This window comes from Streptomyces sp. NPDC086077 (assembly GCF_040686175.1).
Taxonomy (GTDB): domain Bacteria; phylum Actinomycetota; class Actinomycetes; order Streptomycetales; family Streptomycetaceae; genus Streptomyces.
This window is the reverse complement of record NZ_JBFBJT010000004.1, coordinates 1-109,240: the sequence shown is the minus strand read 5'-3', so window position 1 is coordinate 109,240 and position 109,240 is coordinate 1. Positions and strand designations below refer to the sequence as shown.

The following is a 109,240-nucleotide window of genomic DNA, read 5'->3' as shown; positions in this document are numbered from 1 at the left end:
GATCTCGTCGGGCTGGTCCGGGCCCCACTCCTGCCAGGCCTTCACGACCGCGGCCGCCTTGCTCCACGGCCAGGTCAGATACGCCGAGACCGCCTGCGGGGCCGGGTGGGTACGGAAGTGCAGCTCGGTGACGACGCCGAAGTTGCCGTTGCCCGCGCCGCGCAGCGCCCAGAAGAGGTCGGGGTGGTGGGAGGCGTCGGCGGTGATCTGCTTGCCGCCGGCCGCGACCAGGCTCGCCCCGGTGAGGCTGTCGCAGGTCAGGCCGTACGCCCGGGAGACCACCCCGTGCCCGCCGCCGAGCACCAGGCCGGAGACGCCGACCGTCGGGCAGGAGCCGGCGGGTATGGTGACGCCCTTTGCGGCGAGGGAACGGTAGACGTCGATCAGCTTGGCGCCGGCGCCGACGACGGCGGTGCTGCCGCTCGCGCGGACGTGGTTGAGCTTGGAGACGTCGATGATCAGGCGGTTGTTGCCGGACGACCAGCCGGCGTAGGAGTGGCCGCCGTTGCGGATCGCCACGCGTATGCCGCGGGCGCGGGCGTAGGCGAGGCTCGTGCCTATGTCCCCCTGGTGGGCGACGTAGGCGACGGCGGCGGGCTTCAGCGCGTCGAAGCGGGTGTTGTAGAGCTGGTGGGCGGCCGGCCAGGAGGCGTCGCCGGGGCGCACCAGCGCGCCGTCGAGGTCGCGGGCCAGTGCCGACCAGTTGGCGGCGGCCGTGGTCGCGGTCGTCGTGGCCGTCGCACCGAGCCCGGTGGGCGACGCGGAGGGGCCACCGGCCGTGGTGGGGGTGGCCGTGGCGGTGCCGGATCCGCCGCTGCACGCCACCGCCGACGCGATCCCCAAGACCGCGGCGGCGCCACCCCCGATGAACGTACGCCGTTCCATACGCGCCTCCCGCTCCCACCGCTTACTTGGGACGAGACGTCACCTCGGAGCCGCGGGTTCCGCCCTGCGCCGATTCCGACCTGCCTCTTACCAGGACAGGTCACGCACCGTCACCAAAGGCCGGGAAGCCTTGACCTGGCCCGTAATGGTTCAGGTAGCTTTCTCGGTAATTCTGCTTATGTCCGTGTCTGGTGCCGTTTGAGGGAGGTGGACGAAGGGGTGGGCGCCGGTATGCGCTCGGTTGGGACCTTCACGTGCTCTTCGCGTGAGCATTCCGTGACCTAACCGCACCGACCGCAGGGGTTCACCCTCCGTTCACTTACGGCCATAGGCGGCTTCACCTGATCTGCCTAATTTCGGCCTTACCGGCGACGGGCGTGTTCGAAGGCGTCCGCCTCCGAACACACTTCGCACGCCGCCGAACAGGACGGCGGCTCCTGGAAGGAACTCCCGAAAAGTGAAGCTTCAGCGCATGAACCGGCGGGCCCTCACCCTCGGTGCTCTCGCCGTCTCCGGCGCCCTGGCCCTCACGGCGTGCGGCTCCGACGACACCGGCAACGGTGGTGGCTCGTCCGCGAGCGCCGCCGCCACGGGCTCGATCGACTGTGGAGATGCCAAGGGCCAGCTGCTGGCCGACGGCTCTTCCGCGCAGAAGAACGCCATCGACGCCTGGGTGAAGGCGTTCACGGCGGTCTGCAAGGACGTGCAGATCAACTACAAGGGCTCGGGGTCCGGCGCCGGTATCACCGCGTTCAACCAGGGTCAGGTCGCCTTCGCCGGCTCCGACTCCGCGCTGGACGAGGAAGAGATCGCGGCCTCCAAGGAGGTCTGCCAGGGTGGCCAGGGCATCGACCTCCCGATGGTCGGCGGCCCGATCGCCCTCTCCTACAACGTCCCGGGCGTCGACAATCTGGTGCTGGACGCCGAGACGATCGCCAAGATCTTCGACAGCAAGATCACCAAGTGGAACGACGCGGCGATCAAGAAGCTGAACCCCGACGCCGACCTGCCCGACCTGAAGATCCAGGCGTTCCACCGCTCGGACGAGTCCGGCACCACGGACAACTTCACCAAGTACCTGATCGCCACCACCCCCGACAACTGGAAGTACGAGGGCGGTAAGGCCTGGCAGGCCAAGGGCGGCCAGTCGGCCTCCGGCTCCTCCGGTGTGGCCCAGCAGGTCTCCCAGGTCTCCGGCGCCATCAGCTACATGGAGCTGTCCTACGCCGAGGGCATGGACGTCGTCGCCATCGACACCGGTGCCGCCGAGCCGGTCAAGGCCTCCACCGACGGTGCCACCGCGGCCATCGCGGACGCCGAGGTCGTCGGCCAGGGCAAGGACCTCGCCCTGGAGATCAACTACAAGACCAAGGCCGAGGGCGCCTACCCGATCACCCTGGTCACCTACGAGATCGTCTGCGACAAGGGCAACAAGGCCGACAGCCTGCCCGCGACCAAGGCGTTCCTCAACTACATCGCGAGCGAGGACGGCCAGGGCCAGCTGGCCGACGCCGGCTACGCGCCGATCCCCGCCGAGATCATCGCCAAGGTCCGCACCACCATCGAGGGCCTGAGCTGACCTGAGTGCGCGGCCCGGTCTCCCGCACCCCCGGGGGGCCGGGCTCCGCACCGTCCGGTGCACCGCCGCCAGGAGTCGTACGACAAGTCCGGCTCCGCAGACCGGAGAACCTGATGGACATAACGACGAAGTACACTGACGCGCCCCCACCCATGCCCCAGCCGACGGAGACCGAGCGCAAGCGCGCCGCCCGCGGCGCCACCCGACCCGGTGACCGGATCTTCCTCGGTCTCTCCCGCGGGTCGGGCATCCTGCTGCTGGTGATCATGGCCGCGATCGCGGTCTTCCTCACCTACCGCGCCGTCCTCGCCATCAGCGAGGACGAGGGCAACTTCCTCACCACCTTCGAATGGAACACGGGCACCCAGCCGCCGGTCTTCGGCATCGCGGTGCTGGCCTTCGGCACCGTGGTCTCCTCGATCATCGCCATGGTCATCGCGGTCCCGATCGCGGTCGCCATCGCCCTGTTCCTGACCCACTACGCCCCGCGCCGGCTGAGCGGCCCGATCGCCTACGTGATCGACCTGCTCGCCGCCGTGCCGTCCATCGTGTACGGCCTCTGGGGCGCCCTGATCCTCGTACCGCAGCTGGGCGGCCTTTTCAGCTGGCTCGACGCGTACTTCGGATGGACCGGCATCTTCTCCTGGGACGGCGGCCCGGCCCGCTCGATGCTCACGGTCGGCATCCTGCTGGCGATCATGATCCTGCCGATCATCACCAACGTCAGCCGTGAGGTCTTCCGCCAGGTCCCGCAGACGCACGAGGAGGCGGCCCTGGCCCTCGGCGCCACGCGCTGGGAGGTCATCCGCATGGCGGTGCTGCCGTTCGGCCGCTCCGGCGTGATCTCCGCCTCGATGCTCGGCCTCGGCCGCGCGCTCGGCGAGACGATGGCCGTCGCCACCGTGCTCTCCCCCTCCTTCCTCATCCAGACCAGCCTGCTCGACCCGGGCGGCGGCACGTTCGCCCAGAACATCGCCAGCAAGTTCGGTGAGGCGGACACCTTCGGCCGTGACGCGCTGATCGCCTCCGGTCTGGTCCTGTTCGTCATCACCCTGCTGGTCAACGGCGCGGCCCGCGCGATCATCGCCCGCCGCAAGGAGTACTCGGGGGCCAACGCATGAGCCACGCCGTCCTCACCAAGCGCCCCAACACGCTGCGCGGTGCCAACCTGCCCAAGTGGGCTCCCTACGCGATCGCCGCGGGCTCGCTCGCGGTCGCCGTGGGCGTCGGCATGGTGGCCGGGCTGGACAGCCGTATCCAGTGGGGGCTGATCGCCGCGATCCTCTACGTCGTCGGCACGTTCACCATCGCCACGGCCGTCGAGGGCAAGCGGCAGGCCAAGGACCGTGTGGCCACCTCGCTGGTCTGGGTGGCCTTCATGCTCGCCGTCGTGCCGCTCGCCTCGCTGGTCTGGGCGACCGTGCAGCGCGGTACGAAGGTCCTGGACGGGTACTTCCTGACCCACTCGATGGGCGTCGTGGGTGACCGCGAGGCCGGTGGCGGTATCTACCACGCCATCATCGGCAGCCTGGAGCAGGTCGGTCTCGCGACGCTGATCGCCGCGCCGATCGGTGTCCTGACCGCCATATACCTCGTCGAGTACGGGCGGGGGAACCTCGCCCGGGCCGTCACCTTCTTCGTCGACGTCATGACGGGTATCCCGTCGATCGTCGCCGGTCTGTTCATCCTCAGCATCATGCTGATGTTCGAGATGCAGCCCTTCGGCTTCGCCGGCTCGCTCGCGCTGGCGATCCTGATGGTGCCGGTCGTGGTGCGCTCGACGGAGGAGATGCTCAAGCTCGTGCCGAACGAGCTGCGCGAGGCGTCACTCGCACTGGGCGTGCCGAAGTGGCGGACGATCCTGAAGGTCGTCCTGCCGACGGCGATCGGTGGTATCACCACCGGCATCATGCTGGCGGTCGCCCGTATCGCCGGTGAGACCGCGCCGGTGCTGCTGCTGGTGTTCGGTAACCCGTTCATCAACAACAACCCGTTTGAAGGGGCCCAGGCCTCGCTGCCGCTGTACATCTACCAGCAGTACTCTCAGAGCGCCGGTGCCGAACCCGCGTACGACCGTGCGTGGGCGGCGTCGCTGACGCTGATCGCCTTCGTGATGATCCTGAATCTGCTGGCCCGCGGCATCGCCCGCTGGAAGGCCCCCAAGACCGGTCGCTGACGCGGCCACACAGCGACCGAATTCCGAAAGAAGCAGTGATTTCACATGGCCAAGCGCATTGATGTCAGCGGCCTCAGCGCCTACTACAGCTCCTTCCGTGCCATCGAGGACATCTCGATGACGATCGAGCCCCGTTCGGTCACGGCCTTCATCGGGCCGTCCGGATGCGGCAAGTCCACGTTCCTGCGGACGCTCAACCGGATGCACGAGGTGACTCCGGGCGGGCGGGTCGAGGGCAAGGTCATGCTCGACGACGAGAACCTGTACGGGCAGGGGGTCGACCCCGTGTCCGTGCGGCGTGAGGTCGGCATGGTGTTCCAGCGGCCGAACCCGTTCCCGACGATGTCGGTGTACGACAACGTGGCGGCGGGGCTGAAGCTGCTGGGCTCGTACAAGAAGTCCCAGCTGGACGACATCGTGGAGAAGTCGCTCAAGGGCGCGAACCTCTGGAACGAGGTCAAGGACCGGCTGAACAAGCCTGGCTCGGGGCTGTCCGGTGGTCAGCAGCAGCGGCTGTGCATCGCGCGGGCGATCGCCGTCGAGCCGAACGTGCTGCTGATGGACGAGCCGTGTTCCGCGCTCGACCCGATCTCGACGTTGGCGATCGAGGACCTGATCGGGGAGCTGAAGGAGCGTTTCACGATCGTCATCGTGACGCACAACATGCAGCAGGCCGCGCGCGTGTCGGACCGGACGGCGTTCTTCAACCTGGCTGCCGTGGGGCAGCCGGGCAAGCTGATCGAGATCGACGACACGGAGCGGATCTTCTCCAACCCGTCGGTCCAGGCCACGGAGGACTACATCTCCGGGCGTTTCGGCTGATCAAGCCCCTCGCGGTGCTGCATGGCGGTGCCACCGCGAGGACGAAAAGGGCCCGCCCCCGGCTCCCGGGGGCGGGCCCCGTCGTTTTCGTGTACCTGGCGGGGGTGCGGCCGGGCCTCCGTGCGAGTGCCTGCGGCGGCCTGTGCGGGTGGGTGCCGGGTTGCTGGGGCGCCTTGTGCCGGTGCGTGGTGCGGGGTGGGCGGGTGCGGGTCCCGTTCGGTCGGCTACTGAGGCTGCGGGGGTTCTAGAGGAACGCCAGGTGTACGACGCCGAAGGCGCAGGCCGCGACGACGGCGGCTGCCGGCATGGTGATGAACCAGCCCAGGACGATGTTCTTGGCCACGCCCCAGCGGACCGCGTTCACGCGCTTCGTCGCGCCGACGCCCATGATGGCCGAGGTGATGACGTGGGTCGTGGAGATGGGGGCCTTGAAGAGGAAGGCCGTGGTGAACATGATCGACGCGCCCGTCGTCTCGGCGGCGAAGCCCTGCGGGGGATCGAGTTCGATGATCTTGCGGCCGAGGGTGCGCATGATGCGCCAGCCGCCGGCGTAGGTGCCGAGGGAGAGCATGAGGGCGCAGGCGATCTTGACCCAGAGCGGGATCGGGTCGCCGTAGTCCTCGACGTCCGCGATGACCAGGGCCATCACGACGACACCCATGGTCTTCTGGGCGTCCTGGAGGCCGTGGCCCAGGGCCATGCCCGCCGCTGAGACGGTCTGCGCTATCCGGAAGCCGCGCTTGGCCTTGTGTGGGTTGGCCCGGCGGAAGATCCACATGATCGCCGTCATCACCAGGTAGCCGACGATCAGGCCGACGACGGGGGAGATGAACATGGGGATGACGACCTTGTCCAGCACGCCGTCCCAGTAGACCGTCGTGCCGCCGGCCAGTGCCGCGCCGACCATGCCGCCGAAGAGGGCGTGGGAGGAGGAGGACGGGAGGCCGAAGTACCAGGTGACGAGGTTCCAGGTGATGGCGCCGAGGAGGGCGGCGAAGAGGATGCCCATGCCCGTGGAGCCCTTGGGCGTCTCGATCAGACCCTCGCTGACCGTTTTCGCGACGCCGCTGCCGAGGAAGGCGCCGGCCAGGTTCATGACCGCGGCCATGGCGAGTGCGGCCTTCGGCGTCAGCGCGCGAGTCGACACGGACGTCGCGATCGCGTTCGCCGAGTCGTGGAAGCCGTTGGTGTAGGTGAAGAAGAGGGCGACCAGGATGGTCACGACCAGGGCGAACGTCTCCATGGACGGGTCAGGACTCCTTGACGGCGATGGTCTCCACCGTGTTCGCCACGTGTTCGAAAGCGTCGGCGGCCTCTTCGAGGACGTCGACGATCTGCTTGAGCTTCAGCACCTCCATCGCGTCGTACTTGCCGTTGAAGAGGTGGGCAAGCAGCTTGCGGTGGATCTGGTCGGCCTGGTTCTCCAGGCGGTTGACCTCGATCCAGTACTCGGTGAGGTTGTCCAGCGTGCGCAGGTGGGGCATCGCCTCGGCCGTCAGCTCGGCGGCGCGGGCGAGGACCTCGATCTGCTGGTCGACGCCCTTGGGGAGTTCCTCGACGTTGTAGAGGACGACGAGGTCGACGGCCTCCTCCATGAAGTCCATGATGTCGTCGAGGGAGGACGCGAGGGAGTAGATGTCCTCGCGGTCGAAGGGCGTGATGAAGGAGGAGTTCAGCTGGTGGAAGATCGCGTGCGTGGCGTCGTCACCGGCGTGTTCCGCTGCCCGCATACGCTCCGCGATCTCGGCCCGGGCGGAGGTGTCCGCCCCGAGCAGTTCCATCAGGAGTTTCGAGCCCGTGACGATGTTGTCCGCGGATGCGGCGAACATGTCATAGAAGCTCGTCTCCCTGGGGGTCAGACGAAAGCGCACTTGGGGTCCTCGGGGTGCTTCGGTTTCGGTCAGGGTGATGCTAGGCGCATCATCCGGCCACGGCTAACGGGCCGTCCCCCAGTGTCGCCCATGAATTCCGTGCATCTGTACGGGGGCGGTTCGGTGGCCGGCTCCGAGCAGTGGCCAAGGGGCGTATACCCAGCAAAGTTCGGTACGATATACCCAGTAGGGGTATGTGGATGGAGGGCACGCGATGACGACCGCCGAGGCCGGTGAGGGCGTGGTGACCGACCACGACCGGGGCATCCACGGGTACCACAAGCAGAAGGACGAGCATCTGAAGCGGCTGCGCCGGATCGAGGGGCAGATCCGCGGCCTGCAGCGGATGGTCGACGAGGACGTCTACTGCATCGACATACTCACGCAGGTCTCCGCCTCCACCAAGGCCCTGCAGTCCTTCGCCCTCCAGTTGCTCGAGGAGCACCTGCGGCACTGCGTCGCCGACGCCGCGCTGAAGGGCGGGGACGAGATCGACGCCAAGGTCGAGGAGGCCACGAAGGCCATCGGGCGCCTGCTGCGGACGTGAGCTGTCGCTCACTTGCCCAGCGAGTCGTCCCCGCGTTCCTCCGCCACCCTCAGGACCTGGTCGATGCTCTCCAGGCTCAGCCGGTCCTCGTCCGCCGCGGAGGCCGCGATGATCAGCTCTCCGCACAGCTCGATCTCGGCGAGGGCCACGTGGTCCTGAACTGCCGTACCGCCGACCGGAGCCACGTGCATCACCTCTTCTCTGCCGTCACCGGCTTCCTAGAGTAGGGAGTGGCCTACACAACGCGCATGGCACGGACGGGCTAGTTCAGGCCGGTCACTCCTCGGCGATCCGGCCCGCGTAGATGTCGTCCTCGGGCGGCAGGGCCACGTCGACGGGCGCGCCGAAGTCGTAGAGCAGGGTCGTGGACGCGACGGCCACGGTGCCTTCCTGCCGGCCGTTGACGAAGCTGAAGCGGTGCCTGACCTTTCGGATCCGGCCCTCGTCGTCGAGATACACGTCGAACGGGACCTCAGCCGTGGCGAACCCTTTCGCCGCCGCCGCGAGCGACGCCCGGCCCCCGGGCGACGCGGCCCTCGCCGCCCTCGTGAGATCGGCGGTGCCCCGGTAGTGGTGGACCTCGGTGCCCGCGACCTCGGTCCGGCCGACGTACTTCGCCGAGCGGGTGCCGCGCAGCACCTCGGCGGCGGCGTACGGGTCCGTGGCCCCGCCGGTGACCAGGTTTCCGTCGGAGAGGGTCGCCGTGTCGACCCGCACCCACTTGTCCGCCGGGACCCCCGCGCCGCGGTTCTTCATGTACAGGGCGCCGGGGGCGAGGAGTTCGGTGATCGGGCGGTGCTCGGTCTGGCCGGCCGGGTCCTGGGGGAGCAGGACCTTCAGCCGGCCGCGCTGGTGGGTGAAGTCGTAGACGCCCTCGCCGCGGATGGTGACGCGGGTGCCGCCGGTCGCCATCTCCATCGACGTACGCGCCTTGGACGTACCCGCGTCGACGAGGGCTTCGGCGGCCCGGTGCAGTGTGCCGACCGGGTCGGCCGGGCGGGCGTCGTCCGCGGCGGCGCCACTGCTCGTGCATCCGGAGGCGAGAAGGCAGGCGCAGGCCGCCAGCCCTGCCGCCACGACCGTTCCGCCCGCCCTGCCGTGCTGCTCCGCCATGGTCTGCCTACCCCCAGCCGTGCGTTCGTCTCGGGCCCCCTGCTGTCCGGTTAACGACGGGTAGGTAGAGCCGTCACGCGGTGCAGGGGGTGGTGGAGGCGTGCGCGGGGAGTGTTCGGCCGGGGTGTTCGGGGGCGGCCGGGGCGGGTCTGTGCAAGACGCTTACTCCCGGCTGGCCGGCCGTTCACCTGGTCCGGGTAGCGTGAGGGTGTGACAGAGCAGGATCGGTTCGGCCCAGGTCAGGACGGTCCGGAGCACCGCACCAGCACGGTCGAGCAGGGGCCCTTCTGCGTGGCCCGTTGCGTCTGCGGCTGGCGTGGGCCCGCGCGCCGGGCGCGGAGCCTGGCCCGGACGGACGCGGCGGGGCATGTGGCCGGATCTTGACGGTTCCGGCGGCTCCGCGGGGCCCGGGCGTCCCTGAGCGGGGCGCCGGGGACGTCCTAGGCGTGGCGCATCGTCGCCAGGAGTTCGTCCACCAGTTCGCGGTCGCGGGGCTGGGTCAGGCGCAGCCGGGCCGCGGTGGGAGGCAGCCACAGGATGCGGTCGACCTCGTCGTTCGGGGTGAAGCCGCCCCTGGTGGCCTCGGCCGCCCAGTAACGGACCTGCTTGGGGCGGCCGTTCGCCATGTAGTGCACGGTGGGCAGCTCGGCGCCCGGCTCGGCGGCGTAGCCGCTCTCCTCCTCGACCTCGCGCAACGCGCCCGCCAGCGGGTCCTCACCACGCTTCAGCTTGCCCTTGGGGTGGGACCAGTCGTCGTACTTCGGGCGGTGGACCAGGCAGAGCTCCAGGCCCTCGGCGACAGGGGAGCGGCGCCACAGTACGCAGCCGGCCGCCTGGACCGGGGTGTTGTCCTTCGTACCGGTCAACGGCTGTTCACGCCCCACGACTGCTGGAACTCGAACCTGGCCGCCTCCACCTCGTGCCGCTGGTCGGCGTGCAGCACGCCGAGCGCGTACGCCGTCGCGGGTGCGATGCGGGGCGTGCGGGCCGCCGCTGCGGCCGCCGCTGCCGCCTCGGAGGCGTCGCGGTGCCGGTTGAGCGCCTGTCCGGCGGTCAGCAGGCGGACGTCGACCGGGGCGTTCGCGCTCTCCAGGACCTCGCGGGCGTAGCGGTGCAGCCGCAGCAGGAGGCGGACCTGGTGCCAGGGGGCGTCCTGCGGGTGCGGGACGGGGTCCGGGGAGAGGCCGTGGGTCAAGGCCGCCGCGTTGTACGGATGGCCCGCCGTGACCAGGGGCAGCGCGGCCACCGCGTCGGTGAGGCGCTCATGGGCCGCCGCCGCCTGCGGTCGCAGGTCGGCGCCGGCCGCGGCGGGTGTGAGCGGGACCTCGCTGGCCAGTACGGCGACCTTGTCGGCGACGGCGTGGAAGCGGGAGGAGCCGAGGGCCCGCAGGGCGCTGGAGTGCGCCCGGGTCCGGGCGAGGGTGAGCTGGCGTTCGAGCAGGGCGCCCGCCTTGGCCGCGCCGACCGTGAGGTTGCCGCGCTCCGGAGTCGTCGGGGGACCGGCGGTGGGCGGTGCCCCCGCGGCCACCCGTGCCCCGCCGACGGCGCGACCGCCCGTGGCCACTCCGGCCGCGGCCGCGTTCACCGACTGGGCCGGGAAGGTCGCGCCCGACAGCCGGTGCAGTGCCTGCAGCAGCCGCTCCAGGCGGGCCGCGTAGGCGTGCTCCAGGGCGAGGGTGCCCGAGAGCCAGGCCAGTTCCGGGCGCATGCCCTCCGACCAGTCGGTGTCCAGCAGCGGACGGAACGTGTGCAGGCTGCCGCTGATGCGGCGGGCTGAGCGGCGCAGGGCTCGCGCCGCGTCGACGGTCTCCTCCGTGCCGTTGTTGCCGGACCCCGCACCGGTCTCCCGGTGCTGCCGCAGTGCACGGAGGAACTCCGTGGCCTGGGCGCGCAGGTAACGCGCGAGGGCGTCTCCCGTCACCGTCCCGGCCACCGGGTCCGTCGGGTCAAGGTGTTGCTGTGCCACGCCGGCGCCTCCGGGCGTCTATGAGCATCTCCTGGATGTTCCGCAGGGGCCCGCCGTCCGCGTCCACCGCGTGCCGGGTCCACTCGCCGTCCGGGCCCAGGTGCCAGGAAGCGGTGGAGTCGGACATACCGGTATCGAGGAGCCGGTTGAGTGCGGCGCGGTGCGCCGGGTCGACGACGCGCACCAGGGCCTCGATACGGCGGTCGAGGTTGCGGTGCATCATGTCGGCGCTGCCGATCCACGCCTCTGGCTCGCCGCCGTTGCCGAAGGCGAAGACCCGGGAGTGTTCGAGGAAGCGGCCGAGGATCGAGCGGACCCGGACGTTCTCCGACAGGCCCGTCACGCCCGGCCGGATCGCGCAGATGCCGCGGACCCAGACGTCGACCGGGACACCTGCCATGGACGCGCGGTACAGGGCGTCGATGACGGCCTCGTCGACCATCGAGTTGACCTTGATGCGGACGTAGGCGGGCCGTCCGGCACGGTGGTGCTGGACCTCCTTGTTGATCCGCGCTATCAGGCCGTCGCGCAGCGACTTGGGGGCCACCAGCAGCCGGCGGTAGGTCTCCCGGCGGGAGTAGCCGGAGAGCCGGTTGAACAGGTCGGACAGGTCCGCGCCGACCTGCGGGTCGGCGGTGAGCACGCCGAGGTCCTCGTAGAGACGGGCCGTCTTCGGGTGGTAGTTGCCGGTGCCGACGTGGCTGTAGCGCCGCAGCGTGTCGCCCTCCTGGCGGACCACCAGCGACAGCTTGCAGTGGGTCTTCAGGCCGACCAGGCCGTAGACCACGTGGCAGCCGGCCTCCTCCAGCTTGCGCGCCCACTTGATGTTGGCGTGCTCGTCGAAGCGGGCCTTGATCTCGACCAGGACGAGCACCTGCTTGCCGGACTCGGCGGCGTCTATCAGCGCGTCCACGATGGGGGAGTCGCCCGAGGTCCGGTACAGGGTCTGCTTGATGGCGAGGACGTCGGGGTCGGACGCGGCCTGCTCCAGGAAGGCCTGCACGGAGGTGGAGAAGGAGTCGTACGGGTGGTGCAGCAGGACGTCCCTCGCGCGCAGCGCGGCGAAGATGTCGGGCGCGGACGCGGACTCGACCTCCGCGAGGTCGCGGTGCGTGCCGGCGACGAACTTCGGGTACTTCAGCTCGGGCCGGTCCAGGCGGTGGATGCGGAACAGGCCGGTGAGGTCGAGCGGGCCGGGCAGCGGGTAGACCTCGGCCTCGCCGATCTTCAGCTCGCGCACCAGCAGGTCCAGCACCTCGCGGTCGATGGACTCCTCGACCTCCAGGCGGACCGGCGGGCCGAACCGACGGCGCATGAGCTCCTTCTCCAGGGCCTGGAGCAGGTTCTCGGCGTCGTCCTCCTCGACCTCCAGGTCCTCGTTCCTGGTCAGCCGGAAGGCGTGGTGCTCCAGCACCTCCATGCCGGGGAAGAGCTCTTCGAGGTGCGCGGCGATGACGTCCTCGAGCGGGACGTACCGGCCGGGGGCGGCCTCCAGGAAGCGGGAGAGCAGCGGGGGCACCTTGACGCGGGCGAAGTGCCTGTGGCCGCTGACCGGGTTGCGTACGACGACGGCCAGGTTGAGGGAGAGGCCGGAGATGTACGGGAACGGGTGCGCGGGGTCCACGGCCAGGGGGGTCAGGACCGGGAAGATCTGGTGCCGGAAGAGGGTGAACAGGCGGGCCTGTTCCTTCTCGGTCAGCTCGCTCCAGCGGACCAGGTGGATGCCCTCCTCCGCGAGCGCGGGGGCGACGTCCTCGTGGTAACAGGCGGCGTGCCGGGCCATCAGCTCGCGGGAGCGGGCCCAGATCATCTCCAGAACCTGCATCGGCTGCAGGCCGGAGGCGGAGCGGGTGGCGACGCCGGTGGCGATACGGCGCTTCAGTCCGGCCACCCGGACCATGAAGAACTCGTCCAGGTTGCTGGCGAAGATCGCGAGGAAGTTCGCGCGCTCCAGGAGGGGCGTGTTCGGATCCTCGGCGAGTTCGAGAACCCGCTCGTTGAAGGCGAGCCAGCTGCGCTCCCTGTCGAGGAAACGGCCTTGGGGCAGCTGGACGCCGTCGACCGTCGTCTCCTCGTAGACATCGAGGTCGGCGTCGAGGTCGGGTTCCAGGTCGGAGACGGTGGCCGAGACCGTGTGCGGCCGGTGCGCGGCGATGGAGCCCACGGAGGGCTGCGCGTGCTGGACCTCTGCCGGGGCGTTCTGCTGACTCATGAACCCATTCTTCCGCGCCTGGGGCGAAACGGGCGCGTCGGAGCGGGCGGGGGGGATCACCGGGGCCCCGTTGCCCGCGAGGCCCTCGGGGGGCGGCGAAGGCTCTGGCACGGCGGGCGTCATTGGCCGAGCGTCGCAAGCCTGGCTGAATCGATGGTTACGGAGACATGACGTGCGGGATAGCGGGGGGCGGCTCCCCGGGGTCCGACGTCGGCGGGTGGCCCGACGCGAGAGTCCCTGACGGCCATCATGCACAGGCGGGGCTGCGGGGTGGCCTGGCGGGGCGGTGGTCCGCTGGCCGCGGCGCGCGCGACGGCCGACGGCCGTCGTCCCCGTCGGCGCCGGCGGCCTGCGTGATGTCCGCGTACACGGCGTGCCCGGCGGGCCGGTGCCTCGGCGCCCTGGCCGCCCTGCTGCGCGGGCGCTTCGGTGCGCCGGGGTCCGCGTGTTCGTGGCTCCGGTGTCGGCGGCGACTTGTCGCGGATGTCGCGTTCTCGGTGGCCCTCGCGCCCCGGTGCCTTGGTGTCCACGTCCTGATCATGCTTCCGGACGACGGCGGGCCGGGGCCTTGGCGGGTCCGGCGGGCGCGCTCCACGGTCTGGTGTCAGCGGTGCCTTTCGCCGGCCTCGCGCCCCGGTGCCTCGGTGTCCGCGTCCTGTCCGGCGTCACGGGCCGTCGTGGCTCCGCAGCCCTTGCAGCCCTTGCGGCTCCGGCAGCGGCGGACGTCACGGACCCGGCGGTTTCCGTCGGGTCATCGCGGTGGGCACCACCGGGTCCGTCGCTTCCCGGGTGCGCACCACTGTGCGATCACGCTCAGGGCATGCGGCGTTTCAGGAGGTGGAAGGCGGCCACGGCCGTCAGGGCGGTCAAGGCGAGGACGACGGCTGTTTCCGTCAGTTGGAGGGGCCAGAAGTGGGCCGGGGGGTGGTAGTCGCGGTAGAAGCCGGTGACGTCGTGTTCGGTGAGGCAGCTGAGGTCGTCCGTGCAGAGGGGGTCCTTGACGCGGGCGCCGGTGGACGTGAGGGCGCCCTCGTCGACGAGCATGCCGGGCTGCTCGGGGTGGCCGCTCCGGCCGATCAGGGTGCGGACCGGCCACAGGTGGGGTCGCAGGGTGGACAGGGCGGACGAGAGGACCAGCAGGCCCAGGGCGCCTGTGGCGAGTGCCGGGAGACTGCGCCCCAGGAGCAGGCCCGCGAGGGCGCCGACCGCCAGGCCCAGCAGGGCGTAGGCGGGGGCCAGGGTGCCGGTGGCGAGGTAGGAGCTGTTGGCGTACACGTCGTGCCAGCCCAGTTCGCGCAGCTCCGGGCCCTCGGCCGTCAGGGCCAGCCGGTGCAGCAGCGCGAGGACGGTCGTGCCGGCGACGAGCAGTGCCGCCGGGACCGCGAGCTTGGCGGCCAGCCAGCGGGCCGGCGTGACGGACTGCGTCCAGGCCAGCCGGGCCGTCCCGTTCTCCAGGTCGCGGCCGATCAGCGCGCCGCCGGCCCAGGCGGCGGTGAGGAGCGGGACGAGGGTGATCAGTCCGCCGCCGACGTCCATGAGCGTGCTGTAGCGCTGGTAGGCGGGGCCTGTGGAGTCGCAGTACACGTCCGAACCGGGCCCGGGGCAGTTCAACCGGCGGTACTCCTCGACCGCGTCGTACGCGCTGGGGTGGTACGCCCACAGCAGGGCGCCCGCGGCGACGGTCACCAGCAGCACCCAGAACCACAGCGCCGAGCGGTGCAGCCGGAGCATCGCCCAGGTCAGGCCGTGCGGACGGCCACCGCGCGCGGGAACGGTCACGGCGGTCATACGACGGCCTCCTCGGGGACGTCGAGGCGGAGTTCCGGTGCCTCGGCGGAGCGCAGATGGGACAGCACCAGTTCCTCCAGGGACGGCTCGGCCGTCTCCCAGCCGGCGCCGACCGGGCCCCGGGCGCGTATCAGGGCGGTGAGCTGGCGGCCGGTCGTGCGGGACTCGACGACGGTGTGCGGGCCGAGGTCGCCGCTCGCCGGGCCGGTGACGAGGGTGTGCGCGGCGAGCAGGTCGTCCAGCGGCCCGGCCAGCCGGACGCGTCCTGCGCCGAGCAGCAGAAGGTGATCGCAGGAGCCCTCCAGGTCGGCGACGACGTGCGAGGACATCACGACCGTGGTGCCGCGCTCGGCGGCGTCGGCCATCAGCGTGCCCATCAGCTGGTGCCGGGCGAGTGGGTCGAGGTCGGCCATCGGCTCGTCCAGCAGCAGCAGCGCGGGCCGCTTGCCGAGCGCGAGGGCGAGCGCGACCCGGCTGCGCTGGCCGCCGGAGAGCGTGCGGATCCGTTCGTCCGGGTGCAGGTCGCCGTCCGCGACGATCCGCTCGGCGACGGCCGCGTCCCAGACCCGGGGGTTGAGTTCGCGGCCCAGGCGCAGGGTCTCGCCGACGGTGAGCTGCGGGTGCAGGGGCTTGTCCTGGGCGACGTACGCCAGGCGCTCGCGGGACTGGGCGGGGGTGCCGCCGAGCACCGTGAGCGTGCCTTCGGTGGGCGCGCTCAGCCCGGCGGCGAGGGCGAGCAGGGTCGACTTGCCGGCGCCGTTGGGGCCCATGACGGCGCAGACGGAACCGGCCGGCAACCGGAAGGTGCAGGACTCCAGCGCCTGCCGCCCCCTGCGCCGAAACCTCTTGCCCAGCGCGGCCGCCTCGACGGCGGTGTCGGTCATGCCTGGTCCCCCTCGTGCTGCCGGTGTGCCGAGTACTGCTCGTCGAGCACGGCGGCGAAGAGCGCTTCCACGTCCTCCCGCTCCAGCCCAGCCGTGCGCGCCCGTTCGGCCCACGCCACCAGCTCCGCCCGCAACGGGGAGTCGGCCGGGGCCGCGCCCAGGGACCGCCGTACGAACGTGCCGAGACCGCGCCGCGCCTCGACGAGGCCGTCGCGCTCCAGTTCGCGGTAGGCCTTCAGGACGGTGTTGGGGTTGATGGCGGTGGCCTCGACGACCTCGCGGGCCGTCGGCAGCTTGTCGCCGGGCTGCAACAGGCCCAGCCGCAGTGCCTGCTTGGTCTGCTGGACGATCTGGACATAGGTGGCGACGCCGCTGCGCCGGTCGATGCGGTATTCGACCACTCGTACACCACCCTTTCACTAATTGAGTAGTGAAAGGGTGGTGTACGAGTGGGGGCGGCGTCAAGATCGCCGCCCCCCTCGGGGGATTATGCGCCGATATTTCTCAGGTCTCGGTGCGGTACATCAGGTCCGTCTCGTACGTCGTGAAGCCCAGCCGCTCGTACACGCCCACCGCCGCCTTGTTGTCGGCGTCGACGTAGAGCATCGCCGTCGGCAGCGCCTGGGCCGCCAGATGCCGCAGGCCGATCGAGGTGAGCGCCTTGCCCAGTCCGGTGCCCTGCGCGCCCGGCGCGACACCGAGCACGTACACCTCGCCGAGCTGCTCCTCGGCGTGCACCTTCGTCCAGTGGAAGCCGACGAGTTCGTCGCCGCGGAAGGCGAGGAAGAAGCCCTCCGGGTCGAACCACGGCTCGGCCCTGCGGGCGTCGAGGTCCCGCTGGGTGAGCGAGCCCTGCTCGGGATGGTGGGCGAAGGCGGCGGCGTTGACGGCCAGCCAGGCCGCGTCGTCCTGTCCGGGTGCGAAGGTGCGCACGGTCACGTCCTGCGGCAGCACCGGCTCGGGCAGGTCGAGACCGGTCAACGGCCGCCGCATCTGGCGCAGTTCGCGGAAGAGCGTGAGTCCCAGCACCTGGGCGAGGTGCCGGGCGGCGGCGTGGCCGCCGTGCGCCCACACCCGCAGCCGCTTGCCGGACGCGGCCAGCAGCGCGGAGCCGAGGGCACGGCCGTGTCCATGGCCTCGGTGCGCGGGGTGGACGACCAGTTCGGCGGCCGGCGCCTCCACCGGGTCGGTGTCCTCCAGCTGGGCGTAGCCGACGAGTTGGTCCCCGGCGGTGAGCAGCAGATGGGACACGCCCTCCCGGGCGCCGCCGCGGATCTGGAGCCGGCCCTGCTCGGACACCGCCTGCTGGCCATCGGTGCGCGCGGCCGTCGCGAGCAGGTCGAGGACGGCCTCGGTCTGCTCCGGGGCGAGCGCGGCGCGGGTCTCGAGGGAACGGGAGAGGGGGCCGCCGGGCCGTGCGCTGTCGTCGCTGGTCATGCCTATGAGGGTACGGGGCGGGCGCGGCAAAGTGGCGGTACGGGGAGCAGAGGGGGGAAAGCACGGGAAAACGTCTGTGGATACCAGGATGTAACCCTGAACCCCCTGTGCCGCTACGCGCGTTGACTCTAGGCTTCGGCCGATCGAACAAAGGCCTGAGAAGACCACAGGGGAGCACATGCCGGCCACACCTCAGCCACACCGCAGACGACGTACGACCCGCCTGCTCGCCGCAGCCGCCGGACTCACCACGGTCGGCGCGCTGGCCGCCGCGCTGCCGTCGACCGCGAGCGCCCACGACAACCACGGCGGGCACGGCGGTCACGGGCCGAGCCGCTACCAGGACGTGCAGCTGCTGTCCTTCAACGACCTGCACGGCAACCTCGAACCGCCGGCCGGCTCCTCCGGCCGCGTCACCGAACTCCAGCCCGACGGCACCACGAAGACCATCGACGCGGGTGGCGTCGAGTACCTCGCGACGCATCTGCGCGAGGCCCGCGAGGGCAACAGGTACTCGATCACCGCGGCCGGCGGCGACATGGTCGGCGCCTCCCCGCTGATCTCGGGCCTCTTCCACGACGAGCCCACCATCGAGGCGCTGAACAAGCTCGACCTGGACGTGACGAGCGTCGGCAACCACGAGTTCGACGAGGGCGCCGAGGAGCTGGGCCGCCTCCAGAACGGCGGCTGCCACCCCACCGAGGGCTGCTACACGGACAAGAAGTTCAAGGGCGCCGACTTCCCCTACCTCGCGGCGAACGTCATCGAGGAGAAGACGAAGAAGCCCCTTCTCGAGCCCTACTGGGTGTGGAAGAAGAACGGCGTCAAGGTCGGCTTCATCGGCGTGACCCTGGAGGCCACCCCGGACATCGTCTCCGCCGAGGGCGTCAAGGGCCTCTCCTTCAAGGACGAGGTCGAGACGATCAACAAGTACGCGAAGGTCCTCCAGCGGCAGGGCGTGAAGTCCATCGTCGCCCTGATCCACGAGGGCGGCTTCCCGGCCGGCACCGCGTACAACTACGACTGCGACTCCCCGGGCGCGGGCGACGGCGTCTCCGGTCCGATCGTCGACATCGCCAAGAACGTCACCCCGCAGGTCGACGCGCTCGTCACCGGCCACACCCACGCGCCGTACGTCTGCACCATCGACGACCCGGCGGGCCAGCCCCGCATGGTCACCTCGGCGTCCTCCTTCGGCCGCCTCTACACCGACACGACGCTGACGTACGACCGGTGGACCGGTGACATCGCCCGTACGGCCGTGCGGTCGGCGAACCACGTGGTCACCCGGGACGTCCCCAAGGCGCCGGACATGACCCGCCTGATCGACCGGTGGAACACCCTGGCCGCGCCCATCGGCAACCGCGCCATCGGCCACATCTCCGCCGACATCACCAGCACCGGCACCGAGTCCCCGCTCGGTGACCTCATCGCCGACGCCCAGCTCGCCTACGGCAAGGAGCTGGACCCGGAGGCCGACGTGGCGTTGATGAACCCCGGCGGCATCCGCGCGCCGCTCACCTACGCGGCCAAGGGAGGCGAGGGCGACGGCGTGGTGACGTACGCCGAGGGCTTCACGGTCCAGCCGTTCGCCAACACCGTCAACCTCCAGGACCTCACGGGTGCCCAGCTGATCCAGGTCCTCAAGGAGCAGGTCAGCGGGGCCAACGAGGCCGCGCCGAAGGTGCTCCAGCCGTCCGCCGGGCTGACGTACACCCTGGACCTGACCAAGAGCGGCGCCGACCGCGTGGTCACGGACTCCATCAGGCTGAACGGCGCGGCGATCGACCCGTCCGCGGTCTACCGTGTCGCGAGCAACAGCTTCCTCGCGGGCGGCGGCGACGGCTTCCCGACGCTGGGCCAGGGCACCAACGACCTCGTCGGCGAGGACGACCTGACGGCCCTGGAGAAGTACCTCACGGCCAACTCCTCGGCGACGAACCCGATCGCGCCGCCGGCGGCGGACCGCATCACGGTCCTGCGGTAGCGGGAGGGACCGCGACCAGTTCACCGCTGTCGGGAGTCCGCAGTGAACTGGGTCGCACACCTCCGATTCAGGTTGCGGGTGGGGCGGGTACGCATGTTCGGATGGATCGATGCGTACCCCCCACCACATCTTGACGCATCCCCCGACGGACCTCCCGGGTCTCGACCAGCCCGAGGAGGACGAACCATGGGCCCCGCCCAACCACCGCCGCGGCGGCCGTCGCCGACGGCGGCGCGGCCGGTTCGCGGGGCTGCCGTTCGCCCTGAAGGCGACGGTGGTCCTGCTGGCCGGCGCGGCCTTCCTCACCCTCGCCGACCGCTGGGCGGTGCGCTACGCCGAGCACCGTGCCGCGGACACCCTGCGGGACCGGTTGCAGCTGGCCGCGGCCCCCGAGGTGGAGATCGACGGCTTCCCCTTCCTGACCCAGCTCGGTGACAAACGCCTGGACGCGGTACGGCTGACCGTCCCCGACGTCGCCGCCGACCGGGTCTCGCTGGCCCGGGTGTCGGCCACCGCGCGGGACGTGACGCTCACGGCCGACGGCCCGACCGCGGTGCGCGGCGCCCGGGTTCCCCGGCTGGACGGCGACGTCCTGCTCTCGTTCGCCGACCTCAACCGTGAACTCGGCGCGTCCCAGGTGACGTTCACCGGTGAAGGCCGCGACCGGGTGCGGGCGAGCGGCAGACTGCCGGTCGCCGGGCACGACCTGCGGCTGCGGGCAGAGGCACAGATCCGGCGGCAGGGCGAGCGCGGCATCGCGACGCACATCGGCGGCATGCGCCTGGACATCGGCGACCTGGCGACGTACCGCCCGGGCACCCGCGCCTCCGAGGGACTGCACCTGACGCCGAAGGCGGCCGCCGGCCTCGCCCGGGAGACCCGCAAGGCGAAGGCGCTGCTGTCCGTCCCGGCCGTCGTCGAGCGGCTCGGCGTGCCCGACTCCGCCGTGCGCGAGGCGCTGGCCGACGACGGCGAGCTCGCACAGCTGACCGGCTCGACGCGCTTCGCCCGGCAGGCCGTCCGCCTCAACCTCGTCGACCTGGCGCTGGACCACCCCGAGGTACTGAGCCGACTGGGCCTCGAACCCGACCTCCTCGACGTGCTGCCCCGGCTCACCCGCCCGGTCCTCGCCGACCGGCTGTCCCTCGCCTTCGAACTGCCCGAGCCGGAACAGGGAGAGCTGCGGCTGCGGGACGTGCGGGTGGAGAAGGACGGGATCCGGATCCGGCTGACGGGCTCCGGGCTGGCGGTCGGCGAGAACTGAGCGCGGCGCCGCCCGGCGGCACGTCGGCGCCTACGGCACCTCGGGTGGCGGGGTCGGGGCCCCCGGCAGCCGTACCGTCACCGCCGTGCCGCCCCCCTGTGCCGGGCTCAGCGTCACCTCGCCGCCCGACTGCTGCACCGTACGGGCCACGATGGACAGGCCGAGGCCGGAGCCGGGCAGTGCCCGGGCGGAAGGTGAACGCCAGAAACGGTCGAAGACGTGGGGGAGTTCGTCGGCGGGGATGCCGGAGCCGTGGTCGCGGACGGTGAGGACGCCGTCGTTCAGCACCACCTCGATCGTGCCGCCCTCCGGGCTGAACTTCACCGCGTTGTCCAGGATGTTGACCACCGCCCGCTCCAGCGCGGACGGCTCCGCCCGTACGTACCAGGGCCGCACGTCGGCCGTGATCGTCAGCTCCGGGCCGCGCAGGCGGGCGCGGCGCAGGGCCGACTCGACGGTGTCGTGCAGGGCGATCACCTGTGCCTTTCCCGACTGCTGGTCGGTGTCCGGGCGGGACAGCTCCTGCAGGTCGCCGATCAGCGCGGCGAGTTCCGTCATCTGGGCCTTCACCGAGGCGAGCAGCGCCTTGCGGTCGGCCTCGGGCAGGGGGCGGCCGGTCTCCTCGCTGCGGGTGAGCAGTTCGATGTTCGTGCGCAGGGAGGTCAGCGGTGTCCGGAGTTCGTGACCGGCGTCCGCGATGAGCTGCTGCTGCAGGTCGCGGGAGCTGGCCAGCGCGGAGGTCATGGAGTTGAAGGAACGCGAGAGCCGGGCGACCTCGTCCTCGCTGTCGTCCTCCACGGGGATGCGGACGTTCAGGTCCTCGGTACGGGCCACGTGTTCGACGGCTTCGGTGAGCTTGTCGACGGGGCGCAGGCCGGCGCGGGCGACCGCGAGGCCGGCGGCTCCCGCGCCGATGACGCCGACGCCGGAGACGAGGAGAAGCAGCAGGGCGAGGTCGTTGAGGGTCTCCTGGGTGCTCTTCAGGGACACGGCGACGACGAGTCCGACGTTGGGTCCGCTCTCCCCGGTGGCCGTGGTGGTGGCGCCCAGGGGCCGGATCAGCACCCGCACGTCGGTGCCGTCCCTGGCGGCGCCGTTGCGGAAGTACAGGTCGTGGGTGTTGCCGTCCTTGATCTTGTCCTTGTCGGCCTGGTTGACCTTCACCGTTGCCGGGGAGTCCTGGAGGATGCAGACGGTTCCGTCCTCCTGGACCAGCTGGGAGTAGCTGTTGCGGAAGAGCCCCGTGCCGTACGGGGTCTCGGTGCAGTTGTCGAGGGCGTCCTGGAGCTGCCCGGGCATCCTGATCGACGCCTTCCTCAGGTCGTCGTCGACCTGCCCGTACAGCTTCCCCTGCACGATGAACCAGCAGCTGACCGAAACCGCGGCCACCGCGAACGCCACCGCCGCCGCCACCAGCAGCGCCAGCCGGGAGCGGATGGGCAGGGCGCGGAAGCGCCGGGTCACCGTGTTCACTCCGCGCCGCCCTGCCGCAGCGCGTAGCCCACACCTCGCACGGTGTGCACGAGCCGCGGCTCGCCCCCCGCCTCCGTCTTGCGGCGCAGGTACATCACGTACACGTCCAGGGAGTTGGACGACGGCTCGAAGTCGAAGCCCCACACCGCCTTCAGGATCTGCTCCCGGGTGAGGACCTGCCGCGGATGGGCCATGAACATCTCCAGGAGCGTGAACTCCGTGCGCGTCAGCTCCACCGGCCGCCCGCCCCGCGTCACCTCCCGCGTCGCGAGGTCCATGCGCAGGTCGGCGAAGACCAGCGCCTCGTCCTCCCGCGCACCGGCCGCCGCCACCGTCGCGGCGTAGGAGCTGCGCCGCAGCAGCGCGCGGATCCGGGCGAACAGCTCGTCCAGTTCGAAGGGTTTGACCAGGTAGTCGTCCGCCCCGGCGTCCAGACCCGTCACCCGGTCACCGACCGTGTCGCGCGCCGTCAGCATCAGGATGGGCGTGGTGTCCCCGGTGCCCCGGATGCGGCGCGCGGCGGTCAGGCCGTCCATGCGGGGCATCTGGATGTCGAGGACGACCAGGTCGGGCCGGTAGGCGGACGCCTTCTCCAGCGCGTCCGCGCCGTCGACCGCCACCTCCGTGTCGTACCCCTCGAAGGCGAGGCTGCGCTTGAGTGCTTCGCGCACCGCCGGCTCGTCGTCGACGATGAGGATGCGCTGGGGGTCACGGTCGCCTTCGACGGGGCTCATGGCTCGGGTTTCCTTGGGTGCGGTGGAGACGGAGGCTGACGCTGCCAGCGTCGCATGTTCGCGGACGGCGGTCGGTCCGCCGGCCTCAGTCCGTCGCCCCCGCCCGCAGCTTCACCAGGTCGGCCTTGACGGTGTTGACCGGGATCGCGAAGCCGAGGCCCACGCTGCCCGCGTCGGACGACGAGCCCGCCGCCGAGTACATCGCGGAGTTGATGCCGATGATGTTGCCGTTCATGTCGATCAGCGCGCCGCCGGAGTTGCCGGGGTTGAGCGACGCGTCGGTCTGGAGCGCCTTGTACGTCGTCGTGGACGACCCGGTGTCGCCGTTGAACTTCCTGCCGTCGAACTCGAACGGCCAGCCGCCGCCCGGCTGCTGTCGCTGCTGACCCTCCTCGGTGGAGACGGTCACGTCACGGTCCAGCGCGGAGACGATGCCGCTCGTCACCGTGCCGGTCAGGCCCTCGGGCGAGCCGATCGCCACGACCTCGTCGCCGACCTGCACGCCGTCGGAGTCGCCGAGGGTCGCCGCCGTCAGCCCGGAGGCGTTCTCCAGCTTGATCAGGGCGAGGTCCTTGCTGCTGTCGGTGCCGACGACGTCGGCCGTGTACTCCTTGCCGTCGCTGGTGGTCACCTTGACCTGGGAGGCGCCGGAGACCACGTGGTTGTTGGTGATGATCTCGCCGTCGTCGGTGATGATCACACCGGAACCGGTGGACGACCCGGCGCTCGTGGCGGCGCTGATCTCGACGATGTTCGGGCTGACCGCCCTGGCCACGCCGGCGACCGTGCCCTTCTGGCTCGACGGCACGACGTCGGTGCTGGTGCTGGAGGAGGCCACCGTGTCGCCGCCGGTCAGCTCCTGGAAGCCGTAGGCCGTGCCGCCGCCGACGGCCGCGGCGACGATCGCCACGGCGGCCAGCAGCGCTCCGGTTCCGCGGCTGCGCTTCCTCGCCCTGGGCGGTGCGGCCACGGGCTCGGCGAGCAGCGCCGACGGGTGCTGCTGCGGCGGGGACGCGGGCGGAGGCGGCCACTCGGGGTCGACAGGAGAGGGGGCGTGCCGCTGCCCGCCCTGGTACGGGTTTCCGTAGGTCTCGTACTCGCCGTCGCGGCGGAAGCTCTCGGTCATGTCCATGAGCTTGTCGCCCGTCCATGAGAGCTCCCTGAGTGCTGCCTGAGAAGCCCGGCAGAACCTTGTATGCCCGATATAAGGACAGGCGCTAGCAGCCGCAGGAGCTGCGCACCACGAGCCGCGAGGGGAACTGCTTGAGCCGCTCCCGGCGCGACCCCGCCACCCGCAGCCCGTCGTCGAGGACGAGGTCCACCGCGGCCCGCGCCATCGCCGAACGGTCGGAGGCGACCGTGGTCAGCGGCGGGTCCGCGAGCGCCGCCTCCTTGATGTCGTCGAAGCCGGCCACGGCCAGCTCCCCGGGCACGTCGATCCGCAGCTCGCGCGCCGCGCGCAGCAGGCCGATGGCCTGGTCGTCGGTGGAGCAGAAGACCGCGGGCGGCCGCTTCGGGCCGGACAGGATCTCCAGGGCGACGCGGTAGGCGTCGTAGCGGTTGTACGGCGCCTCGAAGAGCCGTCCCTCGGTCGGCAGCCCGGCCTCGGCCATGGCGCGCCGCCACCCCTCGACGTGGTCGGAGACCGGGTCGCCGACGGCGGGCGTCTCGGCGGTGCCGCCCATACAGGCCACGTACTCGTAGCCGTGCTCCAGCAGATGGCGCACGGCGAGCTGGGCGCCGCCCAGGTCGTCCGTCACGACGGCGACGTCGTCCATGGCCTCGGGGCGCTCGTGGAGAAGGACGACACGGGCGTCCCAGGCCTCGATCTCGGCGGCGGCCATGTCGTTCAGCGCGTGGCTGACAAGGATGAGCCCGGAGACCCGCATCCCGAGGAACGCCCGCAGATAGTGGACCTCGCGCTCGCCGACGTAGTCGGAGTTCCCGACGAGCACCATCTTTCCGCGCTCGGCGGCCGCCCATTCCACCGCGTGCGCCATCTCCCCGAAGAAGGGCTGGCGGGCGTCCGGGACGATCAGGCCTATGAGGTCGGTGCGCCGGGAGGCCATCGCCTGGGCCACCCGGTCCGGTCGGTAGCCCAGCTCCTTGATGGCGGCGAGGACACGCTCGCGCGTGGCCGGGGCGACCGGCCGGGGTCCGTTGTTGATGACGTAACTGACCACGGCGGTGGAGGTCCCCGCCAGCCGCGCCACATCATCCCGAGTCACCTTGGCCACGCGCGGAGTCTACGCGGATGGACCCGCTCTGGGCAGGGCGTACGGAGCGTTGTGCGCAGCCGTGCGTGGGCGGGCGCACCCCTTGAGGGGCGCCCGCGCGCCCGCTACACGTCCGCCGGTACCTCGGGGGCGCCCAACGGGGCCGTCTCGCCCGCATCCTCCGGCTTTGGCCGGGCAGCCCTGGCCTTGGCCTCGTCCGCCGCGCGGTCCACCTTCTCCGGCGTAACGAATCGATAACCGACGTTGCGGACGGTCCCGATCAGCGACTCGTGCTCGGGGCCGAGCTTGGCGCGCAGCCGCCGTACATGGACGTCGACCGTGCGGGTGCCGCCGAAGTAGTCGTAGCCCCAGACCTCCTGGAGCAGCTGGGCACGGGTGAAGACGCGGCCCGGGTGCTGCGCGAGGTACTTCAGGAGCTCGAACTCCTTGAAGGTGAGGTCGAGGACGCGGCCCTTGAGCTTGGCGCTGTAGGTGGCCTCGTCCACCGACAGATCACCGTTGCGGATCTCCATCGGGGAGTCGTCGTTGACGATCTGCTGCCGGCCCGTGGCCAGGCGGAGGCGGGCCTCGACCTCGGCGGGTCCGGCGGTGTCGAGCAGTACGTCGTCGATGCCCCAGTCGGCGGTGACGGCGGCGAGGCCGCCCTCGGTCACCACGAGGACGAGGGGGCAGCCGGGGCCGGTGGAGCGCAGCAGCTGGCAGAGGCTGCGGACCTGGGGGAGGTCGCGCCGGCCGTCGACGAGGATGACGTCGGCACCGGGGGTGTCGACGAGGGCGGGTCCCTCCGCCGGAGCCACGCGCACGTTGTGCAGCAGCAGGCCGAGCGCGGGCAGCACCTCCGTCGACGGCTGGAGAGCGTTGGTCAGGAGCAGCAGAGAACTCATACGTCTGGTTCCTCCTCGGTCCCTGCGAGGACGTTGTGCGATGCGGCACTGCTCTGCGATCCCGGGGCCCGTACACCTGCGGTCACCTGCGGTTCTCCGCCTCGTATACAACGCTTCCGAAAGCACAAAAGGACCCGGGGGCAACGCTGCCCGAGTCCTCTGCACAGCAGAATAGCCCACATGAGCAACGGTCCGGCAGGCCAAGCGGCACGTTCCACCACCGTTCGTCCGGCATATGAGACGGCCGGGGCGAGCGGACGCGCCTCCTCACGGACGTTTCTGCACACCGCGGACGGTGTGCGGATCGACGCCCTGTACGAGCCGGGTGCGGCCGTGTACGAAACCCTGACGCCATCCACCGACCACCCGGCGTTCGTCGTGGCGCACGGTTTCACCGGCGATGTGGACAAACCGCACGTGCGCCGCGTCGCCTCGGCGTTCGCGCGGTACGGCGCCGTGATCACGTTCTCCTTCCGGGGCCACGGGGCGTCCGGCGGGCACTCGACCGTCGGTGACCGCGAGGTCTTCGACCTGGCGGCGGCGGTGGCGTGGGCGCGGGAACAGGGGCACGCGCGCGTGGTGACCGTCGGCTTCTCCATGGGCGGCTCGGTGGTGCTGCGGCACGCGGCGCTCAACGCCCGGCAGACCGAGGCGGTCGTGTCGGTGAGCGCCCCGGCCCGTTGGTACTACCGGGGCACGGCCCCCATGCGCCGTGTCCACTGGCTCGTCACCCGCCCCGAGGGCCGCCTGCTGGGCCGCTACGGTCTGCGCACCCGTATCCACCACCGGGGCTGGAACCCCGTCCCGCTCTCGCCGGTCGAGGCGGTCCCCCGGATCGCGCCGACGCCGCTCCTGCTGGTCCACGGCGACCGCGACGGCTACTTCCCCGTCGACCACCCCCACATGCTGGCCGAGGCCGCCGGTGACCACGGCGAACTCTGGCTCGAGTCCGGCATGGGCCACGCCGAGCACGCGGCCACCGACGCCCTCCTGGCCCGTATCGGGGACTGGGCCGTCGGTGCGGCGGGCTAGCCTGACCGTAGTCACAGCCAGGTTCTGCCGATTGACTTGAGGACGAGATGGCAAAGGTCACGGTGCGCTACTGGGCGGCCGCGAAGGCCGCGGCCGGCATCGCCGAGGAGCCGTTCGACGCGGCGACGCTCGCCGAGGCGCTCGCCGGCGTGCGCGAGCGACACCCCGGTGAACTGGTGCGCGTCCTGCAGCGATGCTCGTTCCTTGTCGACGGTGACCCCGTGGGCACCCGCGGGCATGAGACGGTACGGCTGGCCGAGGGCGGCACGGTCGAGGTGCTCCCGCCGTTCGCAGGAGGGTGACCACACCGATGAGCAACCAGCCGTACGAGGGCCCGTACGACGGCGGGTACGACCCCTACCAGCAGGGACAGCCGCAGTACCGCCAGGAGCAGCAGCCCCAGTACCAGCAGGGCCGTCCCGAGTACCAGCAGGGGCAGTCCGCGCAGCAGCAGGGCCAGTACCGGCAGGGACAGCCCCCGCACCAGCAGGGGCGCCCGGAGTATCAGCAGGGGCATTCCTCGCAGCAGCAGGGCCGTCCCGAGTACCAGCAGGGACAGCCCCCGCACCAGCAGGGACAGACCTCGTACCAGCAGGGTCGGCCCCACTCTCAGCAGGCGCCGCAGTACCAGCAGGCCCCGTACCCGCAGCAGCCCCAGGGCGGCGGCCAGTACGCCCAGCAGTGGGAGGGCCGGACCTGGGACACGCGGGCCCAGCAGACCCCGGCGTACGTCCCGCCGCAGCCGCCGGAGAGCGGGCAGTGGGCGCGGCGGTCGTACGAGCGGCCCCAGCCGGCCCCCGAGGCCCCCGAGCCCCCGGCCACTCCTGAGGCGCCGCTCACGGCCGCTCAGCGGGCCCGGCTCGAAGGACGGTCGCCGATCATCGAGCCCGGGCTGCAGCCTGCCGCCCTCACCGCGGTGCTCGGACTGCTGATGGCCGGCGGCGCGGCGCTCGGCTCGTACGCCCTGCTCGTCCCGCTGGTCCTGCTCCAGGCCGTCACGGCCGCGGGCTGGTTCCGGCTGAACGGCATGTGGCCGGCCCGGCAGGGCATCGCGCTGGCGTTCGCCGGCGCGCTGACCGCGGACGTGGCGCTGCTGGTCGCGGGCCGCGACCAGGCGCCGGCCGCGATCCTCGGCACGCTCGGGGTGTGGGTGCTGCTGACCCTGGTGCTGCAACTGCGCTCGCACGCCGACCCGGACACCCGGATGTACGGCCTGATGGCGACCGTCGTCTCGGCCGCGCTGGCCGTCATCGCGACCGGCTATCTGGCCGCCGAGCCGGACGCGGTCACTCTTGGCGCCCTCGCGGTGGCCGTGGCGGTCCTGGCCCGTGCGCTGCCGCTGCCGACGCCGGCCTCCGTGGTCGTCGCGCTGCTCGCGGCGACGGGTGCGGGCATCGCGGTCGGCGGGATGACCGGCGTCGGGAACGGCGCGGGTGCGCTGCTCGGCGTGGCGGCCGGCGGGTGCGCGCTGATCGGCCACCGGGTGGCGAGCTACGACTACCCGTCCCGGTTCGTGCACTTCACCGCCGGTGTGGCCCTGCCGCTGAGCGCCGCGGCGCCGGTGCTGTGGGTGCTGGGGCAGGCGCTGGTCTGACCCGCCGCCTGTCACAGGTGATCGACAAAATCCCGGCAGGTGTTCGGTTTGGCGTTACGGTGACCGTCGTCCGTGACTGACCGCCTGGGTGGGGAAACATGCGCGCGCTGCGAATACTTCTGATCGTCGTCGTGATCCTGGGCGGCCTGTTCGTGGCCGCCGACCGGCTCGCCGTCAACTTCGCCGAGGGTGAGGTGGCTGACCGGCTGCGGGCCACCGAAGGCCTGTCCAGCACCCCCGAGGTGGCCATCAACGGCTTCCCGTTCCTCACCCAGGTCGCCGGCGGCACGCTGGACGACGTCGAGGTCGGCATCCAGAACTACGAGGCGGCCGCGGGCGACGGCGAGCGGATCCGCATCGACGGCCTGCGGGCCGACATGAAGGGCGTCGAGTTCTCCGGCGACTTCAGCTCCGCCACGGCCGCCTCCGCGACCGGCACCGCGACCATCGCGTACGACGAGCTGCTCAAGGCCGCGAAGTCCGAGCCCACCGACGTCGCCCCCGGCATCACCGCCCGGGTGGTGAGCCTCTCCGACGGAGGGGGCGGCAAGATCGAGGTCGGCCTGGAGATCGACGCCCCGGTGATCGGCACCAAGCAGCTCTCGGTGCTCAGCACGGTCAGCGTCAAGGGCGACAACGTCGAGGTGCGCACCGACTCCCTGCCGGACCTGGCGGGCCTCGACCTCGCCGAGAACTCGGTCCGTGAGATCACCGACTTCCAGCAGGCCATCGACGACCTGCCGGGCGGCGTCGAACTCGACAAGGTCGAGGCCGCGCGGAACGGTCTGGAGATCTCGGTGCGGGGTTCGAACGTGCGGCTGGCCGGGTAGGACGGGGCCGGACGCTGTCCGGCAGTCCGACAGGCGAGACGCCCCCGTCCGTACCGCAGATGTACGGACGGGCACCAGCGCCCGGTAGCCGTGCCACGGCTCGCCGGACGCTCCTGTATTCCCGTATGCCGGACGATCCTGTCTCAGAATACGACACACCGGTGACACGCCCGCCGGTCCGTCCCTAAGCTCGACGGCATGAAGCGACAGGCGGACCTCACGAAGCGGCGGGCAGTAGACCTGTGCCGCGTTGCCGCCATGCTCTGTCGCACCTTCTGAGCGGAAGCCCCGACTTCCGCGTTCCCCAGCCCTGCTCAGGGCCATTCGTGCGCCATGCCGGCCTCGGCCACGCGCACCCCTTCGCACTCGCACGCCCCGCCGCAACTGCCCCGGAGGAGAAAGAGCATGAGCCGTAGCGACGTCCTGGTCGACGCCGACTGGCTGCAGGAGCACCTGGACGACTCGAACATCGCCATTGTCGAGGTCGACGAGGACACCTCCGCCTACGAGAAGAACCACATCAGGAACGCCATCCGGATCGACTGGACGAAGGACCTCCAGGACCCGGTCCGCCGTGACTTCATCGACCAGGAGGGCTTCGAGAAGCTCCTGTCGGCGAAGGGCATCGCCAACGACACGCTGGTGATCCTCTACGGCGGCAACAACAACTGGTTCGCCTCGTACGCCTACTGGTACTTCAAGCTCTACGGCCACGACAACGTCAAGCTGCTCGACGGTGGCCGCAAGAAGTGGGAGCTGGACGCCCGCGAGCTGGTCGAGGAGGTCCCCGAGCGGGCCGCCACCGACTACAAGGCCAAGCCGCAGGACACCTCCATCCGCGCCTTCCGTGACGACGTGGTCGCCGCCATCGGTTCGCAGAACCTGGTCGACGTCCGCTCGCCCAACGAGTTCTCCGGCAAGCTGCTCGCTCCCGCGCACCTGCCGCAGGAGCAGTCGCAGCGTCCGGGTCACGTCCCGAGCGCCCGCAACATCCCGTGGTCGAAGAACGCCAACGACGACGGCACCTTCAAGTCGGACGAGGAGCTCAAGGAGCTCTACACCGAGGAGCAGGTCGACCTCGCCAAGGACACCATCGCCTACTGCCGCATCGGTGAGCGCTCCGCGCTGACCTGGTTCGTCCTGCACGAACTGCTCGGCGTGGAGAACGTCAAGAACTACGACGGCTCCTGGACCGAGTACGGCTCCCTCGTCGGCGTGCCGATCGAGCTCGGCGCCAACAAGTAATCGACCGCGACCGGCCTTCCGGTCAGACCCCTTCTGGAGAAAGACATGTGTGGAGCGAAGGCCGGCGGCCCCGACGCCTCGACGATCAAGCCCGGTGAGACCACCATCCAGGGCCAGGTGACCCGCGACGGCGAGCCCGTGACGGGTTACGTCCGTCTGCTGGACTCGACCGGCGAGTTCACGGCGGAGGTGCCGACGTCCGCGACGGGCCAGTTCCGCTTCTACGCCGCCGAGGGCACCTGGACGCTGCGCGCCCTCGTGCCCGGTGGTGCCACCGCGGACCGCACGGTCGTCGCCCAGCAGGGCGGGCTCGCGGAGGTCGCGATCGCGGTCTGACGACCCGGCGCCGAGCGTCTGGGCCGCGTCCCTCCGGGTTGGACACCTGGGACGCGGCCCTTTCGCGTGCGCTTCGCGGGCGCGGACCTACGCTGGAGGTATGTACGCGCGCCGACGGCACGTCTACTTCGCGATGATGGGCGTCTGCATCGGGCTGTTCGTCCTGGCCTGGGGAGTCGTGCGCCTGTGGTCGACGCCGGCGGCCGTGGGCATGTGCGTGGTGGCCATGGTGATCCCGCCCGTCGCGGCGATGGTCGCCAACCGCAGGGGGCCCGAGGACCGCTGGTGGGACGATCCGTCCGGTGATCCGCAGTCCGACGAGTGGTGGGACGAGCTGGACGGCAAGAAGAAGCCGCGGTAGGAAGGCGGGCATGTCGCCCGCAAAGCTGTCCTGCTGGTCGGTGGTGCCGACTGGGCCGGACCGGGCGTACGTACCCGGGCTCGTCCCGAGCGCAGGGCGGATGATGCTTCCCCTCGACGTCGAGGTCGACGCCACCCGTCTGCCTCTGGACCCGATCCCCTCGGTCGCCCGGTTCGCCCCGGCCCTCTCAGTAGACGAGGGCCTGCGTGTCCTCGGCGAGCGCCTCCTGCACGAACACCTGCGCGCCCGCGATCCGGACACCCTCGATGACGTCCTTCTCCGTGATGTCCCGGCGGGCCGCGCACTGCGTGCACAGCGTGAGGCGCCCGGCGGCCAGTACCGAGTCGATCAGGTCGGGCAGCGGGGCGGCGTGCGGCAGCTCGAACTCGGCGGCCCGCCCCGGCAGCGCGAACCAGGCGGACTCACCGGTCAGCCAGACGGAAACGTCGACACCGCTCGCCACGGCCACCGCCGCGACGGTGAACGCCTGCGAACACCGCTCCGGGGCATCGGCCCCCGCCGTCACCTTGATCACCAGCTTCTTCGCCATGGCTGAATCGTAATCAAGATCCTTGCAACTCGGGGTGGGGCCGTGGGTCCCCTGTGCGGCCTGGTAACGGAATCCGCGCTTCACAGTCCTAGGCGGGACACCGGGCAGGTCTCGCCGCCGGTGACGTTCTCGCCCTGGTGGTGCAGTCCCGCGAGGGCGCGGCCCACCCGGTGCGTTCCAGCAGACCGTGGTCCTGCAGAGCCAGCTGCTCGGCTGAGGGTGTACCTCGCAAGGAGGGCCGGGCCGTGGCCGCGTAAGCTGGGGCCCGGCCTTGTGTACCACGCATCCCCGCTCACCTAGGAGCATCCCGTGATCCTCTTCTTCGAAATTCTCCTGGTCCTGGTCTGCGTCGGCGTCCTCGCCTTCACCGGTCTGGCCGTGAAGAAGCTGTATCAGGGCCAGCGCTGACCCCCCTGTCCGTACGAGAAGTCTGAGCTGCTCATGATCGAGATCCCGTCCGACCTCCACAAGGACCTCGTCCCCCTCGCCTTCCTGCTCGGCAACTGGGCGGGAGCGGGCGTGCACGACTTCCCCGGTGCCGAGAAGTGCAACTTCGGGCAGGAGGTCACCTTCGCGCACGACGGCCGGGACTTCCTGGAGTACCAGTCCCACAGCTGGGTGCTCGACCAGGACGGCAACAAGGTCAGGCCCCTGGAGTCCGAGCACGGCTTCTGGCGCATCGACGCCGCCCGCAAGGTCGAGGTCACGATGACCCGCGACGACGGTGTCATCGAGATCTGGTACGGCGAGCTGGCCGACCAGAAGCCGCAGATCGACCTGGTCACGGACGCCGTCGCGCGCACCGCGGCCTCCCGCCCGTACAGCGGCGGCAAGCGGCTGTACGGCTACGTCAAGAGCGACCTGATGTGGGTCGGCGAGAAGCAGACCCCCGAGGTCGAGCTGCGGCCGTACATGTCCGCCCAGCTGAAGAAGGTCGTCACGCCGGAGGACGTCGAGCGCTGGGCGAAGGCCCTGCCGGGCGACCTGCCGGACGACGGGATCGCTTTCTTCAAGTAGCCATAGACTCGTGGGTGTGGTGAGCACCGACTGGAAGAGTGACCTGAGGCAGCGCGGCTACCGGCTGACGCCGCAGCGGCAACTCGTGCTCGAAGCCGTGGACACCCTGGAGCACGCGACCCCCGACGAAATCCTCGCCGAAGTGCGCAGGACGGCGTCGGGGGTCAACATTTCCACGGTCTACCGGACCCTGGAGCTCCTGGAGGAGCTCGGGCTGGTCAGCCACGCCCATCTCGGGCACGGGGCGCCGACGTACCACCTGGCCGACCGGCACCACCACCTCCACCTCGTCTGCCGCGACTGCACCCACGTCATCGAGGCGGACGTCTCCGTGGCCGCCGAGTTCACGGCCAAGCTGCGGGAGACGTTCGGTTTCGACACCGACATGAAGCACTTCGCGATCTTCGGCCGGTGCAAGGACTGCACGGCCGCGACGTCTGCCCAGAGCGCTGCTCAGCGTTCTGCCCCAGGCCCTGCGCCGGGCTCGACCGGCAAGAGTTCAACTACCGAGTCGTAGGCTTAGGCGTATGAAGAGCCCCCTGCTGTCCCTGCCCGGCGCCGTCCCCGCCGAAGGGGTGGACGAAGGTGTCGCCGCCCACTACGGCGACCTGTTCCGCGAGCAGCGCGCCCTCGCCGACGGCACCGGTTTCGTCGACCTCTCGCACCGCGGGGTCGTCACCGTCACCGGCGACGACCGGCTGAGCTGGCTGCACCTGCTGCTCACCCAGCACGTCAGCGAACTGCCCGTGGGTGAGGCCACCGAGGCGCTGGTGCTGTCCGCGAACGGCCACATCGAACACGCGCTTTATCTCGTCGACGACGGCACGACCGTCTGGGCCCATGTCGAACCCGGCACCCAGGAAGCCCTGATCGCGTACCTGGAGTCGATGAAGTTCTTCTACCGGGTCGAGGTCGCCGACCGCACCGCCGACTTCGCCGTGGTCCATCTGCCGGCCGGTTCCATCGCCGAGGTGCCGGACGGGGCCGCCGTACGGGAGACGGCGCACGGCCGTGATCTCTTCCTGCCGCGCGCCGAACTGGAGTCGTACGCGGCGAAGACCGGACCGGCGGCCGGGATCCTGGCGTACGAGGCACTGCGCGTCGAGCAGCACCGGCCCCGCCTCGGCTTCGAGACCGACCACCGCACCATCCCGCACGAGCTGGGCTGGATCGGCACCGCGGTGCATCTGCAGAAGGGCTGCTACCGAGGGCAGGAGACGGTCGCCCGGGTGCAGAACCTTGGCAAGCCGCCGCGTCGGCTGGTCTTCCTCCACCTCGACGGCAGCGAGGTGCACCTGCCGCCGCCCGGCACCGAGCTCCGGCTCGCGGACGAGGGCCCCGACGGCCGCAGGATCGGCTTCGTGACGACATCCGTACGCCACCACGAGCTGGGTCCGGTGGCCCTGGCGCTGGTGAAGCGGAACGTGCCGGTGGACGCGCGCCTGGTGGCCGACACGACGGCCGCCGCTCAGGAAGTCGTCGTCGAGCCGTAGGCTCCGCCCGCCCGCGGCCGGCTAGATCTCCAGCAGGACCGTGAACGGGCCGTCGTTCGTCATCCCCACCCGCATCCGGGCACCGAACCGGCCCGTCGCGACCGTGGCTCCGAGCGCGCGCAGTTGCGCGACCACCTCGTCGACCAGCGGCTCGGCCACGTCGCCGGGGGCGGCCGCGTTCCAGGTGGGGCGGCGGCCCTTACGGGCGTCGCCGTAAAGGGTGAACTGGCTGATCACCAGGAGCGGGGCGTCGACGTCGCTGCACGACTTCTCGTCGTGCAGCATCCGCAGCGACCACAGCTTGCGGGCGAGCTGGGCCGCCTTCTCCTTGCTGTCCTCGTGCGTCACACCGACCAGGACACAAAGCCCCTCGCCGGTGATCTCCCCCACGGTCTCGCCGCCGACGACGACGCTCGCGCCGTCCACCCTCTGCACCACTGCACGCATGCGACCCATCATGCCGGGCGGTGTCACGCTCCTTCGCGGGTGGTCCGTACCAGCGCTCTTTTTGATCCCTAAGCCCCCATCTGGGGCTGTTCGGGGGCACTCGGTCACATAGCGGCCACTTGGGGTGGCACGATGCTGCCACACGCCGGTCGAGGGGACGGTTGAGGCATATGAGAACACCGAGTACCGGGCAGCCGCCTGGGGCTGTCTCGTTGACCCATGCGGGAGCCGGGGAGTCACTCCGGCCACCCGTGCAACGCACGGACAGTCCACAGCTGCCGCCCGATCCGCCCGCGCACGATCTGACCATGCTGCGACTGGCTGAATTGCGCACCCTGCGCCGGGACGCCCAGCGCGACGAGGCGGATCTCAGTTACGTACGACGGCTGCTCCAAGGGCGTATCGACATCCTGCGCGCGGAGCTCGCGCGCCGGGGGCCGGCGTCGCCGGTGGACGCGGGCACGGCAGAGGCGTCCGTCGTCCAGCGGCTGCCGGAGATCCTCACGGACGCCCCGGCCCGGCACCGCTCCTCCGCGCGCCACGTCACGCTGGGCACGCCGCACAACGAGGAGTACCGGCGGCTGGCCGCGGAGATGCTGGCCGAGGTCGAACTGTCCGCGCTGGACGCCCGCACCGACGTGGAACTCACCACCGCGATGGGGCGCCTCGTGCGGTACGAGCAGCAGGTGTCCCGGCGCCGGCAACGGCTGCAGCGGACCGCGGACGAGTGCAGCGCGGAGATCGCGCGACGCTACCGGGAGGGGGAGGCACAGGTCGACGACCTGCTGATGTGAGGGCGGGGGACGTGGACCGCGTGGTCCCGCCCGGGGCGGCTCGCACGCGCACCGCCCCGGGCGGGAAAACCCCGCGACACCTGTGCCTTCGTATGCCTACCGTGCACTCATGACGCGTCGCGACGAGCTGCCCGTACGCCCGATCACCGAGGCCGAGTTCGAGGACTGGCATCGCGCCATGCGTGTCGGCTTCCTCCAGAAGGCCACGCTGACCGAGGAGCAGTTGCAGGCGCGGCGCGCCGAGTTCGTGCCGGGGCGGCTGCTCGGTGCGTTCGACGGGGACCGGTGCGTGGCGACGTTCCGTTCCTTCGCGCAGGAGGTCACCGCCGTGGGCGGCGCCTTCGTGCCGGCCGACGCCGTCACGAACGTCACCGTCAGCCCGACGCACCGCCGCCGTGGCCTTCTCAGTCGCATGATGAACCAGGACCTGACGGCGGCGAAGGAACGCGGGGACGTCGTCGCGACGCTCATCGCCGCCGAGTACCCGATCTACGGCCGCTACGGCTTCGGCGCCGCCACCACGGCCGCCGAGTGGACCGTCGACGTGGCGCGGACCGGCCTGGACCGCCGCTGGTCGGGGCCGGAGGACGGCGGGCGGATCGACCTGGTCGACGCCGAGGACGTCCGTAAGCTCGGCCCCGAGCTGCACGAACGCCTGCGGCGGGCGCAGCCGGGCGCGGTCAGCCGCACCGAGCTGTGGTGGCGGATCGACACCGGCGCCGCACGCTTCGGCAGTTCCTGGACCGAGCCCTACTACGCCCTGTACCGCTCGGCCGCCGGTGAGATCGAGGGCCTGGTCTCCTACGAGTCGGACAACAAGTGGCACGGCAAGCAGCCGCAGAACACGGCCGACGTGAACTGGCTGATCGCGGTGACACCGGCCGCCGAGCGCGCCCTGTGGCACTACCTGTGCTCGATCGACTGGATCGCGCACGTGAAGGCGGGCTGGCGGGCCCCGGACGACCTGCTCCCGATGCTCCTGCCGGACCCGCGCGCCGCCCGCCTGACCGTGTACGCCGACGGGCTCTGGGTGCGGGTGCTGGACGTCGTACGGGCGCTGGAGGCGCGGACGTACGAGGGCTCGGGGGAGCTGGTGCTGGAGATCGTGGACGCCGGAGGCTTCGCGGGCGGGCGGTACCGGCTGGAGGCGTCGGAGCAGGGCGCGTCCTGCGCGCCGAGCAGCCAGAGCGCCGATCTCACGCTGGACGTCGCCGACCTGGCGGCGCTGTGGCTGGGCGACGAGTCGGCGGTACGGCTGGCCGCGCTGGGCCGGGTCCGGGAAGAACGAGCGGGCGCCGCCCGTTCGGCCGACGCCCTGCTGCGCACGTCCAGGCGACCGTGGTGCCCGGACCTCTTCTAGTGCTCCCTTCTGCCGGCGACGGTGGACGGTTTCGCTATCCGTAGCGTGCTCTTCAGTTGTGGCTGTGCCTGTGCTTGTTCAGTTGTGACTGTGCGTTCTTCGATTGCCGATCTTCAGTTGTGTCTGTGCAGACTGACCGAGCTCCCGGCTCCCCTCCGGAAGGGAGCCCGGTCAGCCGGACTGGGTGAGCAGCAATACGAGGATCACTGCTCCTGTGCCGCCGAGAGTGACGTTCTTGGCTTTGATGCCGAGGGTCATGGCGACGAGTGCGATGATCCCCATGGCGCCGAGCTTCGACTGGACGAACTGCTCGAATCCGATGGCGAGAGCGGCGACGACGAGAGCGATGAACGGCATGGGGTGCGTCCTTCCAGCGCTACCAACCATCGCAAAGTGCAACCACATTCATTCAGTTGGTTGCCAACTTATGCCCGGTTGGAGCGGCTTTGAAGTGTCCGGTAACCATCTGTCAGGCAACTGCCCGAAGATGGCTCAAAGTTGTAGTGTTCCGATGTGACGTCGGAACAGGTTGCCGCGAACGAGCGGGGAAGGGGCCCGTTGTCGCCCCAGGAGGTGGCCGACGAACTCCGCGACAGGATCAGGTCGGGCACGCTCAAGGCGGGCCAGCGCATGCCCACCCAGGCCGCCCTGGCCGAGGAGTTCGGCGTGGAGCGCGGCGCAGTCCGGCAGGCACTGCGCATCCTGCAGTCGGAGGCCCTGCTCACCAACGTGTCCCGCGGGGCGCCGGCGACGGTCGCGCCCGACGGGGCGACGGCCTTCTTCGGTCCGACCGCGCAGCCGGAGTCCACCCTGGCCGCACTGCCCGCCCGGATGGCGGCCGCCTTCGAGGCCAAGCACGTCAGGATCGACGCGCTGTGCCTGACGTCGACCTCGCTCAACCTGGCCATCAGTGAGCCACTGCGCCGACTGCACACCGGGGTGCCGAAACCGGCCACGGTGCACCTGCGCGTCCTGCTGCCGTCCCGGGACATCGACCTCGCCTTCCCCCCGTCCGCCGGCTCCGGCGGCGACTCCCCCGCGCATCGGAGCTGGATGGCGCTGCGCAACGCCCAGGGCCTGGTGTTGCGCCACAACCTGATGGCGCTGCGGTCCACGCACGGCGTCGACGTCCAGGTGCACTTCCGCGCCCTGCCCTTCACGCCGCCGGTGAAGCTGTACCTCCTGAACGAGACCGAGGCCCTGTTCGCCTTCTACACACCGAGCCGGCGTGCGGAGAGGACCGACGGCGGGGGGCCGGACACCTACGAGGTGCAGGGGGGCGCTTCGCCGCTGTTCGCCTTCCGGCAGGGCGACGGCGGGGTGCGGGACAAGTCCTTCGTGGAACAGTCCCGTCTGTGGTTCGACCGGCTCTGGGAGACCATCAGCACGGAACTGGACCTGGCGGGCTGACCGCGCGCGGGTCACAGCGCCGGCCCCGTGACCGAGAGGCTGAGCCCCACGGCGCCGATGGCGCTGCAGGTGTGGTTGCGGCGCTGCAGTCCGATGAGGAGCAGGACGAGCGCGACGAGGCCTGTGGTGCCGTATCTCCACTTGGCTAGTTCCTCGACGGTGAGGAGTAAGACGGTGGCGGCCGCTTTGATCCATGACACGGTGGCGTCTCCTTGGCATGGGGAGGGAACACCCCCCTTCGGCAGAAGTGGTCGAGTACCTCGCTGACTTGGCGCTAGTTGGCACCAACTCTGCTTAAGTTGTTCCAACTTGGCAGGGATGGATAAACAACTATGCGGGCAACCCCTACAAGTGGGATGCAGCCCTTCGGTTTCCGGGTGCGGGAGGAGATGGCGGCAGTGGTCGGCAGCAGAAGGCTCACGCCTCAAGAGATCGCGGACTCTCTGCGCGAGCGGATCCGGGAGGGGCGGCTGAAGGCGGGCGACCGCCTGCCCACCCAGGCCGAACTCGCCGAGGAGTTCGGTGTGGAGCGCGGCACCGTCCGCCAGGCCCTTCGCGCTCTCCAGGGTGACGGTCTCCTGAGCAACGTCAGTAAGGGCAGCCCGCCGCGCATCGCGGAGCCGGCACCCGCATGGCGCGAGCCGCAACCGACGATGGTGGGCCTCGGGCCCCGCCTCACGGAGGCGTTCTTCGCGCGGCACGTACGCGTGGACGCCGTCTGCCTGACCGCCGAGACGATGATGCTGGGCCTCGGGGAACCGCTCCGGAGGATCCACGAAGGACGCGTCTGCCCGGATTCGATCGACGTCCGGGTGCTGCTGCCCTCCCGGAACATCGACCTGGCATTCCCCACCTCGGTCGAGGGGAGCGGCGACGACGACTCGGTGCACGAGCGCTGGTTGACGATGCGCAACGCCCAGGTCCAGGTCCTCGGGCACAACCTCCGCGCCCTGCGCGCCACGCACGGCATCGACGTGAGCGTCACCTTCCGCGCGCTCCCGTTCACCCCTCCGGTGAAGCTCTACCTGCTCAACGGTCGCGAGGCCCTGATCGCCTACTACATGGTCACCCGCCGAGCCGCGGACGACGCCGAATCCCGGGACGTGTACGACGTCCTGGGCACCCAGGCCCTCCTCTTCTCCTTCGAGCAGGAGACGGGCCGCCGTGACGAGGCCTTCGTGGAGCAGTCGCAGCTGTGGTTCGACACCCTCTGGGACACCGTCAGCTCTGAGTTGACCCTGGACTAGTGTCATGCGACCCGGTGGACGCGCGGCCACCCCATCGTGTCGCAGACTGAACCGGTGACAACGCACACGGAGAACCTCCAGGGACTCATCACGCGGGCCCGCTACGTGCTTTTCGACTTCGACGGGCCGATCTGCCGCCTGTTCGCCGGACATTCCGCGCGCGAGGTGACGCGCGTGCTCGTCGGGTGGCTGGAGGCGCGAGGACTGCGCGATCTGCTCACGGACGAGGAGCGGTGGTCGACGGACCCCTGGGACGTCCTGCGCGCTGTCGACAGCCGCCACCCACGTCCCGGCGCCGCGGTGGCAGCGCTGGAGGAGCGACTCACACAGGAGGAGTTGAAGGCCGCCGCCTGTGCCACGCCCACTCCCTACGCGGATCCGCTCCTGCGCACGTGGGCGGCCAGGGGGGTCCCACTGGCCGTGACGACGAACAACTCGCCGCGCGCCGCCCGGCAGTACCTCCGCGACCGCGGCCTGGAGGGCGCGTTCGGTCCGCATGTCTACGGCCGTTCCCGGGACCTGAACCTGCTCAAGCCCGACCCGCACTGCCTCGACCAGGCCTTGCGCGCCTTCGGCGCCTCGCCCGGGGACGCCCTGATGATCGGTGATGCCCCCACGGACCTGATGGCCGCGCGCAGCGCCGGCGTCGGCTTCCTGGGGTACGTGCGCAACGAGCGCAAGGAGAAGATCCTGCGTGATGCCGGGGCCGGATATCTGGTGCCCACGCTGCAGGACGTGCTGTCCGTGCTGTCCGCCGGCTGACACTCGCATGGCCACCTCCTTCATCTCCTGCCTGCCCGTCAACTCTCAGACCAATTGGATTGGTTGGTCTGATTGGTTGGTTCCCTGGCGGACTGATCCCCAACCATTTTTGAGTGTTGGTCGGGTGAAGTGGTTGCGAGTGGTCCGCTATTGGAAGAATGGCGGTAGGGTCGTAGGGTGAGCGATGAGCGGAGCGGTACGACCGGACGCAGGCAGCGGTTCGACGACGTCATGTCGACGTTGCGAAGCCGTCTGCTCGACGGCGAGTACCCGCTCCACAGCCTTCTGCCGGCGGAACGAGACCTGGCCGCCGAGCTCGGGGTGGCCCGGGACACCGTGCGCAGCGTGCTGACGGAGCTGGCCAACGAGGGCTGGGTGGAGCGGCGGCAGGGCAGCGGAACCCGGGTGATACGGGTGCCGGAGGGCATCCGTTCGGCGCGGTCGACGGACCAGTCGGGGCAGCCGGCCAGCCTGGAGTGGTTCATGGACCAGGCCTTCGCCCGCGCGGAGGTCACCCTGGACGTCTTCACGCTCACGGCCGAGTCGTTGAACAACCAGCTCCGCAGACTGGACGAGCGCATCCAACGCGGCAAGCTGGAAGCCCCGCAGCGCATCGTGCTGCGGATGATGCTTCCTGACCCCGACCTGGACATGCCGTATCCGCAGTCACTGGACCCGCAGTACCGGGACGCGATGCGCGAGCGCCAGCGGGAGCTGGCGGAGTGGCATTCCGGCGAGGTCAAGGGGCGGCTCCTGACCTTCAAGGCCCGGGGAGCGGTCGAGACGGTCGACGTGGAGATCCGCCACGTACCGCTGACCCCGCCGTTCAAGGTCTACTTGATGAACGGCGAGGAGATGCTCCAGGCCTACTACGTGGTGGGCGAACGACCGCTGGTACTGAAGAGGCTGGAGACCGAGATCCAGGCGCTGGACGCCCTCGGACTCATCGCCAAGTTCACCCACTTCGTCAAGGACAGCGAAGATCCGAACCACGCGCTGCTCGTCGAGGGCACGCAGGCCTGGTTCGACTCCCTGTGGAAGAACCTCGCCAAGTAGACCGGTCGTCAGGTGGTCCGCCCCAGAACGACACTTGGCGCGGCTATCGTGGTACTCCCGTCATCCTCCCAGCTGTGCGCGCTGACCGGACCCGACTGCGCCGCTCTGGATCCGTTGGCCGCGCACGCCGCCCACGACTTTCACCCCTGGCTGGCCGACCGCGTGACCGCGATGGTCGCCGCGCTCCCGGAGCGGACCCAGCTCGCCGCCCGCCGCCTGCGGCTGCCCGACGCGGCCCGGCTGGCCGAACTGCTCGCCCGCCACCGTGTCACCCCCCGTCGGCCCGCGCTGCTGCACGGCGACCTCAACCCGTGGAACCTCGTCCGGACCGACGACCCCCGCCACGGCACCGGACTGGCCCTCATCGACTGGGAGATGGCCCTGATCGGCGATCCCCTCTACGACTTGGTCCGGCACCTCCATCTGACGCCGGCACGTGGTGAGGTCCGGCACCGCATGTTCGCCCGCTGGGAGGAGCGCGTCGGCGTCGAGTACAGCCGAGGCTGGCAGCGCGACTGGCCGGTGTACCAGCTGATGGAGGTCGTGCGCTCCGCGTACGTGGACCTGGACCGCATCGTCCACGGCATGAGTCTGGACGTGCCGGCGGTGCGCCAGGCCGCGGACCGGTACACGCACACGCTGAAGCGCGCGACTCGCTTGCTCGACGCCGCCTGACCCGCGCTGCGCGGACACGACGTGTCGAAGCGGCCGGACGTGGTGCGGGCGGGCGACCCGCCGTTCTGAGGTGGGGCGCCTCCAGGTGGCTTCTCCGGAGGCGCCCGCCCAAGGGGTGTCTCAGGCGTCGAGCAGCGGGATCAGGTGTTCCTCCTCGTAGGTCAGATGCGCCTCCAGTTCCGTGGTGAGGCGCTCGACCTCCGAGCGGGCGATGGCCGGGTCCTGCGTCCCGATCGCCGCGCGCAGCTCCTCCACCAGGGCGGCGATGTGTTCGTGTTCCTCGCGGAGGCGTTCGATGGTGGGGGCGGCCGTGGGGTGGCGGTCGGCGAGGAAGGGGAACAGGCCGAGGTCCTCGCCGGTGTGGTGGTTGTGCAGTCCGTGGCAGAACGTGAGGCAGTTGACGCGCAGCTGGGCACCGAGGTGGTCGCCGCTCTCCGTTTCCTTGTTCATCTCCTCTCGGATGAGCGAGAGTTCGCGTCGGAAGGCGTCATGAACGACCTTGATGGCCTCGCCCATGGAGCCGGCGTTGATGTTCGGAGGGCCGCCCGCGATCTCGTGGAGCGCCACGACCGGTATCACCCGCCCCGCCCTCTCCTGGTACTCCGCCCAGCCCGCGTCCGTCTCGACGGCCCGCGCGAACGCCTGGTCACGCTCCTCGCCCTTCAGCACCACGGCCCGCGCCTGGTACGTGAACGCGCCGCTCTCCACGGTCACCTGGGGGTGGGCCAGGAGGTTGTGGTACCAGGCGGGGTGTCTGGGGGCGCCGCCCGCGGAGGCGATGACCAGGATGCGGTCGGCGCCGTCGGGGAGGTAGGCCACGGGGGTGGTGTGCTCCGCGCCCGTGCGGGCGCCGGTGGTGGTCAGGAGGATGAGGCGGGCGCCCTCGAAGTAGCCGCCTACGCGGCCCCGGTTGGCGCGGAACTCCTCGATGACCTGCTGGTTGAAGTCGTTGATGGTGTCGTTGGGCATGCTCGGTGTCCTCTTCTCTCTCCGGCCGTGCTCGTCACTGGTGATCGGTGGACGAACGCGCGCGAACGCGCGGAGAGAGACCGGCGGACTCCTGGCCCGCCTCAGCCTCATTCAGAGGCCGGGCACCCAACTCGCTCGCGGCACTTGGCCGCAAACCCGGCAGTCATGAGAGCAACAGTAGCCTAGGCGCCATGCTTCTCTTCCTGGATATCGACGGGACGCTCCTGCCCTTCGGGGCGGCGGATCCGTGTCCGGCGTACGGGACACGGCTCGCGCGGAGCGCCGGAAACCCGCTGCTGAGCAGGGTCGATCCGGCGCTGGGCCCCCGGCTGCGGGCGCTGGGCTGCGAGGTGGTGTGGGCCACCACCTGGATGGAGGAGGCGAACGAACTCATGGCGCCCTGGCTCGGCCTGCCCCCGCTCCCGGCCGTGGACTGGCCGGAGGAGGCCGAGCGGCCCGGCCGGCTGCACTGGAAGACCCGGCCGCTCGTGGCCTGGGCGGCGGGCCGGCCCTTCGTCTGGCTCGACGACGAGATCAAGGCGGCCGACCGGGACTGGGTGAGCGCCCACCACCCCGCACGGGCCCTCCTGCACCGCGTGAACCACCAGGTGGGGCTCACGGACGCGGACTTCGCCGTGGTGGCGGGGTGGGTGGGCGCCGGGTGAGGCCGGTGGGGTGGGGGAGCGGCTCGGCATGGGGCCGGGGCTCTGCTCCCCGGCCACTCACCCCCGGCTCAGCAGATCCGTGACCCGCATGAACCCGTCCGTCCCGTGGCCGAGGCCGATCACCCGGCGGGCCTGGCCCTCCGCCGCGCGCATCACGCTCGCCTCGATGGTGTCCCTCGGAGGCCTCGATGATGTGGGACATGGAGGAGACCGCCGAGGTGATCGGGTTGAGCTCGCCGGAGTGGGCGGCGTCGTCGACATCGCCCGCGAACTCCTCGAACAGCGGCGGCAGGATCGCGGCAATGCCCTGCCCGAAGGGCGCGAGTTCCCGCCCGCTGATGCCCTCCGCGCGGGCCACGGCCAGGGCGTGCGCGTAGCCGCCATCGCCGTCCAGAAGATGTCGAGCAGCGCGACGTCGTAGGCCGCCGCCCGTCCGACGTCCTCGCCGAGGTGGGTGTGGGTGCCGCCGAGGGTGTCCAGGGCGGGCCGCTGCGACGCCCCCGTCCAGCTGTGATCTTCGGGCCCGGCTCCGGCCAGGAAACTTCGGCCCGCGGTCCCTTCTGCGACTTCTACGATTTCTGGAACTGCTACGACGTCACGACGTCACACGCCCCCGTCCGCCGCTCCGTCCGCCTCCCGGGCCACCCGCTCCAGCCGGCCGCGATATCCCTCCCACCAGGCCGTATCGCCCTCCGGGATGCTCGTGTTGCCTGCCTGCATCCCCACAGCCCCTTCGATGAGTTCGCGAACGATGTCGGCGTGCCCGGCGTGCCGCTGCGTGTCGGCGATCACGCGGACGACGGCGTGATGCAACGTCACCTCGTCCTTGCCGTCGGGCCACCACGGCACCTCGCCGACGGTGTCCAGCGCCAGCGCGTCGATCGTCGCGTCCGCGTGCGCCCACGCCCGGCGGTAGAGGCCCACGACGAACGCGCGTGACTCCTCGGCGGTGGCCCACATGTCCGCGTTCGACTCGGCGTCCTCGCCGAGCCAGGGCAGCGGATCGTCGGCGGGCCGCCCGAAGGCCTCGCCGAGATAGCCCGACTCCACGCTCGCCACATGTTTCACGAGGCCCAGGAGGTTGGTACCCGTCGGGGTGAGCGGGCGGCGGACGTCGTACTCCGAGAGCCCTTCCAGCTTCCACAGCAGGGCGTCGCGGGCCGACTGCAGAGAGAAGTGAAGATCGGCTTTTGCGTCCGTTGCGGTCATGGTGGGTCAGTCTGCCGCGTCGGGCACCCGGTGCTGCCGTACGAGTGGCACGGCGCACTTTTGCAAGCGGGTTGCTTGCAATTGTTAGCGCGGCGCGGCATGGTGGAGGTATGGCATCGCTCAACGTCGGCAATCTCGGTGAGTATCTGCGCGAACAGCGACGCAACGCGCAGCTGTCGCTCAGGCAGCTCGCCGACGCCGCCGGGGTGTCCAATCCGTATCTGAGCCAGATCGAGCGCGGGCTGCGCAAGCCGAGCGCGGAGGTGCTGCAGCAGGTCGCCAAGGCGCTGCGGATCTCCGCCGAGACGCTGTACGTGCGGGCCGGGATCCTCGACGCCGAGCGGGACCGGGACGAGGTGGAGACACGTGCCGTCATCCTCGCCGATCCCACGCTGAACGAGGGGCAGAAGCAGGTGCTTCTCCAGGTCTACGAGTCGTTCCGCAAGGAGAACGGCTTCGAGTCCGGCAAGGCGGACGCGGCGCAGGACGGTGACCTGAGTGACGAGAGCGACAGCAGCGACGACAGCGGTAGAAGCGACAGGCGCGACGGTCGTGACAGTCACGACGGCAGCGATCCCAGCGGTCCCAGCGATCGCAGCGGCATAAGAAGCGGCGACGGCAGCCGCGCCAGTGGCGACGGCGCCGTACGCGACCCCCGTGCTGCCGACGGCGACGACGCCGGCCCGCAGCAGCGCTCCGCCGGCTGAGCCGGGCGGACGCGGCGGAACCCCGAACCCTCACAGAAAGCCACCGGGAGGACCAGCACCATGGCCATCACCGAAGACCTGCGCAAGACCCTCACCGACCCGCGGCCGCTGTACTTCGCCGCCGGCACCGCCGACCTCGCTCTCCAGCAGGCCAAGAAGGTGCCCGGCCTGGTCGACCAGCTGCGCAACGAGGCGCCGGCCCGCATCGAGGCCGTGCGCAACACCGACCCCAAGGCCGTCCAGGAGAAGGCCACCGCCCGCGTGAAGGAGACGCAGGAGAACGTCCAGACCCGCGTCAACGAGTTCTTCGGCTCCCTCGACTCCGACATCAAGAAGCTGGGCGAGAGTGCCCAGGACTTCGCCCTGCGCGGTGTCGGCATGGCCGCCGAGTACGCCGTGAAGGCCCGTGAGACCTACGAGAAGGTCGCCGAGCACGGCGAGCAGGCCGTGCGGACCTGGCGGGGTGAGGCCGCCGAGGAGATCGAGGAGCTGGCCATCGCCGTCGAGCCGGAGAGCAAGTCGACCGAGGCCGCGGCGAAGAAGCCCGTCGCGAAGAAGGCTCCGGCCGCTCGCAAGGCCACCACCCCGGCGAAGAAGACGACGCCGTCGGCCAACTGACACTCCGCGCGCGCGTCCGTGGTCAGGACGGGTGACACGGACGGGTGATCGGTAACGGGTCGGGCACTCCTTGGGTGCCCGGCCCGTTCTTCGGGTAGCGGTCGGACGGTTGCGGGTACGGTGACCGCGTAGGGACTAGCCGATACGGGTGGTGGACGTTGTGCTGATGCAGGGATTCGTCGGGTTCATGTGGCTGCTGAGCATGGCCCTGATCCTTTTCAGCGGCTTCGCGATGATCGACGCCGCCACGCGTCGCGAGGACGCCTACCGCGCCGCCGACAAGCAGACCAAGCCCTTCTGGCTGATCGTCCTCGGGCTCGCCTTCGTGGTGAACCTGATCTTCAACATCCTGTCGTTCCTGCCGATCATCGGCCTCATCGCGACGATCGTGTACATGGTCGACGTACGCCCGGCCCTGCGTGGCCTCCCGGGCGGCGGCCGCGCCCGCCGCGGTTCGAGCAGCGACGGCCCGTACGGCCCGTACAACGGCGGACGGTGAGCGGCTGCCGTCATCGACTGCGCGGCACCCGAGACCGCCCCGGTACGGCCGCACCCCGGCCGAGCGCATCCCGCAAAACCGCGCTCCGTGCGGCTGTATCCCCGCACAGCCGCACCCCGCACAGCCACACCCTGCACGGTCGCGACCTCGCACAGCCGCTCGCCCGCCACCCTGCGCAGCCGCACCCCGGCCGGCGCAGCGCGCACAGCCGCACCCCCGCCGGCGCAGCGCGCACAGCCGCGCCCCGCCGCTACGGCACCCGATCCAGCAGCAGCACCGCCACGTCGTCCGTGAGCTCGCCGCCGTTGAGTTCCCGCACCTCGTTGACCGCCTCGCGCAGCAGCTGCTCGCCGCGCAGGCCCTGGGACAGCTGGCGGCTGATCATCTCGACCATGCCGTCCTGGCCGAGCCGCTCGCGGCCGGCGCCGACATGGCCCTCGATCAGGCCGTCGGTGTAGAGCATCAGGCTCCACTCCCGGCCCAGCTCCACCTGCATCCGCGGCCAGCGCGCGCCCGGCAGCAGGCCGAGGGCGGGACCGTTGTTGTCGTACGGCAGCAGCCGCGGCGCGCGACCGGGGCGGGCGACCAGCGGGGCCGGGTGCCCGGCCAGGCACAGACCGGCCCGGCGGCCGTCCGGCGCGATGTCCACCGTGCACAGGGTCGCGAAGATCTCGTCGTCCGAGCGTTCGTGTTCCAGCACCTGCTGGAGCGTGTTCAGCAGCTCGTCGCCGCACAGGCCCGCCAGCGTCAGCGCGCGCCACGCGATGCGCAGCTCGACGCCGAGCGCGGCCTCGTCGGGGCCGTGCCCGCAGACGTCGCCGATCATGGCGTGCACGGTGCCGTCCGGCGTGCGCACGACGTCGTAGAAGTCGCCGCCGAGCAGCGCGCGCGAGCGGCCGGGGCGGTAGCGGGCGGCGAAGCGCAGCGGGGAACCGTGCAGCAGCGGCGTGGGCAGCAGGCCGCGCTCCAGCCGGCGGTTCTCCTGGACCCGCAGTCGGCCCTCGGCGAGCCGCCGCTCGGCCGTGTCGGAACGTTTCCGCTCCACGGCGTAGCGGATCGCGCGGCTCAGCAGCCGGCCGTCCAGCTCGTCGCGGAACAGATAGTCCTGGGCGCCCACACGCACGGCCTCGGCACCGCGCTCGGCATCGCCGGAGGCGGTGAGGGCGAGGACGGCGTGGCGGGGCGCGAGCTCCAGGACGTGCCGCAGGACGTTCAGCTCGTCGTCGCTGTCGTCGGTCCGGCCGGGGGCGGGCAGCGCGAGGTCCAGCAGGATGCAGTGGACGTCGTCGGTCAGCAGCCGCGCGGCCTCGGTGAGGTTGCGGGCGGTACGGATCCGGATCGGCTTGCCGGACTGGTCGAGCAGTTCCGGCACGATCGGTGAGCCGCCGGGGTCGTCCTCGATCAGCAGCAGCGTGAGGTTGGTGTCCGTGGTCGTGCTGGTGGTCTTCTCGGCCTTCTCTTCCTGGTGCGCTTCCTTGCGCGGAGCCTCAGTACCGGGATCACCGGATGCACCGGAGAGGCCGCGGACTGCGGGCGCGGCCTGCGCCTGACCACTTTCCACGGCCGGGATCGCTCTCTGCCGCGGTACGGGTACGGGCATTGTCCTGGGTTCCTTCCCTCCCCCCGAGGGCATGGCGGGTGCGAGGGACCTCGACCCACCGACCGGGACCATAGCGGGTGTCGGCGCCGCAACGGAATGGTGTGAGGCACGCCGCTCGGTGGTCGGCCACTGTCATATGCCGCGATCCGTACCGCAGTTGGACAGGACGGTGTCCGGTCCGTGATGACGAAGGTCACGTCGGTCGCGGGTTTGGCCGCGGAGGGGCGTGGGGTGGGTCACGTGGGCCACGTCACCGGAGTCCGTGGGGCGTTACCGCCACGGCCGCTCAGTCCGTCCGCGGGCGTACGACTCCCAGGATCGGCATCGAACCGGCCCCCGCGATCGTGATCGTCCGCCCCGGCCGCGGGGCGTGCACCATCGCGCCGTCCCCCAGGTACATCCCGACGTGGCTGGCGTCCCCGAAGTAGATGATCAAATCGCCGGGCTGCATGTCCTCGACGGCGACGCGCTCGAGCTGCTTCCACTGTTCCTGGGAGGTGCGCGGGATGGCGCTGCCTGCCGCCGCCCAGGCCTGGGAGGTCAGTCCGGAGCAGTCGTACGTATTCGGGCCCTCGGCGCCCCATTCGTACGCCTTGCCTATCTGCTGGGTCGCGAACTTCACGGCCTTCCTGCCCTGCTCGGTGGCAGAGCCGTCGATCTCGTCGAGGACGCCGGAGTCGAGCCAGGCGGTCTGCGCCTCGTAGGCGGCTCGTTCCTCCAGCTCCGCCAGGCGCTTCCTCTCCTCCTTCTCCAGCTGGGACTCCAGCTTCCTGGCCGCCGCGATCCGCTGCTCGATCTTCTTCTGGGCGGCGGCCTTCGCCTTGCGGCCCGCCTCCAGCTTCTTCCACTGGGCGGAGGCGTCCTTGGCGTACTGCTCCAAGTCCTGCTGGGTGCGGGTCAGCTCCCGCAGCAGATGCTTGGTGGCGCGCTCGCCCTGGCGGACCCGGCTGCTGCCGTCGAGGAACTCGCCCGGGTTGTCGCTGAGCATCAGATGGGCCTCGGGCGGGAGGCCCCCGGTGCGGTACTGGGCGGCGGCCGCGGAACCGGCGCGCTTCCTCAACTCGGCGAGCTTCTCCTTGCCTTCGACGATCAGCTTCGCCAGCGCGACGATCTCGGCGGACTGCTGCTCGGCCTTCTCCTCCGCCGCGTTGTAGGCGTCGGTGGCCGAGGCCGCCTCGCGGTAGAGGAGGTCGAGCTGCTCGCGGACCGCTTCCAGCTCCTCGTTCGTCGCGGGAGCCGAACCCGGGCCTGTGCCGGGGGGCGTGGACGGGGTGGGGGTCGGTGCGGGCGCCGCGAAGGCCGCGCCGGGTGCCGCCAGCACGGTGACGGCGCAGACCACGCTCACCGCTGCCGCGATCAGGCCGCGCTTGCCCCTTGCCATACTCCGCCCCCAAACTGATTGCCCGTCAGTAACATCGAGCGCCCGGGCGATCGTGCCATGCCGTGGCGCAAAACGACAGAGGCAGTGACTCCCTCCCCGATTCCGGCCGTCACACGACGATCCCCCCGCCTTTGTGACGAACGACTCACCGAGATCGTTCCGTGTGATCCGGTGCTGCGGGGAAACGAGGGGACAAGACCGAAAGGCCGGGGCGCCGACGCCGTTGGGGCCGCGCCCGCACCGAGGCGGCGGGCGGACCCGTCACGCGCGGGGCGCCAACGCCCCCCAGGAGACCGTCACTTCCCCCTGGCGCCAGCGCGCCGGACCGTCCGTCACCGGCCAGTCGGCCGCCAGGTCCCGCACGGCCCGGATCCAGCGCTGGCGGGCGCCGTACGACGCGTAGGGCGCGGCGGCGGCCCAGGAGCGGTCGAAGTCGCGCAGGAAGGCGTGCACGGGCTCGCCGGGGACGTTGCGGTGGATCAGTGCCTTGGGTAGGCGTTCCGCCAGGTCGGAGGGGCGTTCCAGGGAGCCGAGGCGGGTCGCGAAGGTCACCGTGCGCGGGCCCTCCGGGCCGAGCGCGACCCACACGTGCCGCCGCCCGATCTCGTCACAGGTCCCCTCGACCAGCAGCCCGCCCCGCGAGCCGGACGCCGGGTCGGCGGGCGCGAGCCGCGCGCACAGCCGTTCCCAGACGCCGGCGACCTGGGCCTCGTCGTACTGCCGCAGGACATTGGCCGCGCGGATGAGGTGGGGCCGCCGGGGGAGCGGGATCTCGAAGCCGCCGTGCCGGAAGGCGAGCCCCTCGCGCGCGTAGGGCTGCGCGGCCGCCACGCGCGCGGGTTCGATCTCGACGCCGACCACGCGCGTGGGCGGCGCGGTCGCGCGCAGGCGGGTGAGGAGCTCGACGGCGGTCCAGGGGGCGGCGCCGTAGCCGAGGTCGACGGCGACCGGGGCGGGGGCGCGGCGCAACTCGTACCCGTGTGTGGCGGCGATCCAGCGGTCCATGCGCCGCAGCCGGTTCGGATGGGTCGTCCCGCGCGTCACCGTGCCGACGACGGAAGTCCCCCCGCTCGGGCGAAGCCGAGAGGGGGAGCGGGTCGCTGCGCGGGCTGTCATGCCTACGAGGGTAGGGGCGCCCGGCGGGTGCTTCGCCGGACGTCTCCGCTCCGGTCAGGACAGAACGCTTCCTGACCTCGAACGGTTGAGCGATCAGCGGTAATGATTCAGCAAAAAACCAAACTCCGGAAATGGAGCACCGACCTCCGGTGTTGGGGAGGTTGAGAGGGCCTGGTGTCCTCGATCAGGCATGCCCACGGCAAGGAGGAGCGGCACGTGAGCCATTACGTCAGCAGGCTCGGTCGCCGCTCGCCGGCGTCCGCCTCGCGGCTCCGTCTGGGGCACCGCCGCGCCCGCCGCGTGGCCATGCTCTCCGTGCACACCTCGCCGCTCCACCAGCCCGGCACCGGCGACGCCGGCGGCATGAACGTCTACATCGTGGAGCTCGCGCAGCGCCTCGCCGCCCTCGACATCGAGGTCGAGATCTTCACGCGCGCGACCACCGGCGCCCTCCCGCCCGCCGTGGAGCTCGCCCCCGGCGTCCTCGTCCGGCACGTCGACGCGGGCCCCTACGAGGGCCTCGCCAAGGAGGACCTCCCGGCCCAGCTGTGCGCCTTCACGCACGGCGTGATGCAGGCCTGGGCCGGCCACCGCCCCGGCTACTACGACCTCGTCCACTCGCACTACTGGCTCTCCGGCCACGTCGGCTGGCTCGCCGCCCAGCGCTGGGGCGTTCCCCTGGTGCACGCCATGCACACCATGGCCAAGGTCAAGAACGCCAACCTCGCCGACGGCGACACCCCCGAGCCCGCCGCCCGGGTCATCGGCGAGACCCAGATCGTGGCCGCCGCGGACCGGCTGATCGCCAACACCGCCGAGGAGGCCGACGAGCTGGTACGGCACTACGCCGCCGCCCGCGCCAAGGTCGCCGTGGTCCACCCGGGCGTCAACCTCGACCGCTTCCACCCGGCCGACGGCCGTGCCGCCGCCCGTGCCCGCCTGGGCCTGCCCCAGGACGCGCTGATCCCCCTCTTCGCGGGCCGGATACAGCCTCTGAAGGCCCCCGACGTGCTGCTGCGCGCGGTCGCCGTCCTGCTCGGCGAGCGCCCCGACCTGCGCTCCCGGCTGGTCGTCCCGGTCGTCGGCGGCCCCAGCGGCAGCGGCCTCGCCAAGCCGGAGGGCCTGCAGAAGCTGGCCGCGCGGCTGGGCATCGCCGATGTCGTACGGTTCCGCCCGCCGGTCGGCCAGGACCAGCTCGCCGACTGGTTCCGGGCCGCGTCCGTGCTGGTCATGCCCTCGTACAGCGAATCGTTCGGCCTGGTCGCCATAGAGGCGCAGGCGGCCGGTACGCCGGTGCTGGCCGCCGCGGTCGGCGGGCTCCCGGTGGCCGTGCGCGACGGTGGGACCGGTTTCCTCGTCCAAGGGCACGATCCGGCGGCGTACGCGCGCGTGCTGCGGGACTTCGCCGACGATCCGCTGCTGTGCGCCCGGCTGGGCACGGCCGCCGCCCACCACGCCCGCTCCTTCGGCTGGGACGCCTCGGCAGCCGCCACGGCGGAGGTCTACACGGCGGCCCTGCAGTCCCACCGCCGCCGCTCCCGGGCCCACCACGGCTGACGTACGCTGCCGCCATGGGCGATGCACAGCAGCGGGCCGCGCAGGTCATCGAGGGCGTGTTCAAGGACGCCGAGCTGGAGTGGGAGAGTCCCACGCCGGGCCACTACGTGGTCAAGCTCCCCGGCACCCGCAAGCTGTCGACGACGGTCTCCCTGATCGCCGGCCGCCACTCCCTGTCGCTGAACGCCTTCGTCATCCGCCACCCCGACGAGAACGAACCCGCCGTCCACCGCTGGCTCCTGGAGCGCAACCTCAAGCTGTACGGCGTGAGTTACGCCGTCGACCCGCTCGGCGACATCTACGTCACCGGCAAGCTCCCGCTCGCCGCCGTCACCGCGGACGAGATCGACCGGCTGCTCGGCCAGATCCTCCAGGCCGCCGACGGCGCCTTCAACACCCTTCTGGAGAAGGGCTTCGCCTCCGCGATCCGCAAGGAGTACGCGTGGCGCGTCTCGCGCGGCGAGTCGACCCGCAACCTGGACGCGTTCGCGCACCTGATTCAGGACGAGGGACCTGAGGGCGGCGAACCCGCCCGGTAGCGCCCCGGGGTCACGCCCACCAACCGCCGGAAGTGCCGGGTGAGATGGGCCTGGTCGTAGAACCCGGTCGCGGCCGCCGCCTCGGCCGGGCGGACTCCGTCCAGCAGCAGCCGCCGGGCGCGCCCGACGCGCCGGGAGTTCAGGTACTGGTGCGGCGCGATGCCGTACGCCCCGCTGAACGCCCGCACCAGATGGGCGGGATGGGCCTGCAGGAGCCCGCCCGCCTCGTCCAGCGAGAGGCCGTGGACGACCCGCTCGTCGAGGAGTTCCCGCAGCCGCCGGGCGAGGGCGGGGTCGGTACGCGGTCCGGTGGTGACGAGCCGGGGGCGCAGATGGGCGCGCAACCGGTCCGCGACGAGCGTCAGCCGGCTCTCGGCCTCCAGCTCGTCACCGGGGCCGCGGAGCGCGGCGTGCAGTTGTCCGACGCGCCGCCGCAGCACCGGGTCGCGCAGGTCGGGCGCGTCGACGGCAGGCCCGATCAGTTCGTCGCCGAGCAGCGGGCCGTCCAGGTACAGCACCCGCTTGCGGAAGCCGTGCGGGGTGGCCGCTGAGCCGTTGTGCGGGACGTGCGGCGGCAGCAGGGTCACGGTGTCGTGCGGGGTGCCGTGCTCGTGCCGGTCCAGGTCGTAGCGCACCGCGCCGTCGTCCACGATGAGCAGCGTCCACGCCTCATGGACGTGCATCGGATAGGCGTACTCGGTGAAGTGGGCGTGGAAGACCTCGACGACGCCCGCGACGGGCGGCCGCCAGGCGGACACCTCCCGTTGCTGGGCCATGCAAAAAACGTACAAGACGGGTCCGTACGACGGTCGGCAGGCTGCTCCCATGAACGATTCCGCACCTGTCCGCGCCGACCGCTTCGACACCAAGATCGCCGTCCTGCTCCGCGAGGACCTGGAGACCTGGCAGCGGCTGAACGTCACCGCCTTCCTGGTCAGTGGCCTCGGCCGGGAGGTCCCCGAGGTGATCGGCGAGCCTTACCAGGACGCCGACGGCGTGCCCTATCTGCCGATGTTCCGCCAGCCGGTGCTGGTCCTCGAGGGCACCAAGGAGACGCTGACCGCGGCCCACGCGCGCGTGCTCTCGCGGGCCCTGCCGCGCGCGGTGTTCACCTCGGACCTGTTCGCGACGGGCAACGACCGCGACAACCGGGCGGCGGTACGGGCCGTACGCACCGGGGAGCTGGATCTGGTGGGGCTCGCGGTCCATGGCCCGCGCAACGCCGTGGACAAGGCCCTCAAGGGCGCGCGGATGCACCCGTAGGCGCGGTGTCAGGCGGCGCCGACCTCGGACTTCGCCGGGGAAGGCGCCGCGACGACGGCCGGCTCCCGCCGGGGCGGGCGGCGCATCAGGACGCCGTACCCGAGCGCCGCCGCCGTACCGATCACCGCGCAGATCCCCCACAGCCACTGCGCGCCGAACCGGTCGATGACGACGCCCGACATCAGCGGCGCGATCAAACCGGCGACCGACCAGGACATGGTGTGCATGCCTTGGTAGCGCCCACGCCCGTGGTCCGGGGAGAGGGCGACGACGAGGCCGGTCTGGGTGGGCGCCATGACGATCTCGGCGAGGGTCCACACACAGACGGTGAGCGCGAAGAGACCGACCGAACCGGCGAACGCCGTGAGGCCGAACCCGTACCCGGCGAGCAGCGACGAGATGATCAGCAGCCGCCGGGGGTCGCGGTGCTCGATGAAACGCGTGACCGGGATCTGGAGCGCGACGATCAGGACGCCGTTGACGGCGAGTGCCATGCCGTAGTCGGCGGGCGTGAACCCGGCCTCGCCCATGGCGATCGGCAGGCCGACCGAGCCCTGCTGGAAGATCAGCGCGAGCAGGAACGACAGCCCGACGACGCCCATGAAGCGGCCGTCGCGCAGCACGGTGCCGAGGGAGACGGCATCCGCCTGCTTCGCCGTGGCCGTCCGCTCGGGCCTGGACTCCGGCAGCTTCACGAAGACGACGAGCGCGCAGGCCATGGTCATACCGGCCTCGATCAGGAAGCCGGCGCGGTAGCTGACCTCGGCGATGAAGCCGGCGGCGGTGGAGGAGATGGCGAAGCCCAGGTTGATCGCCCAGTAGTTCAACGAGAACGCGCGGACGCGGTCCTCGGGGCGGATGATGTCGGCCATCATCGCCTGCACCGCGGGCCGGGAGGCGCTGGAGGCGGCCCCCACCAGGAAGGCGACGGCGGCGATGGCCACCGGGTGCTGCACGAACCCCAGCAGCGCGACGGACACCGCCATGGACGACTGGGCGATGAGCAGCGTCGGCCGCCGCCCCAGCCGGTCGGCCATGACGCCGCCGCCGAGGGAGAGGACGACGCCGCCCAGGCCGTACAGCGCCGCGACCAGTCCGGCGTACGAGGCGGAATGGCCGCGGTCGATGGTCAGGTACATGGCCATGAAGGTGGCCACGAACCCGCCGAGCCGGTTGATCAGCGTGCTGGTCCACAGCCACCAGAACTCACGGGGGAGCCCTGAGACGCTCTCCCGGACCACACGTCTCAGGGTTGCTGACGACATCGCGGATCCCCCACAGCTGTAAGCGGCGCAAGCGGAGCCCACAACTTACAAACGGCATCCGCGGGCCCGCCACTCAATTGACGGGGAGCGTCAATCGAGTGGGCTGCCGGGCGACTTCCTCCGCTCGTTCGAAGCGACTGGCGAACGGATACTTCCGCTCCAGGAAGGCATGGATGGCCGCCTGGGCCGCCGCCCGCTCCGCGGGGTCGGTGTCCACGTCGTTGAGGCAGAAGAAGTCGATGTCCTCGCCCGCCTCCAGACGGGCCAGCCGGCGCCGCATGTCCGGCGTGCCCAGCTGGACGTAGCGGAAGCGGTAGTCGGCCGGCACGGCCCGGCCGGTGGCGATCGCCCAGTGGTGGTGCAGCGTGGACGCCGGGGCGACGTCGGTGGTGGAACGGAACCGCGAGTACGAGGTCCGCTCCAGCTCCTCGATGCCGAGCTGCTCCATCTCCCGCATCACGGACATCAGTTGTGGATGCGGGGTGTGCAGCGACTTGTGCGTGATCTGGCGGCCGTGGAAGCGCCGGATCACCTCGCGGGTGTTCTTCCCGGCGGAGTTCGGGGCCGGCTCCAGCGGGTGCGGGTCGCCGATCCCGAGCTTCAGCGGGGACAGCGGGATGCGCGCGATGCCGTTGCCGTGGAAGAAGTGCTCGGCCCGCACCGGGCGGTTGATGAAGACGTCGTCGTTGAAGTAGAGATAGCGCTCCGACAGGCCCGGGATGTGGTGCAGCCGGCTCTCGATGGCGTGCGAGTTGAAGACCGGGAGCGCCTCGGCCGGGAGGATGTCCCGGTGGTCGACGACGGTCAGGCCCTCCGCCTCGGGATCCAGCCAGTCGGGGACCTGCGAGTCGGTCACGAGGTAGACGTGCCGGACGAACCCGGCGTTCATCTCCAGCGAGCGCAGCGCGTACTTCAGCTCGTCATGGCTGGTGTAGCGGGAGTCGCCGGTCTCGCGCGGGGCGATGACGTTCTCGGAGGCCGCCTGGTGGGCGCGGCGCTTCGCGGCCATCGCCGGGTCCGCGCCGTCGACCCAGGTGTACACGGCGTCGACGGGGAAGCACACCTCGTCGATGCGCGGCTCGGCGAACGGGGCGAACGTCGGCACGCTCCGGCTTCGGGCGTCCACCACGGCCGGCCGCTGCGCCGACACCGGAAGGACCTCCGAGACCGGGTTGCGGCGCGGCGCGACGAGCGCCGTCCCGAAGGCGTCCGGCAGCTGGACGCCGGGCACGGTCAGATGGCCGGGGTCCGCGCCCAGGTCCCGGCCGTGCCGCCAGAACTCGATGTCGCACCCCGACTCCAGACCGCCGAGCACCTGCCCCTGCGGGCCCAGACGCACCTCGCCGGTCCGCAGCACCGGCGACCGCCGCAGCGCCCGCGGCAGCCCTCCGTCGGCCCACAGCACCGCCGTGGTGACGGCGCCGTCCGGGCCGACGGCACCGGCGAACGCCGCCGTGCGGGCGAAGTGCCGCGCGGCGGCGTCCAGCACCGTGCCGCGATGCGTCTGCGCGACGCCGATCACCTGGCGCAAACCGGCGTGCCCCTGGTCGGCCGGGACCAGGAAGTACGGCACGTCGGCCGCCTCCAGGAGGGCGCACACCCGCTCCAGATCCGTGGCGGCGGCCTCCGCGGCGGTGAAGCCGGTGACCGTACGCCCGTACAGCCGCGCCGGGCCGCAGGCTACCCGACGCAGGCCGGGGACGTCGGCACGCAGCCGCCTACGGGCCCGGGACGCGCGCAGCGCCCAGAGCCGGGCCCAGAGCCGGAGCCGAAGGCGCAGCGCGAGGTCCCGGGCGGCCCTCAGGCCCGGGGGCGCCGCGAAACGGTGACGGATTCCCATGGCCGTGGCCCGGTCAGCTCTGCTGCTCGGAGGGAACGGCCGGCTTCTGCGTGGGCTCCGCCAGCTCCGTCGGCTCCGCGGCCTGCCGGCCGATGGGCGCTCCGGCCTTCTTCCCGCTCTGCTTCTCGTACGGGCTGGGGAACGGGAAGTAGTTCTCCAGGAACTGGTTCATCCGGACGCTGACCCGCGCCCGCTCCTGCGGCGGCACGTCGACGTCGTTCAGGCAGAAGAAGTCGAAGCGGCGGTTCTGGCGCAGGTCGTCCAGGCGGCTCTCGGCGTCCGGGCGGCTGATGTTCACGTACCGGAAGCCGAACTTGCCCGGCACGCCCCGGCCCGTCATCAGCGAGTACTGGTACAGCAGCGGAGCCGTCATGGCGATGTCCGTGGGCGAGCGGAAGCGGGACGCCATGGTGCGGGTGACGTCCTCCGGGAACAACTCCTCCAGCGCCAGCAGCGTCTCGCGCTGCTGCGGCAGCGGGGTGTGCATGAAGTTGTTCGTCGTCATCCGGCCGAACTTCTCCAGCAGCAGCGCGCGGACGTTCTTGCTGGCGGAGTTGGTGGCCGTCTCCTCGGAGTGCGGCTTGCCGACGCCGATCTTCAGCGGGGACACCGGGATCTTCATCAGGCCGCTGCCGTGGAAGAAGTGCTCCGGGGTGATCCGGCGGCCGACGAACACGTCGTCGTTGAAGTACAGGTAGTGCTCCGAGAGCCCCGGGATGTGGTGCAGCCGCGTCTCGATCGCGTGCGAGTTGAAGACCGGCAGGACGTCCTCGGGGAAGATGTCGCGGTGGTCGACGACCGTGATGCCCTCGGCCGAGTCGTCGAGCCAGTGCGGCTTCTGGCCGTCGGTGACGATGTAGATGTGCCGGACGAAGTCCGCGTACATCGCCAGCGAGCGCAGCGAGTACTTCAGTTCGTCATGGCTGGTGTAGCGGGAGGCGTTGGTCTCCTTGTCCAGGATCTCGGCCGTGCCGCGCTCCTGGTACTGAGCCCGCTTGGCCCGCATCTCCGGCTGCTCGCCGTCCACCCAGGTGTAGACGACGTCCACCGGGAACGTGACGCGGTTCACGGTCGGCAGGGTGAGCGGCGCGAAACTCGGCAGCTCCCGGTCGCCGACCCGCACGGTGGCGGGCTGCTGCTCGGAGGCCGGCAGCACATCCGTGACGCCGTTGTTGCGCGGTGTGATCAGGGACTCGCGGAAGACGTCCTCGGAGGCCTGCGGCTGCACCTTCGCCAGCCGCTGCTCCCCCTCCTCGGTGGCGAGCAGCTCGGCCCCGTCCTCCCAGAACTCGACGTCGCAGGCCAGCTCGGGCCCGGCGAGCAGCTGGCCGGCGGGCCCGAGGTGGTTCTCGCCGATCCGCAGCACGGGAGCCTTGCGCAGCTTGGCCGGCAGCACGCCGTCCAGGAACATCGCGGGGTGCTTGAGCTGGCCACCGGAGACCGGCCTGCCGATGAACACGGCCTGCCCGGCGTGCCGCGTCTCCAGGGCGGTGAGGAACCGCTCCCGGTCGACGGCGTTCACACCCACGGTGTGACGGATCCGGGAGACCGGCACGAGGAAGTACGAGATCCCCTCCTGCTCCAGCGCCGAGACCACCAGGTCGAGGTTGGCGGCGGCGGCCTCGGCGGCGGTGAACCGGGTCACGACCCGGCCGTACAGCTGCTGGCCTCGCACGGCCACCGGGCGCAGGACGGGATCACCGACCGCTGCTCTGCGGCGCCGCCGCATGGTACGCAGCTGCCACACCCGCTCGGCGGCCTTCCGCTCGACTCGCGGTTTCATCCGCCGCGCAAAGGAACGCACGGTCACGTTCAGAGCTCCTCTTCGTGTACCCCCACACCCGTCCTGCGATTACCAGACAGTCGACTGTGGGGGAAGGTTGCTTAGGAGTTAACCAAAAATTCAGCCGGAAGGTGGACACGGCGGGTGCGTGCTCCAGGCCACAGGGGGGCCGTTTCGGCCGCCGCCCCTGGGCCGCTCACGCCGCTCGGGGCTTAGGTAGGCTCGAAGCCATGGCCGACGCACCGTACAAGCTGATCCTCCTCCGCCACGGCGAGAGCGAGTGGAACGAGAAGAACCTGTTCACCGGCTGGGTGGACGTCAATCTCACCCCGAAGGGCGAGAAGGAGGCGACGCGCGGCGGTGAGCTGCTCAAGGACGCCGGCCTGCTGCCCGACGTGGTCCACACGTCCCTCCAGAAGCGTGCCATCCGCACGGCGCAGCTGTCGCTGGAGGCCGCCGACCGCCTCTGGATCCCGGTCCACCGCTCGTGGCGCCTGAACGAGCGCCACTACGGCGCCCTGCAGGGCAAGGACAAGGCGCAGACGCTCGCCGAGTTCGGCGAGGAACAGTTCATGCTGTGGCGCCGCTCCTACGACACCCCGCCGCCCGCGCTGGACCGCGACGCCGAGTACTCCCAGTTCTCCGACCCGCGGTACGCGACCCTCCCACCGGAGATCCGCCCGCAGACGGAGTGCCTGAAGGACGTCGTCGTCCGCATGCTCCCGTACTGGTTCGACGCCATCGTCCCCGACCTCCTCACCGGCCGCACGGTCCTGGTCGCCGCCCACGGCAACTCCCTGCGCGCCCTCGTCAAGCACCTGGACGGCATCTCGGACGCCGACATCGCGGGCCTGAACATCCCTACGGGCATCCCCCTGTCCTACGAACTCGACACCGACTTCAAGCCGGTCGTCCCCGGGGGCACGTACCTCGACGCGGATGCGGCTGCGGCGGCGATCGAGGCGGTCAAGAACCAGGGCAAGAAGAAGTAAGCCCGCGCGAATAAGCCCCCTACCTGCGGGTTCTCCACCGGGAGGGGGCTTTTCGCTGCCTCTGGGCCGTCTCCGGGCCGTCAGGGCGATGGGGCCGTGCGCTCTCGGGGCTCCGGCTCCTGTCTCCACTCTGCTCGGGCGCCGGCGCCCTGGAGCACAGCGACAGCTGACTGGGCCCTGTACGCGGACAGACCCCTTTTGAGGGTGACCGGCGCTTGGCGCGCCAGGACCCGGCTGTGCCACAAGCTCAGCCCGGTCACCTTGCGCACTGCCAGGATCACATCCATCTCGCGGGGCCCACAGTCGACGAGCACCACCTCGTGGGACGGGTCGTCGCAGAGCAGCGTGTAGTACTCGGTGGACTCCTCGTCGGACATCTCGCCCTCCTGCCTCAGCGTCCCGGAGCGTATGCGCCCTCGAAGACCGCAGCCACGGCTTTTCGGGTGCGCTCCTGGCTGGACGGCATGAGGTGCGCGTACACGCGGAGCGTCAGGCCGGGGTCCGAGTGGCCGAGGTACTCGGCGAGGGCCTTGATGTTCTCGCCCGCGTCCAGGAGGACCGAGGCGTAGAAGTGGCGGAGGGCGTGCATGCCGTTCTCGCGGGACTCGGCGTACGGCTGGCCGGGCTTCCGGTCCGGGATCACTCCGGCGCTCACGAGTGCTCGCTTCCACGCCTCCTCGTTGAGTGACGTACGCCATACATGCCCGCCGCGCGGCCCCGTGAAGATCAACCGCTTGGTCACGGGAGCACCGTCCGCCACCTTCCACGGCAACGTGATCTCGACGGGCGGAAACCGCGTCATGTGGGCCCGGAGGGCATCCGCGACCGGCTGGGGGAGTGGGACATCCCGCAGCTTGCCGCCCTTGGGAGGGGCGAACACGGGCTTGCTGCGGCTCAGCTTCAGTTGCTGGACCACGTGGAGCGTGTGCGACGCGAAGTCGATCGCGTCGACGGCGATGCCGAGGATCTCGCCCTGACGGAGGCCGCACCCGCCGCCCAGGTCGACCATGGCTTGGTAGCGCTCGGGCATGCCCGCCCGGACCGCGAAGACCCGTTCCGGTGTCCAGGGGACGACGCGCTTGTTGTCCACAGTCGGTGGACGGACCGAGCGAGCAGCGCACGGATTCCGGGGAAGGTGCCCATCGTCCACGGCCGCGCTCAGAGCTGCACGCACGTTGGAGTAGATCGTCCGCGCATACGAACCACGGACGCCGTTCTCCTGGAGCTGGCTCACCCAGTCGCGGATGTGCGCAGGCTGGAAGGAGCCCAGTGGCCGTGACCCCAGGTACGGGAAGGCGTGCAGCCGAAGCTGCGACTCCATCGAAGCCTGGGTGTTCGGATCCGGCGCGTGAGTCACCCAGCCCTCGGCGTACTGCTGGAACGTGATCCGGGCAGCGCGCGGGTCTATGTACTGCCCCCGCGCCATGTCCGCCTCGGTATGGGCGAGCCACTGTTCGGCGAGCCGCTTCTGACGATCGGGGAAGCTCTTCGACTTCTCCGTACCGTCCGGGCCGACGTACCGGGCCCGGTAGCGCATGCCAGTGCCGTACCGCTCCGTCTTGACCTTGCGGGCCTTGCCGTCCGGTCCAGCCTCGGCTCTGTACCAGCGGTCTTGGATGTGCCCGGCCATCAGGCGGCCAGCTCTTCACGCTGGGAGTCGACCCACGCCCGCACATCCGCCGGGTCGAAGCGCAGGTGCCGGCCGACCCTGAAGCCGCGCGGACCGGTGCGCTTGCGGCGCCACTGGTAGACCGTCTCGACGCTGGGCAGCTCGAACATCACCACCAGGTCCTCCGGCGTGAGGTACCGCTCGGGCAACGCGCGTGGTGCAGCCACGGCGGCGACGCGTCGGTTAGCCATGGGTCGGTTCTCCTTCCGTGCCGGGGGCGGGTTCGAGGGATGCGGCGAGCCAGGCCTCGGCGCTGGACAGGCCGGTACCGGCGAAGACCCAGTGGGCGAGGACGTATGTCGTGTCCGTCTCGGGTCCGTTGGCGGCTGCGGCTTGGGCGCGGCGCCATTCGGCACGGGCGTCGCGGAGGGCGCCGAGGGTGGTTGAGTAGCGGCGGGACTTGGTGGAGAAGTGGCCGCGGAAACCGAGCATGTGGGCCCATGCACGCAGGCGGAGGTGTTCGAGGTCCTTGCGGGCTCCGAGGGTCCAGGCGGTTCGGATGAGGCGGCGGGCGTGGTCGCTGATGTCGAGCTGGGCCAGCTCGGCGGCGAACTTCAGCGGCCGGTCGAGAGCTCCCGTGGCGGTCTCGGCGCCCTTGGTGGCGTACTTGGCGATGTACGCGGCGACGGCCCGTTCTGTCAGCTCCTGGCCGTCGTTGAAGTCGGCCGAGCGGATGGTTCGGATGTCGAGCTGGCGGCCGAAGGTGAAGGTGTGGGCGCGTCCCTCGATGACCGGGCCGTCGACCTGGACGTTGGCAGCGGCGGCACGGATGGCGTCGGTGAGGAGTTCGGCGGTCGCCCAGGCCGGGGGCGGGGTGTCTCCCCCGCTGGGGCCGTCGAGGCGGATTACGGCGTGGAAGTGGACGGCGCCGCGCTTCTGGTACTCGGCGACCTTGGCGAAGGACACGCGCGCGTGTTCGCGGAAGCGCCGCTGAGACAGGCCCGCTCGCTTGGCGACCTCCCGGCGTACGTAGGTCGAGAAGCGCCGCCAGAGGGGTCCGGCGTGGGCGTTCCATAGAACGGCCGCGTCGTAGTCGTAGGTCTCGGGGTCGAGAGGGCTGCCGAGTTCGGTGGCGTCTTGGTCGTGATGGGTGCCGCAGCGGCAGGGACGTCCGCTGGAGGGGCGGTTGTGGACCGGCCCGAAGCTCGGTGCGGTGAATGTGGCGAACACGCGGGGGTGGACGCCGACTTGTTCGGGGATGCCCTTGCCGCCGCGCAGGCCCGAGGTGATCAGGTGAAAGGTGTCTCGGCGGTAGACCTCCGCGCAGGCCGGGCAACGGGTGGTGCGGCGGTTGTTGCAGCGCACGAGGAGCTGCCCGGCTGGGAGGGTGGTGGAGTCGAGGTGGTGGAGGACGGGGCCGATCTCGCCGGTACGGGTGTTCACGCCGTACTCGGTGCGGTGGCCGTCGAGCCGGATCGGGTTGGTGCAGCCGCCGAGCCCGGAGAGCTGCCCGATTATGCCGGGCAGCGTGCCGTGCTGGGCGAGCTTGGCCAGTTCCGGGAGCGGGGGCGGGGTGGTGCGGGCGAAGATGGCGGTCTCCTTCTGGCTGGTTGGTCGGGAGGTGGGCCCCGGGGCGGCGGATGCTTGGCGGTGTCATGCCGCCCCGGGGTTCGGTGGCTTCACTCAGCGGCGGTGCTGGTCGCGCATCAGGGAGCGCAGGACCACGGCGGCGACGGCCACCGAGATGGCCGTGACGGCGACGGCGGCCAGGAGCGCGGTCAGGACGACGCCGCCGACGAGGACGGCCGCGACCGCTCCGGTGCTGACGGAGATCTGGGGCGCCGGCCGCCGGGCGGGCGTCTGGTCGGCCGCGGTGTGGGTGTACGCGGGCGGCGGCGTCGGGTTGTCGGGGTACTGGGGCAGGAACACGGCGAAGCTCTCCTTGCCTACTCGTCTAGTCATGTTAGCCGTTGATGATGTCCACGCCGGAGCGTGTGCCGGACTCGATGGCGGGAGCCATGAAGGTGTCCGCGAGCCAGAAGCCGAAGAGAGCGATCAGGACGACGACCCAGGTGCGGACGCCGAGGAACTTGACCGCCCCCCAGGCGAAGAAGCCGAGGACGAGGACGAGCGGCAGGCTGACGGTCACGGGTTGGGGGTCCCTTCAGCGGACGGGGCAGCGGTGGGTGCGGGCGGCCAGCTCGGCGGCGGCGCGGCTGTCGTAGTCGGCGGAGAAGCCGCAGCGCGGGGCCGTGCAGGCGGCGGTGTGCTTCTCGCGGCCCCGGCCGTCGTACGACGAGCCGACCTGAACGGGGCCGATGCGGGTGACGGAGCGGAAGCGGCGGTTGGCGGTCACGGGAGCTCCCTTCAGAGGTGGGTGGCGATGGCGTCGGCCATGGGCGCGGGGACGCCGAGGCGGGCGCGCAGGGTCGGGGTGTCGATGGGGGTTCCGGTGCGGGTGTGGTGTTCGGCGGCGACCTTGCGGGCGTGTGCGATGAGCGCGGCCGGGACGGGCGTGACGGGCCGCTGGGGCGTTTCCGGTTCGGGTTGCTCGTCGGCGGAGTCCGCTTGCTCGATGGCCGGTTGGGGGGCGGTGGTGGGTGATGGTTCGCGTTCGTCGATCTCCTCGTGTGCTGGGGTGCTCTTGGCCGGGGTGGAGTGAGCGAGGAGCGTGCCGCCGAGGAAGGCGACCGCGGGCCAGCCCGCGACGAGGATGCGCAGCCATGCCGGGATGTCGTTCATGTCGAGGAGCCCGGCGGTGGCGACGTTCGCGCCGAGGGAGGCGGCGAGGGCGATGACGAACCAGCACCACCCGGCCGCCTTGGCGTCACCGGACCGCAGGCGACGCCAGGCGGCGACTAGAAGCAGGTCGACGGAGACGGGGTAGGCCCACGCTTTCCACCCGTCCTGTCCGGCCGCCAGGGCGACGTCATGCAGGTGCGCGAAGGACAACGCGGCGGCGATGACCGCTTGGACGAGTACCGCGTCGACGCGGGCCAGGTGGGCGCGCATGTTGCGGCTCCTTCCGGGTTCGGGCATGGCAGGGGTAGGGACTTGGCGTGAGGCGGTCACGCCGAACCGGGTGGAAGGTCGAGGTCAGTCGTCTGACGCCGGACTCTCGGCGGGCTGTTCTGGGACGTCGGGTTGGAAGGGCTTGAGTGCGGGCAGCTCGGGCACCAGGTGCGCCGACTTCCGGCAGGTCGCGGCGGCGTCGCCGAGGGACAGGTACGGGGTACGTATGCGGGACCAGCCACCGGAGGTGTCGCCTGCGACGGCGAGGCCGGGACGCTCGGGCGCGATGGCGCAGGCCGCGAGAACCGCTTCGGGAGCGATGTCGCCGAGCGCCATTTTGGCGGAGGCTTCGTCGTTCACGCGGTGGCAGACTCGGCCGGTCAACTGGGCCCGGAGCATGGTGGCGCCCTTACCCAGCTCGGCACCGAAGCGCTGGCCGCAGACCTCCAGGTAGATGCCGGCCGCGCGGCCGAGCTGGGCGAGCCGGATGAGCTGAGTGACCATCTGGTCGCGCCGTTCCTCGTCCTTCTTCGTCGCGACGAGGAAGAGTTCGGCCACCTCGTCCACGAACAGGACGAGGGGAACGGGCCGTTCGCTCTCGGGCAGGCCCCAGATGTCGGAGGTGATTTCCTCGTCCGGGGTGTTCGGGGCGATGCCCTGACGGGCCTTGATCAGGTCGTAGCGGTCTTCCATCTCCTTCACAAGAACAGGCAGCAGCTCGGCCGCCTGCTCCGGATCGGTGGCCAGGGCGGAGAGCCGGGCGGCGAAGGGCGCCAGTTCCACACCGCGCTTGCAGTCGATCCCGACGAGGGCGACGGGGTGAGGGGCGAGCCCTGTGATCAGGTGGCGCAGGTACATGGATTTGCCCGACAGAGTGGCGCCGAGGGTGAGTTGGTGAGGAATGGTGCGGTAGTCGCGTACGAAGGGCGTGGCGTCCTCCCTCAGTGCCACCGGCACCTTGAGGAATCCGGCGTCGACTTTGCGGGGCATGCGTACTTGCCGCAGCACGTCGAAGCCGACGAGCCGCAGTTCAACCACACCGGGCTTGATGGTGGAGACGTACACGGCGTGCACGCCCCATGCGTGGCGAAGTCGTTCCGCCGAAGCCGCCACGTCGGCGGGTTCCTGGCCCGGGGCGAGCCGCAGGCGTATCCGGAGACCGGTCGAGGTGGGCCGGATGATGCCCCGGCGGGGCGGTACGGGCCGCACCTCGCGGCGGGTGGTCGCCTTGACCGCGAGCATCCGTAGCCGGGACGGCGTCACGGTGAGCCCGCAGGCCTCCATGATGGAGCCGTAGGAGCCGAGTAACCGGGCGGTGGATATGGGGAGTCCGACGGCTGACCAGTACAGACCGGGGTGTTTGGCCCGGGCGTAGGCGGCCCCGCCGCCGAGTGCGGCGACAGGACCACCCACCTCCAGGAGCGTCGTCAGGTCGGTCATCAGGCGGAGGCCCCCACAGCGGCCGGGAAGGCGGCCGGAGTCACAGCGGCGGCACGGAACGCGATGCCGTGCCGCTGCTGCCCTCCGAACACGCTCTCCCAGGGCCGGGCGACCAGCCCCGGCAGCGAGACCGGCGCCCCCAGGGTCAGCCCCTCCGAAACGCCGCTCTCCGGGACGGTGACCTTGATGAGCGAAGACTCTCCGTCCTCGATGTGGACGACGCCGATCGTCATCAGCGCCTCACCGCTCACGGCGTCCTTGGCGATCTCGCCCGTCTGCCGGTCACGGACCTTGGGCTCGGGAGCCTCGGTGAGCAGGATCGTCGCAGCCGAGGTCTCGACACGAATGGTGCGCAAGATTCTTCCCATCTACTCGTCTATACAAGATGCAGCCTTCGAACCCGATCTCTCGGGAACGACAACCACCTTGCCACACCACTTGCCCACTCGTCTATACGAGTATGCCTGTCGGGGTGTACGAGTTCGGAGAAGTGTCCCCGCGCACCACCGTCGGTCACGCGATCACGTGGCCGGGAGCTGGTAGGACAGCACGTAGGCGTCAGCCGCCATGACCGTGTCGCAGACCTCCACGGCCCGCCCCTCGGTGTCGAAGGCGGTCCGGATGAGGTGGATGACAGGCACACCCGCGGCGAGCCGCAGCGTCTTCACCTCTGTGGGCGAGGGCATCCGGGCCCGGATCTCCTCCTCGAAGTGGTCCAGGCGGTGGCCGAGCTCCTCCAGTCGGGCATAGATGCCGCCGGGTCCGGGGTTCGGTTCGGCGATCGGCGTACCGCGTGCGATGTCGAGCGGCAGGTACGAGGTGGCGAACTCCACGGGCCGGCCGTCCAGCAGGTACCGGCGACGCCGAGCGAGTACCCGACGCACGGAGCCGAGCCGGGTGGAGACGTCCTGACTGGCCTTCTCTTCCTTGACCTCCAGGCTGTCGACCTGCGGGTGACTGCCGGCCGCGTCGGCCTCCACGATGAACGCCGACTTACCCTGCTCGCGGTGACGCCGGGCGAACCGGTCCGAGGCGAGCCGCCGCACTGGTGGCCGTGGTCGCACGAAAACGCCCTTGCCGTGCTCGGCGTGCACCAGGCCCTCGCCCTGGAGGATGGAGAAGGAGTTGCGGACCGTCATACGGGAAACCCCGTAGTGGTCGACGAGCTCAGCCTCGGAGGGCAGCTTTTCGCCCTCCCGGAATCGCCCACGGTCGATCGCCTCGCGCAGCTGGTCGGCGATCTGCCGGAAAACCGCACGATCGCTCGTGGGGTCGAGATCACCGAGGAGGCCGGAAGAAAGAGAGGCCACGTGTACTCCTTTAGGTATCTAGACGAGTGGGCGAGCTTTGTTGCTACGGTGGAGAGCCTAGCCAGCCGAGAGGGCCGAGGAACGTGAGCACCCACCGTCCGCATTCCGTGAGCGTCGCCGGAGTGATCGTCGACGCCGAGGACCGCGCCCTCTTGATCAAGCGCCGGGACAACGGACACTGGGAGCCGCCGGGCGGAGTCCTCGAACGCGAGGAAACCATCCCGGAAGCCCTTCAGCGCGAAGTCCTCGAAGAGACCGGCATCAAAATCGCGCTTCCCGCGACCCTGACCGGCGTCTACAAGAACATGAAGGGCCTGATCGTCTCGCTGGTCTTCCGCTGCGAAGCCGCCGACGGTACGCCCACCACCGGGGACGAGACCCGCGCACTGCGCTGGGCCACCCGAGAAGAGGTCATCGAACTCGCCGACGAGGCCTACGCGATCCGCGTCCTGGACGCACTCGACGCGGCATCCCCGCCGGCCATCCGCGCCCACGACGGCGTGAAACTCGTCTAACCCGAACCCGCTGCACATGGCGGCCTACCAGCACGAAGGAACTTGTATGCACGAGTATACGAGCACCGCCCGGGTGTGGGGACTGTCTTGCCCAGGATTCCCGGAAGAGGTGAGCCGGGCCCGCCGCTGGACCCGCGACATCCTGCGGGGATCGCCCCTGGCCGACGACGCCGAACTGATCGTGAGCGAACTGAGCGCGAACGCGATCCTCCACACCGCCAGCGGGACGGAGTCCGGCAGCTTCCACCTAGCCTTAGCCGTATCCCCCCGGGTGATCGCCCTCTCGGTCACGGACGACGGCGGCACCGGCACGGCCCCCAAGGCCGAGCACCAGGACCAGCACGCCGAACACGGCCGCGGACTCGGCATGGTCACCGCCCTCGCCCACCGAGTCGTCATCCACAACAGCCACGGCACCGGCTACACGGTCACGGCGGAGCTCTTCACCGCGCCCCGCCCGGAGAGCACCCCATGAGGGCGCCGGCCAACTCCGAGCGCTTACCCGTGACGGGACACGTCACCTGGTACGCATGCCAGGCAGCCGCATACCCGTGGCACACGCCCGACTCGATCAACCTCGGATTCCACCAGGCAACAAGCCCCCGCCTCGCCCTGCGATGGATCCGCGACCGGGCGGGCCACGTCGTCGACCAGCTCGACACGGCGTACGCCCATCCGGGCCGCTACTGGCTGACAGACGAGGCGGAACATGAAAGCGCCCTCGCCTACCTGACGTCAGGCAGCGCCTACCAACTCACCCTGTACGACGAGAGCGTGCGATACGTGCTGACGGCCTCGCCGACGGGAGCGACGGGAGTGCCCTCATGACCGGACTTCGCCACGGCTTCTGGTGCGAGTGCTGGACCGAAGACCTCACGACCGCCGCCGAACGCCCCATGCTGCACGCATCATTCGACGCCTACTCCGCTCCACAGGCAGACAGATGGGTAGCCGTCGCGCTCAGGACCATCACGCCGGCCCTGGACTCCGAGGCCTGCGACGAGGCATGGACCTGGCTGTACGAAGGACGCACCGAGACCCGCAGGGCCCTCATGCGCTCCAAACCCTGCACGGTGACGATCACGCACGCCAGCACCCGGATCACATGGACGATCCGCCCAGCACTCTTCCTACCGCTCGCACACCGCGAACTAAGCAAACTCCCCGCGTGCGCTGATGACTTCAAGCCCGGCACCACGCTGTCTGGTCCTAGTTGATGCTCGACACCTTGGTCCTGGGTGATGCTTAACGGTGGGCCTAAATGATCTCTTGCTTCAAGGTTGCTTCGTCTTCACCGTTCGCAGGACCCGGCCCAGTCGGTGGCTCTCGAAGCGACAGTAGGGTTCCCGCATGACAGAGGCGGAGATGGCCAGGCGCGCACCCAAACAACCCGCCGAGATGCGCGATGTGTACGACCTCCTGGAGGAGGTGCGACTGCGCCCCGGCATGTGGGTGCGAGACAGGTCTCTGCAGCATCTGGACTCCATGCTGTTCGGATACCGGGTGGCCTTGGCGGTGCATGGCGCCGAGGAGTCGTTCGACTTCTGCAACCCGGGGGCTCAGAGTGCGTTCGACGCGTGGTTGGCCAGGCGGATGGGCGAACAGACCTCGCTGGGCTGGTCAACCGTGATCGAGCGCGAGGCGGAAGCCTCTGGCAGGTCTGCAATCGAGTTGTTCTTCGAGCTGCTCGATGAGTTCCGTGCCGAAAGGGACGAGCAGAGGTAGGCGGTGTCAACCATCAGCTGGGACCGAACTGTCAAGCATCACCCGTGATCGGACAGCCCCGCACCACGTACTGAGTTACAACTTTCTCTACGAGTTCAAGGCGGCTCGCTCCGCTCCCCGCGCGCGGCCCGGCCCCCGGCCGGGCCTGCGCTCCTGTCTCCGCCCCGCTCCAGCCCGGCCGGCGGCCGTGCCGCGCTCCAAGCATGCTGCCGCCAATGCCAGAGAAGGGGTACGTCGTGGCTGGGGCGGTCGACTCCCCGGCTTTACGGAGCCACTTTGGCGCGAGCCTCGAAGATCATGGCCCCAACGTCGTGCTTTACGGGGCAGGTCCACAGACTGCCCGACGCGCCGGAAGCTTACGGGGCCATGATCACTCGCGCCAAAGCAGCGCCACCCCAAAGCCGCTCCACCGACCTTCGAGTCTCGATTGACCTGATCAGACCACTCGCGACACAAGCTCTACAAATAGCGGCTCCCTCTCGACATCAACGAACTCAACGGAACTCATCAATGCCCGTTCCATAGTATCGCGATCTTCGAAACCCTTTCTATCTTCTCGGAATACCTGTGGAGCTGCGATCTTCAAGTATCGAATCAAGAGTGCACTGACATCATGCCCCGACATTTCTTTTCTGACATCATCAGAGGCACCTTCCTTTATGAGGTCGAGATAAAGCTTATAGAGTCGCTCCTCATTCCATCCATCACGCTCCGCTTTCCGTACGCTCGAAAATGAATTGCGCAGCAGGCTCTCATAATCCAGCACGAGCACGCCATTAGAGACAGCGCAACATTCGGCGTACTTCTTGACTAGCGGGGCACCACCGGGTGCGCATCTCATGACCAGTCGCGCATAGAACAGTGACCTGAGAGCGTCAGATATTGCCGCCAACACAGCCGATGCTTCCAGGGCTCTAGGCGCCCTCAATATGACTCTGAGGACCTTTTCTATAGTCCTGACATTGAAGGCGTAAATCTCCAGAGATCCATAATCGGTGTACATCAGGCAATTCAGCCGAGGGAAGCTGTCCTGACCTACAGGTCCATAGTCTGCATCTGCAATGAAGATCCCGCTGCGCTGATCCGGGGCCATATCATTCACAATTTGGGCTACTGTTATTACACGCCCGCGCTCGCCAATTAGATTTCCGTGCTCCGTTATCGTGGAGGCGTCAACGATAACGCGATCTTTCACCGAAAAGACCTGAACGTCATCGCCGACACCCGCGCAATCCAAGAACCAGCGATAAAAATGGGCATCGACTTGGCCTTCCACAATCACATCGCGAATGTCCGGCTCAAGTTCGTAGAGCGTAGCCAACGCCTCAGGGCGATACCGATTAGCGTCAGTCACTTATCCCCCAGCGCAGTCAAGCGAGCAAGTCTATCCGTGTTTCCGGTGATAATCTCGATAGAGTGTGTTGCAATAACAAATTGGACATTGCTTTTCTCGGCGCAGGCCAGAAGTGCGGTGATCAGCTTACGCTGCCATTTTACGTTCAGACTGATCTCCGGCTCGTCGATCAAAAAGAGCCGAGTCCCATGCCGGGCTTGAATCGTGTTTACAAGAAGGAGGAGGATTTGACGCTCACCCGATGATAGCTTTCCGGGAGGCAGTGGTTCGTCGCCCCCGGCGTCAATCTGTATTCCGTTTCGTACAGTGAACCTTACTTCTTTATCCGTGAAGAATGTGTTTACTTGTTTAACAAGCGTGCGAATCAGAGTCTCAGCCTCGTTCAGGGCATCCAGACGCGCGTCTTGCGCGTCCAGGTAGGGCCCCAGAACGTCCTCAGCAATCTCCAAACGGTCTAGGGGGATCCTCTCCAACACCCCCGAGAATGTGACGGCATCAAGCGGTGCAGCCAACCCGAATTCGTTGAAGCGTGAGGTTCGCTCAGCAAGGCCCACAAGTCGGCGCCTCAGGTTATCTCTAATTTCGTCCTTTTCGGTTGGCGAGCTACCTACGTTAGCGATTCTGCGCAATAGATCGAGATATACATTGTCAGTACTCCGTGAACCGCTGGCATTCCCGCTAATTACGAGCTGACGGAAAAGCTCATTCACGCGCTTGATTGCACTATCCAGCTCAACAGACAGGGATGTCCCACGAGCTCGACGAACCCTTCGCGCATCCAATACCTGATCACCATCAATGCCGGGATCTTCAATATCGTCTCCGTGCATCCTTCGGTCATCTGCGAGGAAGTGTGGAGCAATGTTGATTTCCGCGAGGTAGTTGACGTAGCGGTCCTCACGGCTAAGATCCGCAAGTCTTGCAATTTCCCTGGGGGTCATACGAGAAAACTCGTCTGCCGACAGGCGCCCCAACCTAGATGTGATGGCGTCCAGCTCCAGGGAAGACCGACGCGGAATTTTTCCCTGAGGATCCACTTCGTAGACTTCTTCTAGGATTTTTTCACCTCCGAAGTGCACCATTACGGTGCAGCCGGAGGGGTTGACGTTCTCTTTGATTGCCGTAATCTCATGGCCATTCATGAGGGTCACCCGGAAAAGCTTGAAGGGCGCATTCACGATGGCCGTGCGATGTCCTTGATTAGGGGAACTGGAAAGTAGGTTAAAAATGAGATTGAGAATGGTGGTCTTCCCGTTCCCGTTATCTCCGTAGAGCAGAGAGACCTTTTCCCTTTCCGAAGGTTCGGACTCCCCCGGTCGGGCGAAGCTGATCGAATAGTCATATCGACCAAACAGATCGACGACCTCAACCTTGGAAATTCCGCTGTGCGGCCATGAGTAACTCACGTTAGCGCCATTCTCTTAGACCGGAGGACTATCCGGTATCGCCCTGAGGCACGCATCACAATGACGATAGCGCCTCACGGCATAGTTTGGTGGCATCAATGCAGATTGCGATCGGTCAGCCGTCGCCGTTGCACGAGCCACGCTCTCTGTCCAGAAACTGCTACATCCTGGCCAGCCTTGGCCGCATCCTCACGACGGCGTCAGACATAGCGGCCACCTTGCGACCACCGCTCGGCGGGGCTGGTAGCTCGGCTCGCTGAATGGCCGATCGATCAGCCCGGTAGGCGTCGACGACCACCCAGCCGAGGGTTGAGGAGGCCGTGCCAGACCCGCGCCAGATCGTGCGGGGAACCTCGGGGAACACCGGGGAACCAGTCGCCCCCCACTAGACGCCGACATCACTCCGCCGCAGGTCAGCCACGGAGCAAGCCCCAGATCCCCTTAGCTTCCCAAGCTCATGACCTTGCAGTGGTCAGGCCGCGCCTGGCAGCGCCACGATTCTCGCTCTGCAGATCTGGGTATCGCTTGGCCGTGCCCTGGCGAGGCACAGCTCGGCTTTCGAGGGTGGCGGGAGACAGGTGGGGGACTCGTGGCGCGCCGTAACTCAGTGATGCAGGTGCTCGCTGAGGCATACAAAGCGAAGCAGCAGGCCAAGGCTGCCGAGTTGAAGCGTGCTCAGCAGAAGGAGCGGGCGGCCGCGAAAGCCGCTGAGGAGCGTCGGCGCAGTCAGAAACGGGAAGCCGCCAAAGCCGAAGCCGAGCGCGCCCGTCTTGTGGCCGCAGGACAGAAGCATCTGGAGCGGGAGCAGGCTGCACAGGAGCGTGAGGTCGCCCGTATCGAGCGTGAGTTGGCCAAGCGCCAGGCCGAACGGCAGCGCGCTGCTGAGCAGCGCGAGCGGGAGCAGGCTCGTGTGGAGAAGGAGCGCCAGAAGCAGGCGCGAGAAACGCGCTTGCTGGAGCTGAAGACCGATGCCGAGAAACGCACCCGCCAGGCCCAAGAGCGCCTGGCGGAGCTACAGGCGGTGCTGACGGGCCGGCCCAGGAACCTGAAGAGCTGGCACCCCTATGTCGAGCAGGCACTCGCCAAGCAGGGCCCGCAGGGCGTTGCAGACGCTGTGGAGGAAGTGCTGCGTGGCTCTTCCCTGCCCAAAGGGTGCCGTGTCGATGCGGGAGCGGCGTACGTACCTGAGGCTCAGCAGCTCCTCATAGAGGTGGAGCTTCCTCAGCTTGAAGTAGTGCCGGCCGTGGTGGCGTACAGAGTTGTGGCCCAGCGGACTGAGATCGTCACTCAGCCGCAGAAAGAGGCCGAGACGAAGAAGGTCTACCGCACTTTGGTTGCCCGTCTTGCCCTGCGGGCACTGGACGAGGCATTCTCCACCACCCCGCCTGATCTCGTCACAACGGTGGTGTTCAACGGGCATGTGAGTGCGAAGGATCGCGCAACCGGGCGGCCGGTGCGACCTTGCCTGGTGAGCGTGGTCGCCCAGCGTGAGCACTTCGACGAGCTCGTATTGGACGAGCCCGAGCTCGATGCGCAGGAGAGCCTGAAGTACCTCGGCGCTGTCGTCTCCCGCCATCCGCACGATCTGGAGGCAGTGCCCCCAGTCGTTGAGATCGACCTGTCGCGATACCGCATCACGGCGGATGTCGGCGCCGTGTCAGGACTCGACAGCCGACCCGACCTCCTGCAGATGGACCCCTATGCGTTTGAGCGGCTGGTACGCGAACTGTTCGAAGCGATGGGCTTCGAGACGTGGCGTACTCAGGGCTCGCGAGATGACGGTGTGGACGCCGTCGCGGTCCAGCGGGACCCGGTCGGGACAACTGTCTTCGCCATCCAGGCGAAGAGGTCGAAAAACGCAGTGCCCGTTGAGACGGTTCGGGCATTGGCGGGGGTGATGCACGACAAGGCTGCTAGTCGCGGAGTCCTGGTAACGACGTCTTGGTTTGGCAAGGCAAGCGCTGACTTCGCTCACCGAAACGGCCGGATGCAGCTCATCAACGGGCGCAATCTCAAGGCGCTACTCAAGGAACATCTGAACATGGACGTCCTAATCGGGCTTCCGAAGACACCTCCGGGTTGGCAGCCCTCTGACATCCAATGAGCAACCGTCCGGGGGCAGTGAGGCCAAGTCGCAGCGCTGCACCACAACCGCACCAGATCGAGCGGGGAACAGCGGGGAACCACGGTGAAAGCCGCTGAGTCTGGCGGGGCAACACCCAGACCGTCTGCCCGGGTCAGCGTACGCACGGCTCGCTAATGATCGCAGCTTCCCAAGCTGATAGCTCAGCGGTTTGGACAGCTCATATCTATTGGGACGCCTGCGGCCCCTCGACATCCCTGCGGCTGGACATGACGTGCCGCGCGATCGTGGACAAGGCCAGCTCACGATCCTCGTCAACCACAAGCCAACCTTTGCCCAGGAGCGATTGCAGCACTGGGCGAACCTCGTCACCCAACTCCTCCGCCAAGTCGTCATCCGTGGGGGAGAGGCCATCCTGGACGAGGCTCGCCACGTGGAACACGACGGCTTCCTCCCCCGCGGTGATGTTGAAGTCCATGACGTGAAGGTATGCGAGCCCCTTGGCGGCAACACGCCGAGGGCCCTGTCGTCACGGGCCGGCCCTCACGGCTTGCTCCGGTCGACGGCACCGAAGGCGTGGCCGAGGCCCGCGGGGGCGGAGCGATGCATACGCGTGCGTAGTCGGTCGGCGCACCCGCCGTCGTGGCTGACTGTCGTCGGCTGAGGTTCAGACGGGGCGCGTCGAAGGCGTCGGCCGTCAGTCAAGCGGGCCAAAGCTGGGCCGTCCCTGGGCCGTCCGAGGTTGCTCAACAGCGGCCAACGACGACCAACGTCGACGACCAGGCGCACGAGTCCACCGCCCCTGAGCTGGGAAGCAGCAGGTCACCAAGATCTCTGGCGAGACCCAGGGCAAGAAGAAGTAAGCGCCCGCGAGCAGCCCTCTACCTGACGTTTTACTTCGAGTAGGGGGCTTCTTGGTGTGCCTACGGCCGTCCGCTGCCCGAGCGGGCCGTCAGGTGTCGCTGGTGGTGCGCCGCCAGACGTAGGCGCCGGGAGATGTCTCGATGACCTCTTGGGGGTAGGCGTCCCGTGCGCGGGCGAGCAAGGCCCGCTGCTCGCCCGCCCATCCTGGCGGCAGCGTGAGCAAAGGGACGGTGACGGTGTCCCCCGACGTGGGCCCGTCGTGCACGGACACCGACATCCGCTCGCGGGTGTCGAACTCGAACTCCAAGGACGGCGTCCGCCCGGAGTCCAGCCACATGGCGAACCGCCCGGACTCCAGGGTCGCCAAGGTGTCCTCCCACTCCTCCAGATCCTCAGGGAGGAGCGTCACCGGAAACGCGGCATTGCGGGACTCCGCGGCGACGACGATCTCGCATTCCAGGAAGTCATGGCCGAACAGGATGCCGGGCTGAGAGCGGCCCAGCACGCGCACGGTGACGTTGTGCCTGCTGGTCCCCGGCCGGTCGGCCAGGTGACACACGGGGATTTTCCCGTGTCGCGGACTTCGACGGCGAACTCCGCCTGCCGACCGTCGCGGATACCGGCGTAGCCCGACGGGCGCACGCCGGTACGCGCGTCAAGTGGTGGTCATCACGGCTGGGGAGCCCGCAGGTGCTTCCGTTCGGCCAGCTCCTCCGCGCTGACCACGGTCAGGATCGGGGTGCCGGGCGGCGCGAACATGGTCACCACCAGCTGCGACTGTGCGTCCGGAAGGTTGTTGGCGCCCTGATAGTGGATCACGTCGCCCCCGGGCTCGAACATGGCGTCACCGGCCTTGAGCACCCGGGGCGGCTGCCCCTCCAGCTCGAAGAGGATCTCGCCCTGGGTCACGTAGCCGAAGATCGCCCCGGGGTGGCGGTGCGGCGGCGCGCCAGGGTCGCCGGGCGACAGGGTGACCCGGATGGTCCTGGCCTCGGCGCCGGCCGGGATGCCGGCCGCCGCGTCCGGCAAGGTTGTGATCACCTCAACGCCCGGGGGCAGGTGCGCATGCTCAGCGTTCATGTATTCCTCCCAGCAGAGACTGTCCGCCGTGAGGACAAGACGGCCTCCTCGCTTGTGACAGCCCCACGCGGCGAACACGGGTGTGCCGGGGGTGAGTTGTCTTTGGGATGGAGGCCGTTCTCGGCGTACGGGATGGTGAGCGCGTGGTCCTGCTCGGCTGGGCCTCAGCGGACGCGTTCTCCGTCGCCGTCGCGCTGCCGAAGAGCTTCCTCACACGGCCGAAGCGAGCGACCGCAGCGTCGTACGCTTCCGCTTGCGGCACGGGCGTTCAGCCCGGTACGGGCTACGCAGGTGAGCGGGGCGGCGGGCGCATCGGACCATCAGCAAGCCGGCCGCCCGTCCGTCGAGCGACACCTGACTGAGCGCGATACCCGCCACGCGGACCGGGATGATCAGAGGGAGCGTCGCGTTGGCCGCGCGCAAGGGCGTGCGTAAGGAGCAACTCGCCGTCCATGACCGGGCCTTCCGAGCTCCCGTCCTGCGGATCGCGGTCGGGAGCTCGTTCCGGCGCAGGCGGCGCAGGCGGCGCAGGCGGCGCAGGAGGACGAGACGTCAGGCCGTCAGCGGCACCGCATGCACCTCGTCCGCCTTGTGCCCCGCCCGCTCGTGGATCCGCTGGACCGCCTCCGCCGACGGTGCCTCGGAGAGGCAGTACACGATCCCGGAGTCCGGATCCGCCCAGGCCTGCTTGAAGTGCACGCCCTCTTCGCTCTCGATGGCGAGGTCGGCCTGGTGGGCCTCGTGGAGCTGGTCCGCCGTGATGCCCCGCATCCCGCGGTGGACGTCCATGAACTGGGCCATGGCCTCGCACCTCCTTCCCTGCTGCCCCGTCGGTCGCTTCCTCTTCCATGCTGCGCCGTATGCCGGGCCGCGGCGACCCTCACGGGCCCGCACCACCCCTCCTCACCCACGCGAAGGGCCCCCGGCACTCTCGCCGGGGGCCCTTCACCGTCGTGAGAACTCCAAGTACGGCTTCAGCCGCACTGGCAAGGATTGCCCTGCTGGCAACCGCACGTGCACCCCGAGCCGCAGCCGCACGCGCCGATCAGGTTCAGGCTCCTGATGTCGGCGGGCTGCTCGGTGGGGCGTTCCTGCGTGGGGTCGGGCGTGGTCGTACGGGGCGTGCTGGGGGATTCAGCCATGGGTCCCTCCTCAAGGCACTGTGCCTGTGCTCATTCCATGCCCGCTTCTCCGGGCGCATCAACGGCGCACGGAGGCGGAAACGCGCCCCTGACGAACCTCGGAAGCCCCTTTCAGGCTCCTCCGCCCCGCCTTCAGGCCCCCTCCACCCCCGGCACGACGTCCGCCTGGAGGTCGTCCGCGTGCTCGCCCGTCACCAGGAACACCACACGCTTGGCCACCGCCACCGCGTGGTCCGCGAACCGCTCGTAGTAGCGGCCGAGCAGCGTCACGTCGACCGCCGTCTCGATGCCGTGCTTCCAGCGGTCGTCCATCAGGTGCTGGAAGAGCGTGCGGTGCAGCTGGTCCATCTCGTCGTCGTCCTGCTCCAGCTGCATCGCCAGGTCGATGTCCTTGGTGATGATGACCTCGGCCGTCTTCGCCATCAGGCGCTGCGCGAGCTGGCCCATCTCCAGGAGCGTCGCGTGCAGGTCCTGCGGGACCGCGCGCTCGGGGAAGCGCAGCCGGGCGAGCTTGGCGACGTGCTGGGCGAGGTCGCCGGAGCGCTCCAGGTCCGCGCTCATCCGCAGCGACGTGACCACTATCCGCAGGTCCGTCGCCACCGGCTGCTGGCGGGCCAGCAGGGCTATCGCCCGGGCCTCCAGGTCGTGCTGCAGGTCGTCGACCTTCTTGTCACCCTCGATGACGCTTTCGGCCAGCTTCAGGTCGGCGTCGAGCATGGCCGTCGTGGCGCGTCCGATCGCCGACCCGACCAGCCGGGCCATCTCGACCAGGCCGTCGCCGATCGAGTCAAGTTCCTCGTGGTACGCGTCCCGCATCAGGTTTCCCTCTCGTGCGATGTCCTGGGGGATTCATGGGGGCCTGCCGAAGTGCCGGTCGTACCGGAACTCCGTCCGAAGTGCCGGGCATGCCGATACCCCGTCCGAAGTGCCGGTTGTGCCGGGACCCCGTCGTGAACCGGTGGTGCGAACCCCACGCTCCCACGTTCCGTTCCCTACGCGTCCGTTTCGGCCACCCCAAATGAATCAACACTGGCTCCAAGGTGAACTCTGGGCGACGAGTGTTCGAGGTCCCACTCGGACGGCTGTGGGTAAGGGGTAGCGCATGCCTAACCTGGGTGCATGGACGTGAACGCGGCGGTCGCCGCAGCGGCAGCGATCGCCGGTGTGCTCACCGGTGTCATCGCCATGCTGGCGTTCCGCTGGAGCGAACGCGACCTGAAACGCCCCACACGAACCTCCCTGCACACCGACCCCGTGCTGCCACCCGGTGTGGACACGGTGCTGTCCGTGCTGCGCTCCTCGGCCGTCGTCCTCGACGAGGCCGACGCGGTGGTCAAGGCCAGCTCCGCCGCCTACGCCCTCGGACTGGTGCGCGGCGGCAAGCTCGCGGTCGACCCCATGCTCCAGATGGCCCGCGACACCCGGCGCGACGGAGAGATACGCCAGGTCGAGCTGGACCTGCCCCGGCGGGGCTCCGGCCGCGGCGAGGCGCTCGCCGTCTCCGCCCGGGTCGCCCCCCTCGGTTCCCGCCTGGTGCTGCTGCTGGTCGAGGACCTCACCGAGGCCCGCAGGATAGAGGCGGTGCGGCGCGACTTCGTCGCGAATGTCAGCCACGAGCTCAAGACCCCCGTCGGCGCGCTCTCCCTCCTCTCCGAGGCCGTGATGGACGCCTCGGACGACCCGGAGGCGGTGGAGCGCTTCGCGGGCCGGATGCAGATCGAGGCGACCCGGCTGACCAACCTGGTGCAGGAGCTCATCGACCTCTCCCGGGTCCAGAACGACGACCCGCTGGAGGACGCCGAGCCGGTCCGGGTGGACGAACTGGTCGCCGAGGCCATCGACCGGTGCCGGCACCAGGCGGGCACCAAGCAGATCACGATGGCCGCCGGCGGCACCGCCGACCTGCACGTCTGGGGCAACCGCAGCCAGCTGGCCGCGGCTCTCGGCAACCTGGTGGAGAACGCCGTCAACTACTCCCCCGCCCGCACCCGCGTCGGCATCGCCGCCCGCCGGGTCAGCGGCTCCGGCGGGGAGACCATCGAGGTCGCCGTGACCGATCAGGGCATCGGCATCTCCGACAAGGACAAGGAGCGCATCTTCGAGCGCTTCTACCGCGTCGACCCCGCCCGCTCCCGTGCCACCGGCGGCACGGGACTCGGGCTCGCCATCGTCAAGCACGTGGCCGCCTCGCACGGCGGGGAGGTCACGGTGTGGAGCTCCGAGGGACAGGGCTCCACCTTTACGCTGCGGCTGCCGGAGGCGGGTCTGGCCCGCGACCGGGCGCACCAGCACCCCGCCCTCGACGACGAGGCCGGGCGGTCCGCCGATACGTCCCCCGCAAGACCACCGTACGAACCGCTTCCCGCCCCGGAGGTCCTTCCGTGACCCGTGTGCTCGTCGTCGAGGACGAGGAGTCCTTCTCCGACGCCCTGTCGTACATGCTCCGCAAGGAGGGCTTCGAGGTCGCCGTCGCGACCACGGGGCCCGACGGACTCGACGAGTTCGAGCGCAACGGCGCCGACCTCGTCCTCCTCGACCTGATGCTGCCCGGCCTGCCCGGCACCGAGGTCTGCCGCCAGCTGCGCGGCCGTTCCAATGTCCCGGTCATCATGGTGACCGCCAAGGACAGCGAGATCGACAAGGTTGTCGGGCTGGAAATAGGAGCCGACGACTACGTCACCAAGCCGTTCTCCTCGCGCGAGCTGGTCGCCCGTATCCGGGCCGTCCTGCGCCGCCGCGGCGAGCCGGAGGAGGTGGCCCCGGCGGCCCTCGAGGCCGGTCCCGTCCGTATGGACGTCGACCGCCACGTGGTCACGGTCGCCGGCTCCAAGGTCGACCTGCCGCTGAAGGAGTTCGACCTCCTGGAGATGCTGCTGCGCAACGCGGGCCGTGTGCTGACCCGGATGCAGCTCATCGACCGCGTCTGGGGCGCCGACTACGTCGGTGACACCAAGACCCTCGACGTCCACGTCAAGCGCCTGCGCGCCAAGATCGAGCCGGACCCGGGCGCGCCGCGCTACCTGGTCACGGTCCGCGGTCTCGGCTACAAGTTCGAGCCGTAAACCGATCACGCACCAGCACTGAAGGGCGGGACCTCCTCGTGAGGTCCCGCCCTTCTGCGTACGAGCCTGGTGCGCACGACCACCGGGGGTACGGCCCCCGGTGGCGGTGACGAGCCTCAGTGACCGGCGGTGTCGCCCTCGGCGGACCCGGACGCCGAACCGGACGCCGCGTCGGTCGGCGTGTCGGCGGCGTCGGACGCCGAGCCCTCCGGAGCGCCTGTCGCGCCCTCGTCCCCGGCCTCCCCGGCCTCGCCACCCTCAGCGGCCTCACCGGTCGCCGAAGGGGACGGCGACGCGCCGGCCGCCGGGGAGCCGCTCGGGCCCCAGGAGGCGTAGAAGCCCTCGGCCGGGACGATGAACGCCTGGAGGCTCACGTCCCCGGTCTCGCTGAAGGCGAAGGTGACCTTGTGGGCGTCACCGTCGGTGAGGGACTCGGCGTTCTGCAGGACCGCCGAGGCGTTCCCCTTGCCGCCGATGACGACGGAGCCGCCCGCCGGGATGCTCAGCGCGCCCTTGCCCGACGCGGGGGAGAGCGTGACCTGCTGGGCGCCGTCGAGGGTGATGGACTCCAGCGTCTGGGCGCGGTCGCTGGAGTTGAAGACGGTGGCGGAGACGACGGCGGGGCCGGTGGCCTCCCGGTCGGCCTGGGTGATCACCAGCGCGTTCTGGATCTTGATGTCGCCGACGCTGGTGGCCGCGTTGTCCGGCACGATCTGCAGGGTCTGCGAGTTGTTGCCGGCGCCGCAGGCGGCGAGCGAGGCGATCGAGAACGCGATGGCGGAGGCGGCGAGGGCGCCGCGTCGAAGGCTGCTGCTCACGGCGGCGGCAACTCCTTGAACGCAGGGGCGGCTTTCCTGGTAAAGCCGCCCTCAGTGGCTGTCAGCGGCCTTAGGTTACCGAGCCGTTCCCCGCCTCCCGCACCCGACCCTCCCCCGCGACCGCCCGGCTTCCCTCAGCAGGGGGTACGGAGAGCCTCCCTGTTCGGGCGCGTCCGGCGCTCGTACGGCATTCACATAAGCCTTCGCGAAATTTACGTGAAGGAATGCGCGGCCGACCTGGAAATTGATCACCGGAGGGTCGCTCCGGGAGTGTCGTGATCAATTCCGGAAACGTCTCGTACCGGCCGACGCGCGCCGAACGGAGTAGCGGAAGTCGAGCGTTTGGATCCGGACATATGGGGACGTTCGGCCGCCTGGCGGGGGCGTCGGGCGGGCGTGACGTGCACGTTTCAGTCGGGCCGGAGAGCGGCTCCGACCTGCGAATACCTTGTTCCGACGGTTGGCCGAAGCACGTTCCTGTTACTGTTGTCAAGCCCCGAGATATGCCCTGACCTGCGAAAACGCCATTCAGAAGCCGCCGTTTCCGTGTTACTCTGGATAGCCACGGAAGGGGTACCTGTCACATGACGTTCAAGGTTGGCGACACCGTGGTCTATCCCCATCACGGGGCCGCGCTGATCGAGGCCATCGAAACTCGCCAGATCAAAGGCGTGGACAAGACCTACTTGGTGCTGAAGGTCGCCCAGGGTGACCTGACGGTACGTGTGCCAGCGGACAATGCGGAGTTCGTCGGCGTGCGTGATGTGGTCGGTCAGGACGGGCTGGACCGGGTCTTCGAGGTGCTGCGCGCGCCGTACGCCGAGGAGCCCACGAACTGGTCGCGTCGTTACAAGGCAAACCTGGAGAAGCTCGCCTCCGGCGATGTCATCAAGGTCGCGGAAGTCGTGCGTGACCTGTGGCGTCGTGAGCGCGAGCGCGGACTCTCCGCCGGTGAGAAGCGCATGCTCGCCAAGGCTCGCCAGATCCTGGTGAGCGAGCTCGCTCTCGCGGAGAACACGAACGAGGACAAGGCCGAGGCTCTGCTCGACGAGGTGCTCGCCTCCTGACGCGAGGCAGGCCGCCCCGCTCAGCACATCGAAATGCCGCGGTGCCCGATGCGACAATCCAGTCGCCGGGCGCTGCGGCATGTCCGTACCCGAACCACATGGTCGTATGTCAGCCATCCCCGCGTCCACCCGCCGGGTGGCTTCCGTACGCCCCGTACGTCCGCCCTCGCCGAGGAAACTCCCCCCGGTACTGTGCGTGCCGTGCCCGGGGCGGCCGGCTCGACCAGGGTCACGGAAGGGTCCGGTCAGAGCGGTACGCGCCCGCACTCTTGCACGCTGAGGCCATACCCACGTAGGCCGAGCACACAAACCTGACAGGAAACGATGTCTGACGTTTCGCGCCCTTCGCCCGCAGGAGTCCGTACCGCTGCGGTCATCCCGGCCGCCGGCCGGGGCGTACGCCTCGGCCCCGGCGCCCCCAAGGCGCTCCGCGCGCTGAACGGCACGCCGATGCTGATCCACGCCGTACGCGCGTTGGCCGCGTCCCGTGCCGTCTCCCTCGTGGTCGTCGTCGCCCCGCCCGACGGGGCCGCCGACGTCAAGTCCCTGCTCGACGCCCACGCTCTGCCCGAGCGCACCGACTTCCTGGTCGTCCCCGGGGGGGAGTCGCGGCAGGAGTCGGTCAAACTCGGCCTCGACGCGCTGCCTCCTGGCTACGACATCGTGCTGGTGCACGACGCCGCCCGCCCGCTCGTCCCGGTCGACACCGTCGACGCGGTGATCGAGGCGGTCCGCGACGGCGCGCACGCCGTGGTGCCGGCGCTGCCGCTGGCGGACACCGTCAAGGAGGTCGAGCCCGCGCGGACGCCGGGCGAGCCGGAGCCCGTGCTCGCCACGCCGGAGCGGGCGCGGCTGCGCGCCGTGCAGACGCCGCAGGGCTTCGACCGCGAGACGCTGCTGCGGGCGCACGAGACCGTCACCGGCAACGTCACCGACGACGCGAGCATGGTCGAGCAGCTCGGCGAGCGTGTCGTCGTCGTGCCCGGGCACGAGGAGGCCTTCAAGGTCACCCGGCCGCTGGACATGGTGCTCGCCGAGGCGGTCCTCGCCCGCAGGAGGCTGAACGATGGCTTCTGAGGCACCCCTTCCGCAGGTCGGCATCGGCACCGACATCCACGCCTTCGAGGAGGGCCGCGAGCTGTGGTGCGCCGGCCTGAAGTGGGAGGGCGAGGGGCCGGGCCTGGCCGGGCACTCCGACGCGGACGTCGTCGCGCACGCCGCGTGCAACGCGCTGTTCTCCGCCGCCGGCCTCGGTGACCTGGGACAGCACTTCGGCACCGGGCGCCCGGAATGGTCCGGCGCGTCGGGCGTGGCACTGCTGACCGAGGCCGCCCGGATCGTGCGCGAGGCGGGCTTCCGGATCGGCAACGTGGCGGTGCAGGTCGTCGGGGACCGTCCAAGGATCGGCAAGCGCCGCGACGAGGCCCAGAAGGTCCTGTCCGAGGCGGCCGGGGCCCCGGTCTCCGTCTCCGGCGCCACCACGGACGGGCTCGGCTTCCCCGGGCGCGGCGAAGGCCTGATGGCGGTGGCCACGGCGCTGGTGGTGCGCACCGGCTGACGGCGCCTCGCGGGGCACGTCACGAAGAGGCACACCTTGTCCACAAGGGGCGCGAGGCATTGCCCGCGGCCCACTACCCTGGAGTGGTGACCATTCGCCTGTACGACACCAGCGCCCGGCAGATCCGTGACTTCTCCCCGCTCACACCGGGTTGTGTCTCGATCTACCTGTGTGGTGCCACCGTGCAGGCGGCCCCGCACATCGGGCACATCCGCTCCGGCCTCAACTTCGACATCCTGCGCCGCTGGTTCGACTACCGCGGCTACGAGGTGACGTTCGTCCGGAACGTCACCGACATCGACGACAAGATCATCGGCAAGGCGGAGGAGCAGAACCGCCCCTGGTGGTCCATCGGGTACGAGAACGAGCGCGCGTTCAACGACGGTTACCGCGCGCTCGGCTGCCTGCCGCCCACGTACGAGCCGCGTGCCACCGGTCACATCACCGAGATGGTCGAGATGATGCGCGGGCTCATCGAGCGCGGGCACGCCTACGAGGCCGACGGCAGCGTCTACTTCGACGTGCGGTCCTGGCCGTCGTACCTGGAACTGTCCCGGCAGGACCTGGACGGGATGCGCCAGCCCCCCGAGGACGGCATCTCAGGCAAGCGCGACCCGCGCGACTTCGCCATGTGGAAGGCCACCAAGCCGGGCGAGCCCGACTGGGAGACCCCGTGGGGCCGTGGGCGTCCCGGCTGGCACCTGGAGTGCTCGGCCATGGCGCACAAGTACCTGGGCAGCGCCTTCGACATCCACGGCGGCGGCCTGGATTTGGTCTTCCCGCACCACGAGAACGAGATCGCCCAGGCCAAGGCCTTCGGTGACGACTTCGCCCGGTACTGGCTGCACAACGCCTGGGTCACCATGAGCGGCGAGAAGATGTCCAAGTCGCTGGGCAACTCGGTGCTGGTGTCGGAGATGGTCAAGCAGTGGCGGCCGATCGTGCTGCGTTACTACCTCGGCACGCCGCACTACCGCTCGACCATCGAGTACAGCGTGGAGGCCCTGCGCGAGGCCGAGTCCGCGTTCGCGCGGATCGAGGGGTTCGTGCAGCGCGTGGTGGAGCTGGCCGGCGGTCCGGTCGAGCCCGCCACCGAGGTGCCGCCCGCCTTCGCCGAGGCGATGGACGACGACCTGGGAGTGCCGCAGGCCCTCGCGGTCGTGCACAACACGGTCCGGCAGGGCAACAGCGCCCTGGCCGCCGACGACAAGGAGAGCGCGGTCGCCCGCCTCGCCGAGGTCCGTGCCATGCTCGGCGTCCTCGGCCTGGACCCGCTGGACGCGCACTGGGCGGGCGAGGGCGACCGCAGCGAGGACCTGCACGGCGTGGTCGACAGCCTCGTACGCCTGGTCCTCGACCAGCGTGAGGCGGCCCGTGCCCGTAAGGACTGGGGCACCGCGGACGCCATCCGCGACCAGCTGGGGCAGTCGGGGCTCGTCATCGAGGACAGCCCGCAGGGACCACGCTGGAGCCTCGGCCCGCGCTGAGCGGCAACTGAGGCGACAGCACAACGGTGTGCCGTCCGCGAATCCGGGCGGCACACTTCATAGACGTACTTACTCACCACAGACAGGTAGATCATGGCCGCGAACAACCGCCGCATGTCCGGCAAGAAGGGCGCGCAGGTCGGCAGCGGCGGCAAGCGGCGCCGGTCCCTCGAGGGCAAGGGGCCGACGCCCCCCGCCGAGATGCGCAAGGGCCACGCCAAGCAGCGTGCCGCCGCCGCGAAGACGCGGCGCGCACAGGGACGTCCGCAGCAGCGGCGTGCCGGGGGCAAGGGGACGTCCGAGCTGGTCGTCGGGCGCAACCCGGTCTTCGAGGCGCTCCGCGAGGGTGTGCCCGCCAGCACGCTGTACGTCCAGCAGTTCATCGACAGCGACGAGCGGGTGCGCGAGGCGCTCCAGCTCGCGGCCGAGCGCGGCGGCATCAACCTCATGGAGGCGCCGCGCCCCGAACTCGACCGGATGACGAACGGGCTCAACCACCAGGGCCTCGTCCTCCAGGTGCCGCCGTACGAGTACGCGCATCCCGAGGACCTCGCCGACGCCGCCGCCGACGAGGGCCAGGACCCGCTGATCGTCGCCTTGGACGGGGTGACCGACCCGCGCAACCTCGGTGCGGTCGTGCGGTCCGTCTCCGCGTTCGGCGGCCACGGTGTCGTCGTACCCGAGCGGCGCGCGGCCGGCATGACGGCCGGTGCCTGGAAGTCGTCCGCCGGTACGGCCGCCCGTACGCCGGTCGCGCGCGCCACCAACCTCACGCGCGCGCTGGAGGCGTACAAGAAGGCCGGGATCGTCGTGGTCGGGCTCGCCGCCGACGGCGAGGCGGAACTCGGTGAGCTGGAAGCCCTGGGCGGGCCGGTCGTCATCGTGGTAGGCAGCGAGGGCAAGGGCCTTTCGCGGCTGGTCGGCGAGACGTGCGACCACCGGGTGCGCATTCCCATGCCGGGCGGCGCGGAGTCGCTCAACGCCGGTGTGGCGGCGGGGATCGTGCTGTACGAGGCGGCGCGCCGGCGCGCCTGAACACTCGTTCGGCATCGTCACCCGCCGGGGGTATTCCGGGCGGTCCGGGCAAGCTTGACGCTGTCCGGACAGATCCGGCGGGTCAAAGCAGTGTCCTAAACGCGCGTCACTCGGTTAGATGAGTGTGGACACCAGAACACCCCGCACACCCACGGGGGACCGCTCGTCGGGATTCGACGAAGCTCCCGCGCTGAGCATGGTGAAGGTGCCGAGCGACCCGGCGCAGATCATCGTCAATCACGCCAGCTTCCGCGTGCAGTTGGGCTCCTCCTCGCGCCACGCCCAGTCGCCGCGGGTCGCACGGCACTCGAGCGCCACCGAGGACACCGCCCGCATGCCGGTCGTCGGTACGACGGGCAGAGCCATGCAGGCCGGCGAGGCCCGCCGCCGCCCGGTCGTGTGGAGCGGCCGGTCCGCTCCCGACGACACCGGCGCCCACCGCCTGCTCCAGGCCGTGCGCGGTGCGGGCGTCCGTCATCCGGAGGAAGCCTCCGCCGACACCGGAGCCACTCAGGTCATCCCGCGCGTCGACACCGACCCCGGTTACGGCCGCTACGAGGGCTACGAGGGCTACGACGGCGGGTACGACGACTTCGACCAGACCGTCGAGACCCCCGTCGTCGGCCCCCAGCGCACCCACGACGGCGCCCAGCGCGCCCACGACGGCGCCGGTACCCGACTGCTGCCGTCCATGCGGACCGTCGAGGGCGCGTACGACCAACCGGCCTACGCCGGGGAGCGCTTCGACGACGGCTACGCCGACGACGTGGAGAGCGACGAGCCGGACGACGAGGGCACCGAGACGCGCTCACGGCGGCACGCCGACGATCCCGCGCGGCACGCCTACTACCCCGGCCGCCGGATGAACCTCGGCGTCGTCCTGCTGCCGCTGCGCATCTTCCTCGGCGCCATCTCCGTCTACGCCGGCATGGGCAAGCTCTGCGACCCCGTCTACTTCGACGGCGGCGACCGCGGCTCCATGGTCAAGTGGCTCAACGCCCTGCACCCCTGGGAAGTCGCCGAGCCGCTGCGCCAGTTCGCGCTCCAGCACCCCGTCGGCGCCGGACTCGTGATCGCCTTCGCACAGGTCATCGTGGGTGTGCTCACGGTCCTCGGCTGCTGGCAGCGGGTCGCCGCGGTGGGCGGTGCGCTGCTCTCCGCCGCGCTGCTCGTCACCGTCAGCTGGAAGAGCGTCCCCGCCTACGACGCCCCCGACATCATCTACCTGGCCGCCTGGTCGCCGCTGATCATCGCCGGGGCGCCCGTCTACTCCATCGACGGGCGGCTGGCCGGGCTGGCCTGGCGCCGACTCGGCCCCCGCTCCGACATCTGGGAGTTGCGGCGCTTCGTGCTGCGCCGGGGCGCCCTCGTCACCGCGATCGTCACCGGGCTCACGCTGCTGGTCGGCTCGCTGCTCGGCGGCGCGGTACGGGACTCCGACCGCGTGGTCGTCCCGGGCCCCGGCGAGGCGCCGCGCAACGAACTGCCCGGCTCCCCGCTGCCGTCCGCGCCCGGGGAGCGCCGGCAGAGCACCGCGCCGTCGGCCTCGGCCGACTCACCGACGCAGGGCGCGACCTCGGCCGCGCCCACCGCGGGCGCCGCGACCACGCCGGGCGCCACCCGGGACACCGGCACGGTGACCGGCGGCTCACCGAGTCAGACGCAGGGGACGGCGGGGCAGGCGCCACCGCAGCAGTCGGCGCCGGTGGAAGAGGCTCCGAGCACCAGCGCCGGTCCCACGTCCGGAGGCGGCGGCACCGGGTCGACGGGCGGTTCGGGATCCACGGGCGGTACGGGGTCCACGGGCGGCGAGTCGACGTCCGGGCAGCCGGGGCTGGTCGGGGGGCTGTTGGGCTAGGCGCTCCGCCTCCTGGCTCTTGGGCCGATCTCTTCGGTATGACGACGGGGTCCCGCGCGTGTGAGGCGCGGGACCCCGTTGTCGTACCGGCGCATCGGTGTACCGGCTTACTGGTGGCGGGCGTTCGGCGGCCCCGCTCTCAACGGCCCAGCGCCGCCAGTTCCTTCGCGGCCTCCGTGAGGTCCTTCGCGGTGTCGATGGCGCGCCAGTACGAGCCCTGAGGGAGCGGGAAGCCGGCCAGGCGGTGCTCGCGGGCCAGGTGCGGGAACGTGGTGCGCTCGTGGTCGCCGCGCTCCGGGAGCAGCCCGGCGAACTCCGGCGAGAAGACGTAGACGCCCGCGTTGACCTCGTACGTCGTCGGCGGGGCCTCGATGAAGTCCGTGATGTGGCCGAAGCCGTCCGTCTGCACCGCGCCCCACGGGATGCGGGGACGGGCCAGGGCGAGGGTCGCTATGGCGTCGCGCTCGGTGTGGAAGTCCGCCATGTCGCGCAGCGAGAAGCGGGTCCAGATGTCGCCGTTGGTGGCGTACCAGGCGCGATCGGGATGGGGGAGGTGCGAGGCGGCGTACTTGAGGCCGCCGCCACGGCCGAGGGGTTCCGCCTCGACGACGGTGGTGACGCGGACCGGCAGGTCGGCGGAGTCCAGCCACTCCTGCAGCACCTCGGCGAGGTGGCCGCAGCTGACCACGACGTCGGTGACGCCCTCCTCGGCGAGCCAGGTGAGCTGGTGGCCGATGATCGGCGTGCCCGTGCCGGGGATCTCGACCATCGGCTTGGGACGGTCGTCGGTGTAGGGGCGCAACCGGGAGCCCTGGCCTCCGGCCAGGATGACGGCCTGGACGGGACGTGAGGCGGCGTTCGGATCGGTCATGCCCGGCACTGTACGCGGCGCCGGCATCGGTGATCCCGGGGGCCTGGCGGGCGGCCGGTGGGGTGGCTGAGGGGGCCGTTACGTGGCCCGGCTCGGGAGGTGTGCTGTCCGTCGGGCGGGGTGGGGCCGTGGTGGCTGGTGCCGGGTCGCGCGGGTTGTGGAGTGTTGTGCCGGGGTCGCGCGGGGTCGTGGAGTGTTGTGCCGGGGTCGCGCGGGGTCGTGGAATGTTGTGCCGGGGTCGCGCGGGGTCGTGTCTGGTCGTGGAGGGGCGCGGCTAATCCGGGCGGTCGAGGCGGCACGTGTCGGGCCGACGGTGGCTCGTCTCAGGTCGGTGGTGGGTCGTGCGGTCGTGCCGGGTTGGTCGGGGTGTGCCGGGTCGGTGGGGGGTCGTGCGGGTCGTACGGTCGTGCCGGCTCGGCGGTGGTTCGTGCCGGGTCGGTGGTCGGTCGTGCGGGATGTGACCGGGTCGGTGGCGGGTGGCGCTGGGGCGTGGGAGCCCCGCCTGCGGCCCGTCGGGGCCGGGGCGGGGCTGAGTGTCGTCCGGTGCCAGGGGGTCAGCCGTGGGCCGCCAGGACGCCCGAGGCGAACGAGGTGTCGCAGACGGGGCGGGAGTAGGACTGGGCGCGCGTGGGGCCGTAGACGCGGACCGCGGCGCGCCCCAGGGCGCGGGCGATCGTCGTGCAGTGGCGGGCCAGCGAGGGTCGCTCGTCCACCGCCTGCTGGAGGTGGGTCAGGGCGGTGCCCGGGTCGGTCTCCTGGAGCTCGATGAGGAGCTTGTCGCGCAGCACCTCGTGGGGAGCGCGGGGCGCGGTGCGGGCGTGGGGTCCGGAGGCCGAGACGTCCGCTGCGGTGAGCACCGAGCTCTCGGAGTCTCCCGACCAGTTGACCCGCGTGACCGCGAGAGTCCCGGAGAGCACCAGGACGACGGGCAGAACGAGGGCGAGGGAACGGCCGATCCGGCGGGCGGGGCCCTGGCCGCGTCGCATCTGTGAGGTGGTGGAGTGCTTCACGCGAGTGAGGGTAGCGCCCGGTAATGATTTGGCGACATTTGGTCACCGGTACGGGTGACGAAGTGGCGGCTTCTTCTGGGTGCCGGGTTGACGCACATTGCTCGAAATGGCCCAGTGTGCCGGGGTATTTGTCGACACGGAAAAGGGCCCCGCGGCCAGGCTGCGGGGCCCCATTCGTCAACCTGGGTGAATTACCCGGGTTGGGTGTTTCGTCGGCCGGTCCGGCCGGACCGGCCGGACCGCCCTGCAGGCGGGTCAGTCGGAGAGACGCTCGCCCGTCGAGGTCGAGAAGACGTGGGTCTCGCCGGAGCGCGGCACGACGTGCAGCGTGCTGCCCTTCTCCGGGACGTCACGGCCGTTGACGCGGACCACCAGGTCCTTGGAGTTGTCGCCGAGCTGGGCGGTGCCGTAGACGTACGCGTCGGCGCCGAGCTCCTCGACGACGTTCACGGTGATCGCGAGGCCCTGCTCGGTCTCCGCGCCGGCCACGTCGAAGTGCTCGGGACGGACGCCGACGGTGACCGTCTTGTCGGTGGTGGCGGAGAGCGCGTCCCGGTCGACCGGCACCACGCTCGTGCCGAACTTCACGCCGCCGTCGGCGATCGGCACCTCGACGAGGTTCATCGCGGGGGAGCCGATGAAGCCTGCGACGAAGAGGTTCGCCGGGCGGTCGTACATGTTGCGCGGGGAGTCGACCTGCTGGAGCAGACCGTCCTTGAGCACGGCGACCCGGTCACCCATGGTCATGGCCTCGACCTGGTCGTGGGTGACGTAGACCGTGGTGATGCCGAGGCGGCGCTGCAGCGAGGCGATCTGCGTACGGGTGGAGACGCGGAGCTTGGCGTCCAGGTTGGACAGTGGCTCGTCCATGAGGAAGACCTGCGGCTCACGGACGATCGCGCGGCCCATCGCGACGCGCTGGCGCTGACCACCGGAGAGGGCCTTCGGCTTACGGTCCAGGTACTCGGTGAGGTCGAGGATCTTCGCTGCCTCTTCGACCTTCTGCCGGATCTCCGCCTTGTTGACGCCAGCGATCTTGAGCGCGAAGCCCATGTTGTCGGCGACGGTCATGTGCGGGTAGAGCGCGTAGTTCTGGAACACCATGGCGATGTCCCGGTCCTTCGGCGGCAGGTGCGTGACGTCGCGGTCGCCGATGCGGATGACGCCGGAGTTCACGTCCTCCAGACCGGCCAGCATCCGCAGGGAGGTGGACTTGCCGCAGCCGGACGGACCGACCAGGACGAGGAACTCCCCGTCCTCGATCTCGATGTCGAGTGCGTCGACGGCGGGCTTGTCGGAACCCGGGTAGATCCGGGTCGCCTTGTCGAACGAAACGGTGGCCATGGTGAATGGGCCCCCTTCTACCGGCAGGAACGTGCCGGACGATCCGTTGTAGGAAGGTGGTGGTTTAGTCCACGTGAGTGAACTGGGTCAGGACGGTACCCCGCGTTCACGTGTTCTGTCAGTAGTCCAGCCCCTGTGAACTTCGCGGAAATTTTCGACGGGGCAGCGGTGGGAGCTGGGTACACTGCTCGGGCACGCCGTCACGCGCGCGTGCAGGCCTCCTTAGCTCAGCTGGTCAGAGCGCCGCTCTTGTAAAGCGAAGGTCGTCGGTTCGAATCCGACAGGGGGCTCTGGGTGTGACCTGCGTCAACGCCCCACGATCACGGATCGCGGGGCGTCGGCGCCTCAGGGTGATCCTCCTGTTTTTTGCCATCCTCGCGGCGCTCGCCCTCATTGCCGCCGCGAGTGTGCTGGTCCCGCTCCTTTTCTCGCTGAGCGGCATCGCTCACCGAGAGATCCCTGTCGTGTACATCCTTGAGAGGGGTCGTGGATGGCGGCCGGTCGGCCGGGTCAGTCGCGTCCCGCCACCCGGTCCGCCAGTCGGGCCAGGCGGGACGACTCGGCGCCGTGTGTGACGAGTTCGCGGCGGTCGGCGGTGCGGTAGGTGGCGTACATGCTGTGGACGCCCAGCCAGCGCAGCGGTTCCGGTTCCCACTTTCGGACCACGTGGCCGACCCAGGGCAGGTCCGTCAGGTCCGTGCGGGTGCCCTGGCCGGAGTCGAGCTGGACCAGGTCGCGCAGGGTGCGGGCGGCGAGGTTGGCGGTGGCGACGCCGGAGCCGACGTAGCCGCCCGCCCAGCCGAGGCCGGTGGCGCGGTCCAGGGTGACCGTGGCGCACCAGTCGCGGGGTACGCCGAGGACGCCCGACCAGGCGTGCTCGATGCGGACGCCGGTCAGGGTGGGGAAGAAGCGCTCCAGGATCTCCCGCAGCGCCACGACGGTGGCCTCCTGGGTGCGGCCGTCGTTGTCCGTGCGGGAGCCGAAGCGGTACGGCGCTCCGCGGCCGCCGAGCGCGATCCGGCCGTCGGCGGTGCGCTGGGCGTACATGTAGGCGTGGGCCATGTCGCCGAGCGTCTCGCGGCCCTCCCAGCCGATCGCCTTCCACCGCTCCGCGCTGAGCGGCACGGTCGCGATCATGGAGGAGTTCATGGGCAGCCAGGTGCGCCTCTGGCCCTTCAGGGACGCCGTGAAGCCCTCCGTGCAGCGCAGCACGTAGGGCGCGCGGACCGTGCCGTACGGGGTGACCGCGCGCTTCGGGCGAATCTCCGTGACCGGCGTCGACTCGTGGATGGTCACGCCGAGGGCCTCGACGGCGCGCGCGAGGCCGGTCACGAGCTTCACCGGGTGGATCCGGGCCCCGTGCGGTGTCCAGGAGGAACCGACCGCGCCCGCCACCCTGATCCGCTCGGCGGTCTCACGGGCGCCGTAGAACTCGCGGTCCTTCTCGCCGTACGCCAGCTCGTGCGCGTGGAAGGCCTTCAGGCGTGCCAGCTGGGCGGGTGTGCGGGCGACTTCGAGGACGCCGCCCTTGTGGATGCCGGCCTCGATGCCCTCCTCACCGGCGGCCCTGATGACCTCGTCGACGGTGTCGTTCATGGCACGCTGAAGGCGTACGGCGGCCTCGTGGCCGTGCACGCGCGCGTACCGGTCGCGGCCCGCGATGCCGCTGTAGAGCCAGCCGCCGTTGCGGCCGGAGGCGCCGTAGCCGCAGAACTTCTGCTCCAGGACGGTGACACGGAGGAAGGGCGCGGCCTTCTTCAGGTAGTACGCCGTCCACAGTCCCGTGTAGCCGCCGCCGACGATCACGACGTCGGCCGAGGCGTCACCGCAGAGGGGCTCCCGAGGGGCGGGGAAGCCCTCCTGGGCGTACCAGAAGGAGACGCCGCCGTTCACGACGCTGCTCGCCGAGCTGCTCATGGCCGGGACGTTACCCGTGGGCCCGAGGGCTGTCTCCTTCGGATTCCGTCGCTTTCAGGGGTGGTTCGGCGCTGGAAGCGTGGTGGGCCGGCGACGAGGTGCGCGGTCCGGTGGGAAATTGGGTCGAGGCGGTCCCGGCCCCTCCGTAGGGTCTGGTCCGTGATCGATGTTCCCGACGAACTGGCCGCGTCCCAGGCGATGTACAACGGCGAGGAGGGCAGCGCCTTCATCGCCGCACTGCCGCGGCTGGCGGCCGGGTTCCTGGACCGCTGGGAGCTGCGGATCGACGGGCCGTCGATGTACGGCGTGTCCGCGCTGGTCCTGCCCGTCGTCCGAGCGGACGGCACGCGCGCGGTGCTGAAGTTGCAGCTGCTCGACGAGGAGAGCGCGGGCGAGCCTGTCGCGCTGCGGGTGTGGGACGGCGACGGGGCGGTACGGCTGCTGGACCACGACCCGGCGACGGGCACGATGCTCCTCGAACGCCTCGACCCCGCCCGGATGCTGTCCCACCTGCCCGATTCGCGCGAGGCCGTGCTGGTCGTCGCCCGGCTGCTGGCCCATCTGACCTCCGGACCGGCCCCGGAGGGCATGCGCAGGCTCGGCGACGTCGTGCGGGCGGTGCTGGAGCGGACGCCGCGGGCGCTGGAACGGGTCCCGGACCCGGAGGCCCGCCGGCTGATCGCCGACTGCGCCGCCGCCGTACGGGAGGTGGCGGACGAGCCGGGGGACCGGCTCCTGCACTGGGACCTGCACTTCGAGAACGTCCTCGCCTGCGACCGCGCCCCCTGGCTCGCCATCGACCCCAAGCCCCTCGCCGGCGACCCCGGCTTCGACCTGCTGCCCGCCATCGACAACCGCTTCGAGGCCGAGGAGGTCCGCTGGCGGTTCGACGCCATGACGGACGTACTCGGGCTGGAGCGCGCGCGTGCCCGCGCGTGGACCCTCGCGCGCGTGCTGCAGAACACCCTGTGGGAGATCGAGGACGGCCGGCCGGTGCAGGCCGAGCAGCTGGAGATCGCGCGGCGGCTGCGGGACCGGGTGTAAGGGGCTGCCGGTCGCGCGCGGGGCCATGAAGGGGCGGGCGGGACCGAACGTACGGTGTTCCGGCTGACCGGCGGGGTGCCGGCGGACCGGCAGGGTGCCGGCCGCGCCGGGAGCGGCCTGAAGCGTCGCTAGCCGGTCGCCTCCGGGACCGGCGCCTTCGCCGGCGCCGCGCGCCTGGGAGGCTTCACCGTGACCATCACGGCCGTGACCGCGCCCGCCAGCAGCATGAGGCCGGAGGCACACCACAGGGCGACCGTGTAGCCGTGGACGACTGCCTCGCGGGTCACCTCCGTGGGCCGGGTGGAGGCGGTGAGGTGGGCGGTGAGGTAGCCGGCGGTGCTGGTGTTGGCGATGGTGTTGAGGAGCGCCGTACCGATCGAACCGCCGACCTGCTGCGAGGTGTTCAGGGTCGCCGAGGTGACGCCCGAGTCCTGCGGGGCCACCCCGGCCGTCACCGTGGCGAACACCGGCATGTACGTCAGCCCCATGCCGAGGCCCACCAGGAGCAGGCCCGGGAGGATCTCGACGACGTACGACGAATCCACGGTGAGCCGGGTGAGGAACGCCATGCCGGTCGCGGACAGGACCATGCCGGGGGCCATCAGGGCGCGCGGCTGGACGTGCTGGAGCAGACGGCCCGCGATCTGGGTGGAGCCGATGACGGTCGCGGCCGTGAGGGGGACGAAGGCCAGGCCGGCCCGCGCCGGGGAGTAGCCCAGGACGCTCTGCAGGTAGTAGGTCATGAAGAGGAACAGGCCGAACATGCTCATGATGGCCAGCATCATCGTCAGGAAGCAGCCCGCGCGGTTGCGGTCCTTGACGACGTGCAGCGGCAGCAGCGGCATGGGCGCCCTGGCCTGCCACCACACGAAGGCCACCAGCAGCGCGAGCCCCACCGCGAGCAGGCCGAGGACGAACGGGTCGGCCCAGCCGTGCGACTCGGCCTCGCTGAACCCGTAGACGATCGCGGCCAGACCCGAGCAGCCGAGCAGCACACCGGGGACGTCGAGGCGGGCTCCGGGGCGCCCGGGGCGGTCGCGAAGGACGACGAAGGCGCCGATGAGCGCGAGGATCGCGATGGGGGTGTTGACGAAGAGGCACCAGCGCCAGTTGAGGTACTCGGTGAAGAGCCCGCCGACGATGAAGCCCATGGCGGAGCCACTGCCGGCCAGGGCACCGAAGATGCCGAAGGCCTTGCCGCGCTCCTTGGGGTCGGTGAACGTCGTGGCGAGCAGACTCAGCGCGGACGGGGCCAGCACGGCCGCGAAGGCGCCCTGCAGCGCCCGGGCGCCGAACAGCATCCCGGGGCTGACGGCGGCGCCGCCCAGCGCGGAGGCGGCGGCGAAGCCGACCAGCCCGAAGGCGAAGGTGCGCCTGCGGCCGACGAGGTCGGCGATCCGGCCGCCGAGCAGCAGCAGACCGCCGAAGGCAAGGGTGTAGGCGGTGATCACCCATTGGCGGTTGCCGTCGGACATCCCCAGCTCGTCCTGGGCGGACGGCAGCGCGATGTTCACGATCGTCGAGTCGAGGATGACCATCAGCTGGGCGAGGGCGATCACCACCAGCCCCCACCAGCGGTGGGGGTCGGTCTCCGCGGAAGCTGTGGGGTTACTCGTCCGAGGCTCGGTCACGCGGACAGAAGACCATGAATCATGACCTACCGCACCGGATGCCACGCCCCTTCTGGTCAGGTCTTTGCCGTCGGGCCCGTTCGGTGCGGCCGTCCCGGTCAGGGCTCCAGGACCACCTTGCCGGTGGTGCCCCGGTTCTCCAGCGCGTGGTGTGCGGCGGCGGCCTCGGCGAGCGGGAAGCGGTGCACGGCCGGGGTCAGCCGGCCCGCGGCGGCCTCGGCGAGGGACCGGAGTTCCAGGGTGCGGATCGGGTTCGGGCCGCCCGCCTTCTCCAGCATCGCCGGGCCCAGGACCTGCACGGTCACCCCGTCCACGACCAGGGGTTCGCCGGCGGCGATGCCCTCGGCGGACCAGCCGAAGACCACGTGCGCGCCGCCGGGGGCGAGCAGACCGACGGCCCTACGGGCGATGTCGCCGCCGACGCCGTCGTAGACGATCGTGACCTTGCCGTCGTACGACCTGACCTTCTCCGGCCAGGCGGGGTCGCGGTAGTCGACGGCGAGATCGGCGCCGTTCGCGGCGACCCGCTCCGTCTTCTGGGGCCCGCCGGCCAGGCCGACGACGGTGGCCCCCGCGTTCTTGGCGTACTGCACGAGGAGGGTGCCGAGACCGCCGGCGGCGGCCGGGATCACGACCACGTCGCCCGGCCCCGGTTCGGCGAACTGCACGATGCCCATCGCCGTACGCCCTGTGCCGATCATGGCGACGGCCTCGGCGAAGCCGAGACCCACCGGGACCTCGTGCAGACGGCCGACGTCGGTCACGGCGAGTTCGGCGTAGCCGCCGGGGACGAAGCCCAGGTGCGCGACGACACGCTTGCCGAGCCATGCCTCGTCGGTGCCCTCGCCGAGCGACTCGACGACTCCGGCGACCTCGCGGCCCGGGATCGTGGGCAGGGTGGGCGCCGGGCCGGGCCCGGCGTGGCCGGCGCGGATCGCCGCGTCGAGCAGGTGGACGCCGGCGGCCGCGACGGCGATACGGACCTGGTGGGCGGCCGGTACGGGAGCGTCGACCTCCTCGGCGGTGAGGTTCTCGGCGGGGCCGAAGGCATGGAGGCGGATGGCGTGCATGGGGTCCCCCTGGGGCGGGCGGGTGGCTTTCTCCGCCACTGTTCGACCTCAAGCGCGCTTGAGGTCAAGTGATCTAGGGCCGTGCTGTCCGAGCGCCAGGGACACGGCGGTCAGCGCGCTGTTGAAGGACACCTCCGACAGGACGCCGGGCGCGGCGACCTGGTCGCCCGCCAGGTACACACCGTCGCCCCGGTCCACGGCGGGCCGGTCGCGCCAGGTGGTGCCGGGCAGGTCGACGGCGCCGGTACGACCGCCTGCGAGCGCCTCGCGCCGCCAGGTGACGCGGTCGCGCCAGCCGTCGTAGGCGAGATCGAGCAACTGCTCGGCGCGGGCGATGCCGTCGGCGCGGGACTCGTGCGGGGCGATCGGGATCTGGCCCTGGACGAGCTGCTCGCCGGCGGGGGCGAGGGTGCGGTCCTGCGCGGTGAAGCGTTCGAGCCAGCCGGTCGCGTCCAGGTCGCTGACGATGAAGGGGTCGCCGCGGCGGGTGCGTACGGCGAGGTCGATGAGGGTGGTACGACCGCTCGGCCAGGTCAGCGAGTCGTCACCGAGGAGGTGGCGGGCGGCGTCGAGGGAGGTGGCGACGATCACCGGTGCGTCGGTGGGGAGGGTGCTGACACGGGACAGGGTCTCGATGCGCACGCCCAGGTTCCAGGCGCGGGCGGCCATCCGGTCGACGAGGCTCGCCCAGCCGCCGCGCGGATAGTGCGCCTCGGGCGGCAACGCGGTGGAACGGCGCAGCCGTTCGTGCACGAACGCGGCGGACAGGCCGCCGGGGTCGTGGTGGAAGAGGGCGACGGCCGCGTAGTGGGCGGCGGCCCGCGCGCCCTCCTCCCCCACCTGTTCGGTGGCCCAGGTCAGGAAGTCGACGTCGACGGGGGCCCGCCGGGCGGGGCGGCGCAGCAGCTTCAACATGCCGAGGGGCGGGACGCGGCGCAGAACGCCCTTGTGGCGTAGCCGCAGCCGGGTGGCCTCCAGCGGCGGGAGGGGAGCGAGGGGGCCGATCAGGTCGCGCTGCGCGAGCCAGGTCCAGTGCGGGCCGCCGTCGTAGATGGCGTGCGGACCCTCGTTCGTCCGGTACGGGCCCTGCGCGGTGCGGGCCCGGCCGCCGAGGGTGTGGTGGGCTTCGTGGACGGTGACCTTGGCGCCCGCTTCGGCGGCGGTGATGGCGGCGGTGAGGCCGGCGAAGCCGCCGCCGACGACGGTGAGGTGGGGCATGGGTCGGTCTCCCTTGCTCGGGTTCGCCTTTCTGTTTCCGGGAGTACGACGGGAGGTCGGGCCCCGAATGTGACATCGAGGGCGGGAGCCGGGGCGATTGTCCTTGAGGTGAGGGCGTCTTCGGCCCCTGAGGCGGCACGTCTTCGCAGGTCAGGGTCATTGTCAGTGCTGGGGTGCAGGATGGTGGGCATGGTGCGGCGAGTGGCGGGTGGCGTGAAGGCGGCACGGCGACCGGAGCTGCGGCTCCCGGGGCTGGAGGCGTACGAAGGGGGTGGCCTGGAGCCGGACGGGGACTACGACGGGCTGCAGTTCCGGGACGCGGAGCTGGGCGGGCAGGACGGCGGGGGCGCCCGCTTCATGGACTGCGCGTTGACGGGGTGCGCGCTGGACGAGACGCGACTGCACCGGGCGCGCTTCCTGGACTCGGTGCTCACCGCGCCACGCGGTGTGGGGACGAACCTGGCGGAGGCCACCCTGCGCGACGTCGAGCTGCGCGACGCCCGCCTGGGCGGTACACAACTGCACGGTGCCGTGCTGGAACGCGTCCTGGTCCAGGGCGGCAAGATCGACTATCTGAACCTGCGGGGGGCCCGGCTGAAGGACGTGGTCTTCGAGGGGTGCGTCCTGGTGGAGCCGGACTTCGGGGGTGCGTCGCTGGAGCGCGTCGAGTTCGCGGACTGCGCGCTGAAGGGGGCGGACTTCAGCACGGCGACTCTGACGGACGTGGACCTGCGCGGGGCGGTGCCCCTGGAGATCACGCGGGGGGTGGACCGCCTGTCGGGCGCGGTGATCAGCGCGGGCCAGCTGGTGGAACTGGCGCCGGTGCTGGCGGGGGCGTTGGGGATCAGGGTGGAAGCGGGGTGAGGGCGGACGGGGGAGGCGGTGGCCTTCCGGGGTGGGAGACCTGCGGGTTGAGTGGCTGAGGGGTGGGGTGACCTCGGGGGTTGAGTGGCTGAGGGGTGGGGTGACCCCGGGGGCTGAGTGGCTGAGGGGTGGGGTGACCTCGGGGGAGGGTGAGTGGCTGAGGGGGGACCTCGGGGGGTGAGCGGCTGAGGGGCGGCGGCCGACGGGGCGAGTGGGCTGCAGGGGTCACGTGGTCGAGGGGGGCCGACGGGGATTGAGCTGCCCGCGAGGCGGGATGGCCGATAGGTGGAGGGGGCTGATGGGGCCGCAGGGCCAGTCGGCGCCGAGGTGCCCGCAAGGCCGAGGTGCCCGCAAGGCCGAGGTGCCCGACAGTGCCGAGGTGCCCGCGAGGGTGAGGTGCCCCGCAAGGCCGAGGTGCCCGCGAGGGTGAGGTGCCCCGCAAGGCCTAGGTGCCCGCGAGGGTGAGGTGGCGCGGGGCGGGACCGGCGAGCCGGGGTGGGGCGGTCGGCCGGGCCCGAAGGGCCGGCCGGGTGGAGGGCACGTCGGAGGGGCCGCGCCTCCCCGTCACGGCATCCTGGGGAACCTCGCCTGCAACGACCAGATCGCCGGGTTCTCCGCCAGGTCCTCGTGCAAGTCGCACAGGTCGGCGACCAGATCGTGCAGGAAGTCGCGTGCCTCGCGCCGGAGTTCGGTGTGGGAGAAGGTGAGCGGCGGCTCCTCGGCCGGCTGCCAGTCGGCCTCCACGTCGACCCAGCCGAAGCGGCGCTCGAAGAGCAGACGGTCGGTGGACTCGGTGAAGTCCAGTTCCGCGCGCTGGGGGCGCGAGGCGCGGGAGCCCGCCGGGTCGCGGTCCAGCTGCTCGACGATGTCGCACAGCGCCCACGCGAAGTCGAGCACCGGCACCCATCCCCAGGCTGTGGACAGCTCCCGGTCCGACTTGGTCTCGGCGAGATAGACGTCACCGCAGAACAGGTCGTGCCGCAAGGCGTGCACGTCCGCGCGGCGGTAGTCGGTCTGGGGCGGGTCCGGGAAGCGGTTGGAGAGGGCGTAGCCGATGTCGAGCACGTACGCGATGGTGTCACGCCACTCGTAGGATCAATGACGTGTCCCGTTTCGCACCGGTTGTCCCCGCCGCCCTCCTCGCGCTCGCCCTGACCGCGTGTGCGAGCACCGGCGTCGAGGGCGGCGCCCCCGGCGGCTCGGGCCTGCGCGACCCGTACTTCCCGAAGGCCGGCAACGGCGGCTACGACGTCACCCACTACGACCTGGCCCTGTCCTACACGCCCGGCACCCGCCACCTCGCCGCCCGGACGACGATCACCGCCCGCGCCACCCAGGACCTCTCCGCCTTCAATCTCGACCTCCGGGGACTGCGGGTCGAGAAGGTCACCGTCGACGGCACCGCCGCCCGCTGGAACCGCGCCGGGCAGGAACTGACCGTCCGGCCCCGCGACGACCTCACCGAGGGCCGCACCTTCCGCGTGGCGGTCGGCTACTCGGGCGCCCCGGTCACGATCACCGACCCGGACAGTTCGCAGGAGGGCTGGCTGCCCACCGAGGACGGCGCGCTGGCGCTGGGCGAACCGGTCGGTTCGATGGCGTGGTACCCCGGCAACCACCACCCCTCGGACAAGGCGACGTACGACATCGAGGTCACCGTCCCGAAGGGCCTGCGAGCGGTCTCGAACGGCGAGCTGCGCAGCGAGCGCACCACCGAGGGCCGCACGACCACTCACTGGCGCACGGACCGGCCCATGGCGAGTTACCTCACCACCCTCGCCGTCGGCCGCTACGACATCGGCCGCACCACGACCCCGGACGGCCTGCCCGTGTACACGGCGGTGGACCCGGCCGAGGCCGCCGCGAGCCGCGAGGTCCTGGCACGTATCCCCGAGGTGCTCGCCTGGGCCGAGGACCGCTTCGGCCCGTACCCCTTCGCCTCCACCGGCGCGATCGTCGCCCGCCCTGGGGACGCCGCCTACGCCCTGGAGACCCAGACCCGCCCCTTCTTCCCCGGCACCCCTGATGTCCCGCTCCTGGTCCACGAGATCGCTCACCAGTGGTACGGCAACTCCGTCAGCCCCGAGTCCTGGCAGGACATGTGGCTCAACGAGGCCTTCGCGACGTACGCGGAGTGGCTGTGGGCGGAGGACCACGGCGGCGACACCGCCCAGCACACCTTCGACGAGCTCCATGCCGGAACGCGCTACAGCACTCCCGAGGAGAACGCGGCCGTCTGGCTCTTCCCACCCGCGAATCCCCCCGGCGCCGAGCACATCTCCGGCCGCCCGGTCTACGACCGCGGCGCGATGGTCCTCCACAGGATCCGCCAGACCCTCGCCGACGACACCGCGTTCGACGCCCTGCTCCGCGACTGGGCCACGGCCCACCGCCACGGAAACGCGAGCACGGAGGACTTCACGAGATACGTCGAGCAACGGGCGCCGGAGAAGAACTTCGACGGCGTCTGGGAGGAGTGGCTCTACGGGGAGGGGAAGCCCGCACTGAGATGAGGCAGGGAGCGGGCCCGCACGGCACCGGTACGGGAGCGGACCTTCAGCAGTCACACCGTCTTACAGTCACGCGTATCGCCTGTCATGCACGCCCCGCATGTCACACAAGTCACGCAAGCCCCGGGCCCCCCAGCGCAGTCGCTGAGGGGCCCGGTGGTCAGGCTGTCGGTGTGGCCGTCGCTCAGACGTTCACGCCGAAGTCCTGGGCGATGCCCACCAGGCCCGAGGCGTAGCCCTGGCCCACGGCGCGGAACTTCCACTCGGCGCCGTTGCGGTAGAGCTCGCCGAAGACCATGGCGGTCTCGGTGGCCGCGTCCTCCGAGAGGTCGTAGCGGGCGATCTCCGTGCCGCCGGCCTGGTTGATGATGCGGATGTAGGCGTTGCGGACCTGGCCGAAGTTCTGCGAGCGGTTCTCCGCGTCGTAGATCGAGACCGGGAAGACGATCTTGTCGATGTCGGCGGGGAGGCCGACCAGGTTGACGTTGATCTGCTCGTCGTCGCCCGCGCCCTCGCCCGTGCGGTTGTCACCCGTGTGGACGATCGTCTGGTCCGGCGTCTGCTTGTTGTTGAAGAAGACGAAGTGCTGGTCGGAGAAGACCTTGCCCTGCGAGTTGACCGCGATCGCGGACGCGTCGAGGTCGAAGTCGGTACCGGTGGTGCTCCGGACGTCCCAGCCGAGGCCCACGGTGACGGCGGTCAGGCCCGGAGCCTCCTTGGTGAGCGAGACGTTGCCACCCTTTGACAGGCTTACAGCCATGGTCGGGAGTTCCTTCCCTCGAAGCGTGCGCTATGCGGTGCCGTTGCTGAAGCTACAGCTACCCCTATGAACGCCGGGGGTGGTGCCATGGGTTCCCCGCGCTTTACTTTCTTTACCCGGCTGCCGCGTCCGGCGGCGATATTCGGGTGACGCCGACCCCGTCCAGGCGGGAACATGTCAGTCATGTCCGGTCGTCCACACCTCATCCGCGGCTCCGTCTCGCTGCCCGAGGCGGAGCTCCAGTGGCGTTTCTCTCGCTCGTCCGGGCCCGGTGGCCAGCACGTCAACACCAGCGACACCAGCGTGGAGCTGCGCTTCGACCTCGCCGCCACCGAGGCCCTGCCCGAGGTGTGGAAGCGGCGCGCCCTGGAGCGGCTGGAGGGCCGGCTCGTCGACGGGGTCGTCGCCGTGCGTGCCTCCGAGCACCGTTCCCAGTGGCGCAACCGCGAGGCCGCCGCCGTACGCCTCGCGGCGCTCCTCGCCGAGGCCACCGCGCCGCCGCCCAAGCCCCGCAGGCCGACCCGTATCCCACGCGGCATCAACGAACGCCGGCTCCGGGAGAAGAAGCAGCGGTCCGACACCAAGCGGGGGCGGACCGGCCGCGACTGGCATTGACCAACGGTCAGTGTGTAATACGAAACGATCAGTGGATGTCCGGGTGGGTGAGTAGTGGTTGCGATGGCGAGTGAGCAATGGCTACTAAACAATTGGTCAGCATGTACTGAACAAAAATTCAGCGGCGCCCGACCCGCCCGGCGCGAGATTCCGCTCCCTCGCCCGAGGCCTTCCGTCACATTTTCCGCCCGCCGTCCGTCATAGTCCCGAGGGCATCCACGACGAGGGCTGGTGAACGGGACTCATGAGCGGCGAACACGACTTCCTTGCCGAGCGTTTCGAGGCGCACCGTCCGCATCTGCGCGCCGTCGCCCACCGCATGCTCGGCTCCCTCGCCGAGGCGGACGACGCCGTGCAGGAGGCCTGGTTCCGGCTGAGCCGCAGCGACACGCGCGAGGTGGACAACCTCGGGGGATGGCTCACCACCGTCGTCGGACGGGTCTGCCTCGACATGCTTCGCTCCCGCAAGTCCCGTGCCGAGGAGTCGCTGGAGCGGTCCCTGGACGCCGGCGCCCCCGTCCCCCTCGCGGCCGGTGCCCCCGACCCCGAGTACGACGCCCTCCTCGCCGACTCCGTGGGTGTCGCCCTGCTGGTCGTGCTCGACACGCTCACCCCCGCCGAACGGCTCGCCTTCGTGCTGCACGACATGTTCGCGGTGCCCTACGAGGAGGTCGCCACGATCGTGGGACGGACGCCGACGACGGCGCGGCAGCTGGCCAGCAGGGGGCGGCGGCGGGTGCAGGGGGCTCCGGCGCCCGACGCGGACCTCGCGCGGCAACGGGCGGTCGTCGACGCCTTTCTCGCCGCCTCGCGGGGCGGCGACTTCGACGGGCTGCTGCGAGTGCTCGACCCGGATGTCATGGCCCGGGGCGAGACCGGCGTGACCACAGGGGCCGCCGCGGTCGCGTCCGGCGCCACGCGCTTCGCGCACCTCGCCCGCGTCGCCCGGCACGCCCTGCTCGACGGGGCCCCGGGGCTGGTGGTGTTCTCGGACGACGGGCAGCGGCTGGTGCAGGTGCTGCGCTTCACCTTCGTACGGGAGCGGATCGCCGTCATCGAGATCGTCAGCGACGTCGGACGGCTGTCCCGGATCGATGTCGCCGTGGCGTAGCGGCCCGGCCGCCGGCGGGGGGAGGCCGCCGCGGCTCACCCCAGGTGCCGGTACCGCCCCTTGAAGTACATCAGCGGACCGCCGTCCGCACTGGGCACCCGAGCCGTCAGGACCCGCCCGATCACCAGTGTGTGGTCCCCGGCCGGAACCCGCTGTTCCGTCCGGCACTCCAGCGTCGCCAGCGCGCCGCCCACCAGCGGCGCGCCGGTCACCTGGCCGCGGACGTACGGGATGTCCTCGAACAGCAGGCGGTCGCTGATGCGGCCCTTCATGGCGAACCGGCCGGCGATGTGCCGCTGGCTCTCTGAGAGGACGGAGACGGCCCATTGGGGCTGCTCGTCGAGCAGGTCGTCCATGCGGGAGCCGTCCCGGAGGCTGACCATGACCAGGGGCGGGTCGAGGGAGACGGACATGAAGGCCGTCGCCGTCATGCCGACGTCCTCGCCGACCGGCGCCTGCGGGTCGTCGGGGTCGAGCGAGGGCTCGCACGCGGTCACCAGGACCACCCCTGCGGCCAGCCGGGACATCGCGGCACGGAACTCGTCGTCGGTCACCCCCACAGCATGCCCAACGGACGATGCCGGGGCGGGCGGGGCGGGAACAGTGACGGGTGGCGCGGCTGCGTGTGTGTTCGGCACGCCGGAAACGCTAATCTCCGGTGCGTGCGCGCCGCATCGGACCTCGGCCCGAAGGCGGTCCTAGGACCTGCGACGGACCGCGACGGACGGCAATGTCCCAGCCGGGCGGCGATGGACACTTGATGGACACTCGCACATATTTTGCGTTCGTTAAACGCACGGGAAAAACGCAGAAACTCCACTCAATTGTTCATCTTCTACTGTGACTTGAGTCACAAGGGGCATTAATTGTTGACCCTGTGTACCGAGTGGGCAGCGCGCTGTGATTCAGTGGCGGGAAGCTGTACCGGAAGCTGTAAGGGCACCACTCAGAAAAGGGCGCCGAAGAGAACCCTTGATTCGCTGCGAGAACTCGGGGGGAGGGCGAGCATGGAGACCGAGTCGGAGCCGTACGTCCGCCTTGCGTCCCTGCGACAACTGCACGAGGTCATGGCCGACATGAACACGGCCCGCAGCCTGGCGGACACCCTGCAGACGGTCGCGAACGGGGTCGTCAGCGCTCTCGGCTTCGAGCTGGCGTGCGTCAACCTCGTACGCCCCGACGGCGACCTCGTCGTCGCGGCCTTCTCCGGCAACCCCGCCGCCGAGGCGCTCATCACCGGCCGTGCCGGCTCCCGCGAGTCCTGGGAGCGCCGGCTGGGCATGGGCGAGCAGTGGGGCGACCTCGTCTTCATACCGCACACCGAGGGCTGGGTCCTCGACGACGACGACGTCCCGCAGTGGTACACCGAGGGGCCCGCGCCGCGCTTCGAGGACGAGTGGCACCCCTCCGACCGCCTCTTCGCCCCGATGTACGCGCCCGGCGCCCAGGGCGGCCCCGCGTCCGGCGAGCTGATCGGCGTCCTGTCCGTGGACCGCCCGCGCAACGGCCGCCGGCCCGGGGCCTGGGGCCGCGAGGCGCTCCAGATGTACGCCTTCCAGGCCGCCATCGCGATCAGCAACGCGCGTCTACGCGCGAATATGCAGCGCGCCCTGGTCCGCCTGGAGCGCGAGCAGCAGGCTCTGCGGGCGAGTGAGGAGAGCTTCCGGCAGGCGTTCGAGTACGCCCCCTCCGGCATGGCCATCGCCGAGATGGGCGGCGACCAGCACGGCCGCATACTCCGCACCAACGACGCCCTGTGCCGCCTCCTCGGCCGCCCCGCGTCCGCGATGCGCCGCTACTCCTTCTCCGACCTCGTCCACCCCGAGGACATAGGCACGCTCCTGCGCACCTCCGCCGAGGGCGGCCGGGCCGAGCTGCGCCTGGGCCGGCGGGACGGCACCTACGTCTGGGTCAGCCTGCGCAACTCCGTCGTGGCCGACGCCGCCGACGGCCCCCGCTTCCTGCTCACGCACGTCGAGGACATCGAGGAGCGCAAGCGCCGCGAGCTCCAGCTCGCCCACCGCGCCTCCCACGACTCCCTCACCGGCCTGCCGAACTCCGCCGAGCTGCGCTCCCGTCTCGCGGCCCGGCTCTGCCAGCGTCCGCAGACCGGCTACCACGGCGCCTTCGAGTCGCAGGACGCCGCCTTCGGGCACCCCGTCTACGACGCCGGCGGGCACGGTTTCGACTTCGTGCCGGGCGGCGGGGACTCGTACGAGGTCTACGACCACCATGTGCACACCGTCGCCCCCGAGGGTGAACAGGACGACGGCACCAAGGGGCTCGCGGTGCTCTTCTGCGACCTCGACGGCTTCAAGTCGATCAACGACCGGTTCGGGCACAACGCGGGCGACGCGGTGCTCATCGAGGTCGCCCGGCGGCTCGGCAACGGCGTCCGGGACGGCGACACGGTCGCCCGGCTCGGCGGCGACGAGTTCGTGATCCTCGCCGACGGGCTCGGCCGGGCCGACGCCCAGGACCTCGCCGTACGGCTGCGCAACGAGATCATCCAGCCGATCCGGGCCGAGGGCCGGGCCGTGCGGGTCGGGGCGAGTTTCGGCATCGGCTGGGCGCACTGCGGCATGACGGCGGACGAGGTGCTGAAATCCGCCGATGAACGGATGTACGTCGAGAAACGGTCTCGTCCCAAACAACATCGACGCGCGGGATGATCCGCAGGTCGGTGGGGTGATGCGACCCGGGTCACCCGTTTGGGCCACCGGGAACCGGTAGGCTCGCCATTCTCACCACACGTACGCATCCGTTCCGCACCTGTTGAGGAGTACCAAGGGATGACGCCCGGCAACAACGGCGCGAGCACGCCCGAGGACGACGACCCGTTCGGCTACCTCTACGCCGATGGTCAGGCCAACGGCGCCCAGCCCCCGTCCGGCGGCTACGGCTACCCGAACTCGGTCAGCAGGGTGCGTACGGTCGGCGAGCGGCCGTACGGTCAGCAGGCCTACGGGCAGCCGAACGTGCCGCCGCAGCAGCCGCAGGGCACCTACGGCCGGCCGAACGCGCACTACGCCGCACCCGAGACGTTCCCGGGCGGCGCGCAGACCACCCAGTCGCCGATGCCCGGGCACGGCTCGGGCGGCGGCCGCGGTCGCGGACCCAACACCAAGGGCCTGCTGATCGGCGCGATCGCGGTGGTCGCCGCGGTCGTCATCGGCATCGGTGTGGCCATGCTGGGCGGCGACGACGACAAGAACGCCGGCGACGACCCGACCGTCGCCCCGTCCACCTCGCAGAGCGCGGAGTCCACCCCGTCCGGGGAGAGCAGCGCGGACAGCGAGGCCGAGCTGCCGACGATCGACGCCAAGGCCCTCCAGCTCGGCGGCGGCGCCACCACGGCGTCCGACATCGAGGGCGCCAAGGCCGACGGCGGCGTCTACGTGACGGGCTTCAACGCCGTCGGCGCCTCGGTCACCTGGACCGTCAACGGCATCCCCGACTCCGGCAAGTACACCCTGTACGTCGGGTACGGCGTACCGGGCAAGGACGCCGACGCCACCCTCACGGTCAACGGCACCGCCTCGTCCGCGCCGGTCAAGATGAAGAACTACGCGAACGCCGCCGAGGGCGACTACGCCAAGGGCTGGACGCGGACGTACAACTACGTCGAGCTCAACAAGGGCACGAACACCGTGAAGATCTCCTGCGAGCAGGGCAACCAGTGCGACGCCAACCTCGACCAGGTGTGGCTCGTCAAGGGCTGGGTCGAGTAGCCACGCCCGGCGCTCAGGCCGCGCTGACCTCCCCGGTCACCGCGACCCGCCCCAGCAGTTCCTCGTAGGTCCCCCGTTCGAACTCGCCCGCGACCGGGGCGCGCACCGTGGCCGTCGCGAGCGCGACCGCGCGGGCCAGGCGCTCCGGCCAGGGCCGGCGTTCGACCAGCCCGGCCAGCAGGGCCGCCGTGACGGAGTCACCGGCTCCGGTCGGATTGCCGTGCACCCGGCCGGGCGGGGTGGCACGCCAGGTGCCCTCCGCGGTGGCCGCCAGCAGGCCCTCCGGGCCCAGGGAGACGACGACCGCGTGGGCCCCGCGCCGGCGGGCGGCCTGGGCGCCGCGCAACGGCTCGTGCGAGCCGGTGAGTTCGGCCAGTTCGTCGCTGTTGGGCTTGACGAGGTCGGGCCGGGCGGCGACCCCTCGGCGCAGCGGCTCGCCGCTGGTGTCCAGCAGCACGGGTATGCCCGCCGCGCGGGCGGCGCGTATCAGGCCCGCGTACGCGCCCACCGGCACCCCCGGCGGCAGGCTGCCGCACAGGGCGACGGCCGAGGCCGGCGCGAGCAGGTCCTCGTAGGCCTCCTGGAAGGCGGACCACTCGGGCGGCGTGATGGCCGGGCCGGGTTCGTTGAGCTGCGTCGTGTCGCCGGTGCGCTCGTCGACCACCGCTACCGTGCGACGGGTCGCGCCGCCGATCGGGACCAGCGCGTCGACCACGCCGGGCGTGGCCGCGAGCCGCTCCTGGACGATCCGCCCGGTGCCGCCGCCGGTGAACCCGGTGACCGTCACCTCGTGGCCGAGCGCGGCCAGCACACGGGCCACGTTGAGGCCCTTGCCGCCGGGGCGTTCGGTCACCTCCGAGACGCGGTGGGTGGCGTGGGGCCGCAGGGACCGTACGCGGTAGGTGATGTCGAGAGCGGTGTTCAGCGTGACCGTGAGGATCACCCGTGCCGACCTCCCCCGAGGGTGTGTTTCTCGTTTTCCGGAGGGTCGATCATGCCAAAGAGACGGCGGACCGCCCAGCCCCCGGGGCGGCCACCGTCTCCCTAC

Annotated in this window: 115 protein-coding genes, 1 tRNA gene and 1 pseudogene (1 of these 117 cut by a window edge); 55 read left to right on the top strand and 62 right to left on the bottom strand. The window is 70.5% G+C overall.

All coding sequences use genetic code 11. The annotated features are described in order from the left end of the window. Positions 1–885, bottom strand: partial view of an FAD-binding oxidoreductase gene (locus AB0O67_RS02310; RefSeq protein ID WP_365444726.1) — the 5' portion only. It extends 696 nt beyond the left edge of the window; 885 of the gene's 1,581 nt are visible here — the first part of the coding sequence; its start codon is at positions 883–885; its stop codon lies off the left edge, out of view. A 457-nt stretch (positions 886–1,342) separates the two neighbouring features. Here AB0O67_RS02310 and pstS point away from each other — a divergent pair, with 457 nt between their 5' ends. The 4 genes from pstS (at position 1,343) to pstB (ending at position 5,462) form a co-directional block, all read left to right on the top strand. Further along, complete coding sequence (pstS, locus tag AB0O67_RS02305; protein ID WP_365444723.1) at positions 1,343–2,464, top strand: phosphate ABC transporter substrate-binding protein PstS; 1,122 nt, start codon at positions 1,343–1,345, stop codon at positions 2,462–2,464. Between the two features lie 113 nt (positions 2,465–2,577). Beyond that, on the top strand, positions 2,578–3,585 hold the full coding sequence (pstC, locus tag AB0O67_RS02300; RefSeq protein ID WP_365444720.1) for a phosphate ABC transporter permease subunit PstC: 1,008 nt from the start codon (positions 2,578–2,580) through the stop codon (positions 3,583–3,585). After that, complete coding sequence (pstA, locus tag AB0O67_RS02295; protein ID WP_365444717.1) at positions 3,582–4,640, top strand: phosphate ABC transporter permease PstA; 1,059 nt, start codon at positions 3,582–3,584, stop codon at positions 4,638–4,640. Before pstC ends, pstA begins: the two co-directional genes overlap by 4 nt. Before the next feature lie 45 nt (positions 4,641–4,685). Beyond that, positions 4,686–5,462 (top strand): phosphate ABC transporter ATP-binding protein PstB, encoded by a 777-nt coding sequence (pstB, locus tag AB0O67_RS02290; RefSeq protein ID WP_365444714.1) that lies wholly within the window; start codon positions 4,686–4,688, stop codon positions 5,460–5,462. 244 nt (positions 5,463–5,706) lie between these two features. Here pstB and AB0O67_RS02285 read toward each other — a convergent pair whose 3' ends face one another. Both AB0O67_RS02285 and AB0O67_RS02280 read right to left on the bottom strand, forming a co-directional pair. Next, positions 5,707–6,705, bottom strand: a complete 999-nt coding sequence (locus AB0O67_RS02285) for an inorganic phosphate transporter (protein WP_365444711.1) — start codon at positions 6,703–6,705, stop codon at positions 5,707–5,709. Positions 6,706–6,712: 7 nt separating this feature from the next. Beyond that, complete coding sequence (locus AB0O67_RS02280) at positions 6,713–7,333, bottom strand: DUF47 family protein (RefSeq protein ID WP_365444708.1); 621 nt, start codon at positions 7,331–7,333, stop codon at positions 6,713–6,715. 214 nt (positions 7,334–7,547) lie between these two features. On the opposite strand from AB0O67_RS02280, the gene AB0O67_RS02275 reads away from it, so the two are divergent. Continuing rightward, positions 7,548–7,880 carry a metal-sensitive transcriptional regulator gene (locus AB0O67_RS02275; protein WP_365444705.1) on the top strand — a complete coding sequence of 111 codons (333 nt, stop codon included), beginning with the start codon at positions 7,548–7,550 and terminating at the stop codon, positions 7,878–7,880. 8 nt (positions 7,881–7,888) lie between these two features. On the opposite strand, the gene AB0O67_RS02270 is transcribed toward AB0O67_RS02275, so the two are convergent. The 9 genes from AB0O67_RS02270 to mshD form a co-directional block, all read right to left on the bottom strand. Further along, positions 7,889–8,071 (bottom strand): hypothetical protein, encoded by a 183-nt coding sequence (locus AB0O67_RS02270; protein ID WP_365444702.1) that lies wholly within the window; start codon positions 8,069–8,071, stop codon positions 7,889–7,891. Between the two features lie 85 nt (positions 8,072–8,156). Beyond that, a complete protein-coding gene (locus AB0O67_RS02265; RefSeq protein WP_365444699.1) occupies positions 8,157–8,993 on the bottom strand; it encodes a hypothetical protein in 837 nt (278 codons plus the stop codon). 440 nt (positions 8,994–9,433) lie between these two features. Further along, the gene (locus AB0O67_RS02260) at positions 9,434–9,859 is read right to left on the bottom strand and encodes an NUDIX hydrolase (RefSeq protein ID WP_365444696.1); all 426 of its coding nucleotides are present in this window, start codon (positions 9,857–9,859) and stop codon (positions 9,434–9,436) included. After that, positions 9,856–10,959, bottom strand: a complete 1,104-nt coding sequence (locus tag AB0O67_RS02255; RefSeq protein ID WP_365444693.1) for a CHAD domain-containing protein — start codon at positions 10,957–10,959, stop codon at positions 9,856–9,858. Before AB0O67_RS02255 ends, AB0O67_RS02260 begins: the two co-directional genes overlap by 4 nt. Beyond that, positions 10,940–13,171, bottom strand: a complete 2,232-nt coding sequence (locus AB0O67_RS02250; protein ID WP_365444690.1) for an RNA degradosome polyphosphate kinase — start codon at positions 13,169–13,171, stop codon at positions 10,940–10,942. Before AB0O67_RS02250 ends, AB0O67_RS02255 begins: the two co-directional genes overlap by 20 nt. Before the next feature lie 813 nt (positions 13,172–13,984). Further along, positions 13,985–14,959: an ABC transporter permease gene (locus AB0O67_RS02245; protein ID WP_365444687.1), complete on the bottom strand. Its 975-nt coding sequence runs from the start codon at positions 14,957–14,959 to the stop codon at positions 13,985–13,987. After that, positions 14,956–15,843: an ABC transporter ATP-binding protein gene (locus AB0O67_RS02240; protein WP_365444684.1), complete on the bottom strand. Its 888-nt coding sequence runs from the start codon at positions 15,841–15,843 to the stop codon at positions 14,956–14,958. Before AB0O67_RS02240 ends, AB0O67_RS02245 begins: the two co-directional genes overlap by 4 nt. Then, positions 15,840–16,244 carry a GntR family transcriptional regulator gene (locus AB0O67_RS02235; protein WP_365444681.1) on the bottom strand — a complete coding sequence of 135 codons (405 nt, stop codon included), beginning with the start codon at positions 16,242–16,244 and terminating at the stop codon, positions 15,840–15,842. Before AB0O67_RS02235 ends, AB0O67_RS02240 begins: the two co-directional genes overlap by 4 nt. A 103-nt stretch (positions 16,245–16,347) precedes the next feature. Next, complete coding sequence (gene mshD, locus AB0O67_RS02230; RefSeq protein WP_365444678.1) at positions 16,348–17,280, bottom strand: mycothiol synthase; 933 nt, start codon at positions 17,278–17,280, stop codon at positions 16,348–16,350. A 178-nt stretch (positions 17,281–17,458) separates the two neighbouring features. Here mshD and AB0O67_RS02225 point away from each other — a divergent pair, with 178 nt between their 5' ends. Next, positions 17,459–19,267, top strand: a complete 1,809-nt coding sequence (locus tag AB0O67_RS02225) for a bifunctional metallophosphatase/5'-nucleotidase (protein ID WP_365444675.1) — start codon at positions 17,459–17,461, stop codon at positions 19,265–19,267. 109 nt (positions 19,268–19,376) lie between these two features. Next, the gene (locus AB0O67_RS02220; protein WP_365444672.1) at positions 19,377–20,531 is read left to right on the top strand and encodes a DUF2993 domain-containing protein; all 1,155 of its coding nucleotides are present in this window, start codon (positions 19,377–19,379) and stop codon (positions 20,529–20,531) included. Positions 20,532–20,561: 30 nt separating this feature from the next. On the opposite strand, the gene AB0O67_RS02215 is transcribed toward AB0O67_RS02220, so the two are convergent. The 5 genes from AB0O67_RS02215 to AB0O67_RS02195 form a co-directional block, all read right to left on the bottom strand. Beyond that, positions 20,562–22,004, bottom strand: a complete 1,443-nt coding sequence (locus AB0O67_RS02215) for a HAMP domain-containing sensor histidine kinase (protein WP_365444669.1) — start codon at positions 22,002–22,004, stop codon at positions 20,562–20,564. Continuing rightward, entirely contained in the window at positions 22,001–22,738 is a 738-nt protein-coding gene (locus AB0O67_RS02210; protein WP_365444666.1) for a response regulator transcription factor, read from the bottom strand. The genes AB0O67_RS02215 and AB0O67_RS02210 overlap by 4 nt, the downstream gene beginning before the upstream one ends. Before the next feature lie 85 nt (positions 22,739–22,823). Then, on the bottom strand, positions 22,824–23,864 hold the full coding sequence (locus AB0O67_RS02205) for a trypsin-like peptidase domain-containing protein (protein ID WP_365444663.1): 1,041 nt from the start codon (positions 23,862–23,864) through the stop codon (positions 22,824–22,826). A gap of 91 nt (positions 23,865–23,955) precedes the next feature. Then, positions 23,956–24,975: a LacI family DNA-binding transcriptional regulator gene (locus AB0O67_RS02200; protein ID WP_365444660.1), complete on the bottom strand. Its 1,020-nt coding sequence runs from the start codon at positions 24,973–24,975 to the stop codon at positions 23,956–23,958. Between the two features lie 104 nt (positions 24,976–25,079). Continuing rightward, positions 25,080–25,859 (bottom strand): response regulator transcription factor, encoded by a 780-nt coding sequence (locus AB0O67_RS02195; protein ID WP_365444657.1) that lies wholly within the window; start codon positions 25,857–25,859, stop codon positions 25,080–25,082. Between the two features lie 180 nt (positions 25,860–26,039). Here AB0O67_RS02195 and AB0O67_RS02190 point away from each other — a divergent pair, with 180 nt between their 5' ends. The 8 genes from AB0O67_RS02190 to AB0O67_RS02155 all read left to right on the top strand — a co-directional run bounded on the left by AB0O67_RS02190 (position 26,040) and on the right by AB0O67_RS02155 (position 31,257). After that, complete coding sequence (locus AB0O67_RS02190) at positions 26,040–26,891, top strand: alpha/beta fold hydrolase (protein WP_365444654.1); 852 nt, start codon at positions 26,040–26,042, stop codon at positions 26,889–26,891. A gap of 47 nt (positions 26,892–26,938) precedes the next feature. Further along, a complete protein-coding gene (locus tag AB0O67_RS02185; RefSeq protein WP_365444651.1) occupies positions 26,939–27,193 on the top strand; it encodes a MoaD/ThiS family protein in 255 nt (84 codons plus the stop codon). An 8-nt stretch (positions 27,194–27,201) separates the two neighbouring features. Next, on the top strand, positions 27,202–28,485 hold the full coding sequence (locus tag AB0O67_RS02180) for a hypothetical protein (protein WP_365444648.1): 1,284 nt from the start codon (positions 27,202–27,204) through the stop codon (positions 28,483–28,485). A gap of 98 nt (positions 28,486–28,583) precedes the next feature. Next, entirely contained in the window at positions 28,584–29,315 is a 732-nt protein-coding gene (locus AB0O67_RS02175) for a DUF2993 domain-containing protein (protein WP_365444645.1), read from the top strand. A gap of 198 nt (positions 29,316–29,513) precedes the next feature. Further along, positions 29,514–29,594: a putative leader peptide gene (locus AB0O67_RS02170; RefSeq protein ID WP_350310325.1), complete on the top strand. Its 81-nt coding sequence runs from the start codon at positions 29,514–29,516 to the stop codon at positions 29,592–29,594. 126 nt (positions 29,595–29,720) lie between these two features. Further along, positions 29,721–30,560 (top strand): sulfurtransferase, encoded by an 840-nt coding sequence (locus tag AB0O67_RS02165; RefSeq protein ID WP_365444642.1) that lies wholly within the window; start codon positions 29,721–29,723, stop codon positions 30,558–30,560. Positions 30,561–30,605: 45 nt separating this feature from the next. Then, entirely contained in the window at positions 30,606–30,896 is a 291-nt protein-coding gene (locus AB0O67_RS02160; protein WP_365444639.1) for a DUF1416 domain-containing protein, read from the top strand. Positions 30,897–30,996: 100 nt separating this feature from the next. Beyond that, positions 30,997–31,257 (top strand): DUF3099 domain-containing protein, encoded by a 261-nt coding sequence (locus tag AB0O67_RS02155; protein ID WP_365444636.1) that lies wholly within the window; start codon positions 30,997–30,999, stop codon positions 31,255–31,257. A gap of 187 nt (positions 31,258–31,444) precedes the next feature. On the opposite strand, the gene AB0O67_RS02150 is transcribed toward AB0O67_RS02155, so the two are convergent. Then, on the bottom strand, positions 31,445–31,807 hold the full coding sequence (locus tag AB0O67_RS02150) for a DsrE family protein (protein WP_365444633.1): 363 nt from the start codon (positions 31,805–31,807) through the stop codon (positions 31,445–31,447). A 441-nt stretch (positions 31,808–32,248) separates the two neighbouring features. Here AB0O67_RS02150 and AB0O67_RS02145 point away from each other — a divergent pair, with 441 nt between their 5' ends. The 3 genes from AB0O67_RS02145 to AB0O67_RS02135 are packed head-to-tail and all read left to right on the top strand — an operon-like array spanning position 32,249 to position 34,317. Continuing rightward, positions 32,249–32,824, top strand: coding sequence for an FABP family protein (locus AB0O67_RS02145; RefSeq protein WP_365444630.1), 576 nt, complete (start codon positions 32,249–32,251; stop codon positions 32,822–32,824). A gap of 16 nt (positions 32,825–32,840) precedes the next feature. Further along, positions 32,841–33,341 carry a transcriptional repressor gene (locus tag AB0O67_RS02140; protein WP_365444627.1) on the top strand — a complete coding sequence of 167 codons (501 nt, stop codon included), beginning with the start codon at positions 32,841–32,843 and terminating at the stop codon, positions 33,339–33,341. Positions 33,342–33,351: 10 nt separating this feature from the next. Continuing rightward, positions 33,352–34,317 (top strand): folate-binding protein, encoded by a 966-nt coding sequence (locus AB0O67_RS02135; RefSeq protein ID WP_365444624.1) that lies wholly within the window; start codon positions 33,352–33,354, stop codon positions 34,315–34,317. Positions 34,318–34,338: 21 nt separating this feature from the next. On the opposite strand, the gene dtd is transcribed toward AB0O67_RS02135, so the two are convergent. Further along, entirely contained in the window at positions 34,339–34,764 is a 426-nt protein-coding gene (gene dtd, locus AB0O67_RS02130; RefSeq protein WP_365444621.1) for a D-aminoacyl-tRNA deacylase, read from the bottom strand. Positions 34,765–34,934: 170 nt separating this feature from the next. Between dtd and AB0O67_RS02125 the strand changes: the two genes are divergently transcribed. Then, on the top strand, positions 34,935–35,558 hold the full coding sequence (locus AB0O67_RS02125) for an aerial mycelium formation protein (RefSeq protein ID WP_365444618.1): 624 nt from the start codon (positions 34,935–34,937) through the stop codon (positions 35,556–35,558). 109 nt (positions 35,559–35,667) lie between these two features. Further along, a complete protein-coding gene (locus AB0O67_RS02120; RefSeq protein ID WP_365444615.1) occupies positions 35,668–36,918 on the top strand; it encodes a GNAT family N-acetyltransferase in 1,251 nt (416 codons plus the stop codon). A gap of 171 nt (positions 36,919–37,089) precedes the next feature. Here the strand turns inward: AB0O67_RS02120 and AB0O67_RS02115 are convergent, their stop codons facing one another. Continuing rightward, the gene (locus AB0O67_RS02115; protein ID WP_365444612.1) at positions 37,090–37,275 is read right to left on the bottom strand and encodes a hypothetical protein; all 186 of its coding nucleotides are present in this window, start codon (positions 37,273–37,275) and stop codon (positions 37,090–37,092) included. Between the two features lie 201 nt (positions 37,276–37,476). Here AB0O67_RS02115 and AB0O67_RS02110 point away from each other — a divergent pair, with 201 nt between their 5' ends. After that, entirely contained in the window at positions 37,477–38,328 is an 852-nt protein-coding gene (locus tag AB0O67_RS02110; RefSeq protein WP_365444609.1) for a winged helix-turn-helix domain-containing protein, read from the top strand. An 11-nt stretch (positions 38,329–38,339) separates the two neighbouring features. Here the strand turns inward: AB0O67_RS02110 and AB0O67_RS02105 are convergent, their stop codons facing one another. Beyond that, a complete protein-coding gene (locus AB0O67_RS02105; RefSeq protein ID WP_365444606.1) occupies positions 38,340–38,528 on the bottom strand; it encodes a hypothetical protein in 189 nt (62 codons plus the stop codon). Between the two features lie 156 nt (positions 38,529–38,684). Between AB0O67_RS02105 and AB0O67_RS02100 the strand changes: the two genes are divergently transcribed. The 4 genes from AB0O67_RS02100 (at position 38,685) to AB0O67_RS02085 (ending at position 42,068) form a co-directional block, all read left to right on the top strand. Continuing rightward, positions 38,685–39,575, top strand: coding sequence for a GntR family transcriptional regulator (locus AB0O67_RS02100; protein WP_365444603.1), 891 nt, complete (start codon positions 38,685–38,687; stop codon positions 39,573–39,575). A gap of 54 nt (positions 39,576–39,629) precedes the next feature. Next, the gene (locus AB0O67_RS02095; RefSeq protein WP_365444600.1) at positions 39,630–40,337 is read left to right on the top strand and encodes an HAD family phosphatase; all 708 of its coding nucleotides are present in this window, start codon (positions 39,630–39,632) and stop codon (positions 40,335–40,337) included. Positions 40,338–40,514: 177 nt separating this feature from the next. Beyond that, entirely contained in the window at positions 40,515–41,393 is an 879-nt protein-coding gene (locus AB0O67_RS02090) for a GntR family transcriptional regulator (protein WP_365444597.1), read from the top strand. 48 nt (positions 41,394–41,441) lie between these two features. After that, positions 41,442–42,068: an aminoglycoside phosphotransferase family protein gene (locus AB0O67_RS02085; protein ID WP_365444594.1), complete on the top strand. Its 627-nt coding sequence runs from the start codon at positions 41,442–41,444 to the stop codon at positions 42,066–42,068. A gap of 120 nt (positions 42,069–42,188) precedes the next feature. Here AB0O67_RS02085 and AB0O67_RS02080 read toward each other — a convergent pair whose 3' ends face one another. After that, complete coding sequence (locus AB0O67_RS02080) at positions 42,189–43,037, bottom strand: nitroreductase/quinone reductase family protein (RefSeq protein WP_365444591.1); 849 nt, start codon at positions 43,035–43,037, stop codon at positions 42,189–42,191. 191 nt (positions 43,038–43,228) lie between these two features. Here AB0O67_RS02080 and AB0O67_RS02075 point away from each other — a divergent pair, with 191 nt between their 5' ends. Beyond that, positions 43,229–43,702, top strand: a complete 474-nt coding sequence (locus tag AB0O67_RS02075) for an HAD domain-containing protein (RefSeq protein ID WP_365444588.1) — start codon at positions 43,229–43,231, stop codon at positions 43,700–43,702. 57 nt (positions 43,703–43,759) lie between these two features. On the opposite strand, the pseudogene AB0O67_RS02070 reads toward AB0O67_RS02075, so the two are convergent. Together AB0O67_RS02070 and AB0O67_RS02065 are read right to left on the bottom strand one after the other, a co-directional pair. After that, positions 43,760–44,173 (bottom strand): annotated as a pseudogene (locus tag AB0O67_RS02070) (NAD(P)-dependent oxidoreductase); the annotation flags it as partial. 132 nt (positions 44,174–44,305) lie between these two features. Further along, complete coding sequence (locus AB0O67_RS02065) at positions 44,306–44,911, bottom strand: DinB family protein (protein ID WP_365444585.1); 606 nt, start codon at positions 44,909–44,911, stop codon at positions 44,306–44,308. Between the two features lie 110 nt (positions 44,912–45,021). Between AB0O67_RS02065 and AB0O67_RS02060 the strand changes: the two genes are divergently transcribed. The 3 genes from AB0O67_RS02060 to AB0O67_RS02050 all read left to right on the top strand — a co-directional run bounded on the left by AB0O67_RS02060 (position 45,022) and on the right by AB0O67_RS02050 (position 46,735). Beyond that, entirely contained in the window at positions 45,022–45,618 is a 597-nt protein-coding gene (locus tag AB0O67_RS02060; protein ID WP_365444583.1) for a helix-turn-helix transcriptional regulator, read from the top strand. Positions 45,619–45,678: 60 nt separating this feature from the next. Next, entirely contained in the window at positions 45,679–46,236 is a 558-nt protein-coding gene (locus tag AB0O67_RS02055) for a hypothetical protein (RefSeq protein ID WP_365444580.1), read from the top strand. A gap of 166 nt (positions 46,237–46,402) precedes the next feature. Next, on the top strand, positions 46,403–46,735 hold the full coding sequence (locus tag AB0O67_RS02050) for a DUF2516 family protein (protein WP_365444577.1): 333 nt from the start codon (positions 46,403–46,405) through the stop codon (positions 46,733–46,735). 250 nt (positions 46,736–46,985) lie between these two features. Here the strand turns inward: AB0O67_RS02050 and AB0O67_RS02045 are convergent, their stop codons facing one another. The 3 genes from AB0O67_RS02045 to AB0O67_RS02035 all read right to left on the bottom strand — a co-directional run bounded on the left by AB0O67_RS02045 (position 46,986) and on the right by AB0O67_RS02035 (position 50,721). Then, entirely contained in the window at positions 46,986–48,335 is a 1,350-nt protein-coding gene (locus AB0O67_RS02045; RefSeq protein ID WP_365444574.1) for a fused response regulator/phosphatase, read from the bottom strand. 286 nt (positions 48,336–48,621) lie between these two features. After that, entirely contained in the window at positions 48,622–49,716 is a 1,095-nt protein-coding gene (locus tag AB0O67_RS02040) for an NlpC/P60 family protein (RefSeq protein ID WP_365444571.1), read from the bottom strand. Positions 49,717–49,977: 261 nt separating this feature from the next. Continuing rightward, the gene (locus tag AB0O67_RS02035) at positions 49,978–50,721 is read right to left on the bottom strand and encodes a class I SAM-dependent methyltransferase (protein ID WP_365444767.1); all 744 of its coding nucleotides are present in this window, start codon (positions 50,719–50,721) and stop codon (positions 49,978–49,980) included. A gap of 327 nt (positions 50,722–51,048) precedes the next feature. Between AB0O67_RS02035 and mshA the strand changes: the two genes are divergently transcribed. Both mshA and AB0O67_RS02025 read left to right on the top strand, forming a co-directional pair. Continuing rightward, positions 51,049–52,389: a D-inositol-3-phosphate glycosyltransferase gene (gene mshA / locus AB0O67_RS02030; RefSeq protein WP_365444568.1), complete on the top strand. Its 1,341-nt coding sequence runs from the start codon at positions 51,049–51,051 to the stop codon at positions 52,387–52,389. Positions 52,390–52,403: 14 nt separating this feature from the next. Continuing rightward, positions 52,404–52,928, top strand: a complete 525-nt coding sequence (locus tag AB0O67_RS02025) for a YbjN domain-containing protein (protein WP_365444565.1) — start codon at positions 52,404–52,406, stop codon at positions 52,926–52,928. On the opposite strand, the gene AB0O67_RS02020 is transcribed toward AB0O67_RS02025, so the two are convergent. Then, on the bottom strand, positions 52,889–53,704 hold the full coding sequence (locus tag AB0O67_RS02020) for an AraC family transcriptional regulator (protein ID WP_365444562.1): 816 nt from the start codon (positions 53,702–53,704) through the stop codon (positions 52,889–52,891). The two genes, AB0O67_RS02025 and AB0O67_RS02020, sit on opposite strands and share 40 nt — an antisense overlap. Positions 53,705–53,753: 49 nt before the next feature. On the opposite strand from AB0O67_RS02020, the gene AB0O67_RS02015 reads away from it, so the two are divergent. Continuing rightward, on the top strand, positions 53,754–54,191 hold the full coding sequence (locus AB0O67_RS02015; RefSeq protein ID WP_365444559.1) for a DUF2000 domain-containing protein: 438 nt from the start codon (positions 53,754–53,756) through the stop codon (positions 54,189–54,191). Between the two features lie 8 nt (positions 54,192–54,199). On the opposite strand, the gene AB0O67_RS02010 is transcribed toward AB0O67_RS02015, so the two are convergent. The 3 genes from AB0O67_RS02010 to AB0O67_RS02000 form a co-directional block, all read right to left on the bottom strand. Further along, positions 54,200–55,456 (bottom strand): MFS transporter, encoded by a 1,257-nt coding sequence (locus tag AB0O67_RS02010; RefSeq protein ID WP_365444556.1) that lies wholly within the window; start codon positions 55,454–55,456, stop codon positions 54,200–54,202. 73 nt (positions 55,457–55,529) lie between these two features. Further along, positions 55,530–57,296 carry a stealth conserved region 3 domain-containing protein gene (locus AB0O67_RS02005; RefSeq protein ID WP_365444553.1) on the bottom strand — a complete coding sequence of 589 codons (1,767 nt, stop codon included), beginning with the start codon at positions 57,294–57,296 and terminating at the stop codon, positions 55,530–55,532. A 13-nt stretch (positions 57,297–57,309) separates the two neighbouring features. Beyond that, on the bottom strand, positions 57,310–59,106 hold the full coding sequence (locus AB0O67_RS02000) for a stealth family protein (RefSeq protein ID WP_365444550.1): 1,797 nt from the start codon (positions 59,104–59,106) through the stop codon (positions 57,310–57,312). 203 nt (positions 59,107–59,309) lie between these two features. Between AB0O67_RS02000 and AB0O67_RS01995 the strand changes: the two genes are divergently transcribed. After that, a complete protein-coding gene (locus AB0O67_RS01995; protein WP_365444547.1) occupies positions 59,310–60,071 on the top strand; it encodes a phosphoglyceromutase in 762 nt (253 codons plus the stop codon). An 80-nt stretch (positions 60,072–60,151) separates the two neighbouring features. Here AB0O67_RS01995 and AB0O67_RS01990 read toward each other — a convergent pair whose 3' ends face one another. The 11 genes from AB0O67_RS01990 to AB0O67_RS01940 form a co-directional block, all read right to left on the bottom strand. After that, positions 60,152–60,448 carry a ribosomal protein L7/L12 gene (locus AB0O67_RS01990; protein ID WP_365444545.1) on the bottom strand — a complete coding sequence of 99 codons (297 nt, stop codon included), beginning with the start codon at positions 60,446–60,448 and terminating at the stop codon, positions 60,152–60,154. Positions 60,449–60,462: 14 nt separating this feature from the next. Further along, complete coding sequence (locus AB0O67_RS01985; protein WP_365444542.1) at positions 60,463–61,701, bottom strand: tyrosine-type recombinase/integrase; 1,239 nt, start codon at positions 61,699–61,701, stop codon at positions 60,463–60,465. Then, on the bottom strand, positions 61,701–61,931 hold the full coding sequence (locus AB0O67_RS01980; protein WP_365444539.1) for a helix-turn-helix domain-containing protein: 231 nt from the start codon (positions 61,929–61,931) through the stop codon (positions 61,701–61,703). Before AB0O67_RS01980 ends, AB0O67_RS01985 begins: the two co-directional genes overlap by 1 nt. Next, the gene (locus AB0O67_RS01975; protein ID WP_365444764.1) at positions 61,924–63,207 is read right to left on the bottom strand and encodes a replication initiator; all 1,284 of its coding nucleotides are present in this window, start codon (positions 63,205–63,207) and stop codon (positions 61,924–61,926) included. Before AB0O67_RS01975 ends, AB0O67_RS01980 begins: the two co-directional genes overlap by 8 nt. Positions 63,208–63,363: 156 nt before the next feature. Then, a complete protein-coding gene (locus tag AB0O67_RS01970; protein ID WP_365444760.1) occupies positions 63,364–63,609 on the bottom strand; it encodes a SpdD protein in 246 nt (81 codons plus the stop codon). Between the two features lie 34 nt (positions 63,610–63,643). Further along, positions 63,644–63,829 (bottom strand): hypothetical protein, encoded by a 186-nt coding sequence (locus AB0O67_RS01965; RefSeq protein WP_365444536.1) that lies wholly within the window; start codon positions 63,827–63,829, stop codon positions 63,644–63,646. A 15-nt stretch (positions 63,830–63,844) separates the two neighbouring features. After that, positions 63,845–64,036, bottom strand: coding sequence for a mobile element transfer protein (locus AB0O67_RS01960; protein ID WP_365444533.1), 192 nt, complete (start codon positions 64,034–64,036; stop codon positions 63,845–63,847). A gap of 11 nt (positions 64,037–64,047) precedes the next feature. Then, a complete protein-coding gene (locus tag AB0O67_RS01955; protein WP_365444530.1) occupies positions 64,048–64,692 on the bottom strand; it encodes a DUF2637 domain-containing protein in 645 nt (214 codons plus the stop codon). Between the two features lie 84 nt (positions 64,693–64,776). Then, positions 64,777–66,132, bottom strand: coding sequence for an FtsK/SpoIIIE domain-containing protein (locus AB0O67_RS01950; RefSeq protein WP_365444527.1), 1,356 nt, complete (start codon positions 66,130–66,132; stop codon positions 64,777–64,779). Beyond that, a complete protein-coding gene (locus AB0O67_RS01945; protein ID WP_365444524.1) occupies positions 66,132–66,488 on the bottom strand; it encodes a hypothetical protein in 357 nt (118 codons plus the stop codon). The genes AB0O67_RS01950 and AB0O67_RS01945 overlap by 1 nt, the downstream gene beginning before the upstream one ends. A gap of 165 nt (positions 66,489–66,653) precedes the next feature. Beyond that, positions 66,654–67,442, bottom strand: coding sequence for a GntR family transcriptional regulator (locus AB0O67_RS01940; protein WP_365444521.1), 789 nt, complete (start codon positions 67,440–67,442; stop codon positions 66,654–66,656). A 107-nt stretch (positions 67,443–67,549) separates the two neighbouring features. Between AB0O67_RS01940 and AB0O67_RS01935 the strand changes: the two genes are divergently transcribed. The 5 genes from AB0O67_RS01935 (at position 67,550) to AB0O67_RS01915 (ending at position 69,682) form a co-directional block, all read left to right on the top strand. Beyond that, positions 67,550–67,957, top strand: coding sequence for an NUDIX hydrolase (locus AB0O67_RS01935; protein ID WP_365444518.1), 408 nt, complete (start codon positions 67,550–67,552; stop codon positions 67,955–67,957). Between the two features lie 46 nt (positions 67,958–68,003). Next, a complete protein-coding gene (locus tag AB0O67_RS01930) occupies positions 68,004–68,432 on the top strand; it encodes an ATP-binding protein (protein ID WP_365444515.1) in 429 nt (142 codons plus the stop codon). Next, positions 68,429–68,785: a hypothetical protein gene (locus AB0O67_RS01925; protein WP_365444512.1), complete on the top strand. Its 357-nt coding sequence runs from the start codon at positions 68,429–68,431 to the stop codon at positions 68,783–68,785. The genes AB0O67_RS01930 and AB0O67_RS01925 overlap by 4 nt, the downstream gene beginning before the upstream one ends. Next, positions 68,782–69,174, top strand: a complete 393-nt coding sequence (locus AB0O67_RS01920; RefSeq protein WP_365444509.1) for a hypothetical protein — start codon at positions 68,782–68,784, stop codon at positions 69,172–69,174. The genes AB0O67_RS01925 and AB0O67_RS01920 overlap by 4 nt, the downstream gene beginning before the upstream one ends. A gap of 133 nt (positions 69,175–69,307) precedes the next feature. Next, positions 69,308–69,682 carry a hypothetical protein gene (locus AB0O67_RS01915; protein WP_365444506.1) on the top strand — a complete coding sequence of 125 codons (375 nt, stop codon included), beginning with the start codon at positions 69,308–69,310 and terminating at the stop codon, positions 69,680–69,682. Between the two features lie 436 nt (positions 69,683–70,118). Here the strand turns inward: AB0O67_RS01915 and AB0O67_RS01910 are convergent, their stop codons facing one another. Next, positions 70,119–71,003, bottom strand: a complete 885-nt coding sequence (locus AB0O67_RS01910) for a hypothetical protein (protein WP_365444503.1) — start codon at positions 71,001–71,003, stop codon at positions 70,119–70,121. Between the two features lie 29 nt (positions 71,004–71,032). Then, a complete protein-coding gene (locus AB0O67_RS01905) occupies positions 71,033–72,442 on the bottom strand; it encodes an AAA family ATPase (RefSeq protein WP_365444500.1) in 1,410 nt (469 codons plus the stop codon). A 589-nt stretch (positions 72,443–73,031) separates the two neighbouring features. Between AB0O67_RS01905 and AB0O67_RS01900 the strand changes: the two genes are divergently transcribed. Continuing rightward, positions 73,032–74,546, top strand: a complete 1,515-nt coding sequence (locus AB0O67_RS01900) for a restriction endonuclease (protein WP_365444497.1) — start codon at positions 73,032–73,034, stop codon at positions 74,544–74,546. A 205-nt stretch (positions 74,547–74,751) separates the two neighbouring features. On the opposite strand, the gene AB0O67_RS01895 is transcribed toward AB0O67_RS01900, so the two are convergent. The 6 genes from AB0O67_RS01895 to phoU form a co-directional block, all read right to left on the bottom strand. Further along, complete coding sequence (locus tag AB0O67_RS01895; protein ID WP_365444494.1) at positions 74,752–75,003, bottom strand: hypothetical protein; 252 nt, start codon at positions 75,001–75,003, stop codon at positions 74,752–74,754. Positions 75,004–75,477: 474 nt separating this feature from the next. Continuing rightward, entirely contained in the window at positions 75,478–75,948 is a 471-nt protein-coding gene (locus AB0O67_RS01890) for a DUF5959 family protein (RefSeq protein ID WP_365444491.1), read from the bottom strand. Positions 75,949–76,058: 110 nt separating this feature from the next. Next, the gene (locus AB0O67_RS01885; RefSeq protein ID WP_365444488.1) at positions 76,059–76,469 is read right to left on the bottom strand and encodes a cupin domain-containing protein; all 411 of its coding nucleotides are present in this window, start codon (positions 76,467–76,469) and stop codon (positions 76,059–76,061) included. Between the two features lie 552 nt (positions 76,470–77,021). Continuing rightward, the gene (locus tag AB0O67_RS01880) at positions 77,022–77,270 is read right to left on the bottom strand and encodes an SCO4226 family nickel-binding protein (protein ID WP_365444485.1); all 249 of its coding nucleotides are present in this window, start codon (positions 77,268–77,270) and stop codon (positions 77,022–77,024) included. A gap of 173 nt (positions 77,271–77,443) precedes the next feature. Continuing rightward, positions 77,444–77,611, bottom strand: a complete 168-nt coding sequence (locus AB0O67_RS01875) for a hypothetical protein (RefSeq protein WP_365444482.1) — start codon at positions 77,609–77,611, stop codon at positions 77,444–77,446. 132 nt (positions 77,612–77,743) lie between these two features. Then, positions 77,744–78,427: a phosphate signaling complex protein PhoU gene (gene phoU, locus AB0O67_RS01870; RefSeq protein WP_365444479.1), complete on the bottom strand. Its 684-nt coding sequence runs from the start codon at positions 78,425–78,427 to the stop codon at positions 77,744–77,746. A gap of 303 nt (positions 78,428–78,730) precedes the next feature. Here phoU and AB0O67_RS01865 point away from each other — a divergent pair, with 303 nt between their 5' ends. Continuing rightward, positions 78,731–79,996, top strand: a complete 1,266-nt coding sequence (locus AB0O67_RS01865) for an ATP-binding protein (protein WP_365444476.1) — start codon at positions 78,731–78,733, stop codon at positions 79,994–79,996. Further along, positions 79,993–80,673: a response regulator transcription factor gene (locus AB0O67_RS01860; protein WP_362754850.1), complete on the top strand. Its 681-nt coding sequence runs from the start codon at positions 79,993–79,995 to the stop codon at positions 80,671–80,673. Before AB0O67_RS01865 ends, AB0O67_RS01860 begins: the two co-directional genes overlap by 4 nt. A gap of 116 nt (positions 80,674–80,789) precedes the next feature. Here AB0O67_RS01860 and AB0O67_RS01855 read toward each other — a convergent pair whose 3' ends face one another. Then, entirely contained in the window at positions 80,790–81,491 is a 702-nt protein-coding gene (locus tag AB0O67_RS01855; protein ID WP_365444472.1) for a DUF461 domain-containing protein, read from the bottom strand. Positions 81,492–82,075: 584 nt separating this feature from the next. Here AB0O67_RS01855 and AB0O67_RS01850 point away from each other — a divergent pair. The 6 genes from AB0O67_RS01850 to AB0O67_RS01825 all read left to right on the top strand — a co-directional run bounded on the left by AB0O67_RS01850 (position 82,076) and on the right by AB0O67_RS01825 (position 88,496). Continuing rightward, a complete protein-coding gene (locus tag AB0O67_RS01850; protein WP_003953493.1) occupies positions 82,076–82,558 on the top strand; it encodes a CarD family transcriptional regulator in 483 nt (160 codons plus the stop codon). 324 nt (positions 82,559–82,882) lie between these two features. Further along, positions 82,883–83,635, top strand: a complete 753-nt coding sequence (gene ispD, locus AB0O67_RS01845) for a 2-C-methyl-D-erythritol 4-phosphate cytidylyltransferase (protein WP_365444469.1) — start codon at positions 82,883–82,885, stop codon at positions 83,633–83,635. Continuing rightward, positions 83,625–84,116 carry a 2-C-methyl-D-erythritol 2,4-cyclodiphosphate synthase gene (ispF, locus tag AB0O67_RS01840; RefSeq protein WP_365444466.1) on the top strand — a complete coding sequence of 164 codons (492 nt, stop codon included), beginning with the start codon at positions 83,625–83,627 and terminating at the stop codon, positions 84,114–84,116. The genes ispD and ispF overlap by 11 nt, the downstream gene beginning before the upstream one ends. A gap of 86 nt (positions 84,117–84,202) precedes the next feature. Next, the gene (cysS, locus tag AB0O67_RS01835; RefSeq protein WP_365444463.1) at positions 84,203–85,603 is read left to right on the top strand and encodes a cysteine--tRNA ligase; all 1,401 of its coding nucleotides are present in this window, start codon (positions 84,203–84,205) and stop codon (positions 85,601–85,603) included. A 93-nt stretch (positions 85,604–85,696) separates the two neighbouring features. Further along, entirely contained in the window at positions 85,697–86,638 is a 942-nt protein-coding gene (rlmB, locus tag AB0O67_RS01830; RefSeq protein WP_365444460.1) for a 23S rRNA (guanosine(2251)-2'-O)-methyltransferase RlmB, read from the top strand. A 118-nt stretch (positions 86,639–86,756) separates the two neighbouring features. Continuing rightward, the gene (locus AB0O67_RS01825; protein ID WP_365444457.1) at positions 86,757–88,496 is read left to right on the top strand and encodes a DoxX family protein; all 1,740 of its coding nucleotides are present in this window, start codon (positions 86,757–86,759) and stop codon (positions 88,494–88,496) included. 139 nt (positions 88,497–88,635) lie between these two features. Here AB0O67_RS01825 and AB0O67_RS01820 read toward each other — a convergent pair whose 3' ends face one another. The 3 genes from AB0O67_RS01820 to ugpC form a co-directional block, all read right to left on the bottom strand. Further along, entirely contained in the window at positions 88,636–89,367 is a 732-nt protein-coding gene (locus AB0O67_RS01820) for a nucleotidyltransferase family protein (RefSeq protein WP_365444454.1), read from the bottom strand. A gap of 554 nt (positions 89,368–89,921) precedes the next feature. Beyond that, entirely contained in the window at positions 89,922–90,377 is a 456-nt protein-coding gene (locus AB0O67_RS01815; RefSeq protein ID WP_365444451.1) for a hypothetical protein, read from the bottom strand. A gap of 255 nt (positions 90,378–90,632) precedes the next feature. Continuing rightward, entirely contained in the window at positions 90,633–91,721 is a 1,089-nt protein-coding gene (gene ugpC / locus AB0O67_RS01810) for a sn-glycerol-3-phosphate ABC transporter ATP-binding protein UgpC (protein WP_365444448.1), read from the bottom strand. Between the two features lie 216 nt (positions 91,722–91,937). Between ugpC and AB0O67_RS01805 the strand changes: the two genes are divergently transcribed. Continuing rightward, positions 91,938–92,011, top strand: a tRNA-Thr gene (locus tag AB0O67_RS01805). 220 nt (positions 92,012–92,231) lie between these two features. On the opposite strand, the gene AB0O67_RS01800 is transcribed toward AB0O67_RS01805, so the two are convergent. Next, the gene (locus AB0O67_RS01800) at positions 92,232–93,638 is read right to left on the bottom strand and encodes an FAD-dependent oxidoreductase (RefSeq protein WP_365444445.1); all 1,407 of its coding nucleotides are present in this window, start codon (positions 93,636–93,638) and stop codon (positions 92,232–92,234) included. A 159-nt stretch (positions 93,639–93,797) separates the two neighbouring features. Here AB0O67_RS01800 and AB0O67_RS01795 point away from each other — a divergent pair, with 159 nt between their 5' ends. After that, entirely contained in the window at positions 93,798–94,682 is an 885-nt protein-coding gene (locus AB0O67_RS01795) for an aminoglycoside phosphotransferase family protein (protein WP_365444442.1), read from the top strand. Positions 94,683–94,810: 128 nt separating this feature from the next. Here the strand turns inward: AB0O67_RS01795 and AB0O67_RS01790 are convergent, their stop codons facing one another. The 3 genes from AB0O67_RS01790 to AB0O67_RS01780 form a co-directional block, all read right to left on the bottom strand. After that, on the bottom strand, positions 94,811–96,313 hold the full coding sequence (locus tag AB0O67_RS01790) for an MFS transporter (RefSeq protein ID WP_365444439.1): 1,503 nt from the start codon (positions 96,311–96,313) through the stop codon (positions 94,811–94,813). Between the two features lie 98 nt (positions 96,314–96,411). Continuing rightward, positions 96,412–97,383 (bottom strand): zinc-binding dehydrogenase, encoded by a 972-nt coding sequence (locus AB0O67_RS01785; RefSeq protein WP_365444436.1) that lies wholly within the window; start codon positions 97,381–97,383, stop codon positions 96,412–96,414. A gap of 48 nt (positions 97,384–97,431) precedes the next feature. Continuing rightward, positions 97,432–98,601, bottom strand: coding sequence for an FAD-dependent oxidoreductase (locus AB0O67_RS01780; protein WP_365444433.1), 1,170 nt, complete (start codon positions 98,599–98,601; stop codon positions 97,432–97,434). Between the two features lie 189 nt (positions 98,602–98,790). Between AB0O67_RS01780 and AB0O67_RS01775 the strand changes: the two genes are divergently transcribed. Next, complete coding sequence (locus AB0O67_RS01775) at positions 98,791–99,465, top strand: pentapeptide repeat-containing protein (RefSeq protein ID WP_365444430.1); 675 nt, start codon at positions 98,791–98,793, stop codon at positions 99,463–99,465. A 564-nt stretch (positions 99,466–100,029) separates the two neighbouring features. Here the strand turns inward: AB0O67_RS01775 and AB0O67_RS01770 are convergent. Continuing rightward, complete coding sequence (locus AB0O67_RS01770) at positions 100,030–100,530, bottom strand: hypothetical protein (RefSeq protein ID WP_365444427.1); 501 nt, start codon at positions 100,528–100,530, stop codon at positions 100,030–100,032. A gap of 38 nt (positions 100,531–100,568) precedes the next feature. On the opposite strand from AB0O67_RS01770, the gene AB0O67_RS01765 reads away from it, so the two are divergent. Next, complete coding sequence (locus AB0O67_RS01765) at positions 100,569–101,978, top strand: M1 family metallopeptidase (RefSeq protein WP_365444424.1); 1,410 nt, start codon at positions 100,569–100,571, stop codon at positions 101,976–101,978. Between the two features lie 181 nt (positions 101,979–102,159). Here the strand turns inward: AB0O67_RS01765 and AB0O67_RS01760 are convergent, their stop codons facing one another. Next, the gene (locus AB0O67_RS01760; protein WP_365444421.1) at positions 102,160–102,735 is read right to left on the bottom strand and encodes a TerD family protein; all 576 of its coding nucleotides are present in this window, start codon (positions 102,733–102,735) and stop codon (positions 102,160–102,162) included. 174 nt (positions 102,736–102,909) lie between these two features. Here AB0O67_RS01760 and arfB point away from each other — a divergent pair, with 174 nt between their 5' ends. Both arfB and AB0O67_RS01750 read left to right on the top strand, forming a co-directional pair. Then, on the top strand, positions 102,910–103,350 hold the full coding sequence (gene arfB / locus AB0O67_RS01755; protein WP_365444418.1) for an alternative ribosome rescue aminoacyl-tRNA hydrolase ArfB: 441 nt from the start codon (positions 102,910–102,912) through the stop codon (positions 103,348–103,350). A 244-nt stretch (positions 103,351–103,594) separates the two neighbouring features. Further along, positions 103,595–104,461: a sigma-70 family RNA polymerase sigma factor gene (locus AB0O67_RS01750; protein ID WP_365444415.1), complete on the top strand. Its 867-nt coding sequence runs from the start codon at positions 103,595–103,597 to the stop codon at positions 104,459–104,461. A gap of 35 nt (positions 104,462–104,496) precedes the next feature. On the opposite strand, the gene AB0O67_RS01745 is transcribed toward AB0O67_RS01750, so the two are convergent. Next, a complete protein-coding gene (locus AB0O67_RS01745) occupies positions 104,497–105,099 on the bottom strand; it encodes a flavin reductase family protein (protein WP_365444412.1) in 603 nt (200 codons plus the stop codon). 369 nt (positions 105,100–105,468) lie between these two features. Between AB0O67_RS01745 and cdgB the strand changes: the two genes are divergently transcribed. Both cdgB and AB0O67_RS01735 read left to right on the top strand, forming a co-directional pair. Further along, a complete protein-coding gene (gene cdgB, locus AB0O67_RS01740) occupies positions 105,469–107,133 on the top strand; it encodes a diguanylate cyclase CdgB (RefSeq protein WP_365444409.1) in 1,665 nt (554 codons plus the stop codon). Between the two features lie 120 nt (positions 107,134–107,253). Beyond that, positions 107,254–108,192, top strand: a complete 939-nt coding sequence (locus AB0O67_RS01735; protein WP_365444407.1) for a carbohydrate-binding protein — start codon at positions 107,254–107,256, stop codon at positions 108,190–108,192. Between the two features lie 13 nt (positions 108,193–108,205). Here the strand turns inward: AB0O67_RS01735 and AB0O67_RS01730 are convergent, their stop codons facing one another. Beyond that, positions 108,206–109,135: a 1-phosphofructokinase family hexose kinase gene (locus tag AB0O67_RS01730; RefSeq protein ID WP_365444404.1), complete on the bottom strand. Its 930-nt coding sequence runs from the start codon at positions 109,133–109,135 to the stop codon at positions 108,206–108,208. Positions 109,136–109,240: the final 105 nt, after the last annotated feature.

What these genes read in the sequence shown, in the direction of transcription:
- AB0O67_RS02180 (WP_365444648.1), top strand. Translation starts at nt 27,202, where the DNA reads ATGAGCAACCAGCCGTACGAGGGCCCGTACGACGGCGGGTACGACCCC.
- AB0O67_RS02145 (WP_365444630.1), top strand. Translation starts at nt 32,249, where the DNA reads ATGATCGAGATCCCGTCCGACCTCCACAAGGACCTCGTCCCCCTCGCC.
- AB0O67_RS02020 (WP_365444562.1), bottom strand. Translation starts at nt 53,704, where the DNA reads ATGGCCCAGCAACGGGAGGTGTCCGCCTGGCGGCCGCCCGTCGCGGGC.
- AB0O67_RS01775 (WP_365444430.1), top strand. Translation starts at nt 98,791, where the DNA reads ATGGTGCGGCGAGTGGCGGGTGGCGTGAAGGCGGCACGGCGACCGGAG.
- AB0O67_RS02015 (WP_365444559.1), top strand. Translation starts at nt 53,754, where the DNA reads ATGAACGATTCCGCACCTGTCCGCGCCGACCGCTTCGACACCAAGATC.
- dtd (WP_365444621.1), bottom strand. Translation starts at nt 34,764, where the DNA reads ATGCGTGCAGTGGTGCAGAGGGTGGACGGCGCGAGCGTCGTCGTCGGC.
- AB0O67_RS02185 (WP_365444651.1), top strand. Translation starts at nt 26,939, where the DNA reads ATGGCAAAGGTCACGGTGCGCTACTGGGCGGCCGCGAAGGCCGCGGCC.
- AB0O67_RS01895 (WP_365444494.1), bottom strand. Translation starts at nt 75,003, where the DNA reads ATGGACTTCAACATCACCGCGGGGGAGGAAGCCGTCGTGTTCCACGTG.
- AB0O67_RS02170 (WP_350310325.1), top strand. Translation starts at nt 29,514, where the DNA reads ATGAAGCGACAGGCGGACCTCACGAAGCGGCGGGCAGTAGACCTGTGC.
- AB0O67_RS02010 (WP_365444556.1), bottom strand. Translation starts at nt 55,456, where the DNA reads ATGTCGTCAGCAACCCTGAGACGTGTGGTCCGGGAGAGCGTCTCAGGG.
- AB0O67_RS02250 (WP_365444690.1), bottom strand. Translation starts at nt 13,171, where the DNA reads ATGAGTCAGCAGAACGCCCCGGCAGAGGTCCAGCACGCGCAGCCCTCC.
- AB0O67_RS02025 (WP_365444565.1), top strand. Translation starts at nt 52,404, where the DNA reads ATGGGCGATGCACAGCAGCGGGCCGCGCAGGTCATCGAGGGCGTGTTC.
- AB0O67_RS01750 (WP_365444415.1), top strand. Translation starts at nt 103,595, where the DNA reads ATGAGCGGCGAACACGACTTCCTTGCCGAGCGTTTCGAGGCGCACCGT.
- AB0O67_RS02270 (WP_365444702.1), bottom strand. Translation starts at nt 8,071, where the DNA reads ATGCACGTGGCTCCGGTCGGCGGTACGGCAGTTCAGGACCACGTGGCC.
- AB0O67_RS01990 (WP_365444545.1), bottom strand. Translation starts at nt 60,448, where the DNA reads ATGTCCGACGAGGAGTCCACCGAGTACTACACGCTGCTCTGCGACGAC.
- AB0O67_RS02175 (WP_365444645.1), top strand. Translation starts at nt 28,584, where the DNA reads ATGCGCGCGCTGCGAATACTTCTGATCGTCGTCGTGATCCTGGGCGGC.
- AB0O67_RS01995 (WP_365444547.1), top strand. Translation starts at nt 59,310, where the DNA reads ATGGCCGACGCACCGTACAAGCTGATCCTCCTCCGCCACGGCGAGAGC.
- AB0O67_RS02245 (WP_365444687.1), bottom strand. Translation starts at nt 14,959, where the DNA reads ATGACCGCCGTGACCGTTCCCGCGCGCGGTGGCCGTCCGCACGGCCTG.
- ispD (WP_365444469.1), top strand. Translation starts at nt 82,883, where the DNA reads ATGTCTGACGTTTCGCGCCCTTCGCCCGCAGGAGTCCGTACCGCTGCG.
- AB0O67_RS01780 (WP_365444433.1), bottom strand. Translation starts at nt 98,601, where the DNA reads ATGCCCCACCTCACCGTCGTCGGCGGCGGCTTCGCCGGCCTCACCGCC.
- AB0O67_RS02125 (WP_365444618.1), top strand. Translation starts at nt 34,935, where the DNA reads ATGAGAACACCGAGTACCGGGCAGCCGCCTGGGGCTGTCTCGTTGACC.
- AB0O67_RS02040 (WP_365444571.1), bottom strand. Translation starts at nt 49,716, where the DNA reads ATGGCAAGGGGCAAGCGCGGCCTGATCGCGGCAGCGGTGAGCGTGGTC.
- AB0O67_RS02055 (WP_365444580.1), top strand. Translation starts at nt 45,679, where the DNA reads ATGGCCATCACCGAAGACCTGCGCAAGACCCTCACCGACCCGCGGCCG.
- pstB (WP_365444714.1), top strand. Translation starts at nt 4,686, where the DNA reads ATGGCCAAGCGCATTGATGTCAGCGGCCTCAGCGCCTACTACAGCTCC.
- pstA (WP_365444717.1), top strand. Translation starts at nt 3,582, where the DNA reads ATGAGCCACGCCGTCCTCACCAAGCGCCCCAACACGCTGCGCGGTGCC.
- AB0O67_RS01930 (WP_365444515.1), top strand. Translation starts at nt 68,004, where the DNA reads ATGCACGAGTATACGAGCACCGCCCGGGTGTGGGGACTGTCTTGCCCA.
- AB0O67_RS01955 (WP_365444530.1), bottom strand. Translation starts at nt 64,692, where the DNA reads ATGCGCGCCCACCTGGCCCGCGTCGACGCGGTACTCGTCCAAGCGGTC.
- mshD (WP_365444678.1), bottom strand. Translation starts at nt 17,280, where the DNA reads ATGACCAGCGACGACAGCGCACGGCCCGGCGGCCCCCTCTCCCGTTCC.
- phoU (WP_365444479.1), bottom strand. Translation starts at nt 78,427, where the DNA reads ATGCGGGACGCGTACCACGAGGAACTTGACTCGATCGGCGACGGCCTG.
- AB0O67_RS02220 (WP_365444672.1), top strand. Translation starts at nt 19,377, where the DNA reads ATGCGTACCCCCCACCACATCTTGACGCATCCCCCGACGGACCTCCCG.
- AB0O67_RS02240 (WP_365444684.1), bottom strand. Translation starts at nt 15,843, where the DNA reads ATGACCGACACCGCCGTCGAGGCGGCCGCGCTGGGCAAGAGGTTTCGG.
- AB0O67_RS02035 (WP_365444767.1), bottom strand. Translation starts at nt 50,721, where the DNA reads ATGGACCGCTGGATCGCCGCCACACACGGGTACGAGTTGCGCCGCGCC.
- AB0O67_RS01865 (WP_365444476.1), top strand. Translation starts at nt 78,731, where the DNA reads ATGGACGTGAACGCGGCGGTCGCCGCAGCGGCAGCGATCGCCGGTGTG.
- AB0O67_RS01825 (WP_365444457.1), top strand. Translation starts at nt 86,757, where the DNA reads ATGAGTGTGGACACCAGAACACCCCGCACACCCACGGGGGACCGCTCG.
- AB0O67_RS01950 (WP_365444527.1), bottom strand. Translation starts at nt 66,132, where the DNA reads ATGACCGACCTGACGACGCTCCTGGAGGTGGGTGGTCCTGTCGCCGCA.
- AB0O67_RS02195 (WP_365444657.1), bottom strand. Translation starts at nt 25,859, where the DNA reads ATGAGTTCTCTGCTGCTCCTGACCAACGCTCTCCAGCCGTCGACGGAG.
- ispF (WP_365444466.1), top strand. Translation starts at nt 83,625, where the DNA reads ATGGCTTCTGAGGCACCCCTTCCGCAGGTCGGCATCGGCACCGACATC.
- AB0O67_RS02050 (WP_365444577.1), top strand. Translation starts at nt 46,403, where the DNA reads ATGCAGGGATTCGTCGGGTTCATGTGGCTGCTGAGCATGGCCCTGATC.
- AB0O67_RS02135 (WP_365444624.1), top strand. Translation starts at nt 33,352, where the DNA reads ATGAAGAGCCCCCTGCTGTCCCTGCCCGGCGCCGTCCCCGCCGAAGGG.
- AB0O67_RS02225 (WP_365444675.1), top strand. Translation starts at nt 17,459, where the DNA reads ATGCCGGCCACACCTCAGCCACACCGCAGACGACGTACGACCCGCCTG.
- AB0O67_RS01785 (WP_365444436.1), bottom strand. Translation starts at nt 97,383, where the DNA reads ATGCACGCCATCCGCCTCCATGCCTTCGGCCCCGCCGAGAACCTCACC.
- AB0O67_RS02075 (WP_365444588.1), top strand. Translation starts at nt 43,229, where the DNA reads ATGCTTCTCTTCCTGGATATCGACGGGACGCTCCTGCCCTTCGGGGCG.
- ugpC (WP_365444448.1), bottom strand. Translation starts at nt 91,721, where the DNA reads ATGGCCACCGTTTCGTTCGACAAGGCGACCCGGATCTACCCGGGTTCC.
- AB0O67_RS01820 (WP_365444454.1), bottom strand. Translation starts at nt 89,367, where the DNA reads ATGACCGATCCGAACGCCGCCTCACGTCCCGTCCAGGCCGTCATCCTG.
- AB0O67_RS02190 (WP_365444654.1), top strand. Translation starts at nt 26,040, where the DNA reads ATGAGCAACGGTCCGGCAGGCCAAGCGGCACGTTCCACCACCGTTCGT.
- cdgB (WP_365444409.1), top strand. Translation starts at nt 105,469, where the DNA reads ATGGAGACCGAGTCGGAGCCGTACGTCCGCCTTGCGTCCCTGCGACAA.
- AB0O67_RS02155 (WP_365444636.1), top strand. Translation starts at nt 30,997, where the DNA reads ATGTACGCGCGCCGACGGCACGTCTACTTCGCGATGATGGGCGTCTGC.
- AB0O67_RS01920 (WP_365444509.1), top strand. Translation starts at nt 68,782, where the DNA reads ATGACCGGACTTCGCCACGGCTTCTGGTGCGAGTGCTGGACCGAAGAC.
- AB0O67_RS01885 (WP_365444488.1), bottom strand. Translation starts at nt 76,469, where the DNA reads ATGAACGCTGAGCATGCGCACCTGCCCCCGGGCGTTGAGGTGATCACA.
- AB0O67_RS02065 (WP_365444585.1), bottom strand. Translation starts at nt 44,911, where the DNA reads ATGACCGCAACGGACGCAAAAGCCGATCTTCACTTCTCTCTGCAGTCG.
- AB0O67_RS02275 (WP_365444705.1), top strand. Translation starts at nt 7,548, where the DNA reads ATGACGACCGCCGAGGCCGGTGAGGGCGTGGTGACCGACCACGACCGG.
- AB0O67_RS02165 (WP_365444642.1), top strand. Translation starts at nt 29,721, where the DNA reads ATGAGCCGTAGCGACGTCCTGGTCGACGCCGACTGGCTGCAGGAGCAC.
- AB0O67_RS02120 (WP_365444615.1), top strand. Translation starts at nt 35,668, where the DNA reads ATGACGCGTCGCGACGAGCTGCCCGTACGCCCGATCACCGAGGCCGAG.
- AB0O67_RS01850 (WP_003953493.1), top strand. Translation starts at nt 82,076, where the DNA reads ATGACGTTCAAGGTTGGCGACACCGTGGTCTATCCCCATCACGGGGCC.
- AB0O67_RS01925 (WP_365444512.1), top strand. Translation starts at nt 68,429, where the DNA reads ATGAGGGCGCCGGCCAACTCCGAGCGCTTACCCGTGACGGGACACGTC.
- AB0O67_RS02265 (WP_365444699.1), bottom strand. Translation starts at nt 8,993, where the DNA reads ATGGCGGAGCAGCACGGCAGGGCGGGCGGAACGGTCGTGGCGGCAGGG.
- AB0O67_RS02045 (WP_365444574.1), bottom strand. Translation starts at nt 48,335, where the DNA reads ATGCCCGTACCCGTACCGCGGCAGAGAGCGATCCCGGCCGTGGAAAGT.
- AB0O67_RS01735 (WP_365444407.1), top strand. Translation starts at nt 107,254, where the DNA reads ATGACGCCCGGCAACAACGGCGCGAGCACGCCCGAGGACGACGACCCG.
- AB0O67_RS02150 (WP_365444633.1), bottom strand. Translation starts at nt 31,807, where the DNA reads ATGGCGAAGAAGCTGGTGATCAAGGTGACGGCGGGGGCCGATGCCCCG.
- AB0O67_RS02205 (WP_365444663.1), bottom strand. Translation starts at nt 23,864, where the DNA reads ATGACCGAGAGCTTCCGCCGCGACGGCGAGTACGAGACCTACGGAAAC.
- AB0O67_RS01980 (WP_365444539.1), bottom strand. Translation starts at nt 61,931, where the DNA reads ATGGCTAACCGACGCGTCGCCGCCGTGGCTGCACCACGCGCGTTGCCC.
- AB0O67_RS02100 (WP_365444603.1), top strand. Translation starts at nt 38,685, where the DNA reads ATGCAGCCCTTCGGTTTCCGGGTGCGGGAGGAGATGGCGGCAGTGGTC.
- AB0O67_RS01875 (WP_365444482.1), bottom strand. Translation starts at nt 77,611, where the DNA reads ATGGCTGAATCCCCCAGCACGCCCCGTACGACCACGCCCGACCCCACG.
- AB0O67_RS01800 (WP_365444445.1), bottom strand. Translation starts at nt 93,638, where the DNA reads ATGAGCAGCTCGGCGAGCAGCGTCGTGAACGGCGGCGTCTCCTTCTGG.
- AB0O67_RS02285 (WP_365444711.1), bottom strand. Translation starts at nt 6,705, where the DNA reads ATGGAGACGTTCGCCCTGGTCGTGACCATCCTGGTCGCCCTCTTCTTC.
- AB0O67_RS02210 (WP_365444666.1), bottom strand. Translation starts at nt 22,738, where the DNA reads ATGAGCCCCGTCGAAGGCGACCGTGACCCCCAGCGCATCCTCATCGTC.
- arfB (WP_365444418.1), top strand. Translation starts at nt 102,910, where the DNA reads ATGTCAGTCATGTCCGGTCGTCCACACCTCATCCGCGGCTCCGTCTCG.
- AB0O67_RS02060 (WP_365444583.1), top strand. Translation starts at nt 45,022, where the DNA reads ATGGCATCGCTCAACGTCGGCAATCTCGGTGAGTATCTGCGCGAACAG.
- AB0O67_RS02080 (WP_365444591.1), bottom strand. Translation starts at nt 43,037, where the DNA reads ATGCCCAACGACACCATCAACGACTTCAACCAGCAGGTCATCGAGGAG.
- AB0O67_RS01760 (WP_365444421.1), bottom strand. Translation starts at nt 102,735, where the DNA reads ATGGCTGTAAGCCTGTCAAAGGGTGGCAACGTCTCGCTCACCAAGGAG.
- AB0O67_RS02005 (WP_365444553.1), bottom strand. Translation starts at nt 57,296, where the DNA reads ATGGGAATCCGTCACCGTTTCGCGGCGCCCCCGGGCCTGAGGGCCGCC.
- AB0O67_RS02160 (WP_365444639.1), top strand. Translation starts at nt 30,606, where the DNA reads ATGTGTGGAGCGAAGGCCGGCGGCCCCGACGCCTCGACGATCAAGCCC.
- AB0O67_RS01915 (WP_365444506.1), top strand. Translation starts at nt 69,308, where the DNA reads ATGACAGAGGCGGAGATGGCCAGGCGCGCACCCAAACAACCCGCCGAG.
- AB0O67_RS02115 (WP_365444612.1), bottom strand. Translation starts at nt 37,275, where the DNA reads ATGCCGTTCATCGCTCTCGTCGTCGCCGCTCTCGCCATCGGATTCGAG.
- pstC (WP_365444720.1), top strand. Translation starts at nt 2,578, where the DNA reads ATGGACATAACGACGAAGTACACTGACGCGCCCCCACCCATGCCCCAG.
- AB0O67_RS01880 (WP_365444485.1), bottom strand. Translation starts at nt 77,270, where the DNA reads ATGGCCCAGTTCATGGACGTCCACCGCGGGATGCGGGGCATCACGGCG.
- rlmB (WP_365444460.1), top strand. Translation starts at nt 85,697, where the DNA reads ATGGCCGCGAACAACCGCCGCATGTCCGGCAAGAAGGGCGCGCAGGTC.
- AB0O67_RS01985 (WP_365444542.1), bottom strand. Translation starts at nt 61,701, where the DNA reads ATGGCCGGGCACATCCAAGACCGCTGGTACAGAGCCGAGGCTGGACCG.